Origin of the sequence: Deinococcus aquatilis DSM 23025 (assembly GCF_000378445.1) — a bacterium.
GTDB classification, from domain to species: Bacteria; Deinococcota; Deinococci; order Deinococcales; family Deinococcaceae; genus Deinococcus; species Deinococcus aquatilis.
On sequence record NZ_KB899702.1, the window covers coordinates 55420 to 139075 of the forward strand.

General features: G+C 63.2%; 76 protein-coding genes and 3 tRNA genes (1 of these 79 cut by a window edge). 43 read left to right on the plus strand and 36 right to left on the minus strand.

Annotated elements, in window-relative coordinates:
- Positions 1-739 carry the 3' portion of a methionyl-tRNA formyltransferase gene (gene fmt, locus F561_RS0106395; protein ID WP_019009122.1) on the plus strand. 224 nt of this gene lie to the left of the window's left edge, so the window shows 739 of its 963 coding nt (coding positions 225-963); the start codon falls outside the window, past its left edge; it ends in the stop codon at positions 737-739.
- A gap of 15 nt (positions 740-754) precedes the next feature.
- Complete coding sequence (locus F561_RS0106400) at positions 755-1429, plus strand: hypothetical protein (RefSeq protein WP_019009123.1); 675 nt, start codon at positions 755-757, stop codon at positions 1427-1429.
- A 95-nt stretch (positions 1430-1524) separates the two neighbouring features.
- Here F561_RS0106400 and F561_RS0106405 read toward each other — a convergent pair whose 3' ends face one another.
- Together F561_RS0106405 and rpoZ are read right to left on the minus strand one after the other, a co-directional pair.
- Entirely contained in the window at positions 1525-2790 is a 1266-nt protein-coding gene (locus tag F561_RS0106405) for a cation:proton antiporter (protein WP_019009124.1), read from the minus strand.
- Between the two features lie 235 nt (positions 2791-3025).
- Positions 3026-3325, minus strand: coding sequence for a DNA-directed RNA polymerase subunit omega (gene rpoZ / locus F561_RS0106410; RefSeq protein ID WP_019009125.1), 300 nt, complete (start codon positions 3323-3325; stop codon positions 3026-3028).
- A 303-nt stretch (positions 3326-3628) separates the two neighbouring features.
- On the opposite strand from rpoZ, the gene F561_RS0106420 reads away from it, so the two are divergent.
- Entirely contained in the window at positions 3629-4174 is a 546-nt protein-coding gene (locus F561_RS0106420; protein ID WP_019009127.1) for a DinB family protein, read from the plus strand.
- A 112-nt stretch (positions 4175-4286) separates the two neighbouring features.
- Here F561_RS0106420 and surE read toward each other — a convergent pair whose 3' ends face one another.
- Positions 4287-5117: a 5'/3'-nucleotidase SurE gene (gene surE, locus F561_RS0106425; protein WP_019009128.1), complete on the minus strand. Its 831-nt coding sequence runs from the start codon at positions 5115-5117 to the stop codon at positions 4287-4289.
- A 287-nt stretch (positions 5118-5404) separates the two neighbouring features.
- Here surE and F561_RS27110 point away from each other — a divergent pair, with 287 nt between their 5' ends.
- Positions 5405-6706 carry an NPCBM/NEW2 domain-containing protein gene (locus tag F561_RS27110; protein ID WP_083922353.1) on the plus strand — a complete coding sequence of 434 codons (1302 nt, stop codon included), beginning with the start codon at positions 5405-5407 and terminating at the stop codon, positions 6704-6706.
- A 113-nt stretch (positions 6707-6819) separates the two neighbouring features.
- Here the strand turns inward: F561_RS27110 and F561_RS0106435 are convergent, their stop codons facing one another.
- Complete coding sequence (locus tag F561_RS0106435) at positions 6820-7053, minus strand: hypothetical protein (RefSeq protein ID WP_019009130.1); 234 nt, start codon at positions 7051-7053, stop codon at positions 6820-6822.
- Positions 7054-7370: 317 nt separating this feature from the next.
- On the opposite strand from F561_RS0106435, the gene F561_RS0106440 reads away from it, so the two are divergent.
- Entirely contained in the window at positions 7371-9284 is a 1914-nt protein-coding gene (locus tag F561_RS0106440) for an N-acetylmuramoyl-L-alanine amidase (protein ID WP_019009131.1), read from the plus strand.
- A gap of 141 nt (positions 9285-9425) precedes the next feature.
- Here F561_RS0106440 and F561_RS0106445 read toward each other — a convergent pair whose 3' ends face one another.
- Positions 9426-10184, minus strand: a complete 759-nt coding sequence (locus tag F561_RS0106445) for a monofunctional DNA glycosylase (RefSeq protein ID WP_019009132.1) — start codon at positions 10182-10184, stop codon at positions 9426-9428.
- Positions 10185-10194: 10 nt separating this feature from the next.
- Positions 10195-10410, minus strand: coding sequence for a hypothetical protein (locus F561_RS24920; RefSeq protein WP_019009133.1), 216 nt, complete (start codon positions 10408-10410; stop codon positions 10195-10197).
- 222 nt (positions 10411-10632) lie between these two features.
- On the opposite strand from F561_RS24920, the gene F561_RS0106455 reads away from it, so the two are divergent.
- Positions 10633-11397: a transporter substrate-binding domain-containing protein gene (locus F561_RS0106455; protein WP_019009134.1), complete on the plus strand. Its 765-nt coding sequence runs from the start codon at positions 10633-10635 to the stop codon at positions 11395-11397.
- A gap of 198 nt (positions 11398-11595) precedes the next feature.
- The gene (gene ehuC, locus F561_RS0106460; RefSeq protein WP_019009135.1) at positions 11596-12261 is read left to right on the plus strand and encodes an ectoine/hydroxyectoine ABC transporter permease subunit EhuC; all 666 of its coding nucleotides are present in this window, start codon (positions 11596-11598) and stop codon (positions 12259-12261) included.
- A 37-nt stretch (positions 12262-12298) separates the two neighbouring features.
- Here ehuC and F561_RS0106465 read toward each other — a convergent pair whose 3' ends face one another.
- Positions 12299-12727, minus strand: a complete 429-nt coding sequence (locus F561_RS0106465) for a c-type cytochrome (RefSeq protein WP_157451619.1) — start codon at positions 12725-12727, stop codon at positions 12299-12301.
- Between the two features lie 277 nt (positions 12728-13004).
- On the opposite strand from F561_RS0106465, the gene F561_RS0106470 reads away from it, so the two are divergent.
- Both F561_RS0106470 and F561_RS0106475 read left to right on the plus strand, forming a co-directional pair.
- The gene (locus tag F561_RS0106470; protein ID WP_026298646.1) at positions 13005-13709 is read left to right on the plus strand and encodes an IclR family transcriptional regulator; all 705 of its coding nucleotides are present in this window, start codon (positions 13005-13007) and stop codon (positions 13707-13709) included.
- Positions 13710-13778: 69 nt separating this feature from the next.
- Positions 13779-14417, plus strand: a complete 639-nt coding sequence (locus F561_RS0106475) for a hypothetical protein (RefSeq protein ID WP_019009138.1) — start codon at positions 13779-13781, stop codon at positions 14415-14417.
- Between the two features lie 25 nt (positions 14418-14442).
- Here F561_RS0106475 and F561_RS0106480 read toward each other — a convergent pair whose 3' ends face one another.
- From F561_RS0106480 to F561_RS24930, 5 genes are all read right to left on the minus strand, one after another.
- Complete coding sequence (locus F561_RS0106480) at positions 14443-15360, minus strand: P1 family peptidase (RefSeq protein ID WP_019009139.1); 918 nt, start codon at positions 15358-15360, stop codon at positions 14443-14445.
- 196 nt (positions 15361-15556) lie between these two features.
- The gene (locus F561_RS0106485) at positions 15557-16225 is read right to left on the minus strand and encodes a response regulator transcription factor (protein WP_019009140.1); all 669 of its coding nucleotides are present in this window, start codon (positions 16223-16225) and stop codon (positions 15557-15559) included.
- A 172-nt stretch (positions 16226-16397) separates the two neighbouring features.
- Complete coding sequence (locus F561_RS0106490; RefSeq protein ID WP_019009141.1) at positions 16398-16715, minus strand: hypothetical protein; 318 nt, start codon at positions 16713-16715, stop codon at positions 16398-16400.
- Between the two features lie 84 nt (positions 16716-16799).
- A complete protein-coding gene (locus F561_RS27115; protein ID WP_157451620.1) occupies positions 16800-19457 on the minus strand; it encodes a putative bifunctional diguanylate cyclase/phosphodiesterase in 2658 nt (885 codons plus the stop codon).
- 61 nt (positions 19458-19518) lie between these two features.
- A complete protein-coding gene (locus F561_RS24930) occupies positions 19519-20223 on the minus strand; it encodes a hypothetical protein (RefSeq protein ID WP_157451621.1) in 705 nt (234 codons plus the stop codon).
- Positions 20224-20728: 505 nt separating this feature from the next.
- On the opposite strand from F561_RS24930, the gene F561_RS0106505 reads away from it, so the two are divergent.
- Positions 20729-23572: a 2-oxoglutarate dehydrogenase E1 component gene (locus tag F561_RS0106505; RefSeq protein WP_019009144.1), complete on the plus strand. Its 2844-nt coding sequence runs from the start codon at positions 20729-20731 to the stop codon at positions 23570-23572.
- Positions 23573-24265: 693 nt separating this feature from the next.
- On the opposite strand, the gene F561_RS0106510 is transcribed toward F561_RS0106505, so the two are convergent.
- Positions 24266-25000, minus strand: a complete 735-nt coding sequence (locus F561_RS0106510; RefSeq protein WP_019009145.1) for a DUF7873 family protein — start codon at positions 24998-25000, stop codon at positions 24266-24268.
- 238 nt (positions 25001-25238) lie between these two features.
- Here F561_RS0106510 and odhB point away from each other — a divergent pair, with 238 nt between their 5' ends.
- Complete coding sequence (gene odhB, locus F561_RS0106515; protein WP_019009146.1) at positions 25239-26507, plus strand: 2-oxoglutarate dehydrogenase complex dihydrolipoyllysine-residue succinyltransferase; 1269 nt, start codon at positions 25239-25241, stop codon at positions 26505-26507.
- Between the two features lie 209 nt (positions 26508-26716).
- Positions 26717-28525, plus strand: a complete 1809-nt coding sequence (locus F561_RS0106525; protein WP_019009147.1) for a C1 family peptidase — start codon at positions 26717-26719, stop codon at positions 28523-28525.
- Between the two features lie 134 nt (positions 28526-28659).
- Here the strand turns inward: F561_RS0106525 and F561_RS0106530 are convergent, their stop codons facing one another.
- Complete coding sequence (locus F561_RS0106530; protein WP_026298648.1) at positions 28660-29679, minus strand: D-alanine--D-alanine ligase family protein; 1020 nt, start codon at positions 29677-29679, stop codon at positions 28660-28662.
- 264 nt (positions 29680-29943) lie between these two features.
- On the opposite strand from F561_RS0106530, the gene F561_RS0106535 reads away from it, so the two are divergent.
- The 3 genes from F561_RS0106535 to F561_RS0106545 all read left to right on the plus strand — a co-directional run bounded on the left by F561_RS0106535 (position 29944) and on the right by F561_RS0106545 (position 34058).
- A complete protein-coding gene (locus F561_RS0106535; RefSeq protein ID WP_019009149.1) occupies positions 29944-31662 on the plus strand; it encodes an ABC transporter substrate-binding protein in 1719 nt (572 codons plus the stop codon).
- A gap of 361 nt (positions 31663-32023) precedes the next feature.
- Positions 32024-33046 (plus strand): ABC transporter permease, encoded by a 1023-nt coding sequence (locus F561_RS0106540; RefSeq protein WP_026298649.1) that lies wholly within the window; start codon positions 32024-32026, stop codon positions 33044-33046.
- 1 nt (position 33047) lies between these two features.
- Positions 33048-34058, plus strand: a complete 1011-nt coding sequence (locus F561_RS0106545; RefSeq protein WP_019009151.1) for an ABC transporter permease — start codon at positions 33048-33050, stop codon at positions 34056-34058.
- Positions 34059-34152: 94 nt separating this feature from the next.
- Here the strand turns inward: F561_RS0106545 and F561_RS0106550 are convergent, their stop codons facing one another.
- The 4 genes from F561_RS0106550 to F561_RS0106565 all read right to left on the minus strand — a co-directional run bounded on the left by F561_RS0106550 (position 34153) and on the right by F561_RS0106565 (position 37362).
- Positions 34153-34587: a hypothetical protein gene (locus F561_RS0106550; protein WP_019009152.1), complete on the minus strand. Its 435-nt coding sequence runs from the start codon at positions 34585-34587 to the stop codon at positions 34153-34155.
- Complete coding sequence (gene ygfZ, locus F561_RS0106555) at positions 34587-35468, minus strand: CAF17-like 4Fe-4S cluster assembly/insertion protein YgfZ (protein WP_019009153.1); 882 nt, start codon at positions 35466-35468, stop codon at positions 34587-34589. The genes F561_RS0106550 and ygfZ overlap by 1 nt, the downstream gene beginning before the upstream one ends.
- 131 nt (positions 35469-35599) lie before the next feature.
- Entirely contained in the window at positions 35600-36703 is a 1104-nt protein-coding gene (gene hemA / locus F561_RS0106560) for a glutamyl-tRNA reductase (protein ID WP_019009154.1), read from the minus strand.
- On the minus strand, positions 36700-37362 hold the full coding sequence (locus F561_RS0106565; RefSeq protein ID WP_019009155.1) for a precorrin-2 dehydrogenase/sirohydrochlorin ferrochelatase family protein: 663 nt from the start codon (positions 37360-37362) through the stop codon (positions 36700-36702). The genes hemA and F561_RS0106565 overlap by 4 nt, the downstream gene beginning before the upstream one ends.
- A 160-nt stretch (positions 37363-37522) precedes the next feature.
- Here F561_RS0106565 and F561_RS0106570 point away from each other — a divergent pair, with 160 nt between their 5' ends.
- Both F561_RS0106570 and F561_RS0106575 read left to right on the plus strand, forming a co-directional pair.
- Positions 37523-37744 carry a hypothetical protein gene (locus tag F561_RS0106570; protein WP_019009156.1) on the plus strand — a complete coding sequence of 74 codons (222 nt, stop codon included), beginning with the start codon at positions 37523-37525 and terminating at the stop codon, positions 37742-37744.
- A gap of 142 nt (positions 37745-37886) precedes the next feature.
- Positions 37887-37962: transfer RNA gene (locus F561_RS0106575), tRNA-Trp, on the plus strand.
- Positions 37963-38034: 72 nt separating this feature from the next.
- On the opposite strand, the gene cutA is transcribed toward F561_RS0106575, so the two are convergent.
- Together cutA and F561_RS29905 are read right to left on the minus strand one after the other, a co-directional pair.
- Positions 38035-38355 (minus strand): divalent-cation tolerance protein CutA, encoded by a 321-nt coding sequence (gene cutA, locus F561_RS0106580; RefSeq protein WP_019009157.1) that lies wholly within the window; start codon positions 38353-38355, stop codon positions 38035-38037.
- 109 nt (positions 38356-38464) lie between these two features.
- On the minus strand, positions 38465-38950 hold the full coding sequence (locus F561_RS29905) for an FtsB family cell division protein (RefSeq protein WP_245556444.1): 486 nt from the start codon (positions 38948-38950) through the stop codon (positions 38465-38467).
- Between the two features lie 159 nt (positions 38951-39109).
- On the opposite strand from F561_RS29905, the gene F561_RS0106590 reads away from it, so the two are divergent.
- From F561_RS0106590 to F561_RS0106600, 3 genes are all read left to right on the plus strand, one after another.
- Positions 39110-39613, plus strand: a complete 504-nt coding sequence (locus F561_RS0106590) for an acyl-CoA thioesterase (protein WP_019009159.1) — start codon at positions 39110-39112, stop codon at positions 39611-39613.
- On the plus strand, positions 39610-39912 hold the full coding sequence (locus F561_RS0106595) for a hypothetical protein (RefSeq protein ID WP_019009160.1): 303 nt from the start codon (positions 39610-39612) through the stop codon (positions 39910-39912). The genes F561_RS0106590 and F561_RS0106595 overlap by 4 nt, the downstream gene beginning before the upstream one ends.
- Positions 39913-40009: 97 nt before the next feature.
- Positions 40010-40906: an ROK family protein gene (locus F561_RS0106600; RefSeq protein WP_019009161.1), complete on the plus strand. Its 897-nt coding sequence runs from the start codon at positions 40010-40012 to the stop codon at positions 40904-40906.
- 125 nt (positions 40907-41031) lie between these two features.
- On the opposite strand, the gene F561_RS0106605 is transcribed toward F561_RS0106600, so the two are convergent.
- Positions 41032-42294: an aminopeptidase gene (locus F561_RS0106605; protein ID WP_019009162.1), complete on the minus strand. Its 1263-nt coding sequence runs from the start codon at positions 42292-42294 to the stop codon at positions 41032-41034.
- Between the two features lie 132 nt (positions 42295-42426).
- Between F561_RS0106605 and F561_RS0106610 the strand changes: the two genes are divergently transcribed.
- From F561_RS0106610 to F561_RS0106645, 8 genes are all read left to right on the plus strand, one after another.
- A tRNA-Pro gene (locus F561_RS0106610) sits at positions 42427-42503 on the plus strand.
- Between the two features lie 701 nt (positions 42504-43204).
- On the plus strand, positions 43205-43372 hold the full coding sequence (locus tag F561_RS28700; RefSeq protein WP_019009163.1) for a hypothetical protein: 168 nt from the start codon (positions 43205-43207) through the stop codon (positions 43370-43372).
- Between the two features lie 272 nt (positions 43373-43644).
- On the plus strand, positions 43645-45774 hold the full coding sequence (locus F561_RS27120) for an eCIS core domain-containing protein (protein ID WP_019009164.1): 2130 nt from the start codon (positions 43645-43647) through the stop codon (positions 45772-45774).
- A complete protein-coding gene (locus F561_RS0106625; protein WP_019009165.1) occupies positions 45771-46187 on the plus strand; it encodes a hypothetical protein in 417 nt (138 codons plus the stop codon). Before F561_RS27120 ends, F561_RS0106625 begins: the two co-directional genes overlap by 4 nt.
- A gap of 817 nt (positions 46188-47004) precedes the next feature.
- On the plus strand, positions 47005-48507 hold the full coding sequence (locus tag F561_RS0106630; RefSeq protein ID WP_019009166.1) for a flavin-containing monooxygenase: 1503 nt from the start codon (positions 47005-47007) through the stop codon (positions 48505-48507).
- Between the two features lie 127 nt (positions 48508-48634).
- On the plus strand, positions 48635-49636 hold the full coding sequence (locus F561_RS0106635; RefSeq protein WP_019009167.1) for a hypothetical protein: 1002 nt from the start codon (positions 48635-48637) through the stop codon (positions 49634-49636).
- A gap of 108 nt (positions 49637-49744) precedes the next feature.
- The gene (gene nth / locus F561_RS0106640) at positions 49745-50491 is read left to right on the plus strand and encodes an endonuclease III (protein WP_281166579.1); all 747 of its coding nucleotides are present in this window, start codon (positions 49745-49747) and stop codon (positions 50489-50491) included.
- Positions 50488-51729, plus strand: coding sequence for an MFS transporter (locus F561_RS0106645; RefSeq protein WP_019009169.1), 1242 nt, complete (start codon positions 50488-50490; stop codon positions 51727-51729). The genes nth and F561_RS0106645 overlap by 4 nt, the downstream gene beginning before the upstream one ends.
- 37 nt (positions 51730-51766) lie before the next feature.
- Here F561_RS0106645 and F561_RS0106650 read toward each other — a convergent pair whose 3' ends face one another.
- The gene (locus tag F561_RS0106650; protein WP_019009170.1) at positions 51767-52621 is read right to left on the minus strand and encodes an isoprenyl transferase; all 855 of its coding nucleotides are present in this window, start codon (positions 52619-52621) and stop codon (positions 51767-51769) included.
- A 181-nt stretch (positions 52622-52802) separates the two neighbouring features.
- A complete protein-coding gene (locus tag F561_RS24945; RefSeq protein ID WP_019009171.1) occupies positions 52803-53138 on the minus strand; it encodes a hypothetical protein in 336 nt (111 codons plus the stop codon).
- Positions 53139-53327: 189 nt separating this feature from the next.
- On the opposite strand from F561_RS24945, the gene F561_RS0106660 reads away from it, so the two are divergent.
- From F561_RS0106660 to tmpR, 4 genes are all read left to right on the plus strand, one after another.
- Positions 53328-54245, plus strand: a complete 918-nt coding sequence (locus tag F561_RS0106660) for a DMT family transporter (RefSeq protein WP_019009172.1) — start codon at positions 53328-53330, stop codon at positions 54243-54245.
- The gene (locus tag F561_RS0106665; RefSeq protein WP_019009173.1) at positions 54242-55768 is read left to right on the plus strand and encodes an ABC transporter permease subunit; all 1527 of its coding nucleotides are present in this window, start codon (positions 54242-54244) and stop codon (positions 55766-55768) included. Before F561_RS0106660 ends, F561_RS0106665 begins: the two co-directional genes overlap by 4 nt.
- Positions 55769-55879: 111 nt before the next feature.
- On the plus strand, positions 55880-56311 hold the full coding sequence (locus F561_RS0106670; RefSeq protein ID WP_026298655.1) for an NUDIX domain-containing protein: 432 nt from the start codon (positions 55880-55882) through the stop codon (positions 56309-56311).
- Between the two features lie 5 nt (positions 56312-56316).
- Positions 56317-57033, plus strand: coding sequence for a bifunctional dihydropteridine reductase/dihydrofolate reductase TmpR (gene tmpR / locus F561_RS0106675; RefSeq protein WP_026298656.1), 717 nt, complete (start codon positions 56317-56319; stop codon positions 57031-57033).
- A gap of 36 nt (positions 57034-57069) precedes the next feature.
- Here tmpR and F561_RS0106680 read toward each other — a convergent pair whose 3' ends face one another.
- Entirely contained in the window at positions 57070-57261 is a 192-nt protein-coding gene (locus F561_RS0106680; protein WP_019009176.1) for a hypothetical protein, read from the minus strand.
- A 107-nt stretch (positions 57262-57368) separates the two neighbouring features.
- Here F561_RS0106680 and dnaE point away from each other — a divergent pair, with 107 nt between their 5' ends.
- Positions 57369-61391: a DNA polymerase III subunit alpha gene (gene dnaE, locus F561_RS0106685; RefSeq protein ID WP_019009177.1), complete on the plus strand. Its 4023-nt coding sequence runs from the start codon at positions 57369-57371 to the stop codon at positions 61389-61391.
- A gap of 45 nt (positions 61392-61436) precedes the next feature.
- Here dnaE and F561_RS0106690 read toward each other — a convergent pair whose 3' ends face one another.
- The 3 genes from F561_RS0106690 to F561_RS0106700 form a co-directional block, all read right to left on the minus strand.
- Positions 61437-62516, minus strand: coding sequence for a type IV pilus twitching motility protein PilT (locus F561_RS0106690; RefSeq protein ID WP_019009178.1), 1080 nt, complete (start codon positions 62514-62516; stop codon positions 61437-61439).
- A 118-nt stretch (positions 62517-62634) separates the two neighbouring features.
- On the minus strand, positions 62635-63225 hold the full coding sequence (locus tag F561_RS0106695; protein WP_019009179.1) for a DinB family protein: 591 nt from the start codon (positions 63223-63225) through the stop codon (positions 62635-62637).
- Between the two features lie 128 nt (positions 63226-63353).
- The gene (locus tag F561_RS0106700; protein WP_051096846.1) at positions 63354-63929 is read right to left on the minus strand and encodes a 5-formyltetrahydrofolate cyclo-ligase family protein; all 576 of its coding nucleotides are present in this window, start codon (positions 63927-63929) and stop codon (positions 63354-63356) included.
- 86 nt (positions 63930-64015) lie between these two features.
- Between F561_RS0106700 and F561_RS0106705 the strand changes: the two genes are divergently transcribed.
- Both F561_RS0106705 and F561_RS0106710 read left to right on the plus strand, forming a co-directional pair.
- Positions 64016-64246, plus strand: coding sequence for a hypothetical protein (locus tag F561_RS0106705; protein WP_019009181.1), 231 nt, complete (start codon positions 64016-64018; stop codon positions 64244-64246).
- Positions 64247-64440: 194 nt separating this feature from the next.
- The gene (locus tag F561_RS0106710) at positions 64441-65163 is read left to right on the plus strand and encodes an HD domain-containing protein (protein WP_157451623.1); all 723 of its coding nucleotides are present in this window, start codon (positions 64441-64443) and stop codon (positions 65161-65163) included.
- Positions 65164-65192: 29 nt separating this feature from the next.
- Here F561_RS0106710 and F561_RS0106715 read toward each other — a convergent pair.
- The 3 genes from F561_RS0106715 to F561_RS0106725 all read right to left on the minus strand — a co-directional run bounded on the left by F561_RS0106715 (position 65193) and on the right by F561_RS0106725 (position 67299).
- Positions 65193-65268: transfer RNA gene (locus tag F561_RS0106715), tRNA-Lys, on the minus strand.
- An 89-nt stretch (positions 65269-65357) separates the two neighbouring features.
- Positions 65358-65945 carry a hypothetical protein gene (locus tag F561_RS0106720; RefSeq protein WP_019009183.1) on the minus strand — a complete coding sequence of 196 codons (588 nt, stop codon included), beginning with the start codon at positions 65943-65945 and terminating at the stop codon, positions 65358-65360.
- 175 nt (positions 65946-66120) lie between these two features.
- Positions 66121-67299, minus strand: a complete 1179-nt coding sequence (locus F561_RS0106725; protein ID WP_019009184.1) for a glutamate ligase domain-containing protein — start codon at positions 67297-67299, stop codon at positions 66121-66123.
- A 37-nt stretch (positions 67300-67336) separates the two neighbouring features.
- On the opposite strand from F561_RS0106725, the gene purE reads away from it, so the two are divergent.
- From purE to F561_RS0106740, 3 genes are all read left to right on the plus strand, one after another.
- A complete protein-coding gene (gene purE / locus F561_RS0106730) occupies positions 67337-67897 on the plus strand; it encodes a 5-(carboxyamino)imidazole ribonucleotide mutase (RefSeq protein ID WP_019009185.1) in 561 nt (186 codons plus the stop codon).
- Positions 67894-69039 (plus strand): 5-(carboxyamino)imidazole ribonucleotide synthase, encoded by a 1146-nt coding sequence (purK, locus tag F561_RS0106735; RefSeq protein ID WP_019009186.1) that lies wholly within the window; start codon positions 67894-67896, stop codon positions 69037-69039. Before purE ends, purK begins: the two co-directional genes overlap by 4 nt.
- Positions 69040-69124: 85 nt before the next feature.
- Complete coding sequence (locus F561_RS0106740) at positions 69125-70285, plus strand: VanW family protein (RefSeq protein ID WP_019009187.1); 1161 nt, start codon at positions 69125-69127, stop codon at positions 70283-70285.
- A 136-nt stretch (positions 70286-70421) separates the two neighbouring features.
- Here the strand turns inward: F561_RS0106740 and F561_RS0106745 are convergent, their stop codons facing one another.
- Positions 70422-71678: an aminotransferase-like domain-containing protein gene (locus tag F561_RS0106745; protein WP_019009188.1), complete on the minus strand. Its 1257-nt coding sequence runs from the start codon at positions 71676-71678 to the stop codon at positions 70422-70424.
- A 284-nt stretch (positions 71679-71962) separates the two neighbouring features.
- Between F561_RS0106745 and fba the strand changes: the two genes are divergently transcribed.
- From fba to F561_RS0106765, 4 genes are all read left to right on the plus strand, one after another.
- Positions 71963-72880 (plus strand): class II fructose-1,6-bisphosphate aldolase, encoded by a 918-nt coding sequence (fba, locus tag F561_RS0106750; protein ID WP_019009189.1) that lies wholly within the window; start codon positions 71963-71965, stop codon positions 72878-72880.
- Positions 72881-72971: 91 nt separating this feature from the next.
- Entirely contained in the window at positions 72972-73748 is a 777-nt protein-coding gene (locus tag F561_RS0106755; protein ID WP_019009190.1) for a hypothetical protein, read from the plus strand.
- 211 nt (positions 73749-73959) lie between these two features.
- Positions 73960-76497 (plus strand): S8 family peptidase, encoded by a 2538-nt coding sequence (locus F561_RS0106760; RefSeq protein WP_026298658.1) that lies wholly within the window; start codon positions 73960-73962, stop codon positions 76495-76497.
- A 199-nt stretch (positions 76498-76696) separates the two neighbouring features.
- Positions 76697-77119 carry a CBS domain-containing protein gene (locus F561_RS0106765; RefSeq protein ID WP_019009192.1) on the plus strand — a complete coding sequence of 141 codons (423 nt, stop codon included), beginning with the start codon at positions 76697-76699 and terminating at the stop codon, positions 77117-77119.
- A gap of 58 nt (positions 77120-77177) precedes the next feature.
- Here the strand turns inward: F561_RS0106765 and F561_RS0106770 are convergent, their stop codons facing one another.
- From F561_RS0106770 to dnaK, 5 genes are all read right to left on the minus strand, one after another.
- Positions 77178-77813: a LysE family translocator gene (locus F561_RS0106770; RefSeq protein ID WP_019009193.1), complete on the minus strand. Its 636-nt coding sequence runs from the start codon at positions 77811-77813 to the stop codon at positions 77178-77180.
- 223 nt (positions 77814-78036) lie between these two features.
- Positions 78037-78969 carry a DnaJ C-terminal domain-containing protein gene (locus F561_RS0106775; RefSeq protein WP_019009194.1) on the minus strand — a complete coding sequence of 311 codons (933 nt, stop codon included), beginning with the start codon at positions 78967-78969 and terminating at the stop codon, positions 78037-78039.
- Between the two features lie 208 nt (positions 78970-79177).
- Positions 79178-79426 carry a VF530 family protein gene (locus tag F561_RS0106780; protein ID WP_040379996.1) on the minus strand — a complete coding sequence of 83 codons (249 nt, stop codon included), beginning with the start codon at positions 79424-79426 and terminating at the stop codon, positions 79178-79180.
- A 7-nt stretch (positions 79427-79433) separates the two neighbouring features.
- The gene (locus tag F561_RS0106785) at positions 79434-80135 is read right to left on the minus strand and encodes a nucleotide exchange factor GrpE (RefSeq protein ID WP_245556445.1); all 702 of its coding nucleotides are present in this window, start codon (positions 80133-80135) and stop codon (positions 79434-79436) included.
- A gap of 105 nt (positions 80136-80240) precedes the next feature.
- Positions 80241-82127, minus strand: coding sequence for a molecular chaperone DnaK (gene dnaK / locus F561_RS0106790; RefSeq protein WP_019009197.1), 1887 nt, complete (start codon positions 82125-82127; stop codon positions 80241-80243).
- A gap of 261 nt (positions 82128-82388) precedes the next feature.
- Here dnaK and F561_RS24950 point away from each other — a divergent pair.
- A partial coding sequence (locus tag F561_RS24950; protein WP_040380022.1) for an ATP-dependent metallopeptidase FtsH/Yme1/Tma family protein occupies positions 82389-83656 on the plus strand: 1268 nt, incomplete at its 3' end.

Consider the following 83656-nt stretch of genomic DNA (forward strand, 5'->3'; position numbering starts at 1 on the left):
TAATGCGGCGTTTGAAGCCCAGTTGCGCGGCTGCGGGGCCGATGTGGCCGTCACCTGCGCTTACGGCAAAATCCTGCCGGGATCGCTGCTGGCCGTGCCGCGTTTCGGGTTCCTGAATACGCATACCAGTTTGCTGCCCGCCTACCGGGGCGCGGCTCCGATCCAGTGGGCGCTAATCCGGGGCGAGACGGTCACAGGAACCACCATCATGCAGACCGACGAGGGAATGGATACCGGGCCGCTGCTGCTGCAAGAATCCCTGCCCATCGCGCCCGAGTGGACGGCGCTGGAGTTGGCGGACGCTCTGGCGACGCAGGCGGCCCGCCTGATCGTCTCGGCGCTGCATCAGCTTCCCAGCCTGACTCCTACGGCCCAGGACGAAAGCAGGGCCACCCATGCACCCCTGCTGGTCAAAGAAGACGGTTTTGTGCGTTGGCAGGAGTCGGCGCAGGCCGTACTGGACCGCCACCGGGGGGTGGCCGCGTGGCCCCAGACCACGGCGTTTGTGGGGGGTGTCCGCCTGAAACTGGCGGGCCTGAGCGTGGTGGCAGACCAATCTGAGGAAACGGGCCAGGTCATCCGCGCCGATGGTGACGCCCTGATCGTGGCCTGCGGTGCGGGCGCGGTGCGAATTCAGACCCTTCAGCCTGAAGCCCGCAAACCTCAGGCGGCGGCGCAGTGGTGGCAGGCCCAGGGTCAACCGCCACGTTTCGACCTCTGGGAACCACAGCAGCCCTAAGCCCGTACCTGTGGCGTGACTTCCTTTCCCGCCGCTCCCTTCGACGCTGGCCGCCCGGCAGGTTCCAGCCTTCTGCCCACCGCGCAGTTTCCCCTGACACTGGAATTCAAGTTCAGTCTGTTTACTGAACTGCGCGTGACTGACGCAGGCGGACAACTCGTGGCGGTGGTGAAGGAAAAGACCTTCAGTATCCGCGATGAGGTCAAGGTGTTTGCCGACGAGGGCCGCACCCGGCAGCTGTACGGCATGCGGGCGCAGGGGCTGATGGCCGGGGCGCTGGACTGGCGGGCCAAGCGCCTGATTCGCCGTGTGGACGGCAGCGATGTGGGTGCGCTGCAAGCTCAGGGCATGCGTACCCTGTGGGCCGCCAGCTACGAGTTGCTGGACGCACCGGGCCACGTCCGCTTCACCATCCGCGACGATCAGCCCTGGCTGGGCATCGTGGAGGGCGTGATCGGGGCCATTCCGTTTATTGGTGACCTGATCGCCATGGGCTTTGATTACCTGATCAATCCCACCTACACCGTGACTGACGCGGGCGACCAGCCTGCCCTGCGGGTGCGCAAGCGCCGCAGCCTCTTTTCGCGCCGTTTTGTGGTGGAAGCCCTGCGCCCCGTGCAGCCGCAGGAAGAAGAACTGCTGCTCCTGGGGTTGGTGCAGTTGGTCCTGCGGGAGAGAGAAAGAGGGTAAAGGGTTGTAGGACGTGGGATGGAGGGTGTAGGACAAACCGAGGGCCAGCCATTCCTAAGATTTGGCTGGCCCCCTCTTTTCCCACTCACCACTCCCTACGGACCACTCACAGCCTTTTCCCCACTCGCCTCGACTGCCCGGCGCACGATAGGCATGATCGTCAGCCCCTGCACGGCAATCGTAAAGAGCACGATGACATAGGTGGCCGTGACCAGCAGAGAGCGGTAGGGGCTGTCCGGCAGGCCCAGCACGAGGCTGATGGCGATGCCGCCGCGCAGACCTCCCCAGGTCAGCAGGCGCACCGTGTACGCGCCGTAGCCCTGGCTGGCACGCACGAAATGAAAGGGAACGACCACACTGATCCAGCGGGCGACCAGTGCTACACCGATCAGCAGCACGCTCGCCAGCAGTTGCGGACGGGTCACGTTGGTCAGCAGCACGTCCAGCCCGATAAAAGCGAACAGCAGGATGTTGAGCACCTGATCGAGCGTTTCCCAGAAGCCCTCGACGTGTTCGCGGGTGGCGGCGGTAAACACGTCGTGCTTGACGGCAGAAATGATCAGTCCAGCGACCACCATCGCCAGCGGCCCACTGATACCGAGTGAGGCGGCCAGTACATAGCCGCCGATGACCAATGCCAGCGTCAGCAGCACCTCCACCGCATGAGACTCGATGCCTTTGAGGAAGACGTAGCCCACGCCGCCCAGCGCCGCCCCGAACAGTACGCCGCCGCCCGCTTCCTTCAAAAACAACATCAAGGCTCCGGCCACTGTCGGGGCGGTGTGAGACTCACCGATTCCGGCCAGCCCGGCCAGCACCAGAAAGATCACCACGCCCACGCCATCGTTAAACAGGCTTTCCCCGGCGATCAGTGTTTCGATGCGTTTGGGAACCCGCGCCCGCTTGAGCAGGTCGAGAACGGCCACAGGGTCGGTGGGGCTGATCAGTGCCCCGAACAGCAGCGCCCACAGCAGCGGCACGCCGAGGCCCAACACGCCGAAGATGCCGTAGGCGGCAAAGCCGATCAGGAAGGTGCTGATGATGGTACTCAGGACTGCCAGCGTCAGAATACTGACCCGCTGCCTCAGCATCTGGCGAGCATCCAGGCCCAGTGCGCCCGCAAACAGCAGGACACTTAAAATACCGTTCAGTACGAAGTCCGTGAAATCCAGCGTTTGTAGCAGGCCCGTTGCCCAGCCCCGCACCCCGCCAATGCCGAGGCCGTCCAGCGCAATCAGAATGATGCTTGCCAGTGCACCTGCCAGCGTCACGCCCACCGTCGTCGGAAACTTGAAAAATCGTTCGTTTAAAAAGGCCAGCAGCGCTGTGACGCTCAGCAATACCGCAAATGCCGTCAACATGGGGCCACCAGAATCATAGGAGCCACTGTAGAGGACAGCCCAGCTGCTAGTGCTGCCCTCATCTGAACCGGAGAACAGCTCTGAGGGGTGGGCCATAACCTGAGACTCGTCCTACAGGCGGGTTCAGGCTGCTCTATCTCACTCCTGTTCAGGTTGCCACATCAAAAAGTGGGCCTGCCAGATCATCTGGCAGGCTCTGTCTTTTTTCTACGGACTAAGCTCTAGTCACGGTTGGTCAGTCCCGCTCGCGTTCCCGCTCGGCATTCAGCATCGCCTGAAGCTGTGCCTGACGTTGACGCACGTAATCCTGATGAAAACGGGCTTCGTCCATCAGCTCGGTGCCCACGATCAGTTTGCCAGTTGCGAGTTCGCGCATGGCCTGAGTCACGAGGTTATGCGTTTTGACGCGCTGCTCGGTCGGCAATACGCTGGGCGCACCCGAACGCAGTTGCAGGGCGCGTTTTGCCGTCACCACCGACAACCGGTACTTGCTGTCGGTCATCGAAAGCAATTTATCAATGTCTTTTTCTGCCATACTCCACACCCCTTTTGTCACCTGCTCTCCGGCCTGCTGTGCTGCTTGGGCGCGGGAGCCAGACACTCAGCCAGTCAGTCTAGCCCGCCGCCACCAGGAAGGGCAATCTGTGAAGGCACGTTTGGGCGTCGGGGAGGTCTGAAGTCTGAGGCCCGGACAGTCTGAAGCCGCCGCTCTCAGCCTGCGTGGGGCGGGCAAAGTGCAGCAGCACCATCAGATGAGGGGCCAGAGAATATCCCCCATTCTCTTCAGACCCGGCTTCACCCTTTCCTCTTCGCTTGTACCCGGTCTAAACTGGCAGCCATGACCGACAATTCAGCCACCCGGCAAGACCAGCAGGCCGAGCAGCGCCAACTTCTGCGGGCCTTCGGACAGATGCCAGCCGATGTGCATTCCCGCCTGGAGCGCGAGCTGGACGCCTTCGAGCGGGCTGTGGACGCGGTGCAGCCGCACTGGCACACCACCCTGCCGGGGCGCACCTGGACGGCGGCGCAGGAAGCCGATCACATCATCCGCGTGAATGCTGGAACCGCCAAGATCGCGGCCCTGCTGCTGTCTGACAAGCCTCTGCGCCCAGGCGACCAGACGCCCGGCACGCTGGTAGAGGGCAGGCGGCAGGCTCCCGCCGGACTTGTACCCGGCCCCGAGCAGGCATGGGCCGACCTCAGCGCCGCGCACGCCCAGACCCGCGCCGCACTGCTGCAAGCCGCCGCCCACGCGCCCGAAACCTCAGACCGGACCTTCTTTCACCCCTTCATGGGCGAACTGACGGCGCTGGACTGGCTCCGCATGGCGGCCTTTCATATTCGCCACCACCGCAAGCAACTGGAAAAGTTGGCACAGGGCTGAGTTGGTACAGGACTGAACTAGCAACCGGGTACGGCCCGAAACCCAGTTCGCGTCCTAGCTGTACTTCTACACTTCTACCCCACTGCCTGCCCGTCCACCTTCCCCATCCGTTTTACCTGCTCGCCACTCCGGTGGGTAAGGCGGGCAGATACCCTTCCACTTCCTGCATCAGGTCGCGGGCCGTCAGATCCAGGCGTACCGGAGTCACGCTGATGCATCCGGCCTGCACTGCGCCGTAGTCGGTGGTCAGGTCGGCAGCATCGGCGGCGCGGCTGATTCCGGCGACCCAGTGATATTCGCGGCCCTCGGGGTCAGTGCGCGTCACGATGCTGTCTTCCCAGCGGTGGTCACCCACCCGGGTCACGCGCACGCCCTCAAAGGCGCGGGCCGGGAAGTTGACGTTCAGCAGCGTGCGGGGCGGCAATCCCCGTGCCAGCACCTCGCGGGCGAGGCGGGCAGCGTAGGCGGCGCTGGCGGCAAAATCGTACTCGCCCTGCGCCGTGGCCTGCTGGCTGAAGGCAATGGCGGGCAGACCCAGCGCCATCGCTTCTATGGCCGCCGCCACCGTACCCGAATGGGTCAGGTCGTCGCCCAGATTGGGGCCGAGATTGATTCCGCTGACGACCAGATCGAACTGCCCCCGTAGATGCACGCCCAGGACCACGCAGTCGGCGGGCGTTCCGTCTACCCGGTAGGCCGGAATCTCACCGAAGCCTGCCGAGGCCGTGTGCTTGAAGCGCAGTGGACGGCGAATGGTGATGCCGTGCCCGACCGCCGACTGCTCCACGTCGGGCGCAACGACCGTAACGTCTCCGATGTCAGCCATGGCCAGGGCCAGTGCCTTGAGGCCGGGCGAGAAGATGCCGTCATCGTTGGCGACCAGAATGGATGGACGTACGGGGGCGGCGTTGCCAGACACAGAGTTGTCAGGTGCAGAGGTCATGGCAGGCAGTCTAGACGCCACCTGAGACATCGGCGTCAAGCTGGGCTGACCGGAAGCTGCGGGAGACCGCATAGTGGGACGGCGGCCAGCAGGAACGGCCGTCAGAGAAGATCGGACACCCGGTCAGCGCTGTTCCTGAAGATGAGAATTTTCCAACATTCATAAATGTGGTTTCCGTTGGCACTTCATGAACTGCGGCCCAGACTGCGTTTTAGCGTTTGTTTTACGGCAGGCCAGTTAAAGTCGTTCTCTATCCGACTGTTGCAGATTGAAACTGTGGAGGAGTTATGAATCGATGGTGGCGGCCCCCGCTGATGCTCTTGACCCTTGCCCTTGCCGCCTGCGGGCAGATGCCGGATTCCAGCCTGGAAGCAGAATCGAATGTCCGCCCAGAGGAGGGCAACTGGGCTTTTACCTCCCAGATGAAGCCGCAAACCCTGATGCCTGACGGAATCAACTCGTTGGCCTACGAACGGGCACTGGTCGCCACCAACGGCTGGGGGCCGATCGAAACAGATCGCAGTAACGGCCAGCAGGCGGGCGGCGACGGCAAACCGCTGACCCTCGGCGGGGTGCAGTATCCCAAAGGCTACGGCGTTCACGCGCCCAGCGAACTGAGCTACAGCCTCGCCGGAGCAGACCGGGCCAGATGCGTACGTTTCAGGGCACAGATCGGCGTAGACGATGAGGTGGGCACACAGGGCAGCGTCGCCTTTCAGGTCTGGGGCGATACAGCCAAGCTCTACGACAGCGGCCTGATGACCGGAGAGAGCGCCACCCAACAGGTCAGTGTGGATCTGCGCGGGCAATCCAGGGTGCGGCTGGTCGTGACCGATGGGGGCAACGGCAAAAGCTTTGACCATGCCGACTGGATCAATCCGGTGCTGGTGTGCGTCCCCGACATCACTCTCAGCGTGCCTGACGAGACCCGGATCTATCAGGACACACACGGCACCCTGCCGCTGACCATCACCAACAACAGCAAGTCGTTTAGGGGAGACGTGACCTATGCGGTGCAGAGCTACTACGGTACCGCCGAATATTTCCAGCTGGTCAGTACGGGCACGCGCCTGACCGGGGCCGCCCAACAGGTTCAGGCCCTGCGCGTGTACATGGGCCTCCATGCCACCGAGGACGTCTTTCCCGGCGATCTGGTGGCCTCCGTGGCCGGAGAAGAGGTGGCCCGCACGCCCCTGAACCTGGGCACGCTGGAGCAGCAGGCGGTGCTGCACTTTCCAGCCACGTTGCCTGACCTTCAGGTGGGTAAATCGGTGGTCATAGACGTGCCCGTTTCGGTGGTGCCGGGCGGAGAAACCACCGGTTTCAATCTGGCCGTGCGCCCCAACATCGGGCAGGCTCCAGATTGGCTGGACGCGAGTGTTGTGGGCAGCGGCGACATTCCAAGAGAGGGCGGCATCTTGCAGATCAAGCTGACGGCCACCCGCGCCGCCTGGCCGGACGAAGCCACCGAGGCCGAGGCGCAGTTGCGAGTCTACGAACAGAACTTTGCTCACACCTACCCCGTGCAGATCGGCAGCGTGCCCGTTCGCCTGACTCCGGCAGACATCTGGGTCAGGGCAGGAAAATAGCGTCGGCAGGAGGCTGAAAGCAGCAGGGGCGGCGCTTCGGCACATCCGTAAAACAATCAGAACGCCAGCCCTGGCATCTGCCGGAGCTGGCGTAGGATCAACGGATCAACTGTTCAGGGGCCAGAACGAGAAATCTCAGAATTGCCTGCTGGCTGATCGCTGTCGCCCTGCACATGCTCCTCTATGTACTCATCCGAGGCCTGTGCGCCGGGTTCATTTCTGGCCCCGCGTCCTGCGCCCGCGCCCATCTGCTGTGCTTCGGCGCTGCTCAGGCTTTCGGTGTCTGCATTCATGTCGCCGGTATCTGTATTGTCCTGATCGTCGTCCCTGCCGCTACGGTCGGTCATGGTCGCTCCCTTTTTGCCTCTGGAAGGTGTCCGTGTTGGCCGGTCCAATCGGCACACCCCACTGCGGCTAGAACAGGAGCATACGCGCCGACGGCCGAACTGCTGCCCGGCGTTACGAAAGGCTCAAGCTTGGACTTGGGTCTTCTGAAGAACGTCTGGCGTCTTAATGTATAAGTGTGAATTTTTTCAAAAAAGACACTGGCGTGAGGTGTAGTTCACACCTGGACGTTTTTCTCCTTAATGAACGGTCGTCAGATGGGCTTAATGAGCCGCAAGACGTTGTTTCTCACGGCCCTGCCGTTAAAGTGGTTGAATCCATGAAGAAGCCTGCCATCTTCCTCTCATTTGCTCTGGCGTGCGGCGGAGCGGCAGCTCAGGGGACCTCCCCGGCTGACCCCTTTTTGCGGCAGGCTCCAGCTCAAGCCTCTCCCACCCTGCGCGGGACTGCCCCTGCCCCGACAGCGGCTCCCAGCGGCAGCCTGAACCTGACCGGGGTACAGAACGCCACCTTCGGCAATCCGCGCACCAGCAACAATGGCTCGCAGACCCGCGTGGTCTTCGACCTTGCGCCCAGCGTCGCCTACACGCTGATGCCCACCTTTACGGGCCTGAGAATAGATGTGCAGGGTGCGCGGGTCTTGCCTGCCGTGACCGCCGCCCTGGGCGGCAGCGTCAGCGAGTACCGCGCAGGCGGCGGGCAGGCTACCCTGGTCACTCCGTTTCCACTGTCGCTGACTGAAGGATGGCGGGCCAGTGAGGCGACCCTGGCAACGGGTGGCCGCGTGCTGATCCTGGAATTCGGTGCAGTGGTGTCGGGCGGGGCTGGCGAGAGCCTGCGGGCCGCGCTCCGCACCTCTCCGCCTGCGCCCACTTCCTCTACCGCAGAGGCCAACTCTGTGCTGAATGCCCCGCTGGGTCTGAAAGCTGCGCCCGGAAGTGCCGCGCCTGTGGCCGCTGCCGCTGCGGTCACGTCCACTGCTCCCACCCGCACCACCCAGACGCCGAACCCTGTGACGACACGTCCTGCGGTGACCAGTCCTGCGGCGACCCGTGCGGCCATTGCCAGCAATCCTGACCAGTTGCCCCCCGGCGACATCGTGCTGCCCAGCAAGCAGTTTCCGCCCGCACCCGCGCTGCCCGATACCAATGCGGCCCGCCCCAGCGCCCTCACAGGCCGCGTGACTGGGCAGGTGCAACCCGGTGCCCTCCTGACCGCCCCGCGTATTGGCAAGAATCCGGGTATGACCCGCGTGGTCCTGGACCTGCCGCCCGGGAGCACCTACCTGATTCAGCCCACCACACTGGGTCTACGTGTAGAACTGACCGGCCTCAGCGTGGTGCCTCAATATGCCCAGAATGTCAGCCCAGAGGTGCGGACCTGGCGCTTTGAACCCACCGATGCTGGTGTAGACATCACTCTGGTGACGGCCACGCCGACCACGGCCCGCAGTGGATGGCGGGCGCAACTGCTCTCGCCTGCACCCGGAAGTGACCGCGCACGGCTCGCCATCGACCTCTCGCCCGCGCTGGCAAACCTGACGCCCCTGCTGCCCAGTGAGCGCCTGGTGGCCGCCGTGCCCCCTGTTGCGGCCACGCGTGGTACCGCCATTCTGGCCCTGAGTGCCAGTTACGTGCAGCCGCGTGTGGTGCTTGATCCCGGTCACGGTGGGCGCGATCCGGGGGCAGTGGGCAGCATCGTAGAAAAAGAAGTGACGCTGAACGTGGCCTTACGGGTGCGCGACCTTCTGCGGGCGGCGGGCGTGGACGTGGTCATGACCCGTGACCGTGACCGCGAACTGAACCCGGTGAAAAACGTCGATCTGCAGATGCGTGCCCAGCTGGGAAGCCCCGGCACCCAACTGTTTGTCAGCATTCATGTCAATGCGATGGAAGCCAATACCGCCCTACGCGGCTACGGCGTGGAAACATGGTGGAATGCCAACCATCCCATGTCCAGCAGCCTAGCAACCATCTTGCAGCGCCAGCTCGTAGAAACCACCGGGGCGTTTTCACGCGGTCTGAAATCCAACCAATCGCTGTCTGTGCTCAGAAACAGCCGGATTCCCGCTGCGCTGGTCGAAATCGGCTACACCAGCCACCCGGTAGACGGCCTGAATCTGCAGGACGCCAACTACCTTGACCGCGTGGCCGTGGGGATCGCGCAGGGCATCCGCGAGGCGCTGACTTCGGGAGTGACGGCGGGCAACGCGGTGGGTGGTGGGGGAAAGTAGAGAAGTAGTGCATCTGGGCTGACTCTCAGCCGTCAAGTTCGGGGGTCGGAAGGTGGGGGATGCTGGGTCGGTGGAACGCGCCGCCCAGCGTCTTTCTTGCACCCTTTAACCCGTGACCCTGAGCCGCCGTTCCTGCCACACCTATTTTCCGAAGCTGGGAACCCGGTTGCCGTAAATTGCATGTGCGTCACAGCGGTCCTTGAGGATGCATACCGGGCACTTGGGCGCTGTCCAGTGGCACACCTTTTGCCCGTGCCGCAACAGATTGACATGTAGCTCGTACAGATGCGGCGCTTCGGGTGGCAGGAGCGACAGCAGGGCACGGTGCGCCGCCTGCTCCCCCATGCGCGGAATTGCGCCAACGCGGGTGGTGACGCGGTGAACGTGGGTATCGACCGGAAAGACGGGCCGGGCAAAATTGAAGAGCAGCACCAGTGAAGCCGTCTTGATGCCCACTCCCGGCAGGTTGGTCAGCCATTTCAGGGCGTCGGCCACGGGCAATTCGGCCAGAAAATCCAGGTCGTAGCCGCCGCGTTCGGCCTTGATGGCGCTGAGGGTGGCCTGAATGCGCGGCGCCTTGCTTTCAGGGTAATTGCTGCGGCGAATAGCGTGGGCCACGGCGTCCACGGGGGCCGCGATGATCTCGTCCCAGTCGCCCAGCAAGCAGAGTTCCTGGTATGCGGCTTCCTCGTCGGCGTGCGTGGTTCTCTGGGACAGGATCGTGCTGATCAGCTCGTGCATGGGCGCACGCCGGGGAATCAGGGGACGTTCGCCATACTCTGCCCGCAACAGACCGAACATCCACGCCAGGAGTTCAGACCGAACCTCAGCAGGCCGGGTGGCGTTGAGGTTGGGCGGGTCAGAGTCGGGCGTGAGTGGAAACAGAGAGCCGTCGGTCATGCCGGGGCGTTCAGCCTTTGGTGGTGTTCAGGCCCGGCTGCACGCCCGTGTCTGCGCCCTCGCCTTCCACCTCGTCGCGCCCACCCTCGGCGGGTTCTTTGTTGGCAGTTGGGTCGGTATTGGGCGCTTTGCCCCTTTCTTCCGGCGAGATGTCTTTGCTCTGCCCTTCCGCTGGAGAGGTGTTGGCGGGGTCGTATCCGGGAACTTGCGGGTCACGGTCGGTCATGGCCTCAGCCTGCGCGGGCCGGTGCAGCTTTGGGCGAGTACGGTGTAAAGACGTATTTATACCCTGGCCCTGGCTGCCGAGCCGGACCACGACTGGGCCTTGAGCTTTTCGTTATCAAGCAGTTTACAAAATAGGTCAACAGATATAGACTTTGGGGCCGTGCGAGTAAACTGCCTGTTCAGTTGCCGCGCCTGAATCCCGACTTCCCTGGAGGAATACCAAATGAAACGCACCCTGATCCTGTCTGCTCTGGCCCTGAGTCTTGCCACTTCTGCATCAGCCCAGCGCCCCACCACCCTGACTTCCGGCGTGCTGAAAATCGGTATGGAAGGCACCTACGCGCCCTTTACCTTCAAGGATGAAAAGGGCCAACTGGTGGGCTTTGACGTGGACATTGCCAAAGCGGTGGCGGCCCGCCTCGGCCTGAAGCCCGAATTTGTGCTGACCGAGTGGAGCGGCATTCTGGCTGGCCTTCAGGCCCGCAAATACGACGTGATCGTGAATCAGGTGGGCATTACCGCCGAGCGTCAGAAGGCCATCGGGTTCAGTGCGCCTTACGCCTACAGCAGCCCGCAGATCATCGTCCGCAAGAACGCTGCCACCGCCTTCAAAAATCTGACCGAGCTGAAGGGCAAGCGCGTGGGTGTGGGCCTGGGCAGCAACTTTGAAAAGCAGCTCCGTGACGCGGGCGGCATCAATGTGGTCACCTACCCCGGCGCACCCGAATACCTCAGCGACCTGATTTCGGGCCGAATCGACGCCGCTTTCAATGACCGCCTGCTGGTGGGTTACCTGATCAAAAAAGACGGGCTGCCTGTGAAGGGTGCGGGCGTGATCGGCGCGGCAGAACCCGTGGGCATCGCCTTCCGCAAGGACAACACCACCCTAAAAACCGCCATTGACCGCGCCCTGTTGCAGATCAAGGCCAACGGCACCTACGCCAACATCAGCCGCCAGTGGTTCGGTCAGGATGTCAGCAAGCCCTGAGCGGATTCCGGCCTGAATTCTGTGCGCTGACTGTGTGAACGGGTGCGCCAGTGGTGCTCCGGCAAACGCCCCAGCACCGCTCTGAATCTCAATGGATCAGGTTTGCCCACTCGTCTAGGTGGGCAAACTTTTTCTGAGCAGTACGGCTGCTGCCCGGTTCTGTTCATGCCAAGATGAACGGCGGAGACACTGAACGATATGGACCTTTCTCTTATCCTCAACAGCGCCGTGCAGTCGCTGCCCGTGCTGGTGCAGGGGGCCGGAATTACTCTGGGCTTTGCGCTGGCCGCGATGGTGCTGGGGCTGCCGCTGGGGTTCGCCGTGGCCCTGACGCGGCTGTCCCGTTTTGCAGTCTTGCGCTGGATCACGGGAATCTACGTGTCGTTTATTCGCGGGACGCCCCTGCTGGTGCAGATTTTCGTGATTTATTACGGGTTGCCCAGCTTCGGCATCACACTGAATCCGGTGGTGGGCGGCGTGCTGGCCCTGACCCTGAATGCGGGTGCGTACCTCTCGGAAACCATTCGTGGGGCCATTCAGAGCGTGCCGCGTGGTCAGCGTGAAGCCGCCACCAGTCTGGGCCTGAACGGGGCACAGACCATGCGCCTGATCGTGCTGCCGCAGGCTCTGCGCGTGGCTGCGCCCAGCCTCGGCAACAGCCTGATCGGCTTGGTCAAGGACACGTCGCTGGTCAGCGTAATTACGGTGGTCGAGCTGCTCAGAAGCGCCCAACTGGTCATCGCCCGCACCTTCGAGCCGTTTGGCCCCTACCTGATGGCCGCGCTGCTGTACTGGGTCATGAGTCTGCTGCTGGAAGGCGTGCAGAGAGCAGTAGAGCGGCGGCTGTCGCGGGGCGTGGCCTGAGAGAGCGGCAGCAGATAACCACAGGTTCAGTCATCACTCACCGTCCCCCCTCATCGGGGGATGTTTTGTCAGCGGTCGCCGGGTCTCCTGGCAACTGATCCAGCGTTCCTTCCACCAATTCCCCACGCAGCGGCAGGCCATTGAAATCGAGGATAAAAGCCGTCGCGTCCAGCGCCTCTTGTGGAGTCACGGGCGGCAGGTGGCCGTGTAACCCCCCAATCAGTGTGTAGATGGCACGTGGCGGCAGGACTTGGTGGGTGGTTCTGAACTCGGCTCCGGCCAGGGCTTCGGCGCTGCCACCCTGCAACTCGTCTCCGTGGCACATGGCACAGGCAAGACGGTACAGCACGGCCCCGCGCCCGATCTGGGCTGTGATCTGCACTGCGGCAGGGGAGAGGATGGCCGCCCCCTGCTGTGCGCCAGCCTGCGGTAAGGTCGTGCCCAATAGCACAGCGCTGGCGGGCAAGAGCAAGGAGAGTAATGTCGAAGGCTGGCGCAGGAATCGGCCAGCTAGGGAAGTCGGAGTGGACATGTTGATTTGTTCCTCACCGCAGCATAAAGCTTCATTCCTTTTTCGATCTTCTCTGTGCGCTCCTTCCACCGCTTGATCTGTCTGAAAGGAAACTTTGACCCTTCTGGCGTGCCAGTTGATAGACGACACATGAAGCTTCATGACCACGCTGTAACCGTTTGCAGGCCCGCCGGTTGTATACATCCTTGCCGCGTCTGTGTAGGCTGGACGGGTGCTTTCATTGCAAAAGGCCGCGAGCATTCTGGGGGCGTTCAGCGCCGAGCAACCTGAGTGGGGCGTGCGGGCGCTCGCGCTTCATCTCACGCTGCCCCGCGCCACTGCCCACGCCTACCTTGCGGGCCTGACCGAAGCCGGTTTCCTGCGCCGGACTCCTGCTGGGAAATACCGCCTGTCCTGGCATCTGGCCGAGATGGGCGGTCAGCTCACGGCGGCCCTGCCCTGGTTTCCCGATGCCCGCAGCCTGATTACCCGGCTGGCGCTGGAGGTTCGGGCCGTGGCCTTCCTGTGCATTCTGGAGGGAGAGGAGGTGGTGTGCGCCATCCGCGAACGCCATCCCGACGCCGATATAGACCTGCCGCTGGATATTTACCTGCCTGCCACGGCCACGGCCAGCGGCAAGATTCTGTATGCCCACGCCGATATTTCCCCCCGCACGTTCAGCGCCTGCACCGACAGCAGCATCACCACGTTGGATGAATGGCGCACCGAGGTCGCCCGCGTGCGCCGCCGGGGATACGCCTACTCCATAGAAGAATGGATTCCAGATCAATGCACGTTGGGCGTGCCGTATCACCACAGTGAGGGCGTGGTGGCGGCCATCGGCGTGCAGATGAGTGCCGAACGCTACCTGCAAGGAGAACGCAGCATCCGCGAACGCGTGCTGAGCATCGTGCACGAGGCCGAGGCGCTGGGGTAAGAAGGGACTGGGAGAGGAGCCGGGGTTAGCCTTTTTCGTAAGATGCGCTGCCACTGGAGGTTGCCACCGATGCACAAGATTCAGGCCCGGTTGTTGCTGGCTTTGGCGCTGGCTTCCGGCGTGGCTGGCGCTGCCCCACCGCTGGCCCTGTCTGCCCAAAACGGCGTCACAGTTCTTAGCGGCACGGTGGCAGGTTGGGCACTGGGCGCACGCGGCCTTGCTTTTTCGGAAAGCAGAGGCCCACTGACACGCGGCAAGGTGGATGCTGGGGGGGCTTTTCAGATCGCGCTGCCGACTCCGGCTCAGCTGGGGGGCCTGACCCGCAAAGTGGGCGACCTCTACGACGTGGTGGGCTGTGACGATCAACCGTCCGACTTCGACATTTCGGGCCGAGAGGCTGAGCTGTACTGGCTGCCGCAACTTTCTGTGCAGAAGGCCCGGCCCAACCCCAAAGCTCCCTATGAGCGCGGCGAGGTATACAACCTGACCGCTGACGGCCAAGATGAACTCCGGCTGCTGTATTCCAGCGCCTATACGACCATTTACGTGAACGTGTCCTGCTCCAGCTTCGGCTCTGAGCGCAGCGTGGCCTATGACCTGAAGCTGGCTCCCGGCTGGAACATGGTGCTGGATCGCCGGGGCAACAGTACGGATGTTCGCAACGCGCCGAGCAGCCTACAGACGCGCTGGCTGTACGGCGTGCGGTAAACGGCCCGGCTTCAGAAAGGGCTGTTTAAGAAACTCTGCCCTGTCCTGCCGCCATTCGCACCGCGTCACGCACGGCGGCGCAGACGGCTTCCTGCACCAGTGCGCCCAGCAGCATCGGGTCGGCAGGTGGGCGGGTGCAGGCACTCAGCACGAAGGCTGCGTCTCCGTCCCAGTAGGTGTGGCTGGGGTGAATCACGCGGGCCAGCGCGGTCTGGGCAGCGTCGGCCAGGCGGCGGGCGTCGTTTTTGGTGAGGGTGTGTTCGGTGGCGACTGCCACGAGGGTGGTGTTGGTCACGTCGGCGGGGGCAAAGGCTGACGCGCCCACGCCTGTGCCGGGGCCAGCCAGAATGCCGCCCATTTCGTCCAGCACGTCTCCAATCGGATTAACAACCGCCAGTGCCGCCACCTGTACGCCGTACCGTTCCAGCATCACGCTGCCGAGGCCGCCCACCGCCGCGTGATCTGGCCCCCGGTATTTGCCCGCTGTGGCCCCGGTGCCCGCGCCCACCTGCCCGCGCACGACCGGGTCTGCCGAGGCCGCCCGCGCTGCCTGCTCGCCCTCGGGGTCGCCGGGCCGTGCCCGCGCATCGCCCACGCCGAGGTCATAAATTACGGCGGCGGGCACAATCGGCACCCGCGCCCACGGCGTTTCGTGCCCTACGCCGCGTTCTTCCAGCACCCGCACCACGCCCGCCGCCGCCGCCAATCCAAAAGCGCTTCCGCCCGTCAGGAGCAGCGCGTGAATCCGCTCCACCTTCTTTTCGGGGGCCAACAACACGCCTTCCCGCGTGCCCGGACTGGGGCCGAGAAACGACGCCGAAGCCACCGCGCCCGCATCGGGACACAGAATGACCGTGCAACCGGTTCGGCCCACCGGGTCCGTCCAGTGGCCTACCCGGAAGCCAGAAATGGCGGTGAGGGTGTGGTTGAAAGGTGGATTCATAGGGAAAGTGTAGGGTCATCGCTGCGCTCGCTCACCCCTGTCTTGCCGATCACCGCAAGACGAGGTGAAATCTAGCGCTACCTCACAACGTCTTCCACTTCAAAAGGACGATTCTGCCGGGCCTGAAGGCGGTGGAATCAGTCCACCCAAAGGAAAAAGCCCACGCGGGGCCTTTCCAACAGAACAGGAGATCAACTCAGGGCGTTTTCAGGGCGTAGCCGATGCCGCGCACGGTGCGGATGATGCCGTAACCGTCCAGGTCGCGCAGTTTGGCCCGCATGTTCGCCATATGTACGTCCACCACGTTGGAGTTGCTGGGCAGTTCGCCGTTCCATACTTCGCGCTCTATTTCCTGGCGGGAATACACTCGCCCCGGCTGCCGCGCCAGAAAGGTCAGCAGATCGAACTCTTTGGGTGAGAGGCGCACCTCGTGACCGTTGTAGTGGCACAGGCGCTTTTGCGGGTGGATTTCCAGCGCCCCGATCTGAATGACCTCGCCGTGTTGCTGATGCCGAAGCTGCACCTTCACGCGGGCCACCAGTTCTTCGGGGTGAAAGGGCTTGGTCATGTAGTCGTCTGCGCCCGCTTCCAGCAGGTTCACCTTGCGGTCTACCGCGTCCATCGCCGTCAGAATGATGATCGGCACAGAACTGGTTTTCCGCAGGCGGCGGGCGATTTCTGCGCCGTCAAAGTCGGGCAGGCCGAGGTCCAGAATGACCAGATCAGGCGCATTCTCGCGGGCGCTGGTCAGGCCAGTGACGCCGTCTGGGGCGGTCAGCACCCGGTATCCGGCTTGCTCCAGTTCGTACTGGACGACTCGGGTAATGTCGGGGTTGTCTTCGATAAGCAAAATGCGTTGATCCATGAGGTTCGCGTGTCTCCCCGTTGTGTACGTGCTTGAATTGCAGCCAATCGCGACAGTCCCATGTCTGAAATGAAACCGACCTCCGGCTGGACTAACGTTCTCGACATCGTAGGGGCGCGGATAGACCAATCGGGGCAGGACACGGTTTATAGACTCTTAACAGCGTGCAAGTTCAGGTGCTCTGTTCGCCGGGAACCACGATGCTGTCCACCTGTACGCCGTAGCGCAGAAGCAGGGTTTTCAGGCGCTGCATGGCATTTACGGCCAGTTCACGGTCCTCGGGCAAAAAAGCCAGCGTGAGGCGGGCGCTGTGACTGTCGCCGGGGCCGGAGCGGGGTTCTTGGGCCTGCACCTGTAGTGGACGGCGAAAGGCCGGGTCATGCATGACATCTCGCAGAATCCGGGTAAAGGTCAGTTCGTCGACGCCTGCCAGCGCGAAGGCGATCCCCAGCCGCTCGTCAGGCGTGCCGGAAGGAGAGGAAGAAGTCATGCCGCACAGCTTAAGCCGCCGGGCTTTCGCGCAGCACGGAGAATTTTTTCATGTTGTTGCCGCAGCACTTCAAATGACCTCGCTTCAAAGCTCCTGGAGAGGGATCAGGGCAGGCTGCAATACGCCCAGCGGCGCTGCGAAAAGCCCGGCCACCTGCTCGGATGGCACGGGGTGGGCATACAGATAGCCCTGTGCGTGGTCGCAGCCCAAGAGTTTCAGGACTTCGGCCTGCCAGCCCTGCTCCACGCCCTCGGCCACCACCTTCAGGTTCAGGTGGTGCGCCAGCGTCACAATCGTTTCGATGATGCGCTCGGCTTCGGGGCCTTTGCGGAGGCCCATCACAAATGAGCGGTCTACCTTGACGGCGTGAATAGGCAGGCGGTGCAGGTAGCTAAGGCTGCTGTAGCCGGTGCCGAAATCATCCACCCACACGCGCACCCCGTGTGTGCTGAGCTGCATCAGGTGGGTGTGGGCCGCCGAACCGGGTGTGCCGTCCATCAGGAGCGACTCGGTCACTTCCAGGGTCAGTGCGTGTGGGGGAACCCCGCTGTTCTGGAGGGCTGCCTTGACCTGCAACACAAAATCGGGCGTCAGCAACTGCACCGCGCTGACGTTCACGGCCACATGAATCTCCAGTCCCTGACTGCGCCACTTCGCCAGTTGCATGGTGGCCTCGCGCAGCACCCAGTGGCCCAGCGTGCCGATCAATCCGGCGTCCTCGGCAATAGGAATGAACAGACTGGGGGCCACCGGCCCGCGCACCGGATGAGTCCAGCGCAGCAGGGCTTCAAGTCCCTCGATTTTTCCGGTCTGGAGGCTGATCAGGGGTTGATAGGCCAGCGTCAGACCGCCTGTACGCATGGTGTCACGCAGGTCATTTTCCAGCTGTACCCGGTCAAGAACTGCGTCTTCAAGGTCAGGAGTAAAAAAGGACACCCGCCCCGGCCCCCGCGCTTTGGCCTGTACCATCGCCAGATCTGCCAATCGCAGCAGTTCTTCGGGGTCGTGGCCGTCCCGGGGGGCCAGGGCCACGCCAATGCTGGCAGTGGGCTGAAAGGCGTGCCCAAACACTTCAAACGGCGTTTCCAGGATGCCGACCAGGCGCTGGGCCATCTGGGCCACTTCCGCCTCGGTACCCGCACGCGGCAGCACGATCACGAATTCGTCACCGCCCAGGCGGGCCGCCTGATCACCCGGCCCACATGCCCGCCCGATCCGTGCCGCCACCTGCCGCAGCAGTTCATCTCCGGCGGCATGGCCCAGCGTATCGTTCAGTCGTTTGAATCGGTCCAGATCCAGATACAGCACTGCCACGGGCGCGCCGCGTTCCAGCGCGTCGGGCACAGTGCGGGCCAGTGTCCGCAGCAGGCCCCGGCGATTGGGCAGCCCGGTCAATTCATCGTTGTAGGCATGAAAAGACAGTTGGCCTCGCAGCCGCTCCTGCTCGGCGGCCACGCCCAACAGTTCAGCCATCCACGCGGCTTCGCTGGCAATATTGTCGGGCAGTACGGTGGGATAGGTCAGGCGCAACTGTCCGTAGCGGTCTCCGGCGCGGCCCCGCACCGACACGGCCCAGATGGTGGGGTCCATATGATTGACCCCGGTCAGGGTGGGCGGCCCGAAACTCTGCAACTCGGCCAGCGCTCCCGGCGATTTGCGTTCCAGTGTGCCCTGAATCACGCGCAGCACGTCGTCTACGTTGCCGTTTTCGGCAATCAGCCGCAGCGCCTCGCCCTGGGCACGCATGGTGTCGTGGTCGCCTGTCACGCGGTCTAGCGTCAGGTTCAGGGCGCGGGCCACCAGATGCAGCTCGTCGTCGCCCTGCCCCAGATGCAGGCGGGCCGCCGTATCGGGTTCGGTCTCTATTCGCTGCACGAAACGCCGCAAACGGGCCAGCCGCGCGAACACCAACGAATCCAGCAGGCGCAGCGCCAGGAAGATACAGGCCACCACCAGGATCAGGACCGTCAGGCTGGCTGTTTTTACCGCCCAGATGCCCTGAGCGTGCAGCGTTCGCGGACGCGACACCAGGACTTCCAGATCATGGTTGCCCTGCGCCGTGCCAAAAGAACTGACGCTGGAGACGGCATCTTTGCTCTGCACGCTTTTCGCTGTGCCAGAGAGGTCGGTGCTGCTGACCTCCGCCTGCCCCGGCAACATCTGTGTGGACTGCACAGCTGGCGTGGGCTGCGCCGCCACCCTGACCTGCGTGACGAAAGGTGCAGGAGACAGCGTACTGGCCTCTATTCCGCGCAGTACCAGCAGTTCGGCACCGTCTTGCCGGGGCACGCGGGCCAACAGCCACACCTTGTCGCCCTGAATACTGAAGGACTGGCGAGGAGCCAGCGTGCCGGGTTGCCAGTCGGTGGCCCGCAGCTCGGCAGCGATCAGGGCTGTCGTCACGCGGCCATTTCTCAGGAGCGCGATGGCCTGCACGTCTCCGGTACTCAGCAGGTCTGCGCCCACCAGCAGCGGGTTGGGCAATTCGGCCCAGGAGCGCGTGCGGGTGTCCAGCTGTTCCTGCTGGCCCTGCAGCCAGCCCACCACCGTATCGGCCTGTTGGTGTGTCAACTGGCGTTCCTGGTTGTCCAGGGGCCACACGATCAGCATCGTCAGGATTCCGATACCGCCCAGCAGCGCCGCGATTCCCAGCGCCAACAGTGCCCACAGCACCCGCGTCCTCAGCGGTCTGGAGGCCGAGCTGCCGACCAGAAGGTTTTCCAATGCGGCTGTCAGGAGCACTGCCACCTGCCTTGCAGATCAGCGGTGCCGGGCGCGGGGCGAGCAGGCATCCACATGTGATTCAGGCGGCGAGGCGAGTCCGCAGCAGGTAGCGGATCAGGCTACTGGTGCTGGGATCGCGCAAAATACAGGCGATGACGTGTGGGCCGTGTCCGGCCAGCAGGAGCGTGCGGTGTTCGTATTCCAGCTGCGCTGTGTGCATCTCTCCGCCGTGCAGCACGCCACCAAAAGACCGGGTGGTTTCCAGCGCACGGATCAGGTGGAGGCCCAGTTGCGGCGGCAGGGCTTCTCCCTGCTGGGCGATGCTGTGGCCGCCGCCGTCCAGCAGGGTCACGCCCAGCACGCCGGGTTTGGCCATCAGGTCGGTCAGCAGCAGGCGTTGGGCCTGTCCGGGTACAGCGGCCAGCGGATAGTGCGGAAGCAGCGCTGCAAGTGCGGACCTGAGCAGGTCAGGGGTGGGTGGGTGCGCCAGAGAGGGCGTGCCTTCCAGGGTCGCTACCCCCACGGTAAGCAGGAGCGGAACGTGTCCGGCAGGCAATCCGGCCAGCAGATCGCCGGGAGTTCGTAGCCCCGGTACAGGCAGTTCTATCAGGGCAGCGGCGTGCGGGACGGCCAGCAGGGCGCTGTGGGCAGCCCGCAACGTGGCCGCCACCTGCACCGACAGGCCCAGCCCTTCCAGCATCCGCTCCAGCAGTTTGCGGTTGCCCACGCTGGCGCTCAGCAGCAGTACAGGTACGTCGTGGCGGCCATTGGGAGGGTCGCCCATGTTGGAAGGCTGATGCATGGCCGCCGGAGCGTCAGGTGTCGCCCGGTCTGATCTGCCTTCCACTGTCTTACCTTCCACGGCTTTGCGGTGCGGTTCCAAAGGGACCTGTTCTCCTTGAGTTGCTCTCGGTTTGTTCTGCTCTGCCGGCCTCTCACTGCGCTGTCTTCAGAAGTGCGGATTCCTGTCTCAGCCTGCGCCTCTCAGTATGTCCATCTGGTGGCAGCCGGGCAGTGCCTGAGAGAAGCCTCCCCTGATGTCGCTCCCGTCCTGCCTATTCTAGCTGACACCCTGGCTATCTCTCTCAGAGCAGTCAACCCCGCCGCGCCTTACATCAGCCTTACAGCAGTCGTATGCACAGGCGTCAGCGCAAGGGGCAGGCTCCTCCGGTCTCATGGCTCAGGCCTGTGGTACGCGCCTGGGAACAGGTTGGTGAGGTGCGGCGGCAGAGAATGGGAGGTCGGTCACCGCCTCACGCCCAGAGTGCAGGGGTATGCTAGGGGGCGTTATGACACTGCCTCAGACCATCATGTCCGGCGGGAACGCGGCCTTTATCGAAGGGCTGTACGAGGCGTATCTGGCCGACCCGCAAAGTGTAGACGCCGAATGGCGCGTTTATTTTGATCAGCTGCGTGGCGGAGTCACGGAAACGGCGCACTCGCCTGTGCAGCGGGCTTTTTATGAACTCGGCACCCAGCGCCGTGGAGCGGTCACCGTGCCTGTCCCGCAGGGCGTCAGCGGCGCGGCACAGGCGGCGGGCGCACTGATCACGGCCTTCCGCGTGTACGGCCACATCAGCGCCCATACCAATCCCCTCAAAATGCGCGGCCTGCCCGTGGTGCCCGAACTGACCCCCGAGTACTACGGTCTCAGCGCCGCCGACCTCAACGAAACTGTACGGGACGGCGCGTTCAATGCGCCCCTGCGCGACGTGATTACCCAGCTTCATGAAACCTATTGCGGGTCTATCGGCTTCGAGTTCAACTACCTGCCTTCCAACGAGCGGGCCTGGTTTCAGGAGCGCGTGGAGGCCGGGCGTGGGCGCGGCAATTACAGCGCTGAGGAACGCCGCCGCCTGATGGTCAAGCTGAACGCCGCCGAGGGGCTGGAGCTGTACCTCAAAAACCGCTACCCCGGAGTCAAGCGTTTCGGTCTGGAAGGCGGCGAGAGCTTTATTCCCCTCGTAGACCGGATCATTCAGCAGGCGGGCAAGCACGGCGTCAAAGAAACTGTGCTGGGCATGGCCCACCGTGGCCGCCTGAACATGCTGGTCAACATTTTCGGCAAGAAGCCCAGTGCGCTGTTCGACGAGTTCGACGGCAAAAAGAAGATCAGCGACAACCCCGACGTGGCGGGCGACGTGAAGTACCACATGGGCTATTCCAGCGATGTAAGGACTCCCGGCGGCCCGATGCATCTCGCGCTGGCCTTTAACCCCTCTCACCTGGAAATCGTGTCGCCCGTGGTTCACGGCAGCGTACGTGCCCGCCAGGACCGACGCGGCGACGCCGAGCGCAAGACCGTCCTGCCCATCACCATCCACGGAGACGCCGCTGTGAGTGGGCAGGGCGTGGTCATGGAAACGCTGAACCTGTCGCGTCTGCGCGGCTTCTCTACGGGCGGCGCGGTCCGTATCGTCATCAACAATCAGGTCGGCTTTACCATCTCCGACCCCCGTGATACCCGCTCCAGCCGCTACTGCACCGATGTCGCCAAGATTGCCAACGCGCCCGTGCTGCACGTCAACGGTGACGATCCCGAGGCAGTGGCCTACTGCGGCGACCTGGCGCTGGAATACCGTCAGACCTTCGGCAAAGACGTATTCATTGACCTGATCTGCTTCCGGCGCAACGGCCACAACGAGGGCGACGAGCCTCGCATGACCCAGCCGATCATGTACCGCGAAATCGACCAGCACCCCGGCACCCGCGCCCTGTACGCCAAGAGCCTGGAAGCCGCAGGCGTGCTGGCCGCAGGCGAAGGCGACGCGCTGGTCAACCACTTCCGCGACCTGCTGGACGCTGGCAACGAAGTGGTCGAGGAAATGGAGAACCTGGAGCAGAGCAAGTTGGCCGTGGACTGGAGCGAGTACCTCCACACCAACTGGAAAGACGAAGTGAGCACCGCCGTGCCGCAGGCCAAACTGACCGAGCTGGGGCTGGGGCTGAACGAGGTGCCCGAAGGCTTCGTGGTACACCGCACCGTGCAGCGCGTGCTGAACACCCGCAAGGCGATGGCACGCGGCGAGCAACCGCTGGACTGGGGCATGGGCGAAATGCTGGCCTACGCCACGCTGCTGGACGAGGGCTACGGCGTGCGTCTGGTGGGTCAGGATTCGGGGCGCGGTACGTTTGTGCACCGCCACGCCGTGCTGCACGATCAGAACGCCGAAGACCCCATGCGTGAGGAATATCTGGGGCTGGCCCATCTGGGAGAGCATCAGGGCCGCGTGGAAGTCATCGATTCCACCCTCTCCGAAGAAGCGGTGATGGCCTTCGAGTACGGCTACAGCACCTCCGAACCCAAAGCCCTGATCGCGTGGGAAGGTCAGTTCGGAGATTTTGCCAACGGCGCTCAGGCGGTCATTGACCAGTTCCTCAGCGCGGGCGAAAGCAAGTGGCAGCGGCTCTCAGGGCTGACGCTGCTGCTGCCGCACGGGTACGAAGGCGCGGGGCCAGAGCACAGCAGCGCCCGTCTGGAGCGGTATTTGCAGTTGTGCGCCCAGAAAAACATGCAGGTCGTGGTGCCCAGCTCTGCCGCCCAGATGTTCCATCTGCTGCGCCGTCAGGTGCTCCGCCCTTACCGCAAGCCCCTGATCGTCATGACGCCCAAGAGCCTCCTGCGAAACAAGCAGGCCATGAATCCCCTGAGCGACTTCACCGATGGCCGATTCTGCGAAGTGATTGGCGACGACACCGTAGAGAAGGCTCGCCGCGTGGTCATCAGCAGCGGCAAGCTGCACTGGGAACTGGTCGAGGCCCGCAACGCCGACGCCGAAGGCTACGCAGGTACGGCTCTGGTACGTCTGGAGCAGCTCTATCCCTTCCCCGCCGCCGCCCTGAGTGCCGAACTTGCCAAGCACCCCGGCGCACAGGTCGTGTGGGCACAGGAAGAACCCGAAAATCAGGGTGCGTGGCTGATGATCTGGGAAGATCTGGAAGCCAACCTTGCCCCCGGACAGGTGCTTTCTCATGCCAGCCGCGCCCGCAGCGCCAGCACCGCCGCCGGATATGCCAGCGTCCACGCCACCGAACAGGCCGCCGTGATCGCCGCCGCACTGGGCGAGAAGGTCAGCCGAGAAGTGGTGCAGGAGCAAAAAGAACTGGCACAGGAAGCCAAAGCGCAGGGCTGAACCTGAAGAACAACCATCAAAGCAAAAGGGGGCGCTTCGGCGTCCTTTTTTGTTGGCGCTGTTGATGGGTTTTGTTTGAGTGAGGGCACAAAAAATAGACGGAAGACATATCCGGTCTTCCGCCTCAGATGTACCGCCCAATTGCACAGGTCCACACGTTTAAGCTCTGGGTTCATTTCTTATCAGCCGTGCGCTGCCACTGCGCCACCGCTCCGGGTTGGAGGAGCGGAATGGATTCGAACCATTGGCCCCGGCTGGCTTCGACCCAAAGCGTGCGATTGAACCTTGAGCGGAGAATACTCAGTCTGGAGCAAGAATCTGAGTTTGTGTCTTGGGGTAGGGCTGCCTCTGCCGTTGGGCTACCTCGCCGGATCTGCCCTGCCTGCGGGCAACAACTGTGGTGGCGAGAGCAGGAGTCGAACCTGCACCTGAAACCTTTCCCCCGTTCAATCTGAAGCTGAGCCTCAGCGTGGTACTCCGCTGCACAGGTTAGGCGTCTGGGGCGGGTGCGGCAATGGGCCGGGTGGCTTAGCCGGAAGGGGGCAGGCAACTGAGAAAGCGGCCTATGTACAACCCCCCAGTCGGCTTTGCCGCCAGCCCCCCTCAGAGGGGAGCACAAAAGATGTTGTCCCCACCTCTAAGGGGGGGCGTTGCGCCAGCAACGGGGGGTTCACCTTCCCCGTCAAATTCCCCTCAGCTTTCCAGCAGGTACGCAAACACCTGCTCTCCTACCTTGCGGTCAGTCACCTCCACACTGTTGGCTTCCTCGCGGGCAAACTTCACGGCCTGCTGCAACTTCTGCACGCGCGTCAGCAGGTCGTTCACGCGCACGGCGGGCAGCGCTCCCGAAAATTTCAGGGTACGCCAGTAGCCCACCGTCACGTCTTCGTAGTACACCTCCACCTGCGCGGGGTGTTTGTCGGTGGCTTCGGCCTTGACGTGGTTCCGGGGAATCTTTTTGGTGCGTACCGTCTGCACGGGGTCGGTGGCGTAGGTGTCGGTACTGGGGTCGAAGGTCCAGCTTTCGCTGGCGTCCAGCACAGGCAATTTGCGAATAAAGGTATGCAGGTCGGTCAGTTGCTTTTCCAGAAACAGCAGGTAGGTCACGGGCACCTGCCGCAGCAAGACGCGCTCACCGATCACCACATCGGCTTTGGCTTCGTTGTTGGCCCAGTCTTTGGTGGCGGTCACGTCAAACAGGTTGCCCATGATCTGGGCCGTCTGCCGGATGATCTCTTCGGCTTTGGCCTGCACGCGGGTGGATTCGGGCGGCAGCGTCTCGCCTTCCTCGTCTTTGGGGCGGTAGGTGCGCGAGATGCCCGACAGCAGCGCGGGCTTTTGCAGCGCGTGGTGGGCCTCGGTCAGTTCCTGAAAGGCGCGGCTTTTCACGCTCTTTTCGACGGCAATAATTTGGTTCAATTTGGGCATGATGAATTCCTCTCTTTGGCCTCTCCTGACTGCCTGAAGGGAAGCCGGGGAAGCAAGGTCAATCTAGGCCGCCGCCCACGCACCGCACAGCGCAAAGTGGCCTAAGCCAGCGGCGCATGTTCAGACTGCTGGACGGTAGAAATTGTGGCCCCCAGTCATCACTGCCCGGTTCCGTGCATTGTGTGCCCTGCCGTTCCCCGCCCAGAGACGCCCCGTGAGGGGTATAAAGGGTGAGATTATGGCAGACATCAAGGTTCCCGTTTTTAGTGAGTCGGTCAGTGAAGGTACGCTGCTGACGTGGCATAAGAAACCCGGCGACGCCCTGAAGCGCGGCGAGGTCCTCGCGGAGATCGAAACCGACAAGGTGGTGCTGGAAGTGACCGCCCAGCAAGACGGCGTGCTGCAAAGCGTGCTGAAAAACGAGGGCGACACGGTACTCAGCGAAGAGGTGCTGGGCACGGTGGGCGAGGCAGGCAGCGCTCCAGCCCCCGCAGCAACAGCGGTTCCGGCTGTGGCCGCAGATCAGGCGGCAGGCCCGGTTGCCAACGAAGTCAGCGCGGGTGGCACAGCCAGCCAGCCCGACACCAATGTCGCCGCCCCTGACCGCCGCGAGGACCTCTCGCCCGCCGTGCGGAAGGTGGTCGTCGAGAACAACCTGAACCCCGCCCAGATTCCCGCCACCGGCCCCAAAGGCAACATCACCAAGGCCGACGCTGTAGGAGCCATCGGAAGCGCTCCAGCCAGTGCTCCGGCATCTGCGCCCACGCCTGCGGCTGCTGCCCCCGTTGCCAGCATTCCCAGTGGCCCCCGCACCGAACAGCGCGTGCCCATGACCCGCATCCGCCAGCGCATTTCCGAGCGCCTGAAGGAAGTGCAGAACACGGCAGCGATCCTGACCACCTTCAACGAAGTGAACATGCAGCCCGCGATGGATCTGCGGAAGAAGTATCAGGATCAGTTTGTGGCCAAGCACGGCACCAAGCTGGGCTTTATGAGCCTGTTCGTGCGGGCCGCCACCGAAGCCCTGAAAGCCTTCCCGGTGGTCAATGCCAGCGTGGACGGCAAAGACATCATCTATCACGGCTTTTACGACATCGGCATCGCGGTGGCCTCCGAGCGCGGTTTGGTCGTGCCGATCCTGCGCGACACCGACACCATGAGCCTCGCCGGAATCGAAAAGAATATTGCTGGCTTTGCCCAGAAGGCCAAGAACGGCAAGCTGACCATGGAAGACATGAGCGGCGGCACCTTTTCCATCACCAACGGCGGGACCTTCGGCAGCATGATGAGCACGCCCATCATCAACGCGCCCCAGAGCGCCATTCTGGGGATGCACAACATCATCGAGCGGCCCATTGCCCAGAACGGTCAGGTCGTCATCGCGCCCATGATGTACCTCGCCCTCAGCTACGATCACCGCATCATCGACGGCAAGGAAGCCGTGCAGTTCTTGGTCATGATCAAGAACCTGCTGGAAGACCCGGCCCGCATGCTGCTCGAACTCTGAAGTCAGTTGAACTGACGGCGCTCTGGCTTCGGCTGGGGCGCTTTTTCGTGCACTGGAACGCACTTTTTGAAAAGTATCGACGGACTGACCTGAAACTGATGGGTGTGCCCCCGCCGATCATGGGTTGATCATGAGGCGTGGTGTGTAATGCTTGCACTGAACCGCGTCAGTTAACTCCTGGCGGCACGGTGTCAGATGGAGGGGTTTTCATGACACACAATAAAAACCGTTTGAACTCTTCGGCTCCTATCCGCACCCTGACTGCCCGCACCACCGCTGGAACAAGAGTACTGGCCGCCCTCACAGTGGCGCTGGCCTGCACGGCCTCGGCTCAGGGCAACAGCCTGAACACGGTGCAACTGAACCGCCTGCAACTTCAGCCCATCACCATCCAGACCCAGCAGTTTTCCCGGCTGCAACTTGACCCCAGTCTGTTTCAGAAAGCGCTTCAGGCTCCCAACGTCTTCCAGTTCAATCTGGACGATTTGCCTGCCCGGATTCAGGCCCGTGATGCCAACATCCGCAGCAGCCTCGCGCTGACCAACCAACTGGCAAACGTGGCCGATCTGCGCTCGGATATTGCCCGCATGACCCTGAAATTGCCTGCCGGGCTGACCGTGCCTGCCGTGGTGAATCTGCGTGATGGGCAGCAACAGGAAGTGATGCTGTATGGGCGCGATACGGTGGCCCGCAGCGTGGCCGATGCCGAAGCCAAGGCCGCCGTGAACCGCGCCGAGATTCTGCGTTCGTTTGGGCTGGACGAGCAGACGCTGAGCCAGACTGCCGCGCCCGGCACCGCTGCTGTGGTTGCCAATGCAGCCACCACCCGCGTGGCTATCACCACTCCCGCCACCCGCATCAGCGCCACCACACCGGTTGCCCAGGCCCAGACCCAGATTCAGCGTCTTAACCCCTCTGGCCTGTCTACGGCGCAGTTGAAGGTTGCCACCAGCATCTCTGATCTGCTGAAGTTCGATACCCTGGTGCAACCCAGCCAGCCACCCTCACAGCCGGGGGGCGAACTCGGTGACGGCTTCACCAAAACTCCTACCGATGGCGCGTGCCGTTTCACGCCAACCAACGCGCTGTTCGGGCAGATGCGCGGCGGCAACCTCGGGTCCATCACCACCATCAAGAATCAGGGACGGCGCGGCACCTGCATGGCGTTCGGCTTCGTAAGTGCCTTGGAGAGCCAGATTGCGCGGCGCATCAAGACCCGCTTCAACCTGTCGGAGCAGTACGCCTACTACTGGCTGCGTGGAGACGACGGCGTGCTGGGCGACGGCGCAGGCTGGGGCGATTACGACGATGCCGTGAACCGCCAGCGCATGATCCCGACCGAGGTGCGCTGGAAGTACAACCCCAGCTACAGCCGCCAGACGCTGCCGGGGGGCGACAAGCCCATCACCCAGTTCAAAAACTCCTGCACCAACTACGCCGATCAGGCGTGCAGCGACACCACCGCGCAGGCACAACTGGTCTGTCAGGGCAGCACCAACAACTGCGCATGGAAGCCGGAATGGGAAATTCAGGAAAACGCCGCCTTCAATTTCCGGCCCACCAAGGGCAACGAAGTGTGGCATTCGCTGGGCACCCTGCCCTTCAACTCCACGCAGGCCACCCGTGAATACCGCCGCCTGATGATGAAAAAGATGCTGGACAGGGGAGACCAACTGGTGCTGGGCTTCGGCGTGGATGCGGCCTTCGATTCCATCGGTGCGGCGGGCACGCCCAGCATGAACCTGATCGGCCAGAATTACCGGGGCGGTCACGCCGTTCACCTCGTGGGCTACGTCAATACCGGCAGCGTGACCATCAAGAATGTCAAACTCACCAACTTTATCAACCTCGGAGACATGACCTTCCCCACGGGCGTGTGGATCATCAAGAATTCCTGGGGCTGCGGCTTTGGCGACGGCGGCTACGCCTACCTGCCCGATTCGTTCCTGGATCAGGAAACCAACGGCGTGTACAACCTGCCCAACAACGCCGTGACTTCGGACATGAGCAGCTTCTAGAGTAGGGAGACTGGCCCGGAGTGAGGGGCGACCCAGTTCAAGAGGCCGGAACGTGCACACAACGTCTCCGGCCTCTTAGATTGGGTCTTCCATCGTGTGTAGAACTTCTGGAGCCTCCGCCCCACCCAACCCGATTACCGTTGTTCTAGCGCCAATCCGACCAACCGGGTCACGAGTTGGCTGTAGCTGATGCCTGCGGCCTCGAACAATTTGGGATACATGGAAGTCGTGGTGAAACCCGGCATGGTATTCACCTCATTCAGCAGCAGTTCGCCAGTCTCCTGGACATAAAAGAAATCCACGCGGGCCAGCCCGGCACAGTCCAGAGCGCGGAAAGCAGTCAGGGCGATCTCGCGCACCCGTTCGGATACGGCTTCCGGAAGCGGCGCGGGAATATGCATGGTGGCGCGGCCCTCGGTGTATTTGGTGTCGTAGTCGTAGAAATCGGCATCGAATTGCAACTCGCCCACGGGGCTGGCAATGGGCGTATCGTTGCCCAGAATGCCCACCTCCACCTCACGCGGTTTATGGGTGGTCATGGCTTCCAGAATCACGCGGCGATCGAGGCCAAAAGCGAGGTCAAGCGCGGCGTTCAGGTCGGCGGCGTTGCTGACCTTGCTGATGCCCACGCTGGAACCGAGGTTGGCAGGCTTGACGAAGAGCGGAAAGCCGAGATTGGCTGCCCGGACGCGTACCAGCTCGGGCGTACTGCGCCATTCGTGCCGGAGGGCCAGTGCCCACGCCACCTGCGGCACACCCGCCGAGGCCAACACTTGCTTGGTCATGACCTTGTCCATGCTGACTGCTGACCCCAGCACGGCGCTGCCCACAAAGGGAATTCCGGCCAGCGTCAGGAGGCCCTGAATGGTACCGTCCTCGCCCATCGGGCCGTGCAGCAGCGGAAACACAGCGTCGTAACCCTCGGCACTGGCCGCCCGGTGCAGCACCAGATCGCCGCCCTGTGCACTGACCCCCGATTCCAGGGCGCGGGCCGTATCGGTGGGGGGCAGCCAGCGTCCCTGCTTGCTGATCACCACAGGCGTCACGTCGAATTGATCGCGGGGCAGCGCGGCCAGCACACTCCGCGCACTCATCAAACTCACTTCATGTTCCCCGGATTGACCGCCTGCCAGCAGCAAAATGCGCTTTTTCACGGGTTGCAGTATGGCACGCGCCGCCGGCAATGAGTACCACACATCAAGAGAGCAACTTACACACAGCCCTCTTTAAAAGAACTGCATTTCACGAACCTGTTTACTGTTCCTTCAGATGAAACTTCCTGCAAGACCTCACACATCCGCCACTTGGCCTACGCTATGATACCGCACGACTTACCCCTACATCGGTGTTTGGAACAGATGCTGTTATGACTCTTCAGAGAGTTTTCTGCGCCAACCCACTGCCTTTCAGGAGGCCCAATGAAGAAACTAGCAATCCTCAGCACCCTGCTCATTGCAAGCACCGCCTTTGCTGCTTCTCCCAAGGATACTTTCGTGTATCAGAGCAGCTCGGACATCCCCACCCTCGATCCCGGCGTCACCTACGACACAGCTTCGGGTGCCATCGTCGAAAACCTCTACGAAACCCTGCTGACCTACAAAGGGGCCAGCCTGACCCAACTGGAGCCTCTGCTCTCGACCAAGTGGACGATCGGCAACGGTGGCAAAACCTACACCTTCGACCTGCGCAAGAACGTCAAGTTCCACACCGGCAACGCCATGACCTGCGCCGACGCCGAGTACTCCTTCGAGCGTAACCTGGTGACCAACAGCGCCGAATCCGGCAACTGGTTCATCAGCGAGTCCCTGTTGGGTGTGCAGGCCAACGCCAACGACGACAAGACCATCACCTGGGCACGCATCGACAAGGCCGTAGAGTGCAACAGCGCCGGACAACTGGTGTTCACCCTGCCGAATGTCGATCCTGCCTTCCTTGCCAAGCTGGCTTACACCGGCCAGAGCGTCGTGGACAGCAAGCAGGCCGTGAAGCTGGGTGAGTGGAGCGGCAAGGAAGCCGACTGGAAAACCTGGGTCGGCAAAGACCTGACCGACAGCGCCCTGAACAAAGCGCCAAGCGGTACGGGCGCGTACAAGTTCGTGCGCCGTGACGCCAACACCTTCCTGGCTGTGGCCTTCGACGGCTACTGGGGCAAGAAGCCTGCCATCAAGAACATCATCATCCAGAAGGTGCCTGAACTCGCGGCCCGTCAGCAGGCCTTCCTGCGCGGCGACGCTGACCTGATCGACGGCGCAGGACGTGCCGTGGACGAAGTGCAGCTCAAGGGCAAGCCCGGCGTGGTCTGGGTCGACGACCTTCCCAACACGGCTGCTGGCGCCCTGTTCCTGAACCAGAAGATTGCCGATCCCAAACTGCTGGGCAGCGGCAAGCTGGACGGTAAGGGCATCCCTGCCAACTTCTTCAGCGACGTGAACGTGCGCCGCGCCTTCAACTACGCCTTCAACTACCAGCAGTACATCACCGATGTCCAGAAGGGCAAGGGCAAACAGCGCACCATGTTGCTGCCCGACACCTTCCCCGGCTACAACGCCAAAGTGAAGACCTACAAGTACGACGCGGCGCAGGCCAAAGCGTACTTCCAGAAGGCTTTCGGCGGACAGGTCTGGAAGAACGGCTTTACCCTGACGGCCAACTACCGTGCCTCCAGCGTGCCCGGACAGACCCAGATGGAGATCTTGAAGCGCAACATCGAAGCGCTGAACCCCAAGTTCAAGATCAACATTCAGGAAAAGCAGTGGAGCGAAATGCTGGCCGACTCCAAGAGCGGCAAGGAAGCCCTGATCTCGCTGGCATGGGCACCTGACTACGCCGATCCTGACAACTTCATGTACACCTTCTACGCCAGCGACGGCTTCTACGCACCCCGCGTGAACTGGAACAGCACCCAGGCCGACAAGTGGCTGAAGGCTGCCCGTCAGACCGTGAACACCGCCGAGCGTAACCGCTTGTACGGCTTGGTCGGTAACCTCGCCTACGAGCAGGCTCCGTTCGTGCTGATCCCTGCTGGCGTCAACTACAGCTTCTTCCGCGACAACCTCGTGGGCGCAAGCAAGGCCAACTACAACCCCATGATTTCTTTCCTGCTGGGTACCAACTGGAAGGAACTGAGCAAGAAGTAACCCTCTGAGGTGAGGGCGGGGCAGCCCCAGTGCGTGGGCTGCCCCGCCTCTTTGGTTGAGGTGCTGCGGTGTGCTGTTGCCAAGTCCTGTGCCTGCTTTGGGGAACTCACATCCGCTCTGGGCAGCCGAGGAGTAAAGATTCTCAGATCAGACCGACTTTCTGTCTCTGACTTGATGATGGCCTGTGACCCGAAGGGTGCTGTAGATTCTTTGTCGCTTTGTACGGCCCGGTGTGGTGGTGTCTCGCTTCCATTTGAGATCCCTGCTCACCGACGCTCCGGCCCTCACCCGGCCTTCTTTCCGTTGTTCCCTCCACCGTTCTCGCCCTCCGCACAGAGGCCCCCCTTATGCTGAAGCTTCCATGTTGACTTTTATCGTCCGACGCCTCCTTCAGGTTCCAGTGGTCATGCTGGTGCTATCTATCCTGATCGTGGGCCTGACCCAACTGCTCTCGCCGGAGCAGCGGGCCGCTCCCTATATCCGCAGCGATCAGCAATCTGCCCGTCTGGAACAGATCATCCGTGAGCGTGGCCTGGATCAACCGTTCCCGGTTCAGTACGCCAAGTGGCTCGGCAAGACCCTTCAGGGTGATCTGGGCTACTCCACGGCCAGCAGCAAAGACGTGATCCCGACCATTCAGGAACGCCTGCCCAACACCATCGAGCTGACCATCGTGACTGCGTTGCCGATTTTGCTGATCGGCATCTGGCTGGGTACCCTCAGCGCCCTGAATAAAGACAAAGCCATCGACCAGATTTTGCGGGTGCTGACCATCGTGGGTTACAGTCTGCCCACCTTTGTGCTGGGCATCGTGCTGCTGGCGGTGTTTTACGGCTATCTGGGCTGGCTGCCGGGTGCCGGGCAACTCAGCATCGTCAACGAAATTACCAAAGGCGACCTGACGCGCTATACGGGCCTGCTGAGCCTCGACGCTGCCCTCAATGGCCGCTGGGACATGGCGTGGGACGTCTTGCAGCATATGTTCCTGCCTGCTCTGACCCTCACCATCGTCAGCGTGACCACCATCATCAAGGTCATGCGCAACAACATGCTTGAAGCCCTGACCAGCGATTACGTGCGAACTGCACGCGCCAAAGGTCTGTCTACCCGCGTTGTCAACAACAAGCACGCCCGCCGGAATGCCCTGCTGAGCATCGTGACGTTGGGCGGCTTCCTGATCATCGGTCTGATGTCGGGGTCGCTGATCACCGAAACCATCTTCGCCTACCCCGGCGTGGGCCAGTGGGTCGTGCAGGCAGCCCTGCGCTTCGACCTGTCGGCGGTGCTGGGCTTCGCGCTGCTGTCGGCCCTGATCGTGGTGCTGGTCAGCACGGTGGTCGATATTCTGTACGGCGTGGTCGATCCCCGCGTGAGGTTTGACTGATATGACAACGCTTTCTAGCAATCCAACCGCTGGCCGCAGCCGCTGGCAACTGTTCTGGACGGGGCCTGCCGTTCGCAAGCTGCGCCGCAACCCGCTGGCGATTACCGGCCTCATCATCACGCTGCTCTTCAGTCTGATGGCCCTGTTCGCGCCCCTGATCGCCAAGCCCAGCGGCGATTGCCTGCGCGACCTGAACATCACCAACGCCAATCAGGTCTATAACCCGGCAGGCGGAGCCTTCTGGCGGGCCATTTTCGTGCCCCCGCGCACCTGCTACAAAACCGAGCGCCTGTCGTTTGCCCAGGAACCCACCGCGCCCAGTGCCGAGGCTCCCTTCGGCACCGTCAACGGCTACAACATCTTTTACGGCCTGATCTGGGGCACGCGGACTGCCCTCAAGATGTCGTTCATCATCGTGGCGATTACGCTGGCGATGGGTGTGGTCATCGGGGCCATCAGCGGCTATTACGGCGGCTGGATCGATAACCTGATTCAGCGGTTTATCGACGTACTGTTTGCGCTGCCGTCGCTGATTCTGACGGTGGTTGTCCTGACCATTCTGCGGGCCGGAAATCCAGGCGGTGATCCGACGCTGCCGATTATCGTGTCGTTCTGTATTGCAGGCTGGGCCGGATATGCCCGCGTGGTGCGCGGCGACGTGCTGCGCACCCGTCAACTGGAATACGTGGACGCCGCCCGCAGCATGGGCGCACGCGATATGCGCCTGATCTTGCAGCACGTCATTCCCAACAGTGTTGCCAGCGTCCTGACTCTGGCCGTGCTGGACCTAGCAACGGTGCCGCTCAGTGTGGCGGCCCTGTCGTTCCTCGGCCTCGGCTTCGAGAGCGGCTACGCCGAGTGGGGCCAGCTCGTGGAATTCTCCCGCGCCTGGCTGAAGCCCGAATACAAATACGTGCTGCTGTACCCTGCCGCCTTCATCATCACGTTCAGCCTCGCCTTCAACCTGTTTGGCGACGGCCTGCGCGACGCGCTCGACCCCAAGAGCCGCTGAGAGTCGTTTCTGAATGCCCCCGCCCAGTCCTTGCGACGGCGGGGGCATCTTATTTGGTCTGTGCGTTGTAGCCCACAGCTCTATTGCCCAAGCTCTACTGCCCAGCCGGACGCATCCAACCCGCGATCAGTCGCCATGCCAGCGCGTACAGCACGGCGGCCAGCGCCCACAGACCCGCCGTGACCACAGGCTGCGAAAAGGTGGCGCACCCGATCAAAAAGGGGACGGCGGGGGCGGTTCCGGCCTGCATGGCGGCGCTGAGGGCCGTGCGGCGCGGGGGCAGCAGCGGATCGCGGGCGGCGCGGCGGGCCAGATACAGGGCGGCGCAGGCCAGCAGCAGGGCCACTGCGCCGAGGCCCAGCAATCCGGCGGGCGGCGTGGGTGTAGGGCGTGTGAGCAGGTACAAGGCCCCCAGCGGTAGCCCTGGCACGGCCAGCACGGCAAAGGCCAGCGTGTAGGCGCGGCGGGCGGCACGCAGCAGGTCGGCTCCCTCGCCGCTGCTGAGGTCCTGGGCCAGAGCTTTAAGCATCAGGTCGTGTGCGGCACGGAGTTCAGTACTTGTACGGTGGCAGGTGAGCCGTCCACTTCCACCTCTGCGCCGTCCGGGACTTCCTTCCTCAGTCTGGCAAGACTCAGGTTGCCAGCGTTCAGGCCGGTCTGTCCCACCACTTTGCCGCCGTGCAGAATGTCTGCGCCGCGTACCAGGCTCTCGCCCGCCACCCGCGCCAACTGATAGCGGGTGTTGCCACGGGCCTCCAGCCGAGCCATGATTTCCTGGCCCACATAACAGCCTTTGCGGTAGCTGATGGCCGGAAGCGGGCCACTGATGTCCAGCCCCACCTCCTGAGGCAGCGTGCCTGCAAAGCCGTCGCGGGCGATGTCGGGGATGCCTGCGGCGATTCGGGCGGTGTCGAGTGCGGCCAAGGGGGTTTCTGGGCCTTCCAATTCGGCCAGTACTGCCTCCTCATGGCGGGTGAGATAATGCAGGTCCAGCCCCGCCGTGCCGGTGCGGTTCACGCGGCCCACCAGAACTACGCCGCCGCCCAGCTCGAAGGTCTGTACATCTGGGCCACCCTCATTCCAACCGGGCAGGCTGGTTCCGGGCCAGAGGTGCACGCAGCGCAATTCGTCCGACACGTCCTTGACCTCGACCTGATCGAAAATGATGTAGCGCTTGAGGCGGGCAGCCAACGCTTCGGCCTCGCCTGCATCCACATGCAAATACACATCATCGGTACGGCGGTAGGCCCGCGCAAAAGTTTCGATCTGGCCGCGCACATTTAAAAAAGCGCAGGCCACCAGCCCCGGCGTGGGTGCGCCGCGCAGATCGCCCGTCATCTGGCCCTGCACAAAATCAACCCGGTCTGCTCCCGTAATCCGCAGCCCGCCTGAAGGAATCTGAGTCCACATAGACCTCAGCGTAGGCCAAAAGCGGTCAGTGGATAGTGGTGAGGGGATAGGCGAGGCGGCGGACTTCACGCCCCCGGCCCTCTGACGTGCGGCCTTCTCCACTGATCACTTCCCACTCACTACTGACGTTTTCAGTCGCTTGCCAGTGCCAATTGCCGTCCTGCCCGTTCGCGCTGGGCTTCCCGCGTCAGGTGCCAGCGGTACAGGTCGGCGCTGGCCTCGCGCAGCAGGGCGTCGGCGTGGGGCAGGGCGGCGCGGCGGCCTTCGAGGTTGCGGTTCACCACGGCGGTCAGGTCGTCCAGGTTACTCAGGTGTGCGCCCGGCACATCGGCAATATCGGGCGAGAGGATGCGCGGCACGCTGATGTCGATCAGCAGCATGGGGCGGCCCTGACGGTCTTGCAGGGCTTCGCGCACGCCGCTGCCATGCAGCACGTAATGCGGCGCACTGCTGGAAGCAATCACCACATCGGCCTCAGGCAACACTTCGTGGAGATATTCGGCGGCGCAGGCGCGGCCCCCCACCCGCTCGGCAAGGGCGCGGGCACGTTCGGCGGTGCGGTTCACCACGATCACGTCACGCACTCCAGCCGCCCGCAGGTGCGTCAGCGTCAGTTCGGCGGTTTCGCCCGCGCCCAGAATCAGGGCGGTGCGGTGGGTCAGGTCGCCCAGCGTGGCCTCGGCCAGTTCCACGGCAGCGCTCGATACGCTCACCACCCGGTCGGACAGGCCCGTATCGGTGCGGACGCGCTTGCCTGCGGCCAGGGCACCCTGCGCCACCTTGTTCATCAGCGTACCGGCCAGGCCCTGCGCGTGGGCGGCCTGCCACGCCCGCTTCACCTGTCCCTGAATCTGGGTTTCTCCGATCACGAGGCTGTCCAGGCCCGCTGCCACCCGGTACAGGTGGGCCACGGCAGCTTCACCCCGGTACACGTACAGGTGCTGGGCCAGCGCATGGCCCCAGGCCCCCTCGAAGGCGGCTATGGGGTCGCCCACCACGCCCGCCAGATACACCTCGGTACGGTTGCAGGTCGCCAGCAACATCACCTCGCGGGCATGCAGCGACAGGTGGCTCAGGATGGATTCTTCTTCGGAGGCCCGCACCGCCGCACGTTCCCGCACTTCTATGGGCGCGGTCTGATGATTCAAGCCCACCACCGCGAAATCCAGTGGCGTGGGATGCGGCGCGTGAGGCTGGGCCAGGAATGCGCGGGCCGTGGGGCAGGCCAGCGTCATGCGGCTCCCCCGGAAACGGCGTCTGTGGGCGTTCCCTGAACAGCTCGCGCCGGAACCGTCTGTGTCTGAACGTTCACTCTCGGTTCTCCTGCTTCCGGGTCGGCCAGCCCCAGACCCGCACGGAGATTGACCCGCAATGCGGCGAGGGCTGCGGCTCGGGCTGAAGGCTCCAGCTCCAATGCCTTTTCACGCTGCATGCTCCAACCGTCTACCTGCGTCTGTGTGGGCAGAAGCTGTGCGATTCGTTCGGTCAGGGCCTGGGTCAGCATTGGCAGCTCGCGCCCGCTGGAGACGGCCACCTGTACTCCTGCCCGCATGGTGGTCGCCGCAAACCTCAGCGAACCCTGCCCCGCATCGCCCGCATGATTCACCAGTGCGCCAGCGGCCCGTGCGTCGGCACTCACAGCGTCGTTCACGGCCTGGCTGTCCGTGGCCGCCACCACGATGCGCCGCCCCTGCACGTCGCTGCTGCGGTAGGCGCGGCGCTCCAGTTGTACGGGCAGGGCGACCAGATCGGCGTGCAGTTCGGGCGCGACCACTGTCACGGTCAGGCCCGCGTCCAGCAGGGTTCTTACCCGGCGCAGGGCCACCGCGCCGCCCCCCACCACCAGGGCAGGTTCTCCCCGCAGTTCCAGAAAAACAGGCAGCAGCAGACTCACGCTGCCAAGAATAGCGCTCCGTGCCGGGTCAGGCGTCCCCTACCGAGCGGTAAGATAGTCGATCTGGACAGCATTTGGAGGCTGTCGTCCTTCTGGTGCGGCAGGGGTGATTCGGCACTGCCCGAGCAACCTTTTCTCTGGCCCCCGCGTACTGGCCTGTATGAGAGTCCTGTCGTTGATCTTCGGTATTCTGGCCGCGCTGGGGTTGCTGCTCGGCCTGCTCCCCTTTTTCGGCTGGCTGAACTGGCTGTTCGTGCTGCCGCCCGCCGTGCTGGGCCTGATCTTTGGGGCACTGGGCCGCGACCGGGGAGCCGTGACCCTGAGCGCCGTGGTCGCCGTGATCGGTGTCCTGCGTCTGATGCTGGGCGGTGGCCTGCTGTAGCGTCCCTGTGGCGAGTGACCTGGCGGCAGAGTAGGCCAATCGGCAGAGTAGTTCCCGCTTCTCCACCCTTGCACGTCCGGCCTTCCTCTGGTACTCTGCGTGGGCCTGTTTGCGCCCCCCGTGGGCCAGCAGCGTACCTGATGGGTTCTTAGCTCAGTTGGTAGAGCATCGGTCTCCAAAACCGAGGGTCGTAGGTTCAAGTCCTGCAGGGCCCGCCATCACAAACCCCCGCCCAGTGTGCAAACACTCTGCGGGGGTTTTCTGTGATTCACGCGGCCTTTCTTTGCTGCTTAACCTCGCGTCGGCTCCAGCGCGTCTCTGAGCCACATCTGGAATTCGGGCAGGGCGCGGTCAAAGGGCAATGCAATGATTTCCGGCACCTCGTAAGGGTGCAGCGACTTGATGCGGGCTTCGAGGTCGGGGTATTTCTCCCCGGTGGTTTTGATCATCAGTAAGGTTTCGGGGTCTTCGACCACGTCACCCTGCCAGCGGTACACGCTATGAAGGCCGCCCACCACATTGACGCACCCGGCAAGGCGTTCGGCAACCAGGGTGCGGGCCAGTTCATGGGCGCGTTCGGGGGGAACAGTAACCAGAACGACAAGTGACATACGGGGCCAGCATACGCCGCCCTACTGGGGGAGGCAGTGAGGAAATGCACCCGGCCGTGAAGTTTTTTACGTCTCAGCCGTGTGCGACCCAATCTGAATGGGCAACTGCTCAGGGCAGGCGGCGCACATCGCAGTTGTCGCTGGGTGTGGCGGGGGCGTTGGGAGCCACGACCACTGTTTCGTTTGCGCCCACAAAACCCTGACAGCGGGCCAACTGTTCGAGGTAATTGGGGTCATTGGCCGAACGCTGGGCGTCTTGCAGGACCTGCACGTCCTCTTCCAGCCCCTTCACGCGGCTCTGGGTGGCCCTCGTCTCCTGCGTCCAGGTCACAGAGCGGTAGGTCATCAGGCCCAGTTGAAAGCTGAGCTGCACGATGCCGAGGCCCGCCAGCAAACTTGCCAGCATCAGCGTGACGGGCAGGCGTTGCACAGAGCGCCAGCGCCAGCGGAAAGCCGGAGTGCGGCTGCGCGGCGAATTGGGGGCGGGCGCAGGCTCTGGCGGCGTACTGTCGTCGTCGGGAGAGATCTGTTCCGGCACGACCTGCTGTGCCGCACTCCGGGCTGCCGCAACCTGGGCTGTCACAGTGCCGGGCACATCTGGAGAATGGGGAGGAGGGGGCGGCGCGGGGTCCATATCTTGCCTGCCAGCATAGCGTGCCAGTGGTGAGAAACAGCGTTGAAAAACCCGGTGAAGCTGCCACATCCCCCAATCGACAAAGACCCCAGGGCGCGGCCCGCCTGTCAGACTGAGGGCATGACGGCGGAACAGACCCAGACCAAGCAGCACAGCCACACCGGGCGCGGTGATCCTTTCCGGCAGCAGAGTGGCGCGGCCCCCGATTGGGCGCGGGCGCACCGGGCCGGAATCCAGATGCGCTACGGCGACATAGACACGATGGGCCACCTCAACAATGCCGTGTACGTGCAGTACCTGGAAACCTCGCGCATTCTGCTGATGCGTGATCTGGGCGTGCCAGACGATGAAGACCGCTCGGTGATCGCCCGGCTGGAACTGGATTACCAGCGCGAAATTCGGCTGGGGCAGGAAGTTTTTGTAGAGACGCTGGTCGAGCGGCTGGGGAATACGTCCTGGACGCTGCTTTCCCGCGTGACTGCCGACGGCATGCCCTGTACCTACGCCCGCACGGTGCAGGTGCGTGTGGATGCCTCGCTCAAGCCTGCGCCCCTGCCTGCCGTGCTGCGCCGCCAACTCCAGACCCTGCTGGCTTTTCCTGCCCCGGCAGAAGGACAGCCGTGACGACGCCCGCCTCCTACGAGGACCGCGTGCTGTATCAGGGTGACGTGTGGGTGCGGCTGGACACCCTGCCCCGCCTGCTGGCCGAGGGGTGGCGGCGCACCCTGCAAGACGGCGGCGTGGTCAGCGTGATCCGTACGCCTTTTCAGTGGGCGATGGTCAGTCCGGTCATAGAAATCGAGACGGGCGGGTATCTGGGCGATGTGGGTCTGTATGTGCCTGAAGTGATGCTGGAAGAGGCGCTGTATCTGTTGGGTGCCAATGGGGAAGAAGCGCAGGGAGCAGAAGGTGAGCAGGCATAGACCGCCGCTTCATCTGAATCAGGAAGCCGGGATACAGTGCTGACCGATATTCCCAAGCTTTTCCTCACCGAATTCCTAGTCCTCAGGAGGCACCACCATGACCACAGAACAAGTCAGTATCGGCGTAGATGTCGGCGGCACCAAAATTGCAACGGGGGTGCTGCGCGGCGATCAGCTTCTTGACCGTCATGTGCAGCCCACCCCCGAAACCGGCTGGGAAGCTGTGCTGGACGCCATTGCCACGCAGGTGCTGGACTTGCAGGCGCTGCACCCCGACGCCCGGCTGGTGGGTGTGGGCATTCCCGGTCCGCTGAATGCCGACCGCACCCGCGTCAAGTTTGCGCCCAACATCTACGGCTTTACCGATGTGCCGATGGTGGACGGCCTGCGTGACCGCCTCGGCCAGCGCATCATTCTGGAAAACGACGCCAAGGCGGCGGCACTGGCTGAGGCACATATGGGTGCGGCTCGGGGCACCGAAAGCAGCATCTACGTGACCGTCAGCACGGGCATCGGCGCAGGCATCGTGCTGAATGGCCGAATTTGGCGCGGGCGGCATGGCATCGCGGGCGAAATCGGACACATCACGGCCCTGCCGGGAGGCCCAGTCAGCGGCGCGGGCCTGGATGGAGCGCTCGAAGCAGTTGCCAGCGGCACCGCCATTGCCCGTGACGCCAGCTACGCCCTCAACCGCGACGTGTCTACCGCTGAAGCCTTTACGCTGGCCGAGCAGGGCCACCCCGGTGCCCGCCGCGTGATCGCTCAGGCGCTCCGGCACATCGGGATCGCGCTGGCCGACCTGCAAAAAACCATCGACCCGGAAGTGTTCGTGGTGGGCGGCGGCGTTGCCAGCGTCGGAGATTACTTCTTTCAGGGTGTGCAGCGGGCCGCCGACGAATACGCTGCCGGATTTGCCCCTGTGACCATCCGCCGCGCCCAACTGGGAACCGATGCAGGCGTGATCGGGGCAGCGTTGGCGGCGCGGCACGGGTAAAGAACCGTCAGTGGTGAGTGGTCAGTAGTCAGTGGAAAAGGAGAAAATAGCGGGCCTATCAACAGAATCTTGTTGCAGGCCCGCTCTTTTCCTACTGACCACTCACTATTACCCACTCACGGGTTTCAAATAACGAATTCGCCCCCCCGCATCACTGCTTCCCGCTCGCCTGACGCGCTGAGGCCGTCCACATCCATATCCGGGCTGCCGATCATCCAGTCGACATGCACGAGGCTGTCGTTGCCACCTGTTGCCTGAAAGTCTTCCAGGCTCATGTCCACGCCGCCAGCCACGTTGAAACGGTAGGCGGTGCCGATGGCGATATGCGAGGCGGCGTTTTCGTCATACAGGGTGTTGAAGAAGAACAGCCCCGAACGGCTGATCGGGCTGGAGTGCGGCACCAGCGCCACTTCTCCAAGACGGTGGCTGCCCTCGTCCGTGGCGATCATCTGGGTCAGGGCGTCCTGGCCCTTCTCGGCGGTGGCTTCCACCACGCGGCCACCCTCGAAGCGGATACGGATGCCGTCGACCAGCACGCCGTTATAAGACAGCGGTTTGGTGCTGACCACCACGCCGTCTACCCGGTTCCGGTGCGGCGCCGTCCAGACCTCCTCGGTGGGAATGTTGGCCGTGAAGGTGATGCCGCCGGGCGTGTCTGCCGAGCCACCGCCCCAGATATGCCCGTCAGCGAGGCCCACCGTGAGGTCGGTTTCGCCACTCTTGAAGTGCAGGGCGTGGTACTGCTTGGCCGTCAGGGTGTCGCGGCGACGCTTCAGATCGGCCAGATGCGTTTGCCAGAGGGCCACCGGATCAGGCTGATCGGCGCGGGTGGCGGCAAAAATAGCGTCCCACTGCTGAGAAATGGCTTCCTGAGCCGTCGCATCAGGGAACATGACCTGTGCCCAACCCGCCACGGGGGCGCTGATCAGGTTCCAGTTGAGGCGGTTGGTCATGACCTGCGCCGTGTAGGGCTTGCGGTAGGCGGCCAGCGCCCGTGCATGGGTCGTTACGCGGGCCGCGTCCACATTCGCCAGCAGCCCCGGATTGGCCGCCCGAATGGCGATGACCGCGCCGCCTGCCCCGGCCACCTCTGTTTCGGCATTCACCCGCCACTGGCTGATGGTGTCGAACGTGCCCTCTGGGGCCAGCTCGAAGCGGGCCAGCACCACGTCGTCATCGTCCCAGCGCACGTCTACGAAGCTCGCGCCCGCTGCATAGGCCTCACGGACCAGCAGGCGGGCCAGCGGAGCCGTATCGACCGGAGCCTGCACCAGCACGCGCTGGCCGGGGCGAATGCCCAGCCCCACCTGCACCGCCAACCGGGCGTAATTCTGCAACTTGTCTTCAAAAGTCAGGGAGCTGCCTGCCGCGCTGTCTGGATGGGTCATGCTCTGCAAGATACCGTGCCATTCGCGCTTCAGTCGGACAGGTGGGCAGCAATCGTAGCTGACTCAGTGCCCCCACTGGAGGGTTACACTTGACCGCACCGCCCAGAGCGTCTATATTCCTGTGGCTGGCAGCGAGGCGTAGCGCAGCCTGGTAGCGCACTACCTTGGGGTGGTAGGGGTCGCAAGTTCAAATCTTGTCGCCTCGACCAGCAGACCCGCTCCTAGAGCGGGTTTTTTCATGTCTTGATTTGCTGGAAGGCCTGGAAATCGGGTTTGTGTGCTACCCGTGTGCTACGCACCCAAAAGAACTGGCCTGATCGCGTCAGCCTGAACTTCAATGTATTGATGAAACACTTCTGTCGTGCCTCCTGCCCTCGGCCTCAGCGCCCGGTTGAGTTATTCAGCTCTCCTGCTGTACAGAACTGGCAGCATCAAGCCACAGAAAGGACGGCCACCCCTGTTCAATCCATCAGCTGAAGCTCCTCGCCTGACCATCGAGCTAGTGCCCGCCACCAGTTGGTACGACAACGTCCGATCTGCCGTCTCCAAATCGGAGTGGGATCGCTTTCGTACTGCCTGTTACCGGAAAGCAGGGCATCAGTGCGAAATTTGTGGAGGGCGGGGCCACTGTGGCCTGTGAAGTGTTACGAACGCTGGGATTACGACAAGCAGGGCCTCCAGACGTTGCTGAGATTGATCGCCCTGTGTCCTGATTGCCACCGGGTCAAACATTTTGGGCTGGCCCGCGTCAGAGGGGAAGGGTAACAGTAACGAAATATACGGCTCCCCCTCGGCGGATCACCTCCTTGGCGTTGCGTCTCCAGAGGGCCGCCCTCTTATACAAGATGCGTTCCCGGCAGATCGGACAGACGTAGGCCAAGCCGCAGCGCCGAACATTGGTGAGGTACGGATGACCAGAGTAACCTTGCATGACCTTTACGGGGAGTCTACGGTTCACTGGCACTTCATTGCAGCTGAGCAGGCGACGGTGGGCTTTCTCCAGCCGCTTGATGCCGTCAGGCCACTGGGTCGCCACGAGGTGCCGCAGCTCATCGGGCAGCAGGGGGGCGTGGGGTGAAGAAGTCGGCGTAATAGGAGATAAAGAGGGGAGATCTCCGATTTGTGTGCTGGCGCTTTGGCTGGAATGAGGCGCAATGAAAGGCGTTAAGTGAGCTTTCGGAGGCATACCGGGACGATGCGGGATGATCTGGGCATGACTTAGGCCCCTTGAGGCAAGGTTTGAATTGCCGACCCCGTCGTGACCATTGATGAAGACCGGTGCAACGCGGGAGACCATGCTTGCTTCATGTGGGGTGACCCGCTGATCATTGGTGCGCTACCCTCAGCCCTATGGCCGAGTATCTGCCCTCTCAACGACGGCACCAGACCAAGGAGGCTCCCGCGCTTCCCCTTCCGGTGCAGCGTCTGTTGGAGCCTTTGGATCCCCTAGCGCGGCAACGCCAAGCCGTTCAGGCCCACACGCTGCGGCCTGTCCGAACACAGGCACAGGTGGCTTCTCCAGTTTTACGCGCCGCAGGGCTCCAGGCTCAGGAGGTTAGCCGGGTCGAAGAACAGCGCCAGGCTCTTCAGCGCCAGCTTGCGGAGAGCCCTGCGCCTGCAACCAGTGTCTCTGCCGCCTTGCAACGTCAGGCCGAGCGTACTGCTCCTCTCACCGCCCCCAAGCAGCCCACCAGTGTCAGCGACTGGGTCACGGTCATGCGAATGCAGGCCCAACAGGCCGAAGGGCAGCGTCTCGATCCTCGTCAATCTTCCCAACTCGCCGGACTGCAACTGCAGGTGGCCCAGACCATCGTGCAGCGCTTCCGACACGACCGTCAGGCTCCTGATCAGCGGATCGCCGAGTACTCCGGGCATCTGGTGAGCTTGCAGCGCCATCCCATCAGTGCGGCGGTCGGTCGGGCGGTGTTGGGGAGGGTGCCGCCCGGAGACCGTCTGGTGTTGCAACGCGCTGTGGATCACACCCTGCAGCGCGAGGCCGAACAGCAAGCTCAGGATGCCTCAGCACTTCAAGTTCACAGCCTGCAAAGACAACTGGCAGAACTGGAGGCCGAGGCGACGCAACCCGTCTTTCAGCGCATTCAGGCGCGACGTGGGGCCGGTAATCCGTTGCCAGTGGCTGTTCAGCGCCACTTGGAGCAGGGCCTCAACCATGACCTGAGCAACGTGCGAGTGCATGCGGACGCGGAGGCGGACACACTGGCGAAAGGCGTGAACGCAGTGGCTTTCACCACAGGCAGCGACATCTTCTTCCGGTCAGGCACCTTTAATCCGAATACCCAGAGCGGTTTAGAACTGCTGGCACACGAAGTGACCCATACCGTTCAGCAGGCTCAGGGTAGGGTTGGTAAGGGCGTCGATCCAGATCCAAGCCTAGAGACCGAAGCCCGGACAATAGGAGCACGACTGGCGACAAGAGCCAAACAGATCGGACAGAGGCCGCCCTCCCCGACACTCGCACCTCAAAGCGCAGGTGGCGGATTCGTGGTGCAGCGCCTTCAAACCAGCAGGCCGCTAGATCAAGCCCTTATCCAAGCCAATGTCCTCCTGAGGCGCATCAATGCTGCGCTTGGCCTGAAGCTCAAGTCCGCACGCGATCTGTATCCGCTACTCAAAACAGATGCTCAGCAGCGGGGGCGTTTCTTCGCGGGCATTTACCCTGCTGTTCCCCCCGCCTCCGAACTGGGGCGGCTTCTGGCATCCAGTAGTGTGCCCTTGATCCAAGGATACGTCCAAGGTCGGACGCTCCTGAACAAGGGCCTGACATGGGACTTATTTCCGCAGGCGGTCAAACGCCTATTCAGTAACGCCGGGGTCGTGGAGAGTTCCAACGTCATCATATTGTTTGGTGGGAAAGCGTCGGTACTCAGGCACCGTTTTGGCGGGGAAGCGCTCGTGGAAGGTACGCCTACAGACGTGACGATCCATAAACAGGTCAAGTTCAACGCTATAGGCACTTTCCCGGCGACCTTCAGCTATGCGCAGGCCAAAAGTCAATTTATCGCCAAGTCCAGCGCGGTCTGGTCAAACACCCGAAAGCTGCTCATCACCGACCCGAAAAATACCAAGTTCCGCCAGGAGCTTCCGATCAAGGTAGTGATCGAAGAGAACAGTGCCTCAAAGGAGACCATCAACATCTACGGCAGTAAAGCAGATCGTGCGAGGGCAAACGGCATCACGCTAGAAATCTTTCTACATAACGAGGAAGGCCTACTAGAGCCACAGTTCGCCTTGGTTGCCGCCCATGAGGTCGGGCACTTCATTCTGGGAGCTAAGGACGAGTATGAGGATGTAAAGGTGGAGGGCAAGGTGACTGGATCGAGGTCGACGACAAACGATAAGTCGATCATGGCGGTCTTCTACGATTATCCTAATCGGGCCGTTGCGCACCCCCGGCACTTCTCGGAACTGCTGGCGAACTTCAGGACCATGTATCCGGGAAAACAGGTGTTGATCAAATGAAGACAGTTGTGTTGCTGATGGGGCTAGGCCTGACCACTCTCTCCGCCTGTCAGGCCGGGGGAGCACCGATGAATCTGAACTACGTCATGAGGACGCCGGAGGGCGGCATTGTTCAGCAGTTCACCGTTAAAGGTAGAGAGGCGGAGTTCTTCTCGTTCAGCCGTTCAAAGAATAAAAGCCGTGAGGGCACCTTCCGCCTTTCGGACAGGGACGCTGCAACCCTGACACGGCTCTCGGCGGGCCTGAAGGACTACACTTGTCAGCCCGCTGACCCTTTCAACAATCAGACCATCGAGATTGTTGTGCAGGACGCGACTATCCGCTGCTCTGAGGCCAGAATGGACGAGAATGAAGCAGTTGATCAATTGATTCAGGCCATCCGGGGCTTGATCGGTGCCCAATTGGGGCGCTGAGCTGGATCAATGGATGTCCTAAACGCAGCATTTGAATCATCATAGTGGAGCTAGACACTTTCACCTGCCTCATTCCAGCACTCTGACAATCCACTGGTCTCTTAGGCGGACACGGTCGCCAGCTCAGCGAGCAAGAGCTTCATCCGATGACAGATTGCTGAACACCTGTGTTCAGGCGCCTAAGCTTCTCATCGCAAGTGAGAACGCCATGCTTCCCTAGAGTCGATAGGGACTTGCAAAAGATTTCCTTCGCGTGCCAGTCAATCTCTTTGGGGACGGTGCCGTGTGCTACGTGTGTGCTACACCGCCGAGAAGCAGGGGAGCAATTGGGGACAAATTGGGATGGATAGACTCGGAAGAGTGTGTCCTAGACGCAGATTAGGGAGGAACGGTGACAGACCGTGACGGCCCAGTCTAGCTTGGGGTGGTAGGGGTCGCAAGTTCAAATCTTGTCGCCTCGACCAGCAGAAGCCCGCTCTGATTGATTTCAGGGCGGGCTTGTTTTGTGGCGTATTGCTGGGAAAGGTGTCCATTCGTGCGCCCGGCGCGACTGCTGATATGGATTCCACATGATTCCCTGACCGTCGGACCAGCACCGCCTATTCGTCCAGAGCTGCCCCGCAAAGTTTGGCAAGCCGTACATTTTGGCGTGCAATCGGAATCTGTATGATACGGACTCCGTTGCATTCCGCCGCCACTGGAACCCCACCGCCTCAGGTACCGTTCCCGCCCAGTCTGCATCGTTGCCATCCGTGGATCGAGGACAGAGCACTTTTGCCCGCCCACCGCACGGTAATGGCTTACAGGAGACATCCGTATGACCACCCACATGGAGATTGCCATTCTCGGCGCGGGTTTTGCCGGACTCGGCATGGCGATTCAACTCAAACGCCGGGGCGTAAGGGATTTCGTGGTGTTCGAGCGGGCTTCTGAGGTCGGCGGTACCTGGCGCGACAATACCTATCCGGGCTGCGCCTGCGACATCAAAAGCGACCTGTATTCCTTCTCATTTGCTCCCAACCCCGACTGGACGCACAAGTACGCCCGGCAACCAGAAATTCTGGCGTACCTGAAGGCCACCACCGACCGCTTTGAGGTGCGCCCACATCTCCGCCTCGGGCACGAGATGCAGCGGGCCGAGTGGGACGCGGGCGTGGCGCTGTGGCGTATCCAGACCAGTGGGGGAGAGTACACCGCCCGCGTGCTGATCTCTGGTCACGGCCCCTTGATTCAGCCCAAATGGCCGGACATTCCCGGCTTGAACAGCTTCCAGGGCCAGAAGTTCCACTCGGCCCGCTGGGATCACTCGGTTGACCTGACTGGCAGGCGGGTCGCGGTGATCGGTACAGGCGCATCGGCCATCCAGTTCGTACCGGAGGTGCAGCAACTTGCGGGGCAGCTCACCGTGTTCCAGCGCACCGCCCCTTGGATCATGCCGCGCATGGATCACCCCACCAGCGAGGGCCGACGCCGCCTGTTCAGGCGTTTCCCGCTGCTGCAACGGCTCCAGCGCCAATGGCTGTTTGGGGTCGCGGAGGCGCGGTTCCTGTCGTTCACCCATGAGCGGTTTCGCGCCGCCGCCGAATCCATCGGACGCAGGCATCTGGAGGCGCAGGTCAGCGACCCCACTCTGCGTGCCCAACTCACTCCGACCTACCGCGCTGGCTGCAAACGCATTCTGGTCAGCGACGACTACTACCCGGCCCTCACGCAGCCCAACGTGGACCTCGTCACCGACGCCATCAGGGAGGTACGGGGCAACCGCCTCGTCACGCAAGGCGGCCAGGAGAGAGAATTTGACGTGTTGATCGGCGGCACGGGCTTCGACGCCACGCATCCCCCGGTTGCCAGCATCATTTTCGGGACGGGTGGTCGCTCGTTGGCGCAAGCGTGGAGGCCGCACATGGAAGCCCTGCACGGCACCACGGTCGCTGGCTTTCCCAACCTCTTTCTGATCGTGGGGCCGAATACGGCGCTGGGCCACAACAGCATCGTGTATATCGCAGAGGCGCAGATCGCTTACATTCTGCACGCCCTGAGCTATCTGGACGCCTCTGGTCTCGCCGCGCTGGAGCCGATCCCGCAGGCGCAGGCGGCCTACAACGCGGCCCTTCAGGAGAAGCTGGCCCGCTCGGTGTGGGTGCAGGGCGGCTGCACGTCGTATTACCTTGACGACACGGGCCGCAACAGTACGCTCTGGCCGGAGCGTGCGTCGCGTTTCCGCAGGACTCTGCGGCGCTTCAACCCGGCGCTGTACTGGGGTCTGCTCAGTCCAGAGCGGCCGCCTCCACTCCTGACACACCCGAGAGCCGCAAAATAAGGCCTGCGCCATCCATCTTTGCCAGAGTTGCCCTGCCGTGAGCGTCACGGTCAGCCCCATGTCGTGGGTGAGCGTTGCCTCTGTGCCGCCTTCCCCAGCCGCTTCGGGCAGGCGCTAGGCTTGGGCCATGCGCCGCCTCGTCCTGTCTCTGTCTTTGATCCTGCTCACTTCGGCGGTGGCCCAGAACAGCATTCCCGCCACACCGCCCGCACCCGCTGCTGCGCCGTCCACTCCCAGTTCCCCCGCGATCACGCCCCTGACCCTCACTGCTCCAGTCGGTACGGTGCGCGAATACCGGGGCAACGAGGTCACGCGGGTCACTTTTACGGGTGGGGATTTTGTCCTGACGGGCGTGCCGGAAGCGGAAGCAAAAGACGCCCAGGCCCAGTTTTTGAGCGCCCTGAAATCGCGTTCGGGCGAGAGCGTGCAGCCCTTCAAGCAGTTCGTGAAGGTGCTGCCTGCTGCGGGCGCGTCCGGCAAGCTGCTGTACACGTCCATTCTGACCGAGGACGGGCAAGAACCCTTGACGCTGCGTTCGGTGCGAACGTTGGCGGCCAGCGGCGCGGGCACACTGACCTTCCAGCCCGACGAATCGCCCGAAAATGCTGACCCCCTGGCGGGTATTCTGGGAAACTTGAATACGCTGCTGGCCGAACTGCACGCCGATCTGGTCGCCAATTTCGATCCGGCGGCCTTTGGAATCGTGGGGCGACCCCTGACGGTGGGAGAAGTATTTACGCGCACCAAAACGCTGAAGCCCAGCAACCCTCTGGCGGGCCTGGGCACCGGCAACCGCGAAACGCAGGCCATCACCGTGGAGCAGCAACTCCGGTTCGAGGGCGTGCAGAACGGCCTGTTGGTCTTCAGCCGCGCCGCACGGATCGTGCAGGGCCAGCAGATCGTGACCGGGCAGAGTGCCAACCTGACCACCACGCTGGGCAGCTACAGCCTGACTGGAGAACTGCGGGTACGGCCTGATGGCCTGCCGGTCAGCGCCACGCGCACCGAAAGCTACAGCGCCGAGGTGAAGGGCAAGCTGACCGCCCCAGAAGGGCAGGATGCCGGAGAAGCTGACTTTTCGCTGCAACTGGGCGGAACGAGTGTGCTGACGTTGACTGCTGTGCGGTAAGGCGGGGGGCCAGTAGGTTGTGGGGTTTGGGCACAGTGTTGAGGGTCTGAGCGCTGGCCGTCTGCTTTGCAGGGACAGCCCGACGCGTGCGGGTGTAGCTTGGGCGCTGTGACCCTGCCGCCCTCTTCCTCTTCTTCGCCGCGTGCTACTGCCAAAACTGCGGCGCGGCTGCCTGCCGGGGCCAAAGCCCGCGCTCCGCAGGTGTTGGCGGCCATGCAGACCCTCTACCCGGACGCCCGCACCGAGTTGCAGTTTTCCAGCCCCTTTGAACTGCTGGTCGCCACGGTACTCAGCGCACAGGCCACCGATGTCAGCGTGAATGCTGCCACGCCTGCCCTGTTTGCCCGCTACCCCGACGCGCAGGCCATGAGTCTGGCCGAGGCCGCCGACCTTGAACCCCTGATTCGGACGATTGGGCTGTACCGGGGCAAGGCGCGGAATCTGGCGGCGCTGGCCCGCCTGCTGATAGAGCGGCACGGCGGCGAGGTGCCCAACGATTTTGAGGCGGTGGTGGCGCTGCCGGGAGCGGGGCGCAAAACGGCCAACGTGGTGCTCAGCAATGCCTACGGCTACCCGGCCATTGCCGTGGATACCCATGTGGGGCGGCTGGCGCGGCGGCTGGGCCTGAGTACCCAAACCAACCCCGACAAGGTAGAGGCCGACCTCGGCAGGCTGTTTCCGCGTGACCGCTGGGTCTTTTTGCACCACGCGCTGATCCTGCACGGGCGGAGGGTGTGCATGGCCCGCAAGCCCGACTGTGCCGCCTGCCTGATGCGTGACTTTTGCCCCAAGGTCGGCGTGACCTTGCCGGAAGGTCAGCCCCAGAAGGGACAGCCCGCGAAAGGCAGTTTATGAACCTGCGCTTTTCCAATCAGGTGTGGCTGTTTTTGGCGGCCAGTTTCAGCTTCGGGCTGTCTCAGGCGTTCGCGGCCCTGTTCCTCAATTTCTATCTGCGGGAACTGGGACTGGGTGCCCAGTGGCAGGGCGTTCTGAATGCTCTGCCCGCGCTGACGTTGGCCCTGCTCGCGCTTCCGGCGGCGGGGTTGGCGCGGCGCATCGGCAATGTGCGTGCTATTGCGCTGGGCAGCGTGCTGGGGCTGGTGGGCGCGGTGGTGCTGGCCTCGGCCTCCGGCCCATTGATGGCAATGGTGGGCGCCATCGTACAGGGGGCGGGCACGGCGGCCCTGGTGGTGGCAGGCTCGCCCTTTATGGCTGCACATTCCACCCCCCAGAGCCGCGTCACGCTGTTCAGTGTGCAGAGTGCCCTGATGACCGGAGCGGGTTTTCTGGGCAACCTGCTGGGTGGGCGTGTGCCCGAGCTGTATGCCGCCAGCACGGGCACCGAGGCCGATGGTCTGGGCGCACTGCGGGCGGCGCTGTTGGTGGCCGCAGGGTTTCAGGCGTTGGGACTGATTCCGGTGCTGAGCCTGCGGGCGGGCAAGCACACGCCCGAGCCGGGAGGCCGCACCCTCGCCGTGCAAGACCGCCGCACCATGACCCGTCTGGTCACGCCCAACGTGTTGGTGGGACTGGGTGCGGGGGCCACCATTCCCTTCCTGAACGTGTTTATCGAGGGAAAATTCAATATCAGCTATGCCAGCCTCGGCACGCTGTTCGCGTGGGCCAGCCTCGCTACCGCTGCTACCGCCCTGATTCAGCCGTGGGTGGTGCGCCGCCTGGGGCCGCTACGGGCCGTGTTGGTGGTGCAGGCCAGCAGCCTGCCGTTTCTGGCCCTGCTGGGATTTGCGCCCGAACTCTGGATGGTCACGGCGGCCCTCTTTACACGCGGCGCACTGATGAACGCGGCTGGCCCGGTCTATTCCGCCCACGCCATGACCGTCCTCAGCGACAGGGACCGCCCGCTGTATTCCGCCGTCAACGTGATCGCGTGGGATCTGGGCTGGGCCATCAGCAGCATGTTGGCGGGCGTGGTGCGCGGGGCACTCCCCTTTAGTGTCGCCTTCAACCTTCTGTTTGCCTGGACGCTGACCATGTATGCGGGCAGTGTGCTGGCGATCTATCTGGGCCTTTACCGCCCTGCACGGCGGGCAGGCACGTTGAACCAGAAAATGGCCGGGAGTGTGGGCGACTGAAGGAAGGACCACGCCGCCCCAGGCCCAGAGCCTCCGCTCAGCGCCCGAACCGCCGCTCTCTGCCCTGAAAATCACGCAGGGCACGCAAGAAATCCACGCGACGGAATCCGGGCCAGTATACGTCGCAAAAGTAATATTCGCTGTATACGCTCTGCCAGAGCATGAAGCCCGACAGCCGGATTTCGCCGCTGGTGCGGATAATAAAATCGGGGTCCGGGGTGTCGGCGGTGTACAGGTGGGCGCTGATGTGCTCCGGCTCGAGGGTGTCGGCGGCCTGCTCCAGCGTCATTCCGGCCTCGGCCTGCGCGTGCAGATGCAGCTTGACGGCGTCCACGATTTCTTCCCGGCCACCGTAGCCCACGGCGATATTCAGGCGCATGCCGTCGTAGCCAGCGGTTTTTTCTTCCAGTTCCTTCAGGGCGTCCAGCACGTGCGCCGGAAACGCCTGATGTTGTCCGATGGCCCGCACCCGCACGCGGTTGGCATGAATGCGCGGGTCGGTGGCGAGGTTGCGGGCCTCGCGCTCCAGCAGACTCAGGATGTGGGCCAGTTCTCCGGCGTCGCGTCCGGCGTTGTCGGTACTCAGCACCCAGATGGTGGCGGCGGGAATGCCGAGTTCCAGGCACCATTGCAGCACTTCATGGGCTTTGTCGGCCCCAAAAGAGTGGCCCACCTCCCGCTGAACCCCGGCAGCGCGGGCAAAACGGCGGTTGCCGTCCAGAATCAGGCCCAGATGACGCGGCAACTTGCCGTGTGCCCGGACCTCCCGTGCCAGCCGCTGTTCGTAGCCCCACAGCAGCGCCCCACGCGCCGCACTCCGGCCCTTCTGAGCGGTGGTGAGGGCCAGGGTCAGGGCGTTGTTCTTCGGTTTGTTGTCCGTGCCCCCGCTCATGGGCGGGCCACAGCAAAGGCCGCACCGAACAGAGTCGGTCTCGCCAGAACAGACGGACATAGAAGAAACAGGAGCGTGCAGGAACCAGACATCACCCCATAGTTTAGCGCCGCCGCCCGCCCGGAACCGTCCGCCAAAAGTCGGGCAGGTTGAAGGGAATTCAGGTGCGCTGGCTCCCGCTTCAGCCGTCCGAGTTGCGGTCTACGCCGCTGGCTCCCATCTGGTCGGCGTCGCTGCCCTCTCCGGTGGGGTTCAGCATGCCGCTGTTGTCCATCTGCTTGGCGGGGTCGCTCTGGCCCGCGATGGCGTTGGGTAGGCCCTGCTGCTGGTGCTGCTCCACGGCGTCCTGCGTGGCCGCCGCATCTGCCGCCGTGCCCGCGCCGCCCTGCATGCTGGAATCGAGGTTGGTGTTGGCCCCGTGCGTGCTGGTCGCGTTTCCGGTGTGATTCTCCATCGTTTCCGGGGTGCTGCTGGTGGGTGCATTGCTAGAGGTGCTGCTCGGTTTGCCTTCGCCCATGCGTGGTGCCTCCTGTGTTGGTTTGCACCCTGTGTGGTGCTTGAATTGGTGGTGTCGGCAGTCTGGCGCGTGCGGGGGCGCGGTGGATGGGTGCGGCATTGATGAGGTGCTTAGGCAGCGGCCTCAGTTGTCCTCCCAACTGGAACGCCCGCTGCCCCTGCATTTGCCCCCATGCTCTAGGCTGACGCCGTGACTGTTCCGCTGCCGCCCTCTGCTCCTGCCCGTCCATCCACGACCCTCGATTCGGTGTCGCTGGGGGCCATTCTGGTCACGATCGTCTTCTGGGCCTCGGCCTTCGCGGGTATCCGGGCAGGGCTGGAAGCGTTTTCGCCGGGCCACCTCACGCTGTACCGCTTTCTGGTCGCCAGCGCCGCACTGGGCACCTTTGCGCTGGTCACGCGCATTCCCGTGCCGCCCCTGCCCGATCTGGGCCGCATCGCGCTGCTCAGTTTTTCGGGCATCACGCTGTACCACATCTGCCTGAATTACGGAGAAGTCAGCGTGCCCGCCGGAACCGCCAGCCTGATCATCGCGGCGGGGCCGGTGATCACGGCGCTGCTGGCGACCCGTTTCGGCAACGAGCGGCTGAATCTGCTGGGATGGGTGGGCACCCTGATCAGCTTTTCGGGCGTGGCCCTGATCGTGCTGGGCCGGGGCGAAAGCGTGAACTTTACGCAGGGGGCGCTGCTGATCCTGGCCGCCGCGCTGTTTACCAGCCTGTATTTCGTGTTCCAAAAGCCGCTGCTGGCCCGCATGAAACCGCTGCACTTTACGGTCTGGTCGCTGATGCTGGGCACCATTCCCATGCTGATCTTTCTGCCCGGATTCGGCTCCGAGTTGGCCCGCGCACCGCTGTCGGCACACCTCGCCGTCATCTATATCGGGCTGTTTCCGGCGGCGCTGGCCTACATCACCTGGTCGTTTGCTCTGTCGCGGGTGGGGGCCAATACCACGGCGTCGTTCCTGTATGTCAGCCCGGTGCTGGCTATTCTAATCGGCTGGCTGTGGCTGAAGGAAGTGCCGGGAATCATCAGTCTGGTGGGCGGCGCGGTGGCTATTGCGGGCGTGGTACTGGTCAATACGCTGGGCAAGCCGAGGAAAACATGAGCAGTCCCAAATCCGTTGCTGGCGAAGCTGTGTCCACCGATACCGCGCCTATTCAACTGGAGAATGTCACCGTGCGTCTGGGCGGCGAAACCGTGTTGTCGGGCGTGACACTGGATGTGCGGCGCGGCGAATTTCTGGCGATCATCGGCCCCAGCGGTGGCGGCAAAAGTACCCTGCTGCGCGTGATCGCGGGCCTGCTGAAGCCGCAGTCGGGGCGGGTGGAGGTGTCGTCAGCCCCGGCGCTGGTCTTTCAGGATTACCGGCTGCTGCCGTGGCGCTCGGCCCTCAGAAATGTGCAATTGCCGCACGATCTGGGCGTCGGAGATCTGGGCACAGGCGGCGGCCTGAGCGCCCGCGAAGCGCTGCATCTGGTGGGCATGGACGCCTACGCCGACTATTTTCCGGCGCAGTTGTCGGGCGGCATGCGGGCGCGGGTGGCGCTGGCCCGCGCTCTGGCCCAGAGCGGTGACGTGCTGCTGCTGGACGAACCCTTTGCGGCCCTGGACGCCCTGGTCCGCGAACGTTTCAACGCCGAACTGCGCCACCTGCACGAAAAAACGGGCCGAACCACCGTACTGGTCACGCATTCCATCCGCGAGGCCGCGACGCTGGCCGACCGGGTGGCTGTGCTGCGAGACGGGCGCATCGTGGATATTCTGGACACCCGCACCAAGGCCGTGCCGCCCGCCCCCACCTTAACCGAGGGCCGCCTACGCGACCTGCTGGGCACCGGAGACAGCACTCGCCTCCGTGCCGAGCGCCCACCGCCCCGGCCCCGCTTTCCCTGGGCACCTGCCGCTGCGCTGCTGGTGGGCCTGCTGGTGTGGGAACTGGCCGCCCGCGCCATCGGGGTGCCGCTGCTGTTGCCCGCGCCCGCGCAGGTCTGGGCCGAGCTGTTCAAAACGCCCGCCGAATTTGCCGAGGCTACGTGGGGCACGGCCCGGATCGCCCTGCTGGGTGCGTTGGTGGGCAGCGTGGCAGGCATTCTGATCGGCTACCCGCTGGGCAAACGGCCCGCGCTGGAGCGGGTGCTCAGTCCGTACGTCATCGCGTCGCAGAGCACGCCCATCGTGGTGCTGGCCCCGCTGCTGATCACGTGGTTCGGCTTCACGCTGATTCCCGCCGTGCTGGTCAGTGCCCTCAGCGCCCTGTACCCGATCATGATCGCCACCATCGTGGGCGTGCGCGAGGTAGACCGCACCTATCAGGAACTGTTCCTGAGCCTGCGGGCCAATTTCTGGCAGCGCCTGACCCGGCTGGAATTGCCCGGAGCCTTGCCCGTGATGCTGGGGGGCCTGCGCCTTTCACTCAGTCTGGCCCTGATCGGCGCGGTGGTCTGGGAATTTGTCAGCAACCAGAAACCCGGCCTGGGCTTTCTGGTCAATCAGGCGCGGGCCTACTACCAGACGCCCCGGCAATTTGCCGCCATTGCCCTGCTGATCGGGCTGGGCGTGGTGCTGTATCTGGGTGTGACGGCCCTGGAACGCCGGGTCATGCGGCGGCGGGGCCGAAGCAGACACTGAATCCGGCTTCGACCAGCGCCCTTCCCGAATTCTTGACCCTCTGACCGCCTGCACCCCCAGATAGGCACTTTGCCGACAGACCGTGCCACCTGTGCGGATACCCTGAGCAGCATGGACAGGCCGCTGGTGTGTGTGGGTGCGTTGGTGTGGGGGCCAGATGGCCGGGTGCTCTTGGTCAGGACGACCAAATGGCGGGGCGCATGGGGCGTGCCCGGAGGAAAAGTAGAGTGGGGCGAAACGCTGGAAGCTGCCACTAAACGCGAATTTCTGGAAGAAACGGGCCTGATCCTGCGGGACGTGCGCTATGCCCAGACGCAGGAGGCCGTCTTGTCGGAGGAATTTTTTAAGCCCTCGCATATGCTCCTGATCGACCATTTTGCGCGGGCCGATACTTTTGACATCGCGCCCAACGAAGAAATCGAGGCGTGGGAATGGGTAGAACTGAGCAAGGCCAACAGCTACCCGCTGAATTCATTTACGCGCACGTTGGTTGATCTGGCGCTGGCACGGGTTGATCTGGCGCTGCCACAGGAAAAAGCGTGAGTTCTCTGCGGGGTACGGCGCTGGTCACTGGTGCGGCACGCGGGATCGGGCGGGCGCTGGCGCTGGCGCTGGCCGCAGAGGGCTTCAATGTGGCGGTGCATTACCGGGGCAGTGAGTCGGATGCACAGGAAACGGCGCGTCTGTGTGAGTTGGCAGGCGTGCAGGCCGTCATCCTTCAGGCTGATCTGACGCAGCCCCAGCAGGCGCGGGAACTGGTGCAGCGGGCACACGTGGCCCTGCCCGGTTCGCCGCTGGCCGTGCTGGTCAACAACGTGGGCAATTATGTCCACAAGCCCCTGCTGGACACCACTGATGCCGACTGGGCCGAGATGCTGGGCAGCAACCTGACCGCCACCTTTGCCACCTGTCAGGCCGCTGCACCGCTGCTGCGTGAGGTTGGCTATGGCCGGATCATCAATCTGGGCTATGCCGGAGCAAGCAACATGGTGGCCCGCCCCGGCATCGTGCCCTACGTCATCGCCAAAGCGGGCGTGCTGCACCTGTCGCGGGCGCTGGCTGTGGTGCTGGCGGGCAGCGGCGTCAGCGTGAATGTGGTGTCGCCGGGGGTCATCGAAACCAGCGTCAGCCAACCCCTGCGCGAAATTCCCGCCGGACGCCCCGGCACCGTAGACGAACTCGTAGACGCCGCGCTGTACTTCGTGCGGGCCAGCGACTACATCACCGGGCAGGAGCTGGAAGTGGCGGGGGGCTGGAATCTGTAGGGTCGGGGAGTGGGAGAGGCGCGGGCTGATTCGCCCTCAGCGCCCCTTCTCCGCCTTCCAGGTGCCGCCGTACCTATATTCCGGGTTGCCTTCTTCGGCTTTGCGGCGGCAGGGGGGGCACAGAAAGACCCAGCCTTCGGCCTCAGCGCGGATCACGCGGTACATCACGGGCGACGGTTGACCGCACTGGGCACAGGGTTTTTCTCGCACGCGGTGGGTGGCGGGCATGGCCTCAGCATAAGAAACTGGGCCGAAGCTGGGATGTGAACCCCGCTCAGCGTTCGTCAAGTTCCCACGCCACTGAAACCCCGCCCCCTTGCGCCTAGACTCGCCCCATGACCGCGCCCGATCTGGCCCCCAAGTTTCACATTCACCTGCCGGACGGGTCTTGTTGCACCCCTGACGCTCCCAAGATTCCCCGGTTCGCGCACCTGCACCAGCACACGCAGTACAGCCTGCTGGACGGAGCCGCCAAGCTCAAAGACCTCCTGAAATGGGTCAAGGAAATCACGCCCAACGACCCCGCCTGCGCCATGACCGACCACGGCAACATGCACGGCGCGGTGCACTTTTACAACTACGCGGTGGGGATGGGCGTCAAGCCGATTCTGGGCTATGAAGCCTACGTGGTGCCCGGATTCGGCACTCGGCGCGACAAGAAGCCCGGTGTGAGCGGAGAAAAGGGCATCTTTCACCTCACGCTGCTGGCCCGCACCTTCGAGGGTTACCAGAACCTCTGCCGCCTCAGCTCTCGCGGGTATACCGAGGGCTATTATTACAAGCCGCGCATCGACCACGAACTGCTTCAGGAGCATTCCAAGGGCGTCATCGCCTTTTCGGGCTGCCTCGGCAGTGAGGTGCAGCAACTGCTGATGCATGGGCGCGAGGCCGAGGCGCGGGAAAGAATGCTGTGGTACCGCGACCTGTTCGGAGAAAACTACTACATCGAGATTCAGAACCACGGCATCGACCATCAGGCCCGCATCAACCCGATTCTGAAGGCGTGGGCGCAGGAACTCGGCATCGGCATGGTCGCCACCAACGACGGCCATTACGTGAAAAAAGAGGACGCCTCGGCTCACGATACGTTGCTGGCGATCCAGACCAAAGCCATGCTGGCCGACGAAAACCGCTTCCGCTTTCAGTGCGACGACTTTTACGTCAAGTCTCTGGACGAGATGCAGGTGGCCCTTCCGGTGGCCGAATGGGGCGAGGAACCCTTCGACAACACCGCCCACATTGCCGCGATGTGTGATGTAGAACTGCCAGTGGGCAACAAGCGCGTGTACCAGATGCCCGCGCTGCCCATTCCGCAGGGCCGCACCATGTCCGAGGAACTGCGCGTGCAGACCTACCGGGGCACGGTCAAACGCTACCCGGCGCACGCCACCGAAAGCCTGCTGCGAGACTACGCGGTGCGCTCTCTGGCCGAACTGGGCGAGGAAGATGCGGCGCGTGTCTTGGCCCGCGTGGACGGCTGCGACGCTACCAACTGCGACCTCGAAACCCTGCTGACGCTGATCGCCTTTCTGGGCAGCGAGTGGGAAGCACGCGGCAAGGCGGCAGGCCAGAAGTACACACCCTATCCGGCACTGGAGCGGATGGAGGCCGAGGCCGCTGCGGGCACGCTGCCGGGATACGCCCACGAGGATTGCCGCCGGGCACAGAAGCGCGATTCGGATACCTCCATCACTCTGGACCCTGCCGCCGACGACTCCGAAACCACCCGCGCCCACCACCTGCACGCGCTGACCATCCTGCGCCGCGCCGAATACGAACTGAGCGTCATCAACAACATGGGATTCCCCGATTACCTGCTGATCGTGGCCGATTACATCAACTGGGCCAAAGATCAGGACATCAGCGTGGGGCCGGGGCGTGGGTCGGGCGCGGGATCGCTGGTGTGCTACGCCATGCGGATCACCAACCTCGATCCCCTCGAATTCGATTTGCTGTTCGAGCGCTTTCTGAATCCTGACCGAATCTCCATGCCCGACCTCGATATCGACTTCAACGATGCCCGCCGCACCGAGGTCATCCAGTACGTGCAGGACAAGTACGGCGAGGACAAGGTGGCCCTGATTTCCACCTTCGGGACGATGGCAAGCAAGGCGTGCCTGAAAGACGTGGCCCGCGTGATGGGGCTGGAATACGCCAAAGTCGATAAGGTGTCCAAGCTCATTCCGATCAAGTTCGGCAAAAGCTATTCGCTGGAGCAGGCCCGCGAATCGGTGCCCGACATTCAGCAACTGCTGGCCGAAGACGCGCAACTGCTGGAAGCCTACGAGTTCGCGCAGAAGCTGGAAGGGCTGACCCGCCACGCCTCGGTGCACGCAGCGGGGGTGGTCATCGGGCGCGACAAATTGACTGATCTGGTGCCTGTGATGCGCGATACGTCGGGCGTGGGCATGGTCTGTCAGTACGACATGAAGGCCGTGGAAGACATCGGCCTCATCAAGATGGACTTTCTGGGCCTGCGAACCCTGTCTTTTCTGGATGAAGCCAAGCGGATTCTGCGCGAATCTCGGCCCGAATTCAGAGAAAAGGACATCGACTTCGACGCCATTCCCTTCGACGACGAAAAGACCTTTGAACTCCTGTCGCGGGGCGATACCAAAGGCGTGTTTCAGCTCGAAGGCGCGGGGATTGCCGACGCGTCCCGCCGCCTGAAGCCCCGGCGGTTGGCCGACATCATCGCGTTGTCGGCGCTATACCGCCCCGGCCCGATGGAAAATATTCCGACCTACGTGCGCCGCCACCACGGTCTGGAACAGGTGGACTACGTGCGCGACGGCTTTCCCAACAGCGCCCAGTGGCTGGAAAAAATCCTGGCCGAAACCTACGGCATTCCCGTCTATCAGGAACAGATCATGCAGATTGCTTCTGAGGTGGCCGGATTCAGTCTGGGTGGAGCCGACCTGCTGCGCCGAGCGATGGGGAAGAAGGACACGGCGGAAATGGCAAGGCAGCGTCAGATCTTTGTAGACGGAGCAGAGAAGAAGAATGTGCCCAAGGAAGAAGGCAATAAACTCTTCGATTTGCTGGATGCGTTTGCGAATTACGGGTTCAATAAGTCACACTCAGCGGCTTACGGCGTGATCAGTTATCAAACCGCTTGGCTGAAAGCAAACTACCCCGTGGAGTTTATGGCGGCTCTGCTAACCGTAGAGAGGCGCGATTCCGACAAAGTGGCCGAGTACGTTTCTGATGCCCGCAAGATGGACGTGCGGGTGTTGCCGCCTGACATCAACCGTTCCAATGCCGATTTTGCGGTAGAAGGCGAGGAAATCTACTTCGGAATGTACGCCATCAAGGGGCTGGGCGAGGCCGCCGTTCTGAAGATTCTGGAGGAACGCGAGCGGGCCGGAACCTTCAAATCTCTGGCCGATTTCTGCTCGCGTCTGGGCAGCAAGGTCTGCAACCGCAAGGCGCTGGAAAGCCTGATCAAGTCGGGGGCCTTCGACCTGTTTGGAGAGCGGCGTCAACTGATGGAAAGCCTGGAAGACGCGATGGAGGATGCGGCTGGCGCAGCAGAAATCAACGCCCGCGCCCAGAGCGGCATGAGCATGATGTTCGGTGCCGAAGAGGTGAAAAAGGAGCGGCCCCTCAGAACGGGTGTGGACGCCTACACCGACCTTCAGCGCCTCTCTATCGAGAAAGAAGCGCTGGGGCTGTACATTTCCGGCCACCCGCTGGAGCAGCACGAGGGCCTGCGTGAGGCCGCGAGTTGCCGCATCAGCGACCTTGATTCATGGTTTACCACCCAGAATGTGGCCCCCGGCAAACGCATCAAGGCGGTATTGGCGGGCATGATCGAAAACGTGGTCAAAAAGCCCACCAAATCGGGCGGCATGATGGCCCGCTTCATTCTGGCCGACGAGTCCGGGCAGACCGAACTGGTGGCCTTTTCCCGCGCCTATGACCGCATTCAGGACAAATTGGTCAACGATATGCCCGCGCTGGTGATCGTGGAACTGGAATCGGAAGACGGCGGCCTGCGGGCTATTGCCGAAGAAGTGGTGAGCGTGGAGCAACTGGCGGAAGTGCCCAAAGTCATGTACGTGACCATCGACCTGGAAACCGCCAGCCCCGATGCGGTGGGTGAGTTTCAGAGCGTGCTGGACGAACACGCGGGCAACATGCCGACCTACCTGCGTCTGGAGACGCCCGAACAGTTCGTGGTCTATCAACTTGATCACGCGATGGGCAGCCCACAGGCCATTAAGGTGCTGAACCAGACTTTCCCCTGGGCTGAGGCGTACCTTGCCTACGACCAGCAAACGATTCTGGGCCGGTTCGCGCCCAAGCCGCCCGCCTGGATGAACAAACAGGGTGGCGGGCGGGGCATGCAGGCTTGAGGGGCAGCTTGTCCTAGAGTTCCCAGCGGGCGGCGAAATCAGCGCTCAGGCAAATTGCCGGGTCATCAGTAGCAGCTTCAGTTCGTGCGGGCTGGTGGCCGTGTGCATGGCGTCTTCCTCGCTCATCAGGCCCGTTGCCACCAACTCGGCCAGGTGCTGATCGAAGGTGTGCATTCCGCGCATACCGCCTTCCAGAAGCGCCTGCTTGATTTCCTCGGTGCGGTTGGGGTCCTTGATGCACTCGCGCACGGTGGGCGTTCCCAGCATGATTTCCATGCCCAGCACGCGCCCGCCGCCCAGCTTGGGCAGGAGGCGCTGGCTGACCACGCCCACGATGGTTTCGGACAGGCCCAGCCGAATCTGCTCGCGCTCGTGGGGGGCGAAAAAGTCGATAATGCGGTTCACGGTTCGCACAGCGTCCTGGGTGTGCAGCGTCGAGAACACCAGGTGTCCGGTCTGAGCCGCGCTCAGTGCCGCTTCGACCGTCTCCTTGTCACGCATCTCTCCGATCAGGATCACGTCGGGGTCCTGGCGCATACTGGCCCGCAATCCGGCGGCAAAACTGAGGGTGTCGCTGCCCAGTTCGCGCTGGGAAATCAGGCCCAATTTATCGCTGTGCATGATCTCGATGGGGTCTTCCAGCGTCACGATATTCACGGGTTGGGTGGTATTGATGTAGTCGATGATGCTGGCCAGGGTGGTGGTTTTGCCGCTTCCAGTCGGCCCTGTCACCAGCACCAGACCGCGCTCGTGGCCTGCCAGACCCTCGAAGGTGGCGGCGGGCAGGCCCAGATCGGCAAAGCTGGGAATGGGCTTGTTCTCGATGACGCGCATGATCAGGCCCACCGAGCCGCGCTGGTGGTAGGCATTGACCCGGAAACGGGCCACGCCGGGCACACCGTAGGCAAAATCGGCGTCGCGGCGCGTCTGAAAGTCTTCCCACATGCCGGGGCGCGGCATCATTTCGGTGGCAAAGGTGGCGACATGTTCAGGACTCAGGCGCGTTTCACCAAAGCGCCGGATTTCGCCGTTGATGCGGCCAGCAGGAGCACTCCCGGCCCGCAGATGAATATCGCTGGCTCCTTCTCGAACCATGACGGCCAGCAGTTCCTTCAGCACACTCATACCGTGCACAGTAGCGGCGGGCCTCTTACAGCTTTCCCCCAGTCAGGGGGGTGAGGGGCGTGCGTTCGGATGCGAGCCTGAGCGGCCCTGCCTCATCCCAGTGGGGACTCAGGGCAGCCTAACTGGAGCGGCCTGCTTTCAGCTTGCGGCTCTCTATGTCGGCGTGCTGCGTGAGGTATTGCAGCCAGCCCTTGGCGGTCAGCGGGCCGAAATCGTTATGTTCGATCTTCAGGTCGTCGTTGGGTGCGGCGGTGTGCAGTTGCCGCGCCAGGTCCACGCTGCGGGCGCGGGTCTGAGACAGCAGGTCTTGCAGTTCACTGAGGGTGGCCTCACTGGGCGGGCGGTAGGGGCTGTATTCGTCGCGCTCGTAGGGCCGCTGCCCCAGCGCCACACGCAGGCGATTCTGACCCCAGCGTTCTATGCCGATAATGTGCGCCAGCACGTCCCGGTTGCCTTCCGTATCGGCGGCACGGCTGGCCCGCCCGGTCAGCATCATGCCGCCCCGCTCCAGCGCCTGCCCCAGCCCTGCATAACTGGCATTGCGGGCGGGCCGCTCTATCAGTTGTGCGGCCACGAGGCCCTTGACCTGCTGGCCCACGCCCTCTCCGTCTTTGCTGCGGCTGCGGGCCAACAGTGCCGCCACTCCCACGGCAGCCACCGTGACCACGACAGGAACGATGGGAATAGATGGAGTGGGTTTGGAGGTCATGCCTGTCAGTCTAGAGCAGTTCTGCGCACGACACTGAAAAAAGTTCTTCATCTGTCGGCGTTCCTTCTGTGCAGGAGCACGACTGCCCGCTTTGCCCGGAAGAGTGCGCGATGTCCATCTGTGTCTATTCATCCCGCTGTGTCGATCACTCCTCCCGGCGTGCCGATCAGCGCCGCAGAGGAATCGGCGGGACAGGGCAACTGGCCGCAGAGCATCAGGCCATGTGCCAGCGTGAATTCGGGCAAGTCCAGATGTAGCCCGCGTGCACCCCAGCCAAAGCCCTTGCCCACTCTGCCGCCCCTGCGGTCTGCGGCCACGCAGGCCAGCACCGCTGCCTGGGCACCTTCCGGCTTCAGTTTCGGCTCGCCGTGCAGCGCCATTTTGGAGAGGTTGGCCCCCGCGACCTCTGTCAGTCGCCAGTACCAGCCCTCTTTGTTCAGGTTGGGCACATAGAGCGTCAGGCCGGACTGCAAAGCCAGCTTTCGCAGCGGCATCAGCACCCGGTCGGCCCCCACGATCAGGGTATGCAGCGGCGCGACATCTGGGTGCTTCAGCAGGTGCCCCGCCGCCTCCCGCGCCCCCGTAAAGTTGGGATGGTGGCCGTGCGGCGGCAACGGATAGGCACACAGCCGCGCCCGTTCCAGTGCGTTCCAGACGGCAGTGCGGTGTGCGCCCGCCGTAACAGAGGATGGAGGAGAGGTCATCGGTGCAAGGAGCATAGCCGGGAAATAGCCGTAGCCCCGGCAGGCAGATTGGTTTAATAGAACGGATGGTTATATAGTGGACGGGAATGGCGCAAGAGACAAAACAATTTCTGTCGTGGGTGCTGGGCTGGCTGGCTTCTCTTGCCCTGTGGGTCTGCGCCTCGCGCTCCGGGTGGGCAGCCTGGATTCAGTTTGCAGGTGAGGTCTTGGTTGTCGTTATCGGGGTAGATATCGCCCAGACCATTGCCACGTGGATCAAGATGAAGCAGGCGGGCCGGGTTACCTGGCTCAACCCTCAGGGTAAGCCGCGCCTCTAACTACGGCCAGATGACCGTTGCGGTATTTCGCAGAAACCGCTCCAGCCGTCCACGCCATCTGACCGTACTGTTGCCGTCTCTCGCTCTGCTCGGCTTCTCTCAAGATCAACACTGCTGTACTCAGCCGTTCTGGATCTGATCAGAAAAGGCAGATCTGCGCCCCAGCTCTCCTGTAATTTCATACAGTGAACGCCGTGACCTTTCCCCTGACCAAGCGTTTTACCGACGCCCTGCAACTCGCGCACAAATGGCATGTAGGCCAGTACCGCAAAGGCACGCTGACGCCGTATTTATCCCATCTGTTGGGAGTGGCGTCGGTGGCGCTGGAATTTGGCGCGACGGAAAACGAAGCCATTGCCGCCCTGCTGCACGACGCGCTGGAAGATGGGCCGGAGAATCTGACGGTGAATGTCAAAAAGCGAGCGAAAACGCGTGAGAAGTTGGATACACAAATTCAGGACAAATTTGGCGATGGAGTTGCCGCTCTGGTCCGTGGAGCCACCGAAGAAAACCCTCTGATAGACGGAGAAAAAGCGCCCTGGGATAAGCGCAAGCTGACCTACCTCGCCAAACTCGATCACGAGGAGGCCAGTTCGCTCTTGGTCAGTGCCTCCGACAAACTGCACAACGCCCGCACCATCCTGACCGATGTGCTGACTGAAGGCACGACGCCGGAAGCGCGGGAAGCCTTCTTCAACCGGTTCAGTCAGGGCCGTGAGGGAACCTTGCAGTATTACCGCCTGCTGGCCGATGCCTATAAACGAGCAGAAGGTGCAGCCGGGCGGCCCCGTCTACAGGCCCTCTTTGCCGAACTGGAGCGCACAGTGTCGGCCCTGGAAACGGCCTGCGGCGTGACGGCAGAGGAAGTGCGTGGCTACGCCTCGTTGCGGCCTGCCAGTATCGAGGATGCCCAATAAAAAAAACCCGCGCTAGGCGGGCTTAACTGTGGTGGATCGTGTAGGAATCGAACCTACAACCCGCTGATTAAGAGTCAGCTGCTCTGCCAATTGAGCTAACGATCCAAAAACTTGGCTGCCCAGCATCAGACAGGGCGAAAGGGAGTATAAGGAGTCTCCCTGACCCTGTCAAGGGTAGCTGAGCAGTGTCAGCTCTACTTCGGTAGCGTGCGCCCCAGCACGGCGGCGCTGAGGCCGAGGCCCAGGCCGTAGGCCAGATGTGCGCCCAGACGGTTGCCGTGCGTTTTGGCGTCTCCTGCGCGGGGGCCGTCTTGCAGGCCCAGCAGCGGCGTGATGGTTTCGTCTAGCAGCAGCCACAGTCCCGCGCCCCACAGGATTCCTGTGGCGGGACCCTGATGCCGTGCCAGAACCGCCCCATAAGCTGCGCCGCCCAGAACCCCTGTGGCCCAGTGCACCGCCTCACTCAGCGCCTGCCGCGTGCCCTGTTCCGGCGTCTGATGCGTGATGGCCGTATACAGGTGCCGTCCCATCGCGGCGGTGCTGCTCTCGCCGTTTTCGTGCGTCTGTCCCAGCGGGCTGATGACATCGGTATCTGGCTGGGGCGGTCCACTCTCCTCTTGCGGTGCTCCGGCTACCAACGGGGCCACACGCACCCAGTATTGACCCATCAGGAGCGTGCCCACCGCGCCTGCACCGAGGCCGATCAGAGCGTCACGGTAAGCGCGGGAAGTTGGAGGAGTGGGGCGCAGCAGAGCGCGGGCCGCAGTCAGCAGAGCAGGCATGGCTTACCCTACGGCTCAGCTTGCTTCACAGGAATTTATCTGGCCCCAATACAGGCCTAATTGGGCAGTGGGAAGTGAATTTTTGGGAGTGGAAGAGGTGTACTGGCCGGAGAATTTTTGCTGCACATCGGTTCAAAAAGTTTGGATTTGTCGGCCTGCTCTGATGTGTCCAGAGTCAGATGCTGGAAGTCAGCCACTCGCGCACGCTTCCGGCCAGATACAGACTGCCCGCTACTAGCAAAGTCCCGCCCACCGGGGTCAGAGCCAGGGCGCGGCCCAACGCCCGTGCAGGTTCTTCTACTGCTTCGCCGCCGTAGTGGGCGGCCAGGTCTTGCGGCGGGGTTGCCAGATCGCCGGGGGCTGTGAACACGCGCACGGGAGCCACCGTCAGCAGGGGCGCAAGCGTGGCAGCGGTGTCTTTACGGGCCAGATTGCCGAACAGCAAAACGTCGGCACGCGGCACGGCGGCGGCCAGCGCCTGTGTGGCGTGTGGGTTGTGTGCGCCATCGATCAAAATGGTTTTGCCGTCCAGCACAACTTCTTCCAGTCGGGCTGGGTGGTGGGCCGCCAACGCCGCCTCTGACCCCGAACCGTACCCCAGCAGGCGCAAGGTTGCCAGAGCCAGCGCCGCGTTGCTGTGCTGGTGTGACCCCCGCAGGGCCGGAGCGTGCGGCAGGGCAAACAGGGCCGGATGGGTGGCGGGCGTGTAAAGGGGCGCGTCCAGCTCGCGGCACACGTCGCCAATCACATCCAGCGCTTCCCCGGTGGCGGTGGTCAGCAGCGGCACAGCGGGGCGGGCGGCCAGTGCCTTGTCGCGGGCGATCTGGGCTACCGTGCCGCCCAGTACCCCCACATGATCGAGCGCCACGTTGGTCAGCGCCACCGCCGACACGTCTTTGAGGGCGTCGGTGGCATCGCTGACCCCGCCCACGCCCGCTTCCATCACGGCCACGCGCACGCCTGATTCGGCAAATACGGTGCAGGCCAGCAGCAGCGACAGATCAAAAAACGCGCCCTCCCAGCCAGCCAGCCGCGCCTGCTGGATAAAGGCTGCCACCCGCGCCGGAGGGATGTCCTGTCCATTCACGCGAATTCGTTCTTCAAACCGGATCAGGTGGGGGCTGGTAAAACGGCCCGTGGGAACCCCTGCCGAGATCAGCCCAGCTTCCAGCATGGCGCAGGTGCTGCCTTTGCCGTTGGTGCCGACCACGCGCACCGAGGTAAAAGCGGCGTCGGGCTTTTCCTGGGCGTCCAGCAGTGCCCTTGCCACATCCGGCCCCCGGGCGCGGCCATTGCGGGTCCGGCCAAAAAACCAGTCGTAGTCGGGTGGGGGTGGGCTGGGCGCGGCGTCCATCACCCCCCGACTGTAGCGGGTTAGGATGCCCCCTGACATGGACACGGCAACCGCGACAGAGGGCAGGGAACAACTGGAAGGAGTGCAAAACGGGTCACAGGTCGGCGTGGTGATGGGCAGCCGCAGCGACTTTGAAACGATGGCCGGGGCGCTGGACACGCTGGCGGCGCTGGGTGTGAATTACGAAGTGCGGGTGCTGAGTGCCCACCGCACGCCCGGATTGCTGGCAACCTACGCGGCGCGGGCCGAGCGGCTGAATCTGGCCTGCATCATCGCTGGGGCAGGCGGCGCGGCCCACCTGCCCGGAATGCTGGCGGCCTTTACGCGGGTGCCGGTGCTGGGCGTGCCCGTACAGTCGCGTGCCCTCAGCGGTCAGGACAGCCTGCTGAGCATCGTGCAGATGCCCGCCGGGATTCCGGTGGCAACCTTTGCGATTGGCGCAGCGGGGGCCAAAAATGCTGCCCTGTTTGCCGCCGCCATGCTGGCCGTGACCGATTCGGGTGTGCGTGACCGCCTTCAGGCTTACCGGGATGCCCAGACGCGGGCCGTGCTGGATGACCCCTGGTTTGAGGGCCACCCGCAGGCGGGCGAAGGATGACCCCCCCACAGCCCACGGCCCACACCCCGCGCCCCACTCTGGGCATTCTGGGCGGCGGCCAACTGGCGCAGATGCTGGCGCTGGCCGCGTTGCCGCTGGGCGTGCGGGTATTGGTGCTGGAACCCGACCCGCACGCCCCCGCCCGCCTGTGCGCCGAGCATCTGCACGCGCCCTACACCGACCCGGCAGGCCTGAGCCGCCTGGCCGAATGCAGCGCCGTGACCCTGGAATTTGAAAACGTGCCCACGCAGGCGCTGGAAGCCCTGGCCGGACGGGTTCCGGTGCGTCCGGGCGCGGCGTTGCTGGAGCGTACCAAACACCGCGCCCGCGAAAAAGAAGCGCTGCGGGCGGCAGGGGTGGGCACGGCCCCCTTTGTGGTCATCGAATCTGGGGCCGACCTTGCGGGCGCACTGGCAGCGGTGGGCGGGCGCGGCATCCTCAAAACCTCCGAACTGGGCTACGACGGCAAAGGGCAGGCGCGGGTGGAGAGTGACGCCGAACTGAATGCCGCTTGGGCCTCTGTGAAGGGCGCGGCCTGCGTGCTGGAAGGCTTGGTTCCCTTTGTGCGCGAAGTCAGCCTCAGCGTGGCCCGCACTGCCGCTGGGCAACTGGCTTTTGGCCCGCTGATCGAAAATATTCACCGGGAAGGCATTCTCCGCACCAGCATTTTTCCGGCCACAGATGCGGACACACTGGAACCGCAGGCCCGCGAGTTGGCCCGCGCCTGTGCTCAGGCTTGGGCACTGGAAGGCCTGATGACGCTGGAATTCTTTGTGGTGGAGGGGAGAGAACTGCTGGTCAACGAGGTGGCCCCCCGTGTCCACAACAGCGGCCACCTGACCCAGGATGGCGGCGGCCTCAGCCAGTTTGAAGCGCAGGTGCGGGCTGTGCTGGGCCTGCCCCTCACCGACTGGCGGCCCCTGCACCCCACGGCGATGGTCAATCTGGTGGGGGTGGCCGATGCGACTGGGGAGCCTGTGCATCCCGATTGGGGCGCCATAGACGCTCTGCCGGGTACGCGGCTGCATCTGTACCACAAGGCTTGGCGGGCGGGCCGCAAGCTGGGACACGTGAATCTGGTGGCCGCCGATGCGGAGGCGTTGGCAGCGCGGTTGGCAGAGTTGGAGCGGTTGATTCCCTGAAAACTTCCCCCCGGCCCCCCACCAGTTAAATGCCGTCCCAAGCGGGCCTCACGCCGCGTCAGCTGCCCAGCCTCAGCATCAGGGCATGACACGCCTGAGCTTGCTTCTCACTCTCTGCCTGTGCGGCGCGGCCTCCGCGCAGGCCACCGACGCTCCTTTCAAGCTGATCTTGCGTGCCACCGAGCAAAAAATTCAGAAGGGCGAGGTCAGCACGGCGGAGATTGTCAAATCCTGGAAGTTGCCTGCCGCTGGGGTCGCGGCCAGCAAGAAGCACAGCAAAATCAGCACCACCCTCAGCCCCGTGCTGGACAAGATGTTCGACCAGATCAACGCCCGCGCCCCCCGCCCGGCCAGCTTCAGGAACGTGGGCGGATCGTGGGTGGCGACCCAGCAGACCGGATGGATCGCCGACAGGGACGCGACCAAAGCCAATCTGCTGAAAGCGATCATGGCGGGCAAAGACAGCGCCGAAGTGGTGTATAAGGCCGTGGTGCCGGAGCGCAGCGTGAAGGTTTTTGCGCAGAGGGGCGTGCTGTGGCATGTGTCCAGCGGCGGCAGCAGCTATGGGGGCAGCCCCGATTTCCGCGTCAAAAACGTGTTGGTGGGGGCCAGCAAGCTCGACAATTTCTTTATCGCGCCGGATCACGAGTTCAATTTCAACGAGGAAATCGGCACCATCGACGCCAGCACCGGATTTGTCAAGGGCTTTGTCATCAGCGGCGGCACCCTGACCAAAGAGGACGGCGGCGGCATCTGCCAGGTCAGCACCACCATTTTCAGGGCGCTGTATCAGGCGGGCCTGCCCATCACCGAGCGCCATGAGCACAGCCACCGGGTGTCCTACTACGACCCCGTCGGCTACGAGGCCACCGTGTACGCGCCCAGCAAAAATTTGCGGATGAAAAACGACACGGGCAAGCACCTGTTTATTCAGGCCGCCTGGGACACCAAGGCCCAGACCCTGCGATTCGACGTCTTCGGGGCCAACACCGGGCGCAGCGTGAGCATCAGCAAGCCCGTGATCAGCGACTTCAAGCCCCCTGCCGCTCCCAGCTACAGCCCTGACGACCGCGTGGCGATCGGAGGCCGCCGCCTGCTCGATACGCCCATGCAGGGCATGACCAGCCTGATCACCCGCACCATCAAAACTTCAGGTGGCACCCTCCTGAGCAAAGACACCCTGAAAAGTGTGTATAAGCCGTGGGGGGCGGTGTATGGGGTGAACCCGCGAGACGGAAGGCTGTAAGACGTCAGAGGCCAGTGGTCAGTGGTGAGTGGGAAAAGAGGGGAGATAGTGGATCGTGGAACGTGGATCGTGGATCGTGGAGGAAGGCTTGTGTGCCTTTTCCACGATCCACCTTCCACTTGCCACGATCAGAAGCTCACTTCACTGTTTCTGAAATCGTTTCCGCCAGCGCCCTGATTCCGCGCTCGATCTGCTCTGGCGTGGCGTTGCTGTAGCTCAGGCGCATGGTGTTCTGGCCGCCGCCCAGCGCGAAAAACGAAGCGCCGGGAACGAAGGCCACCTTGCGTTCCACGGCTCGGGCCAACATCGGCAGGGTGTCCACGCCCTGCGGCAACGTGATCCACAGGAACATCCCGCCCTGAGGCACGGTGTGGTGGATGCCTGCCGGAAACTGCTCCTTGATGTGACGGATCATGTCCTGGGCGCGTTCGCCGTAGGCCCTGCGAATCGTTTCGATCTGGCGGGGCAGCACGGTGGGCAGGAGTTCGGTCACGATCATCTGGTTCAGCGTGGGCGTATGAAGGTCTGCGCCCTGCTTGGCCTGCACCAGCTTTTCGATCAGGGGCTTGGCGGCCTGAATCCACGCGTCACGCAGGCCGGGCACCAGCGTTTTGCTGAAAGAACCGCTGTAGATGATGTGGTTCTGGTCGGGGTCTCCGCCCACGCGGTCCAGCGCAATCTGATACAGACTGGGCGCGGGTTCGCCCGAAAAGCGCAGCTTGCCGTAAGGATCGTCTTCGATGACCAGCAGGCCGTGTTCGGCGGTCAGACTGACGAGGCGTTCGCGGCGCTCTCTGCTCAGGGTGCGCCCGGTGGGGTTCTGGAAATTGGGGATGGCATACAGCAGTTTGGCCCGCTTGCCGCCCGCCTTCAGCCCCCGCAGCAGCTCTTCCAGCGCGTCTACGTCGATGCCTTCCTCGTCGGTGGGCATTTCCATGTACTGCGGGCCATACGGCTGGAAAGATTGCAGCGCTCCCAGATACGTCGGGCTTTCCACCAGCACGATGTCGCCTTCCGAGATCAGGATTTTGCCCAGCAGATCCAGACCCTGCTGGCTGCCGGTCATGATCTGCACATGCCCCGGCGTAATGCCAGCCGCCTCGGCCAGAAACTGGCGCAGTGGCAGGTGGCCCTCGGTGGTGCTGTATTGCAGGGCCGCCGCGCCGTAACGGGTCATCACGGTGTCCATCGCCTCACGCACGTCAGCGATGGGAAACAGTTCGGGGGCAGGCAGGCCGCCCGCGAAACTGATCACATCGGGTTGCTGCGTGATTTTCAGAATCTCGCGGATGGCACTGGCCGTCATCTTGCGGGCGCGGTCACTCAGCATGGCGGTGAAGTCCAGCGGAACAGTGTTCGGCGTGAGCAGAGAGGGAGGCACAGTCGCAGTCATGAGTGTCATCGTAACGCCCCGGCAAGGCCTCCGTCTGTGTCAGGTCGGTGGGGCACACTGGCAAAACAGGCGGCTGTCTGAGCAGGGTGGACACCGCTTTACTGGGCGTGGAGGCCAGATGAACGCAGTACAGACCTTCCAGGTGGGCTGGGCAAATCGCACACAGGCCCGCCTGAGGCGGTTACAGTGCTGACGGTAATCATTTCGTTCGGGGAGCCGCGTTCAGGCTGCCCAGTTCGCTCTCACTCAGGCCACAGTTCCGGCCACCCTCAGGAGGCATCACCATGCTCGTTACCGGCTCAGACATTCTCGTTCCCGCCCGCGCAGGCAAGTACGGCGTGGGTTCCTTTAATACCAACAACATGGAAATCACGCAGGCGATCATTCATACCGCCGAAAAACTGCGTTCGCCCGTGATGGTGCAGATGAGCGAGGGGGCCATCAAGTACGGCGGCCAGGATCTCGCCAACATCGTCAAGGATCTGGCCCACCGCGCCACCGTGCCGGTCGCCCTGCACCTCGATCACGGCTCCTCCTACGAGTCGGCGCTGAACGCGATCCGCATGGGCTTTACCAGCGTCATGATCGACGCCTCTCACCATTCCTTCGAAGAGAACATCCGTGAAACCCGCCGTGTGGTGGAAGCCGCGCACGCCATGGGCATCAGCGTGGAATCGGAACTCGGGCGTTTGGGCGGCATCGAAGAGCACATCGTCGTAGACGAAAAAGACGCCTTCCTGACCGATCCCGAAGAAGCCGTGCAGTTTATCGAGCAGACCGGCACCGATTATCTCGCCATCGCCATCGGCACCAGCCACGGCGCATTCAAGGGCAAGGGCCGCCCCTACATCGACCACGCCCGCATCGAGAAGATTGCCAGCCTGACCGGGATTCCTCTGGTGGCCCACGGCAGCAGCGGCGTACCTGCCGACATCATCGAGCGCTTCCGTGCAGCGGGCGGCGTGATCGGTGAGGCAGCAGGCATTGCCGACGAAGACTTGCAGCAGGCCACCCAGCACGGCATCGCCAAGGTGAACGTGGATACCGACCTGCGCCTTGCCAGCACCGTGGGCATCCGTGAAGCCCTGTTCGCCAACCCCAAAGAGTTCGACCCCCGCAAGATCTTCGGGCCTGCCCGCGACGTGATGAGCCAGGTCATCGAGCACAAGATGCGCGTGCTGGGCAGCGTCGGCAAGGCGTAAGGACCACCCGGACTCCGGCACAGGGCAAGGGGGGCTGCCTGCGGGTTTGGCCCCCGTGTGCCCCCCCACCCACCCCCAATCAATCTGAGGGATGCGTCAGACTGGCGCGGGAGAATTCTCACCCACGCGGCTTATTCTGCCGATTGGCATGAAGGCCGCCCGCCCCCTCCTTCCCCTCCTCCTGACCAGCCTGGTGGCCGTGGTTGCCCACGCAGCCACCACGCAGGGGTCAACGCCCCTTCCCGCTGGTTGGCAGGCCAAACTTGCTGCACTGTTGCCACAGGCCGGGCAGGCGACCCAGATTCTGGAGCGCCGTTCGAGTTTGTCTCTGTTTGAATTGCAGCGACGCGTGACCAACGTGGGGGGCAGTCCTGACGCCCTCCGCACCGTCATCGTGACCGTATCTCAGGGCAAAGCGCCGGTGTACGACGCGAGGCTGGGCATAACTCAGGACGAATTCAAGCGCTATCTGGTCTTTCAGCAGTCTCTCGCGCCCAGCGGCAAAACCCTGAAATTGCCTGTGACCCGCGACAATGGCCGCCTGACATTCGGCGATACGGCGGGCATGAACGGCGTCCTGAGAGGCGTGACCATCGACCTCAAAACCGGTGAATTGCGCGTGCCAGAAGGCTTCAGCGCCCGCCCCAGCGCCGTGATGCCCAGCACCAACCCGGACCGGGCGCTGGACGTGAGGCTGGGCTATCAATGGCGAGTCCGGGCCAACGACCCCGTGACCCAGAACGGCATCAACGGTGAGCTGACCCTGCTGGCGTTGAGCAGCGGGCAAATTATCCTCAGCTACAACCGCCTGAGCATGTTGCGGGGCCGGATCGACGAGGGCGAATTGATTCTGGGCTACACACGTTGAAAAAGCCTTTCCAGCGTGGCCTGCCTGAGATGAATTGAACTAGGTTCAGACCGTTGCCGCTGGTATCTGAAAGAAGACTGGACTGCCGGAGCAGAAGCTTCGGCAGAATTTCTTTATCTTCCCGGCCTGCCTGATGAGTCTCTGACCCCACCTCAAGGGTTCCTCATGACTGCTTCAGGGGGCGTCACGTCTGGGCCGCTAGGCTGCAAGTATGAATAAGTTGACCCGAATGATGATGCTCGGCGCGGCCTTGGCTGTGGGCGGCGTTTCTACCGCAGGGGCGGCGGGCCTTTCTCCCACCCTGCTGGCCCGCGCCAAAAAAGGTGACCAGACTCAGGTAGGCGTCATCGTGCGCTTTAAAGTCGTCAACGACGCACGGGGCCGCGCCCTGTTCAAGAACCTGCGCGGCCAGTTGGGAGCCAAAATCGCCCAGCTCGGCCCCGCCGCCGGGTTTCTGAATCAGGCGATTTCTTCGGGCCGGGCCACCCAACTGTGGCTTGATCAGAGCGTGTACCTGCCCATGACCCCGGTGCAGGCGCGGCAGTTGGCGCTGCTGCCCTTCGTGTCCGACGTGTTCGAGAACTTCAAGGTGCAGATTCCGAAGGCTGTGGCGCTCAGCGCGGCCTCCGCTCCTGCGGGCACGCCCTGGCACCTCGAGAAGATCGGTGCGCCTCAGGCCTGGGCCGCCGGATTCAAGGGTCAGGGTATCCGCATCGGGCACCTCGACAGCGGCGTGGACGCTTCTCATCCGCAGCTGAACGGCAAGATCTCCGCCTTCGCCGAATTTAATGCCGAGGGTGACCGGGTCAACAGCCAGCCGCACGATTCTTCCAACCACGGGACGCATACGGCGGGCCTGCTGGTGGGCGATACGGTGGGCGTGGCCCCCAGCGCCAAAATCATCAGTGCGCTGGTGTTGCCCAACAACGAGGGCACTTTTGCACAGGTAATTGCCGGGATGCAGTATGTGCTGGACCCCGATAACAACGCCGACACCGACGACGGGGCCGACGTGGTGAACATGAGCCTCGGGATTCCCGGCACCTTCGACGAATTCATCGTGCCCGTGCAGAACATGATCAAGGCAGGCGTGGTTCCAGTGTTTGCCATCGGGAACTTTGGCCCGGCAAGCGGAAGCACGGGCAGCCCCGGCAATCTCCCCGACGCGGTGGGTGTGGGCGCAGTCGATCAGAACGGTCAGGTCGCCAGCTTCAGCAGCCGTGGCCCGGTGGCGTGGCAGGGCGCGATCAACGGTGTGTTCGTCAAGCCTGACATTGCCGCCCCCGGTGTGGCGATCACCAGTTCTTTCCCCAATGGGCAGTACGGCGCACTCAGCGGTTCTTCTCAGGCCAGCCCCATCGCGGCGGGTGCGGTGGCTCTGATGCTCAGCGCCAAACCCGGCACTGGCGTGGACGCGATCAAAAACGCTCTGTACACCAGTGCCAGCAACGCGGGCAGCAAGAACAACAATGTGGGCTACGGCCTGATCAGCGTGCCCGGCGCGATGGGCAAATTGGGAGTCAACGTGGGCGCTCCGGCCCCCACACCTACCCCAACGCCGACGCCGACCCCCACGCCCACCCCGACTCCTACCCCAACGCCCACACCAACGCCGACGCCGACCCCCACTCCAACGCCCACGCCAACACCGCCCGCTGCCACGCCTACTGGCCCTGCCGGGTACACCCTCTGCGCTATCGAAGGTTCCAAGTGCAACTTCAGCGGTCAGAAGGATGCGGCGTTCGGCACCAACGGCAAATACATCACGGGTGTTGCCACCGACGGCTTCAACTGCACGGTCGCCGAATGGGGCAGCGACCCAGCAGTTGGCGTCAGGAAGGGTTGCTTCATCAAAAACCGCCCCGGCACAGCGCCTGCGCCCACACCCGCCCCGACACCTGCTCCTGCACCCGCACCCAGTGGCGGCGGCAAGAAGCCCACGGTGCTGCTTGTAGATGACGACATGGGCCAGGGCGCTGACGTGACGGCGGCTCTGCGCGACGCGGTGAAAGCCAACGCCGCTTCTGCCTTCCGCTGGGATGTGCAGACGATGGGCGCGATTCCTCTGAGCGAAATGAAAACCTACGACGTGGTGTTGTGGGCCACCGGCGAGCAGTACCAGAATACCCTGACCGCTGCCGACCAGAACACCCTGCGCCAGTACCTCGCGGGTGGCGGCAATCTGCTGCTGACCGGGCAGGACGTGGGCTACGACATCGGAGCCAGCGATTTCTACCGCACCACCCTCAAGACCCGTTTTGTGGCCGACAGCAGCGGCACGCCCAAGTTCGTGACCACCGGAGCTTTCGGCAGCACCGCCTTTACCCTGAACGCTCAGGGCAGTGCCGCCAACCAGTTCTACCCCGACGTGATTGCTGACCTGAACGGCAGCAGCACCGTGGCAGGCTGGGGCACCGCCGGGGCCACCGCCGGAACCATCACGGCCCAGAGCATCCGCGTGGACCAGAACCGCACCCGCGCCACCCAGAAGGTGCAGGATCCTCGCGGCCTCGTGGAAAAACTGGCAGCCAACATCATCGGCGGCATCCTGAATCAGGTGTTGGGCGGCCAGCAGCCCACCCAGCGTCCCCGCGTCACCGCGCAGAATGCGGGCGAGAATGCCGGAGCCATCGTCATCAACAACGCGGGAGCTTACCGCACCGTGAACATGGGATTCGGTCTGGAAGGCCTGACGCCCAGCAGCCGCAGCGCCCTGCTCAAGACCAGCTTCGAATGGCTGATGAAGTAAGAGCCGGAATAATCTAGCTCTGTAAGAACAGAGATCAGCAGAGGCCAGCCCAGCGTTGGCCTCTGTTTGTTGGCTGATTTCTTATGACCCGAAACCTGTCGCCTGCCTGAGCCTTCCCTTTGCGCCTGCTTCAGCCTGAGCAAAACGGCCTTCACGCCGCTCCCATGCCCCCCATTTGTCCGGCGAGTACGGTACAGGCATGACACAACTCACCCTCCGAGACATCATGACCCGTGATCTGACCACCGTAGACGGTGGCGCGACCCTCAAGGAAGTGGCGAACCTGATGCGTGAACAGGACATCGGGAACGTGCTGATCATGGACGGCGAACGCCTTGCGGGAATCGTGACCGACCGTGACATCGTGATTCGGGCCGTGGCCTACGGGCATGATCTGGGCAGCCCTGTCACCGATTACTCCAGCGACAACGTGTTTACGATGGACGCCAGTAGCAGCGTGCAGGACGCCGCACAGGAGATGGCGAACCGTCAGTTGCGCCGCCTGCCGATCACCGAGGAGGGCAAAGTGGTGGGCATCGTCTCGCTGGCTGACCTCGCCACCAACGCCACAGGCCGCGCCGACGAGCAGGCGCTTCAGGGCATCAGCCAGCCCACGACCTGAGCCGAGTGGTCAGGGGCCACTTCTCAGGTGTAGAGAAGTGGCCCCTTTTGTTGTGCTTCTACTTGTGTCCTACCGCCGCCGTACCCACACCCAGAGCAATATAGATGCCGCCCGTCACGTATTTCTGCCGTTTTGCCGCGACCTTGCTGCTGCGTAAACGGGTGCCGATGCTGCCGCCCAGCAGGGCGTACATGCCGTCGCTGCACACGGCCAAACACAGGAACAGCAGGCCGAAGGTCAGGGTTTGCAGGGCCACCGGGCCGCGCTCCGGGTGAACGAACTGCGGCAGGAAGGCCAGAAAAAACAGCGCCGTTTTGGGATTCAGCGCATTGATGAGTGCACCCTGCCAGAAGAGCTGCGACATGGACTGAGTTTTGGGCATGGGCAGATCGATGCCGTGTTCTTCATCTCGCGCCAGCAGGGTGCGAATGCCGATATAGATCAGGTACGCGGCTCCCAGATACTTGAGAGCACTGAACAGCAGTGCCGACGACATCACCAGGGCCGACAGACCCACCGTGGCCGCCAGCACATGCACCAGCCCGCCCGTCTGCACACCCAGTACCGATACCAGCCCTGCCCGCCGCCCCTGATGAGCCGACCTCGCCACGATGTACAGCACGGCGGGGCCGGGAATAATCAGCAGCGCGAGGGCGGCGACAGCAAACAGGGCCAGCGAGGAAAGATCGGGCATGGCGTTCAGTTATTCAGATTTGAGATACAGGAGTCAAGGGCCATGACCCATACGGATTCGGATTGAATCCCGTGGTTTAGGATTCAATCCGGCTTGCCAGGCTCTGTGGGCAGCTCTGCTAGTACGAACCAGAGACGGAGGACAGGTGATGAGGTTCCGACTGTCCGGGCATCCTGCGGACTCTGTCTCAGCCGGACACTTTTCTTTCTGCCCTCAGGAAGGATCAGTCCCCTTTTCGCAGCTCCCGCAACTTGCGGTACAGCTCCTTTTCTTCATCCGTCAGATTTTTGGGCAGGGTGATATTCAGCCGTACATACAGGTCGCCGCGCCCACCGTCTTTTTTGGGCCAGCCCTGCCCGCGCAGCCGCATGCGTTGGCCGCCGCTGCTGCCGGGGGGCACGCTCAGTTTGCCTTTGCCGCTCAGCGTCTGCACCGTGATGTCTCCGCCCAGCGCGGCCACCGGGGCAGGCACTTCGGCGCTGGTGGTCAGGTCGTCGCCGTCCAGATCAAAGCGGCCATCTTCCAGCACACGGATGGTCAGCAGAATATCGCCGCCCCCCGGCCCCTGTCCGGCCAGCCGCAGCCGTGCGCCGTCGCGGGTGCCGGGAGGAACGCGCAGGCTCAGGCGTTTGCCGTCCACGTTGATCACCTCGTCAGAGCCGCTGAAAGCCTCGGCCAACGTGACCTGCAATTCCCCTTCCACGTTCTGCACGAATCGTCTGCCCTGTGTGCCGCCCACGCCGCCCAGCAGATCTTCTATGTTGACCTGAGCACCGCCGGGAAAGCCCCCGCCGCCCATGCCGCCCGCACTGGGCCGCCGCCCACCCGTGCCACCAAACAGGCCCTGAAAAAAGTCGCTGAACTGGCTGGCGTCAAAGCCCGCAAAATCTCCGCCCTGAAAGCCGCCACCTCCGCCGCCGTAGCCGGGGGGAACCTGTCCGGTGTGCCCAAACTGATCGAACACCTTGCGCTTTTCGGGGTCGCTCAGAACAGCGTACGCCTCGCCAATTTCCTTGAACCGTTCGCCCGAAGCTGCGTCACCCGCGTTTTTGTCGGGGTGAAACTGCTTGGCGAGTTTGCGGTAAGCGGTCTTGATGTCGGCGTCGGACGCACTGCGGGACACGCCCAGCACGTCGTAATAATCTTTGTAGGCCATGTGGGGCGTCTCCTTTAGAGGGTGAAGGGCGTGTAGGGGTGCTGTGTCTCAGGATCAAGGGTCTAAGGTGTTGGGCCGTTGCATATGGTGGTGATGCGTTTTCAACCCTCAAACGGTGCGCTCCGGTGCTCTCACCCCGAAGGCGCGAGGTGTTCTTAGACCTTCAGACCCCAGACCCTTGGACGTGCTTTTGCGGAAAAGCCAGAGCTTACCGCCCGGTGAATCCGGCCCCACCCAGCACCCATTCCAGATACAGCGCCTCGACTTTGGCGCGTGCCCAGGGCGTGCGGCGCAGGAATTTCAGGCTGCTCTGGATGCTGGGGTTCAGTTCAAAGCAGCGCACGGGCACGCGGTCTGCCATGCCTTCCCAGCCGTAGGCGTCCACCAGCCGTTCCAGAATCTGGGCCAGCGTCACGCCGTGCATGGGGTCAGGGTGCATAGAGTCGGGAGGAGTCATAGCGGCCTCAGCCCTTCTTGCTGACCACCACGCGGGCGGGCCGCACGAGGCGATCACCCATGCGGAAGCCCAACTGATAGACCTGCACGATCACGTCGTCGGCGTCACCGGGCACCACCTGAAGCGCCTCGTGCCACTGGGGGTCGAAGGTTTCGCCCTCGCGTCCGGTCACTTCGAGGCCAAGCCCGCCGAACACGCGCAACATGGTCGCCTGCACCGCCTGCATCCCCGGAATCAGTTTGGCGGGGTCGCCCACGCCCATGCTCACGGCGCGGTCAAGGTCGTCGTACACGGGCATCAGGCTTTCGGCAGCTTTGGCGATGCCCTGACCCTGCGCGGCGTCCACCTCACCTTGCAGGCGGCGGCGCTGGCTTTCAAAATCGGCGGCAAGGCGGGCGAGGCGGCCTTTCAGGTCGGCATTTTCCTTCTCCAGTTCGTCGGCCTGTTGCAGCTTCGCCATCATTTCCTGCACTTGCCCGAACATGTTGTCATCCATGCCGGGAAAGCCACCGTCTTCGTCAAGAAGTTCGGCATCCATCAATTCGGCGTCTTCTTCCATGTTGTCGGTATCGGTTTCTGGAATGTCCAGCCCGTCCATATCAATGGTCTTGTTTTCTCTGGCTGGGCCGTCTTTCTTCACGGTTTCAGGCTGCTGGTTGTCTCGGGTGTCGTCGTTCTGGGTCATGGGTTTACCTCGTCTGCGGAACATGGGAAGTCAGAATAGGGCGCGGCGCAACCCAATAGGGGAGAGGGTGGCGTGTAGGCCGTCCTCTCCCCTTGGTCTGTGGTGCATGGGTTACGGGTTGGACGGTGCTCAGTCAGCCGGTTTGAAATCGGCGTCGATCACGTCGTCGTCTTTCTTGTCTTTGCCGAGGTCCACGCCGCCGTCTGCTGCGGGCGCGGCCTGCTGTGCGGCGGCCATAAAGGTGCGGAGTTCTTCTTCCAGCTTCTTCTGGGCGTCGGCAATCTTGGTGTCGTCATCGGTGCGGATGGCTTCTTCGGCTTCATCTGCTGCCGCTTTCAGCGCGTCTTTGGCGCTCTGGTCGGCTCCGGCGCTTTCCTCGATCTGGCTGAGGGCCTGCACGCGCAGAGAATCGAGGTTGTTGCGCTTCTCGACCTTCTCCTTGCGAATCTTGTCGGCGGCGGCGTTCTGCTCGGCTTCCTTCACCATCTTCTCCACATCGCTCTTGTCGAGGGTGGTGGTGTTGTCGATGCGGATGCTGGCTTCCTTGCCGCTGGTCTTCTCTTTTGCGGTGACGTGCAGGATGCCGTTGGCATCGATGTCGAAGGTCACTTCGATCTGCGGGCGTCCGGCGGCCATCGGAGGAATGCCCTCAAGGTTGAAACGGCCCAGGCTCTTGTTGTCGCTTGCCATCGGGCGCTCGCCTTGCAGCACGTTGATTTCTACGCCGGGCTGGTTGTTGGCCGCCGTGGTGTAGATCTCGGTCTTCTTGGCGGGCACGGTGGTGTTGCGCGTGATCATCGGGGCGATCATGCCGCCCTTCACTTCCACGCCCAGCGTCAGCGGGGTCACGTCCACCAGCACGATGTCACCGAGGCTGGAGTCGCCCATGATGATCCCGGCCTGTACGGCAGCACCCAGTGCAACAGCCTCGTCGGGGTTCACCGACTCGTTGGGTTCCTTGCCCGTGATGTCCTTCACGATGCGCTTCACGGCAGGAATACGGGTCGATCCGCCCACTAGAATCACTTCATTGATGTCAGAAGCGCTCATCTTGGCGTCGGCCAACGCCTGCTCCACGGGATGACGCACGCGGCGCAGCAGGTCGGCGGTCAGCTCTTCAAACTTGGCGCGGGTCAGCGTGCGCTCAAGGTGCTGAGGCGTGCGCGTTTCGGGGTCGAAGGTGATGAAGGGCAGAGACACGGTGGTCTCAGAACCGCTGGACAGTTCGATCTTGGCCTTTTCGGAGGCTTCGATCAGGCGCTGGAGAGCCTGAGGGTCTTTGCGAAGGTCGAAGGTGTGCTCTTTCTGAAACTCGGTGGCAAGCCAGTCCACGATGCGCTGGTCGAAATCCGCGCCGCCGAGGTGGGTATCGCCCGAGGTGGATTTCACTTCGAATACGCCGTCGCCCAGTTCCAGAATGGTCACGTCGAAGGTGCCGCCGCCAAGGTCGAAGACCAGCACGGTTTCGTTGCCCTTGCGCTCCAGCCCATAGGCGAGCGCAGCGGCGGTGGGTTCGTTGATCACGCGCAGCACGTTCAGGCCCGCGATCTCGCCCGCCTGTTTGGTGGCTTCGCGCTGACTGTTGTCGAAGTAGGCGGGCACGGTAATGACCACGTCTTTGATCTTCTCGCCCAGTTTGGCGCTGGCATCGGCCACCAGCTTACGCAGCACCTCGGCGCTGACCTGCTCGGGGGCGTACTCCTTGCCGTTCACGTCCACGCGCACGCTGCCGCCCGCACCTTCTTTCACCTTGAAGGGGCTGCGGCTGGCTTCCTGAGACACTTCATCCCAGCGGCGACCAATGAAACGCTTGATTTCAAAAATGGTGGCCTGCGGGTTCAGCGCGGCCTGACGGCGGGCAATCTGACCAACCAGGCGCTCGTCGCCCTTGAAAGCCACGACGCTAGGGGTCGTGCGTGCGCCCTCGGCATTCACGATGACCTCGGGGCGTCCGCCTTCCATCACAGAGATCACGCTGTTGGTGGTTCCCAAATCGATTCCGACTGCTTTTGGCATGTGTTTGACTCCTTGAATGGATAAGATTCTGCCGCTGCAAGAACAGCAGTTCTAAACTTGGATCATCATAGGGCCACAGTTGGGAACAGTCAATAGAGTTGAGTGTAGTGCGCTCAACTTCAAGGCGATGTGAAGATGAAAGCTGCGGCCAAACTTTCCCCCTTTTCTTCCAGATTTACCCTGCCCGGTCGGCATAGACTGATGCATGTCGCCTGTGGTCAGCCAACAGATGTGCAGTCCCCGTTGCCAGAGGCCGGAACTGTGAAGCGCCCGTCGTGGGCCTGGGGATTGGCGGCCAGCGTCGTGGCAGTGCTCCTCCTGATCAGCATTGTCACCCCGCGTGGCCGGGGCACCGATCTGCCGCTCACCGACTTTACCGACGCCCTGAAAAGCGGCACGGTGCAGACGGCCGTGGTGTCGTTTCAGAACAATACGGCGGCCATCAGCGGTCTGCTGGAAGATGGCCGGGAGTACCGCACGCGCACCGTGGCTGCCGATCCCGCCATCGCCCTGACCAATTTGCAGCAGGCAGGCGTCAACGTCACCTACGCGCAGGCTTCCCGCATCAGCGCCCTCACGGTCATCAGTGCGCTGCTCACGCTGGCCCTGATCGGCGGCCTGATCGTGCTGCTGTTGCGTGGGCGGCAGGGCGGGGGCACCGACGCCGCGAGCCAGTTTGGGAAGTCGAAGGCGGCGGTGATCGCTGAAGGCCAGATCAAGCAGACCTTCGCCGATGTCGCGGGCTGCGACGAAGCCAAGCAGGACCTGCAGGAAGTCGTCGAATTCCTGCGCCACCCCGAGCGTTACCACCAACTCGGCGCCCGCATTCCCCACGGCGTCCTGCTCGTCGGCCCTCCCGGCAGCGGCAAAACCCTGCTCGCCAAAGCTGTCGCTGGAGAAGCCAAAGTTCCCTATTACTCCATCTCCGGTTCCGATTTCGTCGAGATGTTCGTCGGCGTCGGGGCCGCCCGCGTCCGTGACCTGTTCGAGCAGGCCCGCAAAAGTGCGCCCTGCATCGTCTTTATCGATGAAATCGACGCGGTGGGCCGCAAACGCGGCGTGAGTTTGCAGGGCGGCAACGACGAACGCGAACAGACCCTCAATCAACTCTTGGTGGAGATGGACGGCTTCGGCAGTGGACAGGAAGTGATCATTCTGGCGGCCACCAATAGACCCGATGTGTTGGATGCGGCGTTGCTGCGTCCGGGGCGTTTTGACCGTCAGGTGGTGGTGGACGCGCCGGATGTGCGGGGCCGGGAAATGGTGCTGCGAATTCATGCCCGTAAAAAGCCGCTGGATGCCAGTGTGGATCTGGCACTGGTGGCCCGCAGAACGGCGGGGATGGTGGGGGCAGATCTGGAGAACCTGCTGAACGAAGCGGCGCTGTTGGCGGCGCGGGAAGGCCGGACGCGGATTACGGGGCGGGATGTGGATGAGGCACGGGACCGGGTCTTGATGGGGCCGGAACGCCGCTCGCTGGTGGTCCGGGAAGCCGACCGCAAGGTGACGGCCTACCACGAAGTCGGACA

Excerpts from the sequence above, each read along its gene's own strand:
- odhB (WP_019009146.1), top strand. The coding sequence starts at position 25,239 with ATGGCAGACATCAAGGTTCCCGTTTTTAGTGAGTCGGTCAGTGAAGGT.
- F561_RS0106490 (WP_019009141.1), bottom strand. The coding sequence starts at position 16,715 with ATGACTTCTTCCTCTCCTTCCGGCACGCCTGACGAGCGGCTGGGGATC.
- F561_RS0106600 (WP_019009161.1), top strand. The coding sequence starts at position 40,010 with ATGACCACAGAACAAGTCAGTATCGGCGTAGATGTCGGCGGCACCAAA.
- F561_RS0106480 (WP_019009139.1), bottom strand. The coding sequence starts at position 15,360 with ATGAATCCACCTTTCAACCACACCCTCACCGCCATTTCTGGCTTCCGG.
- F561_RS0106485 (WP_019009140.1), bottom strand. The coding sequence starts at position 16,225 with ATGGATCAACGCATTTTGCTTATCGAAGACAACCCCGACATTACCCGA.
- dnaK (WP_019009197.1), bottom strand. The coding sequence starts at position 82,127 with ATGCCAAAAGCAGTCGGAATCGATTTGGGAACCACCAACAGCGTGATC.
- F561_RS0106545 (WP_019009151.1), top strand. The coding sequence starts at position 33,048 with ATGACAACGCTTTCTAGCAATCCAACCGCTGGCCGCAGCCGCTGGCAA.
- F561_RS0106590 (WP_019009159.1), top strand. The coding sequence starts at position 39,110 with ATGACGGCGGAACAGACCCAGACCAAGCAGCACAGCCACACCGGGCGC.
- F561_RS0106405 (WP_019009124.1), bottom strand. The coding sequence starts at position 2,790 with ATGTTGACGGCATTTGCGGTATTGCTGAGCGTCACAGCGCTGCTGGCC.
- F561_RS0106690 (WP_019009178.1), bottom strand. The coding sequence starts at position 62,516 with ATGAGTGTGCTGAAGGAACTGCTGGCCGTCATGGTTCGAGAAGGAGCC.
- F561_RS0106680 (WP_019009176.1), bottom strand. The coding sequence starts at position 57,261 with ATGCCCGCCACCCACCGCGTGCGAGAAAAACCCTGTGCCCAGTGCGGT.
- F561_RS0106650 (WP_019009170.1), bottom strand. The coding sequence starts at position 52,621 with ATGAGCGGGGGCACGGACAACAAACCGAAGAACAACGCCCTGACCCTG.
- F561_RS24945 (WP_019009171.1), bottom strand. The coding sequence starts at position 53,138 with ATGGGCGAAGGCAAACCGAGCAGCACCTCTAGCAATGCACCCACCAGC.
- F561_RS0106510 (WP_019009145.1), bottom strand. The coding sequence starts at position 25,000 with ATGCCCAAATTGAACCAAATTATTGCCGTCGAAAAGAGCGTGAAAAGC.
- purK (WP_019009186.1), top strand. The coding sequence starts at position 67,894 with ATGACCCCCCCACAGCCCACGGCCCACACCCCGCGCCCCACTCTGGGC.
- F561_RS24930 (WP_157451621.1), bottom strand. The coding sequence starts at position 20,223 with ATGGGCGACCCTCCCAATGGCCGCCACGACGTACCTGTACTGCTGCTG.
- F561_RS0106695 (WP_019009179.1), bottom strand. The coding sequence starts at position 63,225 with ATGACCTCCAAACCCACTCCATCTATTCCCATCGTTCCTGTCGTGGTC.
- cutA (WP_019009157.1), bottom strand. The coding sequence starts at position 38,355 with ATGTCACTTGTCGTTCTGGTTACTGTTCCCCCCGAACGCGCCCATGAA.
- F561_RS0106475 (WP_019009138.1), top strand. The coding sequence starts at position 13,779 with ATGCACAAGATTCAGGCCCGGTTGTTGCTGGCTTTGGCGCTGGCTTCC.
- F561_RS0106505 (WP_019009144.1), top strand. The coding sequence starts at position 20,729 with ATGACACTGCCTCAGACCATCATGTCCGGCGGGAACGCGGCCTTTATC.
- purE (WP_019009185.1), top strand. The coding sequence starts at position 67,337 with ATGGACACGGCAACCGCGACAGAGGGCAGGGAACAACTGGAAGGAGTG.
- ehuC (WP_019009135.1), top strand. The coding sequence starts at position 11,596 with ATGGACCTTTCTCTTATCCTCAACAGCGCCGTGCAGTCGCTGCCCGTG.
- F561_RS27110 (WP_083922353.1), top strand. The coding sequence starts at position 5,405 with ATGAATCGATGGTGGCGGCCCCCGCTGATGCTCTTGACCCTTGCCCTT.
- ygfZ (WP_019009153.1), bottom strand. The coding sequence starts at position 35,468 with ATGTGGACTCAGATTCCTTCAGGCGGGCTGCGGATTACGGGAGCAGAC.
- F561_RS27120 (WP_019009164.1), top strand. The coding sequence starts at position 43,645 with ATGGCCGAGTATCTGCCCTCTCAACGACGGCACCAGACCAAGGAGGCT.
- F561_RS0106635 (WP_019009167.1), top strand. The coding sequence starts at position 48,635 with ATGCGCCGCCTCGTCCTGTCTCTGTCTTTGATCCTGCTCACTTCGGCG.
- F561_RS24920 (WP_019009133.1), bottom strand. The coding sequence starts at position 10,410 with ATGACCGACCGTGACCCGCAAGTTCCCGGATACGACCCCGCCAACACC.
- fba (WP_019009189.1), top strand. The coding sequence starts at position 71,963 with ATGCTCGTTACCGGCTCAGACATTCTCGTTCCCGCCCGCGCAGGCAAG.
- F561_RS0106605 (WP_019009162.1), bottom strand. The coding sequence starts at position 42,294 with ATGACCCATCCAGACAGCGCGGCAGGCAGCTCCCTGACTTTTGAAGAC.
- F561_RS0106550 (WP_019009152.1), bottom strand. The coding sequence starts at position 34,587 with ATGCTTAAAGCTCTGGCCCAGGACCTCAGCAGCGGCGAGGGAGCCGAC.
- F561_RS0106435 (WP_019009130.1), bottom strand. The coding sequence starts at position 7,053 with ATGACCGACCGTAGCGGCAGGGACGACGATCAGGACAATACAGATACC.
- F561_RS0106755 (WP_019009190.1), top strand. The coding sequence starts at position 72,972 with ATGCGTCAGACTGGCGCGGGAGAATTCTCACCCACGCGGCTTATTCTG.
- F561_RS0106455 (WP_019009134.1), top strand. The coding sequence starts at position 10,633 with ATGAAACGCACCCTGATCCTGTCTGCTCTGGCCCTGAGTCTTGCCACT.
- F561_RS0106765 (WP_019009192.1), top strand. The coding sequence starts at position 76,697 with ATGACACAACTCACCCTCCGAGACATCATGACCCGTGATCTGACCACC.
- F561_RS0106440 (WP_019009131.1), top strand. The coding sequence starts at position 7,371 with ATGAAGAAGCCTGCCATCTTCCTCTCATTTGCTCTGGCGTGCGGCGGA.
- F561_RS0106665 (WP_019009173.1), top strand. The coding sequence starts at position 54,242 with ATGAGCAGTCCCAAATCCGTTGCTGGCGAAGCTGTGTCCACCGATACC.
- F561_RS0106745 (WP_019009188.1), bottom strand. The coding sequence starts at position 71,678 with ATGACTGCGACTGTGCCTCCCTCTCTGCTCACGCCGAACACTGTTCCG.
- F561_RS0106645 (WP_019009169.1), top strand. The coding sequence starts at position 50,488 with ATGAACCTGCGCTTTTCCAATCAGGTGTGGCTGTTTTTGGCGGCCAGT.
- F561_RS0106725 (WP_019009184.1), bottom strand. The coding sequence starts at position 67,299 with ATGGACGCCGCGCCCAGCCCACCCCCACCCGACTACGACTGGTTTTTT.
- F561_RS0106705 (WP_019009181.1), top strand. The coding sequence starts at position 64,016 with ATGGCGCAAGAGACAAAACAATTTCTGTCGTGGGTGCTGGGCTGGCTG.
- dnaE (WP_019009177.1), top strand. The coding sequence starts at position 57,369 with ATGACCGCGCCCGATCTGGCCCCCAAGTTTCACATTCACCTGCCGGAC.
- F561_RS0106785 (WP_245556445.1), bottom strand. The coding sequence starts at position 80,135 with ATGTTCCGCAGACGAGGTAAACCCATGACCCAGAACGACGACACCCGA.
- F561_RS0106740 (WP_019009187.1), top strand. The coding sequence starts at position 69,125 with ATGACACGCCTGAGCTTGCTTCTCACTCTCTGCCTGTGCGGCGCGGCC.
- F561_RS0106670 (WP_026298655.1), top strand. The coding sequence starts at position 55,880 with ATGGACAGGCCGCTGGTGTGTGTGGGTGCGTTGGTGTGGGGGCCAGAT.
- F561_RS0106535 (WP_019009149.1), top strand. The coding sequence starts at position 29,944 with ATGAAGAAACTAGCAATCCTCAGCACCCTGCTCATTGCAAGCACCGCC.
- F561_RS0106700 (WP_051096846.1), bottom strand. The coding sequence starts at position 63,929 with ATGACCTCTCCTCCATCCTCTGTTACGGCGGGCGCACACCGCACTGCC.
- rpoZ (WP_019009125.1), bottom strand. The coding sequence starts at position 3,325 with ATGGCAGAAAAAGACATTGATAAATTGCTTTCGATGACCGACAGCAAG.
- F561_RS0106720 (WP_019009183.1), bottom strand. The coding sequence starts at position 65,945 with ATGCCTGCTCTGCTGACTGCGGCCCGCGCTCTGCTGCGCCCCACTCCT.
- F561_RS0106525 (WP_019009147.1), top strand. The coding sequence starts at position 26,717 with ATGACACACAATAAAAACCGTTTGAACTCTTCGGCTCCTATCCGCACC.
- F561_RS0106570 (WP_019009156.1), top strand. The coding sequence starts at position 37,523 with ATGAGAGTCCTGTCGTTGATCTTCGGTATTCTGGCCGCGCTGGGGTTG.
- surE (WP_019009128.1), bottom strand. The coding sequence starts at position 5,117 with ATGACCTCTGCACCTGACAACTCTGTGTCTGGCAACGCCGCCCCCGTA.
- F561_RS0106625 (WP_019009165.1), top strand. The coding sequence starts at position 45,771 with ATGAAGACAGTTGTGTTGCTGATGGGGCTAGGCCTGACCACTCTCTCC.
- F561_RS0106775 (WP_019009194.1), bottom strand. The coding sequence starts at position 78,969 with ATGGCCTACAAAGATTATTACGACGTGCTGGGCGTGTCCCGCAGTGCG.
- F561_RS0106780 (WP_040379996.1), bottom strand. The coding sequence starts at position 79,426 with ATGACTCCTCCCGACTCTATGCACCCTGACCCCATGCACGGCGTGACG.
- hemA (WP_019009154.1), bottom strand. The coding sequence starts at position 36,703 with ATGACGCTGGCCTGCCCCACGGCCCGCGCATTCCTGGCCCAGCCTCAC.
- F561_RS0106760 (WP_026298658.1), top strand. The coding sequence starts at position 73,960 with ATGAATAAGTTGACCCGAATGATGATGCTCGGCGCGGCCTTGGCTGTG.
- F561_RS0106630 (WP_019009166.1), top strand. The coding sequence starts at position 47,005 with ATGACCACCCACATGGAGATTGCCATTCTCGGCGCGGGTTTTGCCGGA.
- F561_RS0106770 (WP_019009193.1), bottom strand. The coding sequence starts at position 77,813 with ATGCCCGATCTTTCCTCGCTGGCCCTGTTTGCTGTCGCCGCCCTCGCG.
- F561_RS0106445 (WP_019009132.1), bottom strand. The coding sequence starts at position 10,184 with ATGACCGACGGCTCTCTGTTTCCACTCACGCCCGACTCTGACCCGCCC.
- F561_RS28700 (WP_019009163.1), top strand. The coding sequence starts at position 43,205 with ATGACCAGAGTAACCTTGCATGACCTTTACGGGGAGTCTACGGTTCAC.
- F561_RS0106420 (WP_019009127.1), top strand. The coding sequence starts at position 3,629 with ATGACCGACAATTCAGCCACCCGGCAAGACCAGCAGGCCGAGCAGCGC.
- F561_RS0106540 (WP_026298649.1), top strand. The coding sequence starts at position 32,024 with ATGTTGACTTTTATCGTCCGACGCCTCCTTCAGGTTCCAGTGGTCATG.